This is a genomic window from Paenibacillus planticolens (assembly GCF_013141725.1).
Lineage (GTDB): Bacteria > Bacillota > Bacilli > Paenibacillales > NBRC-103111 > Paenibacillus_E > Paenibacillus_E planticolens.
Genome location: NZ_WHNZ01000042.1, coordinates 173,015 through 288,357, shown reverse-complemented (window position 1 = coordinate 288,357; position 115,343 = coordinate 173,015). Strand labels below are relative to the sequence as shown.

113 protein-coding genes and 1 pseudogene (1 of these 114 cut by a window edge) are annotated in these 115,343 nt (G+C 44.8%); 32 read left to right on the top strand and 82 right to left on the bottom strand.

Translation table 11 applies throughout. From position 1 onward, the window contains the following. Positions 1–498: 498 nt before the first annotated feature. A complete protein-coding gene (locus GC097_RS20515; protein ID WP_171685163.1) occupies positions 499–1,266 on the top strand; it encodes a nucleotidyltransferase domain-containing protein in 768 nt (255 codons plus the stop codon). A 213-nt stretch (positions 1,267–1,479) separates the two neighbouring features. Beyond that, positions 1,480–1,983, top strand: coding sequence for a DUF4367 domain-containing protein (locus tag GC097_RS20510; protein WP_171685162.1), 504 nt, complete (start codon positions 1,480–1,482; stop codon positions 1,981–1,983). A gap of 224 nt (positions 1,984–2,207) precedes the next feature. Here GC097_RS20510 and GC097_RS20505 read toward each other — a convergent pair whose 3' ends face one another. Then, on the bottom strand, positions 2,208–2,726 hold the full coding sequence (locus GC097_RS20505) for a DUF3231 family protein (protein WP_171685161.1): 519 nt from the start codon (positions 2,724–2,726) through the stop codon (positions 2,208–2,210). 1,084 nt (positions 2,727–3,810) lie between these two features. Here GC097_RS20505 and GC097_RS20500 point away from each other — a divergent pair. Then, the gene (locus GC097_RS20500; protein ID WP_171685160.1) at positions 3,811–4,533 is read left to right on the top strand and encodes a glycosyltransferase family 2 protein; all 723 of its coding nucleotides are present in this window, start codon (positions 3,811–3,813) and stop codon (positions 4,531–4,533) included. A gap of 206 nt (positions 4,534–4,739) precedes the next feature. Next, positions 4,740–5,063 (top strand): DUF2642 domain-containing protein, encoded by a 324-nt coding sequence (locus GC097_RS20495; protein WP_171685159.1) that lies wholly within the window; start codon positions 4,740–4,742, stop codon positions 5,061–5,063. Between the two features lie 311 nt (positions 5,064–5,374). Here the strand turns inward: GC097_RS20495 and GC097_RS20490 are convergent, their stop codons facing one another. Next, positions 5,375–5,572: a hypothetical protein gene (locus GC097_RS20490; protein ID WP_216625828.1), complete on the bottom strand. Its 198-nt coding sequence runs from the start codon at positions 5,570–5,572 to the stop codon at positions 5,375–5,377. Positions 5,573–6,080: 508 nt separating this feature from the next. Beyond that, positions 6,081–6,467, bottom strand: coding sequence for an aspartate 1-decarboxylase (gene panD, locus GC097_RS20485; protein WP_171685158.1), 387 nt, complete (start codon positions 6,465–6,467; stop codon positions 6,081–6,083). 538 nt (positions 6,468–7,005) lie between these two features. Here panD and GC097_RS20480 point away from each other — a divergent pair. The 6 genes from GC097_RS20480 (at position 7,006) to GC097_RS20455 (ending at position 12,427) form a co-directional block, all read left to right on the top strand. After that, entirely contained in the window at positions 7,006–7,776 is a 771-nt protein-coding gene (locus tag GC097_RS20480; protein WP_171685157.1) for a YheC/YheD family protein, read from the top strand. Between the two features lie 301 nt (positions 7,777–8,077). Beyond that, positions 8,078–9,151, top strand: coding sequence for a YheC/YheD family protein (locus GC097_RS20475; protein ID WP_171685156.1), 1,074 nt, complete (start codon positions 8,078–8,080; stop codon positions 9,149–9,151). A gap of 268 nt (positions 9,152–9,419) precedes the next feature. Then, the gene (locus GC097_RS20470; RefSeq protein WP_171685155.1) at positions 9,420–9,746 is read left to right on the top strand and encodes a hypothetical protein; all 327 of its coding nucleotides are present in this window, start codon (positions 9,420–9,422) and stop codon (positions 9,744–9,746) included. Positions 9,747–9,786: 40 nt separating this feature from the next. Further along, positions 9,787–10,803, top strand: a complete 1,017-nt coding sequence (locus tag GC097_RS20465; protein ID WP_171685154.1) for an FAD:protein FMN transferase — start codon at positions 9,787–9,789, stop codon at positions 10,801–10,803. 23 nt (positions 10,804–10,826) lie between these two features. Further along, positions 10,827–11,402, top strand: a complete 576-nt coding sequence (locus GC097_RS20460; RefSeq protein WP_171685153.1) for a ferric reductase — start codon at positions 10,827–10,829, stop codon at positions 11,400–11,402. A gap of 470 nt (positions 11,403–11,872) precedes the next feature. After that, entirely contained in the window at positions 11,873–12,427 is a 555-nt protein-coding gene (locus GC097_RS20455; RefSeq protein WP_171685152.1) for a hypothetical protein, read from the top strand. A 66-nt stretch (positions 12,428–12,493) separates the two neighbouring features. On the opposite strand, the gene GC097_RS20450 is transcribed toward GC097_RS20455, so the two are convergent. The 3 genes from GC097_RS20450 to GC097_RS20440 all read right to left on the bottom strand — a co-directional run bounded on the left by GC097_RS20450 (position 12,494) and on the right by GC097_RS20440 (position 15,280). After that, complete coding sequence (locus GC097_RS20450) at positions 12,494–12,964, bottom strand: ferritin-like domain-containing protein (protein ID WP_312875707.1); 471 nt, start codon at positions 12,962–12,964, stop codon at positions 12,494–12,496. Positions 12,965–13,204: 240 nt separating this feature from the next. After that, positions 13,205–13,951 (bottom strand): YheC/YheD family protein, encoded by a 747-nt coding sequence (locus GC097_RS20445; RefSeq protein WP_171685151.1) that lies wholly within the window; start codon positions 13,949–13,951, stop codon positions 13,205–13,207. Positions 13,952–14,068: 117 nt separating this feature from the next. After that, entirely contained in the window at positions 14,069–15,280 is a 1,212-nt protein-coding gene (locus GC097_RS20440; protein ID WP_171685150.1) for a threonine synthase, read from the bottom strand. Between the two features lie 1,084 nt (positions 15,281–16,364). Between GC097_RS20440 and GC097_RS20435 the strand changes: the two genes are divergently transcribed. The 6 genes and pseudogenes from GC097_RS20435 to GC097_RS20410 all read left to right on the top strand — a co-directional run bounded on the left by GC097_RS20435 (position 16,365) and on the right by GC097_RS20410 (position 20,460). Beyond that, on the top strand, positions 16,365–16,745 hold the full coding sequence (locus GC097_RS20435; protein WP_171685149.1) for a cohesin domain-containing protein: 381 nt from the start codon (positions 16,365–16,367) through the stop codon (positions 16,743–16,745). Positions 16,746–16,772: 27 nt separating this feature from the next. Further along, positions 16,773–17,694: pseudogene (locus GC097_RS20430) on the top strand (transposase); the annotation flags it as partial. Between the two features lie 479 nt (positions 17,695–18,173). Beyond that, on the top strand, positions 18,174–18,560 hold the full coding sequence (locus GC097_RS20425; RefSeq protein ID WP_171685148.1) for a sigma factor-like helix-turn-helix DNA-binding protein: 387 nt from the start codon (positions 18,174–18,176) through the stop codon (positions 18,558–18,560). A gap of 49 nt (positions 18,561–18,609) precedes the next feature. Next, on the top strand, positions 18,610–19,374 hold the full coding sequence (locus tag GC097_RS20420) for a hypothetical protein (RefSeq protein WP_171685147.1): 765 nt from the start codon (positions 18,610–18,612) through the stop codon (positions 19,372–19,374). 91 nt (positions 19,375–19,465) lie between these two features. After that, positions 19,466–19,750: a hypothetical protein gene (locus GC097_RS20415; protein WP_171685146.1), complete on the top strand. Its 285-nt coding sequence runs from the start codon at positions 19,466–19,468 to the stop codon at positions 19,748–19,750. After that, on the top strand, positions 19,726–20,460 hold the full coding sequence (locus tag GC097_RS20410; protein ID WP_171685145.1) for an ATP-binding protein: 735 nt from the start codon (positions 19,726–19,728) through the stop codon (positions 20,458–20,460). Before GC097_RS20415 ends, GC097_RS20410 begins: the two co-directional genes overlap by 25 nt. 461 nt (positions 20,461–20,921) lie before the next feature. Here GC097_RS20410 and GC097_RS20405 read toward each other — a convergent pair whose 3' ends face one another. The 15 genes from GC097_RS20405 to GC097_RS20335 form a co-directional block, all read right to left on the bottom strand. Next, on the bottom strand, positions 20,922–23,237 hold the full coding sequence (locus GC097_RS20405) for a M14 family zinc carboxypeptidase (protein ID WP_171685144.1): 2,316 nt from the start codon (positions 23,235–23,237) through the stop codon (positions 20,922–20,924). Between the two features lie 376 nt (positions 23,238–23,613). Continuing rightward, complete coding sequence (locus GC097_RS20400; protein WP_312875705.1) at positions 23,614–24,513, bottom strand: response regulator; 900 nt, start codon at positions 24,511–24,513, stop codon at positions 23,614–23,616. 3 nt (positions 24,514–24,516) lie between these two features. Then, positions 24,517–25,803: a sensor histidine kinase gene (locus tag GC097_RS20395; RefSeq protein WP_171685211.1), complete on the bottom strand. Its 1,287-nt coding sequence runs from the start codon at positions 25,801–25,803 to the stop codon at positions 24,517–24,519. Positions 25,804–25,975: 172 nt separating this feature from the next. After that, positions 25,976–26,626 (bottom strand): amino acid ABC transporter permease, encoded by a 651-nt coding sequence (locus GC097_RS20390; protein ID WP_171685143.1) that lies wholly within the window; start codon positions 26,624–26,626, stop codon positions 25,976–25,978. Positions 26,627–26,638: 12 nt separating this feature from the next. Next, positions 26,639–27,292, bottom strand: coding sequence for an amino acid ABC transporter permease (locus tag GC097_RS20385; protein ID WP_171685142.1), 654 nt, complete (start codon positions 27,290–27,292; stop codon positions 26,639–26,641). A 15-nt stretch (positions 27,293–27,307) separates the two neighbouring features. Then, positions 27,308–28,171 (bottom strand): transporter substrate-binding domain-containing protein, encoded by an 864-nt coding sequence (locus GC097_RS20380; protein ID WP_171685141.1) that lies wholly within the window; start codon positions 28,169–28,171, stop codon positions 27,308–27,310. Then, the gene (locus tag GC097_RS20375) at positions 28,168–28,923 is read right to left on the bottom strand and encodes an amino acid ABC transporter ATP-binding protein (RefSeq protein WP_171685140.1); all 756 of its coding nucleotides are present in this window, start codon (positions 28,921–28,923) and stop codon (positions 28,168–28,170) included. Before GC097_RS20375 ends, GC097_RS20380 begins: the two co-directional genes overlap by 4 nt. Before the next feature lie 302 nt (positions 28,924–29,225). After that, a complete protein-coding gene (locus GC097_RS20370; protein ID WP_171685139.1) occupies positions 29,226–30,308 on the bottom strand; it encodes a Gfo/Idh/MocA family protein in 1,083 nt (360 codons plus the stop codon). A gap of 193 nt (positions 30,309–30,501) precedes the next feature. Then, positions 30,502–31,548: a Rieske 2Fe-2S domain-containing protein gene (locus GC097_RS20365; RefSeq protein ID WP_171685138.1), complete on the bottom strand. Its 1,047-nt coding sequence runs from the start codon at positions 31,546–31,548 to the stop codon at positions 30,502–30,504. A 228-nt stretch (positions 31,549–31,776) separates the two neighbouring features. Beyond that, positions 31,777–32,532 carry a creatininase family protein gene (locus GC097_RS20360; RefSeq protein WP_171685137.1) on the bottom strand — a complete coding sequence of 252 codons (756 nt, stop codon included), beginning with the start codon at positions 32,530–32,532 and terminating at the stop codon, positions 31,777–31,779. Between the two features lie 118 nt (positions 32,533–32,650). Then, the gene (locus tag GC097_RS20355; RefSeq protein WP_171685136.1) at positions 32,651–33,094 is read right to left on the bottom strand and encodes a cell wall hydrolase; all 444 of its coding nucleotides are present in this window, start codon (positions 33,092–33,094) and stop codon (positions 32,651–32,653) included. Between the two features lie 66 nt (positions 33,095–33,160). Then, on the bottom strand, positions 33,161–34,873 hold the full coding sequence (locus GC097_RS20350; protein WP_171685135.1) for an S-layer homology domain-containing protein: 1,713 nt from the start codon (positions 34,871–34,873) through the stop codon (positions 33,161–33,163). Positions 34,874–35,125: 252 nt separating this feature from the next. Continuing rightward, positions 35,126–35,470 carry a VOC family protein gene (locus tag GC097_RS20345; RefSeq protein ID WP_171685134.1) on the bottom strand — a complete coding sequence of 115 codons (345 nt, stop codon included), beginning with the start codon at positions 35,468–35,470 and terminating at the stop codon, positions 35,126–35,128. A gap of 321 nt (positions 35,471–35,791) precedes the next feature. Further along, positions 35,792–36,439: a response regulator gene (locus GC097_RS20340; RefSeq protein WP_171685133.1), complete on the bottom strand. Its 648-nt coding sequence runs from the start codon at positions 36,437–36,439 to the stop codon at positions 35,792–35,794. Between the two features lie 15 nt (positions 36,440–36,454). After that, entirely contained in the window at positions 36,455–38,065 is a 1,611-nt protein-coding gene (locus GC097_RS20335; protein ID WP_216625827.1) for a GAF domain-containing sensor histidine kinase, read from the bottom strand. A gap of 236 nt (positions 38,066–38,301) precedes the next feature. Here GC097_RS20335 and GC097_RS20330 point away from each other — a divergent pair, with 236 nt between their 5' ends. After that, positions 38,302–39,333, top strand: coding sequence for an FUSC family protein (locus GC097_RS20330; RefSeq protein ID WP_171685132.1), 1,032 nt, complete (start codon positions 38,302–38,304; stop codon positions 39,331–39,333). Positions 39,334–39,357: 24 nt separating this feature from the next. On the opposite strand, the gene GC097_RS20325 is transcribed toward GC097_RS20330, so the two are convergent. The 10 genes from GC097_RS20325 to GC097_RS20280 form a co-directional block, all read right to left on the bottom strand. Then, on the bottom strand, positions 39,358–39,816 hold the full coding sequence (locus GC097_RS20325) for a (2Fe-2S)-binding protein (protein WP_246294362.1): 459 nt from the start codon (positions 39,814–39,816) through the stop codon (positions 39,358–39,360). Between the two features lie 18 nt (positions 39,817–39,834). Beyond that, a complete protein-coding gene (locus GC097_RS20320; RefSeq protein ID WP_171685130.1) occupies positions 39,835–40,668 on the bottom strand; it encodes an FAD binding domain-containing protein in 834 nt (277 codons plus the stop codon). Beyond that, positions 40,655–42,979, bottom strand: coding sequence for a xanthine dehydrogenase family protein molybdopterin-binding subunit (locus tag GC097_RS20315; protein ID WP_171685209.1), 2,325 nt, complete (start codon positions 42,977–42,979; stop codon positions 40,655–40,657). Before GC097_RS20315 ends, GC097_RS20320 begins: the two co-directional genes overlap by 14 nt. A 149-nt stretch (positions 42,980–43,128) precedes the next feature. Beyond that, positions 43,129–43,338: a hypothetical protein gene (locus tag GC097_RS20310; RefSeq protein ID WP_246294360.1), complete on the bottom strand. Its 210-nt coding sequence runs from the start codon at positions 43,336–43,338 to the stop codon at positions 43,129–43,131. Between the two features lie 387 nt (positions 43,339–43,725). Further along, the gene (locus GC097_RS20305) at positions 43,726–44,532 is read right to left on the bottom strand and encodes a response regulator transcription factor (protein WP_171685129.1); all 807 of its coding nucleotides are present in this window, start codon (positions 44,530–44,532) and stop codon (positions 43,726–43,728) included. Beyond that, positions 44,525–46,384, bottom strand: a complete 1,860-nt coding sequence (locus tag GC097_RS20300) for a cache domain-containing sensor histidine kinase (protein WP_171685128.1) — start codon at positions 46,382–46,384, stop codon at positions 44,525–44,527. Before GC097_RS20300 ends, GC097_RS20305 begins: the two co-directional genes overlap by 8 nt. A gap of 77 nt (positions 46,385–46,461) precedes the next feature. Continuing rightward, a complete protein-coding gene (locus GC097_RS20295; protein ID WP_171685127.1) occupies positions 46,462–48,099 on the bottom strand; it encodes an extracellular solute-binding protein in 1,638 nt (545 codons plus the stop codon). 69 nt (positions 48,100–48,168) lie between these two features. Continuing rightward, positions 48,169–49,044 carry a carbohydrate ABC transporter permease gene (locus GC097_RS20290; protein WP_171685126.1) on the bottom strand — a complete coding sequence of 292 codons (876 nt, stop codon included), beginning with the start codon at positions 49,042–49,044 and terminating at the stop codon, positions 48,169–48,171. A gap of 18 nt (positions 49,045–49,062) precedes the next feature. After that, positions 49,063–50,013 carry an ABC transporter permease gene (locus GC097_RS20285; protein ID WP_171685125.1) on the bottom strand — a complete coding sequence of 317 codons (951 nt, stop codon included), beginning with the start codon at positions 50,011–50,013 and terminating at the stop codon, positions 49,063–49,065. Between the two features lie 194 nt (positions 50,014–50,207). Next, on the bottom strand, positions 50,208–51,752 hold the full coding sequence (locus tag GC097_RS20280; protein WP_171685124.1) for an FAD-dependent oxidoreductase: 1,545 nt from the start codon (positions 51,750–51,752) through the stop codon (positions 50,208–50,210). Between the two features lie 156 nt (positions 51,753–51,908). Here GC097_RS20280 and GC097_RS20275 point away from each other — a divergent pair, with 156 nt between their 5' ends. Both GC097_RS20275 and GC097_RS20270 read left to right on the top strand, forming a co-directional pair. After that, positions 51,909–52,376, top strand: coding sequence for an anthrone oxygenase family protein (locus GC097_RS20275; RefSeq protein ID WP_171685123.1), 468 nt, complete (start codon positions 51,909–51,911; stop codon positions 52,374–52,376). Positions 52,377–52,467: 91 nt separating this feature from the next. Further along, complete coding sequence (locus GC097_RS20270) at positions 52,468–54,105, top strand: glycoside hydrolase family 13 protein (RefSeq protein ID WP_171685122.1); 1,638 nt, start codon at positions 52,468–52,470, stop codon at positions 54,103–54,105. 281 nt (positions 54,106–54,386) lie between these two features. Here GC097_RS20270 and GC097_RS20265 read toward each other — a convergent pair whose 3' ends face one another. From GC097_RS20265 to GC097_RS20255, 4 genes are all read right to left on the bottom strand, one after another. Then, complete coding sequence (locus GC097_RS20265) at positions 54,387–54,845, bottom strand: hypothetical protein (protein WP_171685121.1); 459 nt, start codon at positions 54,843–54,845, stop codon at positions 54,387–54,389. 13 nt (positions 54,846–54,858) lie between these two features. Continuing rightward, a complete protein-coding gene (locus GC097_RS20260) occupies positions 54,859–55,164 on the bottom strand; it encodes a hypothetical protein (protein WP_171685120.1) in 306 nt (101 codons plus the stop codon). A gap of 150 nt (positions 55,165–55,314) precedes the next feature. Next, positions 55,315–55,515 (bottom strand): DUF6199 family natural product biosynthesis protein, encoded by a 201-nt coding sequence (locus GC097_RS35320; protein ID WP_376768410.1) that lies wholly within the window; start codon positions 55,513–55,515, stop codon positions 55,315–55,317. 56 nt (positions 55,516–55,571) lie between these two features. Then, entirely contained in the window at positions 55,572–56,102 is a 531-nt protein-coding gene (locus tag GC097_RS20255) for a GNAT family N-acetyltransferase (RefSeq protein ID WP_171685119.1), read from the bottom strand. A gap of 100 nt (positions 56,103–56,202) precedes the next feature. Here GC097_RS20255 and GC097_RS20250 point away from each other — a divergent pair, with 100 nt between their 5' ends. Next, the gene (locus tag GC097_RS20250) at positions 56,203–56,382 is read left to right on the top strand and encodes a small acid-soluble spore protein H (protein WP_171685118.1); all 180 of its coding nucleotides are present in this window, start codon (positions 56,203–56,205) and stop codon (positions 56,380–56,382) included. A gap of 140 nt (positions 56,383–56,522) precedes the next feature. On the opposite strand, the gene GC097_RS20245 is transcribed toward GC097_RS20250, so the two are convergent. From GC097_RS20245 to GC097_RS20230, 4 genes are all read right to left on the bottom strand, one after another. Next, on the bottom strand, positions 56,523–57,773 hold the full coding sequence (locus GC097_RS20245) for a S1C family serine protease (RefSeq protein ID WP_171685117.1): 1,251 nt from the start codon (positions 57,771–57,773) through the stop codon (positions 56,523–56,525). Between the two features lie 227 nt (positions 57,774–58,000). Further along, positions 58,001–58,570: a hypothetical protein gene (locus tag GC097_RS20240; protein ID WP_171685116.1), complete on the bottom strand. Its 570-nt coding sequence runs from the start codon at positions 58,568–58,570 to the stop codon at positions 58,001–58,003. Next, positions 58,570–59,463 (bottom strand): alpha/beta fold hydrolase, encoded by an 894-nt coding sequence (locus tag GC097_RS20235; RefSeq protein ID WP_171685115.1) that lies wholly within the window; start codon positions 59,461–59,463, stop codon positions 58,570–58,572. Before GC097_RS20235 ends, GC097_RS20240 begins: the two co-directional genes overlap by 1 nt. A 135-nt stretch (positions 59,464–59,598) precedes the next feature. Beyond that, complete coding sequence (locus GC097_RS20230) at positions 59,599–61,539, bottom strand: DUF4077 domain-containing protein (RefSeq protein WP_171685114.1); 1,941 nt, start codon at positions 61,537–61,539, stop codon at positions 59,599–59,601. A 114-nt stretch (positions 61,540–61,653) separates the two neighbouring features. On the opposite strand from GC097_RS20230, the gene msrA reads away from it, so the two are divergent. Then, positions 61,654–62,289, top strand: a complete 636-nt coding sequence (msrA, locus tag GC097_RS20225; protein WP_171685113.1) for a peptide-methionine (S)-S-oxide reductase MsrA — start codon at positions 61,654–61,656, stop codon at positions 62,287–62,289. Between the two features lie 101 nt (positions 62,290–62,390). On the opposite strand, the gene GC097_RS20220 is transcribed toward msrA, so the two are convergent. The 4 genes from GC097_RS20220 to GC097_RS20205 form a co-directional block, all read right to left on the bottom strand. After that, positions 62,391–63,257 carry an SDR family oxidoreductase gene (locus GC097_RS20220; protein WP_171685112.1) on the bottom strand — a complete coding sequence of 289 codons (867 nt, stop codon included), beginning with the start codon at positions 63,255–63,257 and terminating at the stop codon, positions 62,391–62,393. Positions 63,258–63,350: 93 nt separating this feature from the next. Next, the gene (locus tag GC097_RS20215) at positions 63,351–63,770 is read right to left on the bottom strand and encodes an Rrf2 family transcriptional regulator (protein WP_171685111.1); all 420 of its coding nucleotides are present in this window, start codon (positions 63,768–63,770) and stop codon (positions 63,351–63,353) included. Positions 63,771–63,848: 78 nt separating this feature from the next. Beyond that, positions 63,849–64,496, bottom strand: coding sequence for an alpha/beta hydrolase (locus GC097_RS20210; protein WP_171685110.1), 648 nt, complete (start codon positions 64,494–64,496; stop codon positions 63,849–63,851). Positions 64,497–64,519: 23 nt separating this feature from the next. Then, a complete protein-coding gene (locus GC097_RS20205; RefSeq protein WP_171685109.1) occupies positions 64,520–64,921 on the bottom strand; it encodes a DoxX family protein in 402 nt (133 codons plus the stop codon). Positions 64,922–65,070: 149 nt separating this feature from the next. Between GC097_RS20205 and GC097_RS20200 the strand changes: the two genes are divergently transcribed. Further along, positions 65,071–65,622 (top strand): helix-turn-helix domain-containing protein, encoded by a 552-nt coding sequence (locus tag GC097_RS20200; RefSeq protein WP_171685108.1) that lies wholly within the window; start codon positions 65,071–65,073, stop codon positions 65,620–65,622. A 387-nt stretch (positions 65,623–66,009) separates the two neighbouring features. On the opposite strand, the gene GC097_RS20195 is transcribed toward GC097_RS20200, so the two are convergent. From GC097_RS20195 to hpaB, 3 genes are all read right to left on the bottom strand, one after another. After that, positions 66,010–66,792 carry a squalene/phytoene synthase family protein gene (locus tag GC097_RS20195; protein ID WP_171685107.1) on the bottom strand — a complete coding sequence of 261 codons (783 nt, stop codon included), beginning with the start codon at positions 66,790–66,792 and terminating at the stop codon, positions 66,010–66,012. A 180-nt stretch (positions 66,793–66,972) separates the two neighbouring features. Next, positions 66,973–67,500, bottom strand: a complete 528-nt coding sequence (locus GC097_RS20190) for a hypothetical protein (protein ID WP_171685106.1) — start codon at positions 67,498–67,500, stop codon at positions 66,973–66,975. Positions 67,501–67,615: 115 nt separating this feature from the next. Then, on the bottom strand, positions 67,616–69,070 hold the full coding sequence (gene hpaB / locus GC097_RS20185) for a 4-hydroxyphenylacetate 3-monooxygenase, oxygenase component (protein WP_171685104.1): 1,455 nt from the start codon (positions 69,068–69,070) through the stop codon (positions 67,616–67,618). Between the two features lie 203 nt (positions 69,071–69,273). On the opposite strand from hpaB, the gene GC097_RS20180 reads away from it, so the two are divergent. Next, positions 69,274–69,834, top strand: coding sequence for a GNAT family N-acetyltransferase (locus tag GC097_RS20180; RefSeq protein ID WP_171685102.1), 561 nt, complete (start codon positions 69,274–69,276; stop codon positions 69,832–69,834). Positions 69,835–69,927: 93 nt separating this feature from the next. Here GC097_RS20180 and GC097_RS20175 read toward each other — a convergent pair whose 3' ends face one another. Continuing rightward, positions 69,928–70,740 carry a polysaccharide deacetylase family protein gene (locus tag GC097_RS20175; protein ID WP_246294358.1) on the bottom strand — a complete coding sequence of 271 codons (813 nt, stop codon included), beginning with the start codon at positions 70,738–70,740 and terminating at the stop codon, positions 69,928–69,930. Between the two features lie 216 nt (positions 70,741–70,956). On the opposite strand from GC097_RS20175, the gene GC097_RS20170 reads away from it, so the two are divergent. Continuing rightward, entirely contained in the window at positions 70,957–72,174 is a 1,218-nt protein-coding gene (locus GC097_RS20170; protein ID WP_216625826.1) for a COG4705 family protein, read from the top strand. 87 nt (positions 72,175–72,261) lie between these two features. Here the strand turns inward: GC097_RS20170 and GC097_RS20165 are convergent, their stop codons facing one another. The 5 genes from GC097_RS20165 to GC097_RS20145 all read right to left on the bottom strand — a co-directional run bounded on the left by GC097_RS20165 (position 72,262) and on the right by GC097_RS20145 (position 74,938). Continuing rightward, positions 72,262–72,711 carry a hypothetical protein gene (locus GC097_RS20165; protein WP_171684931.1) on the bottom strand — a complete coding sequence of 150 codons (450 nt, stop codon included), beginning with the start codon at positions 72,709–72,711 and terminating at the stop codon, positions 72,262–72,264. A 159-nt stretch (positions 72,712–72,870) separates the two neighbouring features. After that, positions 72,871–73,251, bottom strand: coding sequence for a VOC family protein (locus tag GC097_RS20160; protein ID WP_171685100.1), 381 nt, complete (start codon positions 73,249–73,251; stop codon positions 72,871–72,873). Positions 73,252–73,288: 37 nt separating this feature from the next. Next, entirely contained in the window at positions 73,289–73,798 is a 510-nt protein-coding gene (locus GC097_RS20155; RefSeq protein WP_171685098.1) for an SRPBCC domain-containing protein, read from the bottom strand. A gap of 54 nt (positions 73,799–73,852) precedes the next feature. Further along, complete coding sequence (locus GC097_RS20150; RefSeq protein ID WP_376768411.1) at positions 73,853–74,185, bottom strand: ArsR/SmtB family transcription factor; 333 nt, start codon at positions 74,183–74,185, stop codon at positions 73,853–73,855. Positions 74,186–74,350: 165 nt separating this feature from the next. Continuing rightward, complete coding sequence (locus GC097_RS20145) at positions 74,351–74,938, bottom strand: NAD(P)H-dependent oxidoreductase (protein WP_171685096.1); 588 nt, start codon at positions 74,936–74,938, stop codon at positions 74,351–74,353. A 121-nt stretch (positions 74,939–75,059) separates the two neighbouring features. On the opposite strand from GC097_RS20145, the gene GC097_RS20140 reads away from it, so the two are divergent. Further along, on the top strand, positions 75,060–75,488 hold the full coding sequence (locus GC097_RS20140; RefSeq protein ID WP_171685094.1) for a MarR family winged helix-turn-helix transcriptional regulator: 429 nt from the start codon (positions 75,060–75,062) through the stop codon (positions 75,486–75,488). Positions 75,489–75,571: 83 nt separating this feature from the next. On the opposite strand, the gene GC097_RS20135 is transcribed toward GC097_RS20140, so the two are convergent. The 3 genes from GC097_RS20135 to GC097_RS20125 all read right to left on the bottom strand — a co-directional run bounded on the left by GC097_RS20135 (position 75,572) and on the right by GC097_RS20125 (position 78,235). Next, positions 75,572–75,952: a hypothetical protein gene (locus tag GC097_RS20135; RefSeq protein ID WP_216625825.1), complete on the bottom strand. Its 381-nt coding sequence runs from the start codon at positions 75,950–75,952 to the stop codon at positions 75,572–75,574. A gap of 47 nt (positions 75,953–75,999) precedes the next feature. Beyond that, positions 76,000–77,565: an FMN-binding glutamate synthase family protein gene (locus tag GC097_RS20130; RefSeq protein ID WP_171685092.1), complete on the bottom strand. Its 1,566-nt coding sequence runs from the start codon at positions 77,563–77,565 to the stop codon at positions 76,000–76,002. 127 nt (positions 77,566–77,692) lie between these two features. Further along, complete coding sequence (locus GC097_RS20125; protein ID WP_171685091.1) at positions 77,693–78,235, bottom strand: GNAT family N-acetyltransferase; 543 nt, start codon at positions 78,233–78,235, stop codon at positions 77,693–77,695. Between the two features lie 142 nt (positions 78,236–78,377). On the opposite strand from GC097_RS20125, the gene GC097_RS20120 reads away from it, so the two are divergent. Together GC097_RS20120 and GC097_RS20115 are read left to right on the top strand one after the other, a co-directional pair. Continuing rightward, positions 78,378–80,126 (top strand): ABC transporter ATP-binding protein, encoded by a 1,749-nt coding sequence (locus GC097_RS20120; RefSeq protein ID WP_171685090.1) that lies wholly within the window; start codon positions 78,378–78,380, stop codon positions 80,124–80,126. 31 nt (positions 80,127–80,157) lie between these two features. Continuing rightward, a complete protein-coding gene (locus tag GC097_RS20115) occupies positions 80,158–81,954 on the top strand; it encodes an ABC transporter ATP-binding protein (RefSeq protein ID WP_246294373.1) in 1,797 nt (598 codons plus the stop codon). 210 nt (positions 81,955–82,164) lie between these two features. On the opposite strand, the gene GC097_RS20110 is transcribed toward GC097_RS20115, so the two are convergent. Beyond that, on the bottom strand, positions 82,165–83,196 hold the full coding sequence (locus tag GC097_RS20110) for a sulfite oxidase (protein ID WP_171685088.1): 1,032 nt from the start codon (positions 83,194–83,196) through the stop codon (positions 82,165–82,167). A 130-nt stretch (positions 83,197–83,326) separates the two neighbouring features. Between GC097_RS20110 and GC097_RS20105 the strand changes: the two genes are divergently transcribed. After that, complete coding sequence (locus GC097_RS20105) at positions 83,327–84,028, top strand: DUF421 domain-containing protein (protein WP_171685087.1); 702 nt, start codon at positions 83,327–83,329, stop codon at positions 84,026–84,028. 96 nt (positions 84,029–84,124) lie between these two features. Here the strand turns inward: GC097_RS20105 and GC097_RS20100 are convergent, their stop codons facing one another. From GC097_RS20100 to GC097_RS20065, 8 genes are all read right to left on the bottom strand, one after another. Next, entirely contained in the window at positions 84,125–85,276 is a 1,152-nt protein-coding gene (locus GC097_RS20100) for an RND family efflux transporter (RefSeq protein WP_171685086.1), read from the bottom strand. Between the two features lie 56 nt (positions 85,277–85,332). After that, positions 85,333–86,202: a carbohydrate ABC transporter permease gene (locus GC097_RS20095; protein ID WP_376768409.1), complete on the bottom strand. Its 870-nt coding sequence runs from the start codon at positions 86,200–86,202 to the stop codon at positions 85,333–85,335. 17 nt (positions 86,203–86,219) lie between these two features. Continuing rightward, on the bottom strand, positions 86,220–87,101 hold the full coding sequence (locus GC097_RS20090) for a carbohydrate ABC transporter permease (RefSeq protein ID WP_171685084.1): 882 nt from the start codon (positions 87,099–87,101) through the stop codon (positions 86,220–86,222). Then, entirely contained in the window at positions 87,094–88,518 is a 1,425-nt protein-coding gene (locus tag GC097_RS20085) for an ABC transporter substrate-binding protein (RefSeq protein WP_171685083.1), read from the bottom strand. Before GC097_RS20085 ends, GC097_RS20090 begins: the two co-directional genes overlap by 8 nt. A 153-nt stretch (positions 88,519–88,671) precedes the next feature. After that, on the bottom strand, positions 88,672–89,835 hold the full coding sequence (locus GC097_RS20080; RefSeq protein WP_171685082.1) for a WD40 repeat domain-containing protein: 1,164 nt from the start codon (positions 89,833–89,835) through the stop codon (positions 88,672–88,674). Next, positions 89,832–91,289, bottom strand: a complete 1,458-nt coding sequence (locus GC097_RS20075) for a sensor histidine kinase (RefSeq protein ID WP_171685081.1) — start codon at positions 91,287–91,289, stop codon at positions 89,832–89,834. Before GC097_RS20075 ends, GC097_RS20080 begins: the two co-directional genes overlap by 4 nt. Before the next feature lies 1 nt (position 91,290). Continuing rightward, positions 91,291–91,989 carry a response regulator transcription factor gene (locus GC097_RS20070; RefSeq protein ID WP_171685080.1) on the bottom strand — a complete coding sequence of 233 codons (699 nt, stop codon included), beginning with the start codon at positions 91,987–91,989 and terminating at the stop codon, positions 91,291–91,293. 114 nt (positions 91,990–92,103) lie between these two features. Continuing rightward, complete coding sequence (locus GC097_RS20065; protein ID WP_171685079.1) at positions 92,104–92,928, bottom strand: transporter substrate-binding domain-containing protein; 825 nt, start codon at positions 92,926–92,928, stop codon at positions 92,104–92,106. A gap of 140 nt (positions 92,929–93,068) precedes the next feature. Here GC097_RS20065 and GC097_RS20060 point away from each other — a divergent pair, with 140 nt between their 5' ends. From GC097_RS20060 to GC097_RS20050, 3 genes are read left to right on the top strand one after another with little or no spacing between them, the layout of a single operon-like run. After that, positions 93,069–94,505 (top strand): spore germination protein, encoded by a 1,437-nt coding sequence (locus GC097_RS20060; protein WP_246294356.1) that lies wholly within the window; start codon positions 93,069–93,071, stop codon positions 94,503–94,505. Then, complete coding sequence (locus tag GC097_RS20055; RefSeq protein ID WP_281364319.1) at positions 94,502–95,614, top strand: GerAB/ArcD/ProY family transporter; 1,113 nt, start codon at positions 94,502–94,504, stop codon at positions 95,612–95,614. The genes GC097_RS20060 and GC097_RS20055 overlap by 4 nt, the downstream gene beginning before the upstream one ends. Continuing rightward, a complete protein-coding gene (locus tag GC097_RS20050; RefSeq protein WP_171685076.1) occupies positions 95,604–96,722 on the top strand; it encodes a Ger(x)C family spore germination protein in 1,119 nt (372 codons plus the stop codon). Before GC097_RS20055 ends, GC097_RS20050 begins: the two co-directional genes overlap by 11 nt. A gap of 21 nt (positions 96,723–96,743) precedes the next feature. Here the strand turns inward: GC097_RS20050 and GC097_RS20045 are convergent, their stop codons facing one another. The 8 genes from GC097_RS20045 to GC097_RS20010 all read right to left on the bottom strand — a co-directional run bounded on the left by GC097_RS20045 (position 96,744) and on the right by GC097_RS20010 (position 106,379). After that, positions 96,744–98,399, bottom strand: coding sequence for an MGH1-like glycoside hydrolase domain-containing protein (locus GC097_RS20045; protein ID WP_171685075.1), 1,656 nt, complete (start codon positions 98,397–98,399; stop codon positions 96,744–96,746). Between the two features lie 101 nt (positions 98,400–98,500). Continuing rightward, complete coding sequence (locus GC097_RS20040) at positions 98,501–99,847, bottom strand: ABC transporter substrate-binding protein (RefSeq protein ID WP_171685074.1); 1,347 nt, start codon at positions 99,845–99,847, stop codon at positions 98,501–98,503. A 112-nt stretch (positions 99,848–99,959) separates the two neighbouring features. Then, positions 99,960–100,799, bottom strand: a complete 840-nt coding sequence (locus GC097_RS20035; protein WP_171685073.1) for a carbohydrate ABC transporter permease — start codon at positions 100,797–100,799, stop codon at positions 99,960–99,962. A gap of 4 nt (positions 100,800–100,803) precedes the next feature. Further along, the gene (locus GC097_RS20030) at positions 100,804–101,721 is read right to left on the bottom strand and encodes a carbohydrate ABC transporter permease (RefSeq protein ID WP_171685072.1); all 918 of its coding nucleotides are present in this window, start codon (positions 101,719–101,721) and stop codon (positions 100,804–100,806) included. 86 nt (positions 101,722–101,807) lie between these two features. Next, positions 101,808–103,421, bottom strand: a complete 1,614-nt coding sequence (locus GC097_RS20025) for a response regulator transcription factor (RefSeq protein ID WP_171685071.1) — start codon at positions 103,419–103,421, stop codon at positions 101,808–101,810. After that, the gene (locus GC097_RS20020) at positions 103,414–105,216 is read right to left on the bottom strand and encodes a sensor histidine kinase (RefSeq protein WP_171685070.1); all 1,803 of its coding nucleotides are present in this window, start codon (positions 105,214–105,216) and stop codon (positions 103,414–103,416) included. Before GC097_RS20020 ends, GC097_RS20025 begins: the two co-directional genes overlap by 8 nt. Positions 105,217–105,371: 155 nt before the next feature. Further along, positions 105,372–105,512, bottom strand: coding sequence for a hypothetical protein (locus GC097_RS20015; protein WP_171685069.1), 141 nt, complete (start codon positions 105,510–105,512; stop codon positions 105,372–105,374). Positions 105,513–105,611: 99 nt separating this feature from the next. After that, a complete protein-coding gene (locus tag GC097_RS20010) occupies positions 105,612–106,379 on the bottom strand; it encodes a glucose 1-dehydrogenase (RefSeq protein ID WP_171685068.1) in 768 nt (255 codons plus the stop codon). A gap of 164 nt (positions 106,380–106,543) precedes the next feature. Between GC097_RS20010 and GC097_RS20005 the strand changes: the two genes are divergently transcribed. Next, on the top strand, positions 106,544–107,398 hold the full coding sequence (locus GC097_RS20005; RefSeq protein ID WP_171685067.1) for an alpha/beta hydrolase: 855 nt from the start codon (positions 106,544–106,546) through the stop codon (positions 107,396–107,398). 314 nt (positions 107,399–107,712) lie between these two features. On the opposite strand, the gene GC097_RS20000 is transcribed toward GC097_RS20005, so the two are convergent. The 10 genes from GC097_RS20000 to icmF form a co-directional block, all read right to left on the bottom strand. Continuing rightward, complete coding sequence (locus GC097_RS20000; protein ID WP_171685066.1) at positions 107,713–107,973, bottom strand: hypothetical protein; 261 nt, start codon at positions 107,971–107,973, stop codon at positions 107,713–107,715. Positions 107,974–108,093: 120 nt separating this feature from the next. Continuing rightward, positions 108,094–108,477 (bottom strand): hypothetical protein, encoded by a 384-nt coding sequence (locus GC097_RS19995; RefSeq protein WP_171685065.1) that lies wholly within the window; start codon positions 108,475–108,477, stop codon positions 108,094–108,096. Positions 108,478–108,491: 14 nt separating this feature from the next. Next, a complete protein-coding gene (locus GC097_RS19990; RefSeq protein WP_171685064.1) occupies positions 108,492–109,556 on the bottom strand; it encodes a rod shape-determining protein in 1,065 nt (354 codons plus the stop codon). Between the two features lie 167 nt (positions 109,557–109,723). Next, complete coding sequence (locus GC097_RS19985) at positions 109,724–110,074, bottom strand: VOC family protein (protein WP_171685063.1); 351 nt, start codon at positions 110,072–110,074, stop codon at positions 109,724–109,726. A gap of 135 nt (positions 110,075–110,209) precedes the next feature. Further along, positions 110,210–111,064 carry a 3-hydroxybutyryl-CoA dehydrogenase gene (locus GC097_RS19980; protein ID WP_171685062.1) on the bottom strand — a complete coding sequence of 285 codons (855 nt, stop codon included), beginning with the start codon at positions 111,062–111,064 and terminating at the stop codon, positions 110,210–110,212. Positions 111,065–111,087: 23 nt separating this feature from the next. Beyond that, positions 111,088–112,266 carry an acetyl-CoA C-acetyltransferase gene (gene mmgA / locus GC097_RS19975; RefSeq protein ID WP_171685061.1) on the bottom strand — a complete coding sequence of 393 codons (1,179 nt, stop codon included), beginning with the start codon at positions 112,264–112,266 and terminating at the stop codon, positions 111,088–111,090. 27 nt (positions 112,267–112,293) lie between these two features. Next, complete coding sequence (locus tag GC097_RS19970) at positions 112,294–112,938, bottom strand: 2-oxo acid dehydrogenase subunit E2 (protein ID WP_171685060.1); 645 nt, start codon at positions 112,936–112,938, stop codon at positions 112,294–112,296. 12 nt (positions 112,939–112,950) lie between these two features. After that, on the bottom strand, positions 112,951–113,931 hold the full coding sequence (locus tag GC097_RS19965; RefSeq protein ID WP_171685203.1) for an alpha-ketoacid dehydrogenase subunit beta: 981 nt from the start codon (positions 113,929–113,931) through the stop codon (positions 112,951–112,953). Between the two features lies 1 nt (position 113,932). Beyond that, positions 113,933–114,943, bottom strand: coding sequence for a thiamine pyrophosphate-dependent dehydrogenase E1 component subunit alpha (locus GC097_RS19960; protein WP_171685059.1), 1,011 nt, complete (start codon positions 114,941–114,943; stop codon positions 113,933–113,935). A 23-nt stretch (positions 114,944–114,966) separates the two neighbouring features. Beyond that, a protein-coding gene (gene icmF, locus GC097_RS19955) for a fused isobutyryl-CoA mutase/GTPase IcmF (protein ID WP_171685058.1) crosses the window boundary here: on the bottom strand, positions 114,967–115,343 show its 3' portion. Its footprint extends 2,860 nt past the window's final position; the window shows 377 of its 3,237 coding nt (coding positions 2,861–3,237); the start codon falls outside the window, past its right edge; it ends in the stop codon at positions 114,967–114,969.

Here is a 115,343-nt window from a genome sequence, read left to right as displayed (position 1 = left end):
CGGCTGCCGTTATCTGTTGAAGTAACGGGAGGATAGTTGAAGACCTTAGTAGAACTTAATATGCACAAAATAAAAAAAATGATAGGGTGCAATGTTACTTGAATAAGCCAATTCAATATTATTTCAAATTACAAAAATTCACTTTTCTTCTATTTGCTTTTATCTTTGCGGCAGGAAGCTTGTATGGTCTGATTTTCAATTTACTTCATGGGGATTACTTTCTTTCTTTAATATCATTTATTATAAGTCTAGTTTTTTCTTTTATTTGTTTTCGGACCAGTAAAAAATATCAAATCGAAATGGAAAAGAGACGTTAAGCTAACGGTGAACGTTACTTCAATAAACTACAAAATGAGGATGCCACCACAAATCGATTGCCATCCTCATTAAGCTATAGGGCAGCAGTTGAATGATTTCGCGAATAACTTAAGTCATGACGAATTTACGAAGTTCGCAAAAAACACGTCGAAAGAAGTTCTTAGTTTAGGAGGAGTCTATATGATATTAGAAAAAGTTATAAATAGAATTGTAATACAAAGTGAATATAAGGATTTTGTTGATAAGTATATAGATAATATACTTACTGAATTTAAAGGTAAGATTCATAGCATTTATATGTGTGGCTCGATTCCAAAAGGAACTGCTAAACCTTTTAAGTCAGATGCAGACTTTACTATTGTATGTGTAAATCCCAAAGATATTGATTACGAAAGATTGTCAAATATTAAAGACAGGCTTTTGGAAGAATATCCAGTAGTAACTAAGATTGATACGATAATTTGCTCGATTGACGATGTATTAAGTAAACCAAATGAGTGGGGTTTTTGGGTAAAGATAATTTGTGTTTGCATATATGGTCATGACGTTGGTGAAAAAGTACCACCGATAATTATTTCTCCAGAGTTCATTTTAGACTTAAATACAGAGACCAAGGAGGAAGTAGATCGTATACATAGTTTACTTGCTAATGCTAGTGATAACACAATGAAAACTAGATATATTAAAGGTTACTCTAAGAGATTAATTCGTGCATTATACTCTTTGGTTTTAGAAGATACAGGTGTATGGCAAGATGACATTATTAAGATGAAGAATGCCATATTAAACTATTGTGAGATTGACTCCGCTTTAGTTGATTATCTGTATGCTTGTTACTTGGATAGTAATGTACTTGTTGAAGAGTTTCTGGGAATTGCAGATGAAGTATATAGCTATTTTGAGAACGCCTTAAATGCAATGGCTGCTTCCAGAACTTCCCTCGGCTAACACCATATTGACGCTCCGGGTCACTCTGAGAAGCGAGTGACCACATCCAGCCCCCTAAGCCCGTCGGGACGTCACTGCATTAGGTGTTCGGCAAGCCTCACAACTATAAGCAGCGACTCTAATTAAAACATAAGACTATTGAGCTAACGGTGAACGATAGTTGAATGACAAGGGAAGCAGTTGAGCAACCTCAGGGCATAAAACGCACCCAAATTGAGAAAAATTATGGGTGAGGTGAGTAAAATGATAAAAATATTGATGTTCATTTTATTTCTTTACATTGGGACATTAGTACCTATTCAATCGACATATGCGTCTAAACCAAATATAAGCATTGATGATGTAAAAGGGAAAATGCCTTTTGAGGTATTAGTTCCACAAGTTAGGGATAAAGAATGGAAGCTAATTGTAAATCCATATGAGAAGCAGAATGAAAATGACCCTAAGGATTTGGGAATACACTATGTCAAAAATGAAAATTTAATGATAACGAGTTCAAGCGCAGAAATTGGTGAAAATTTACATTTCACTGAAGAGAAAATCGTCGACATTAATGGGAATAAAGGATATTTCACAAAATGGGGTGCCCCTTCGAAAGGACAAAAAGGTGGCCTACTTGTGTGGATACAAGGTAATACGCTTTGTAAAATGACATCTTTTACATTAGATGAAGATGAGATGATTAAATACGCAAAAAGTATGAGACCAATCGATTAGTGACAGTTTGGAAAAGCTACTTCGTACTCAAGCTCCACATTGAACATGGTGTAGGGTAGAGGCTCTTCCAAATGCCAGTATATGGAATATATTGTGAAATTGTTATAGGTCTAAAGTGGATATTCACGATTTGAATATTGAGAAATTTGGAACTTAGATTTATGTGCAAAAAAGTAATAAAGGAAAAAGCCCTACATTTCTGTAGGACTTTGAAAACTAGAATTCTAGACTTCAACAAGTTCAGGTCTTTTGGTTTGGAGAGGGGGAGGAATAAGCCAGCCTTTCTCCTTACACATGTGTAAGATTTTAAGACCTAAAGCAGCTTTGGTCGCATGGTATTTACCAAACAGAGTACCAACGTCTTCTCTCGTTGATTTGCCCATGATTTGGCTGCATGCTATTAGGCTAGCGGCAGTAGCTGCTCCGATCATAGCAGCAATTTCTTGATCAGGAAATCTTACACCTACGGGTATATCCTCTAGTTTTGTTTCAGGTCTTTCTGGTAAAGCGGGGGAAGGTACAACGCCGTTATTTATTAAAATTGCATCACACTCGCTAACTTCTAGCTCGGCTTGATTGATAATGTCACCAAGTACCTTCTTAAGTTCTTTATCGCCAGCATGGTACTGATAGGCGCGGTTCGCAGAAATACAGCCCTTTGCAACCATTGAGAATTGCCATAAATCATAAATCTCACCGTAATGTAATGGCTCTTCCTTTTGATTACCACCTAAGATACTCATAGTTTCATCTCCTATTAATTAGAATATAATCGTGTTTGTAAAAGATTCCTTTGAAAGTTAAAATGTATTCAACTGCATTAACGGAGCTTAGTGATGCCACATATAAAGCATAGATGTTTTAATCCTTTAATTTGCTTTATGTTGTCACAGTAGATACATTTCATCGTGTCGTCGTTCACCTCCGGAGGATATTATGCCCAATGGTTAATTGTGTATATTCATAAATGCTAAAAATCTGAAGTGTTAACAAACAAGTTTAAATACTGAAAAACATAAAAAAAAGCCATTTTACCAAACTAGAGTGGTAAAGTATTAAAGGCGCTACGGCACCTAAGAGACGAGCTCATATTGGGGGATTTTGGGATGTCATCATATGAATTTCAGTTGAGACCAAAAGAACTTCTTCGATTACTAAGATCTGTCCTGACTGCATGAATAAGTTAGTTTAAAAAAATGATAAGACCTTGCTCGAAAGTGGTTGGTACAACATGAGCGTTAAATACGGTGTAGTAAATCCACTGCACGTTAAGAAAAGCAAAGAACTCGATGACTGTCGAGTGACAAGAATATAGTCCGATTAAAATCCGCCATTTTGGCGGATTTTTTATTTTATCGGAACATATTCTTGTCATTTCTTAATGTCAAGAATATGTTCCGATTGCCGATCTAGGCCAAGAATATAGTCCGATTGCCGCACAAGACCAAAATATATACTTTTGGGCATTCTGCGGGTACGATAGTTAAACATTGAAGGCTGCCACGTGGTAGCCATTCTCCCCGCTAACGGGCAGTTATGCATTGTTGGATGAGCCATCATAGAGTTTGGCCTCGAGATACATATGTAAACAGTAAATAGTCCTACAATATTTATTTTAATTCTCATATAAGGATCGTAGTATTTAGTACAAAATTTATCCGTTAAGTAATCAAACAATCCTTTGCACAATAAATAAAATCTTGAGTTGAGGATAAAGATTTAGACTAGATTAATGTTTTCATATTCACTTTTTACTATAACAAATGTCCATACAATTTATGAATTAGTTTCATAGAATAATATATATTTGGAAAGGGGGGGGAAATCATGAGTTTTGCAGGGCTTCATGCTTCTACTGCTACGAAGGGTGTCTCTATTATTGCGTGTACAAATAACTCCAAATTTATAAATAATATATTTAGAAATTATAATAATCAGATTGGGGTCAATAAAGAATTGATTATTATCGTCAATCGAGATGATGTTAGCCTAATTCCTTACCGAAATAAGGCTAAGCATCTCGAAAATGTATCCATTTACCGTATGCCTGAAAAAATTTCACTAGGAAACTGTTTGAATTTTGCCATTGCCAGAGCTAAATATGAATATATATCAAAGTTCGATGATGATGATTATTATGCACCGAATTATTTAAGGAGAAGTATGAGTGTTTTAATACGCAAAGAGGTAGATGTTGTTTGGAAAAGCTCCGTTTATGTTTACCTACATTCAAAGAAAAGCTTGCTTCTTCGTAATTCTAACCGAGGAGATAGACTAGTCGGATTTGTAGCCGGCGGAACGATTATGTTTAAGAAAAAGGTATTTAATCGTGTGAAATTTGCAAATATATCATTAGGTGAAGATTCACGGTTTTTAAAAAAATGTAGAGCTAGAGGATTTAAAATTTATTCTACAGATAAATTCAATTATGTTTATATTCGAAGAAAAAATCCAAAGAGTCATACTATGAAAGTGCAGGATCGTTATTGGCTTAAAAATAGCAAGCTGGTCAAACACACTCTAAACTATAAGGGCCTTGTAAGGCAATAACTAATAAGGGTTGGTGTCTTTTGTTGTGGCCAGGGAATAGAGGGTTAGTTTCCATAAGAGAGACAGTAATACATTTTCCAATGGTCATTATTAAGCTGATATGAACGAGGCGGTCAACACCTCATTCCACACACTGGAACATCACATAGGTATTTGTCATATGTTAAAAATGTGATATTCAAAAATGACAAAGGAGTATGTAACACATGAATAGATATGTGTACTACGGCTATCCGCAAAGCTATGCCTCATTCCCAGATCCGCAATATTATCGGAATGAAGACGTACAGCGCAAGGAAACTCAGCTATTGCCGAAAAATGTTATGTACACAACAACAGTGGAACCCAAGTTCACCGAGCACTTGATCCAGCACAAAGGGTTAATGATTGTCATCACGACAACTGTCGGCAAATTGGTAGGTACTCTGGATGATGTTTTCATTGATCACGTAGCTCTAGTAGTTAATGGAAAAATGCATCACATTCGATTAAGTGAAATTGTTTATTTTGAAAAAGCACATGAGAAATAAGCTAAGAACAAGAGCCGGGCTCCCCCCGGCTCTTTGCCTCATAATCCAAAAATATACTTTAGAGTTCTTGTATGAAAATCGAAGAATGTATGGTTTGATGAATTATGCTATAGGTCATAAATGGAACCTAATAAATATCGTTGGGAACTCTTCAGCTTCGTTTTAGCTCGAAGGGATATAGTGGAGTGGTTATTCCCACATACAGTACATATCAAAATACGAAGTGAAACAGTAACGAGACTCGCAGGGTAACTTGCCGAGTCTCGTTTATCTGGCTTGGCTGCCCCCACACCCAAAATAAAAAGAATATTTTATAAAAGTTCTTGGAATACATAACGAATTCGATATTTTTGAAAAGCATCAACATTGCCGTACTTGGTGTCTCCTGCTCCCGTAGCCCCATAGCCGAAGGGTGCTGTCGCCAATATTAGTTTTGCTCGCTCTCTCCATTCATCAAGAGAGATGGGCAACATTCTGGCTGCATCGTCCCCGCATTGATATATGTTCATTTGAATATCTTCGCTATGAAGGGTCACGTAAGTACCTCCGTATCATCGATGCTCGTTATGTATGTCTTTGGGGGAATATAAATTTTATTCCTTAACCCTGTTTAGAGTTTACAGTTACTTTCTTGAATATTCCTTTTCTTGTTATATCTCTATGAGACGATTAAGATGCTTGGGTCAATTGTGGATATTTGACAAGTATGGTCCTCTGGATCTAGTCATTGATTCTCAAGGAGGAACTAAATTGATCGAGCTTAATGGGAGGCGATCTTAATAGTGAGGGACATTTTAAACAGACAGAAATATTCAAGAGCTTATCATTTTATATTTATTCATAAAATTATACGTTCCTAATTTTCCACATTTTGTATTCGTATGATCAACCTCTAATTGCTATAAGCATGTTTTGTGAATTCGAAACGATATTAATAACAGTAGTACTTGTAAAATTTAGGGCACCTCTACAAGGTGCCTAAATCATTACTAAATGTTGGCGATGTAACCATGAAGATCAAAGTAGTTCTGGAATAGCTAGGGTTTTCGTTTCAACAGATGTGATGTGGTTCTTATCGTCGACAAAAACGACCTTAGGTTCAAGGGCGGCTATTTCAGATGCGTCCATCAGACCCAAGCTTAAGATGACTACGATATCGCCAGGCTGGAAAAGATGCGCAGGGGGGCCGTTCAAACATATTTTCCCGGAGTTTTCGGCCGCTGGGAGCGCATATGTTTTCCAACGTGTTGCATTTCTCAAGCTTGTCACTTGAATCATTTCATAAGGCGAGATGTTCGCTTCTCTCATGAGTCTAGCGTCGATGGTAATGCTTCCGACATAATTTAGATCGGCTTCCGTCACAGTGGCTCGGTGGATCTTCCCTTTACACATCAATCGAAGCATTGATCGGTCTCCTTATACGATGTATTTATCTCATACATACGCATCAGCTAAGGCATTGGACTGTGCGGACACCTATTTAATTATGTATGTTAGTGAAAAAGTAGTTGCATTTTCTTGTCACCAAATAAATACATAACAAGTCAATGTCAATTGAAATTATTATCCTCTAATAGTCAGGCAGATCCAGCTTTGATCAAGTAGGCGAAGTAATCCTGCGAATGTTGCGGCACATTCAGATGAAGAAGTAATTCCTTCTAGTCCTAATATCTTTTTTGTTTCTTTAATTTCTTCTCGAGTTCTATGTGTATAACGTCACGTATAATAAATACAATTAGATTTTGATCAGATGGCTCAGGAAAACGAATACCTATTGAAGTGGCTGATGGAGGGAGGGTATTGAAGAAAAAAGCATATCTGGAACGGCTTCTACCTAATATTCGCCCTTTTAATGTATTACATAGCGTAATGGGTAAATACCGTGATCAAATTGATGAACTTGAATAAAGTAGTGTAATAATCCATTTAGAATGAGGTGAATATGTTGCCGGGAAAATGGGGATTACACACTTTTTATATGAAGGACAACGTGATCCGCGCTTATTTACCCGATACTCGTCAGTTCAATCAGTTAACATTAAAACATCTGTTGGGCAAATATCAATCTGTTTATATTAAGCCGAATATGTCACACGCGGGAAAAGGCATTAAAAAAGCATGGAAGTCTAAGGATGGGTATCGTCTAGTCAAGGTTAAGGGGAAATATAAAACGTTTCGTACTGTTCAGAAACTTTATAAAACTATTCGCAAGAATACCAGATCAGAAGCATACATTATTCAACAAAGCATTGATCTAGCAGAACTCAAAAGTCGCCCTTTTGATATCAGAGTCATGATGATGAGAAACAGTCAAAATCGTTGGAGTTTCATGGGGATGCTCGCGAAGGTCGCAGGTAAATCAAGTGTTATTACAAATGTTAATCGCGGCGGTGGTTACGTTATTTCTGTCGATCAAGCACTTTCAGACTCACTTGAGTTAAAAACTATGGAGAAAAGAAAAATAACTCAAAAGTTAATACGTTTAAGTTATCGAATTTGTAATCGATTTATCCATTATAAGTACTCATCTCAGATAGGGATTGATTTCGCCATTGATAAAAATAAAAGGCTTTGGGTAATAGAAGTTAATTTTGACTACCCTTCTCATTTACTCTTTAGTAAATTGAAGGATCAAACCATTTATAGAAAGATTAAGACTGTATCGAGGTCTTATAACAATGCTCTTCGAGCTGGAAAATTTAAAAGAAAGTAACCAAAAGTGTAATGAATCAATCGCAGAATCAGTCTCATGTCGCGGGTGAAGTCCTGAGTTGCGTGAGGCTTTTTTGCATTTAAATGGCTGTCGTAAGAGATCAAAAGATGTCTTTATCAGCTGAAAGCCGAAAACAGTTGGTTAAGGGTGTTGTATCGAACAATTGATTCAAGAATGTTACCAGCGGCTGCAATGGAAAAAGTAATTTCTACTACCACTAAAGACCAACGAAAACATGGGCTTATATGCATTACTTGAATATCGCGGTGTAAAAATTGGTCTAAAATGAGGAAGTGTCAGTATGAGACAAAGGATTGGCATACTATTAGATTCGGCAACGTTCAAAGGTATTTTGCTGAATAAGACCGGATACGAGAGCCTTAACCTGTATAATAAAGCAGCTGAAGAACTTATGCTTAAACCTTTTTACATGACTCTACACAAGATTAGAAATAAGACGGCTGTTGGGTTTGCATACAATGGAACCCGCTATAAACTTGAAAAAACAAAACTACCAAGTGTAACGCATAACAGAGCCATCACACTTATAAGTTCAAGCAAGTCGAAACTTTCCAAATTAGCTGAAAATACGGTGCTATTTAATCGGTTTAATAGGTATAGTAAACATCGCATCCATCGTATACTCATAAAAAAACCTGAGCTTAGACAATATATGCCTCATACGGTTAAGTATTCAATTGCGAATTTAGAGAGATTTGCCATGAAATATACTTCGATATATATAAAGCCATCAAGTGGCAGTGTCGGTGAAGGAATTATTAAAATGTCTCAAGTTAGAAATGGAATGTGGAAGATCACTCTAATGAAAGGAAAATCCATCATTAAATCCAAAAAGAGCACTCTATCCTTTATAAACAATTTTATTGGGAACAAGAAGTACATTATCCAGGAAACGATACCACTCGCTTTGTACAAAAATAGACCTTATGACTTGCGGGTATCAGTTCAAAGAGGGATAGATGGTAACTGGAAAGTAACAGGAATTGTTGGAAAGGTAGCTGCAAAAGGTCGTCATGTAACGAATGTTGCAAAAGGAGGAAGAGTGAGGCGTTATGAAGAGCTTTTCCAAGAGAGCGGATTTCCAGTCCTTGAGGCGAAAGAAACAATTCGAAAATCCGCATTACAAATAGCACAATTTCTAGGTGAGACGATACCTCATTTGGCGGATATTGGACTTGATATGGGGTTAGATAAGGATGGAAAAGTAAAATTTATAGAAATGAATGCAAGGGATCAACGAATAACATTTAAAAAAGCGAAATTATTTCAAACATTTTACAAAACATATTTAACTCCACTTCAATATGGAAAGTATCTTTTAGAAGCAAGAAATAAGGTATCCACTCGCAATTAACGAAAATAGTAAAAATTGAATTGAGTTAAGTAAACAATGATATTTGCAAAAGTTCAAACCGTACTACATTGGAGAAAGGTTTCGTATTACATTGAAAAGAAATACACACGCATATGTAAAGCCCCTGTCTAATGACGGACAGGGGCTTTTTCTTTTCCTCAGTAAATGTTAAGGAAACTCTCATGACCATTTCAGTAATGAGTGACATAATAAATCTATTCATTAAGAACCATGGTTCCCGAACAGCGCTCATTAGGAGGTAATTAACTTGAAACAATCTAAATGGTTTAAATGGCAGGTTGGTTTGATTGCTTCGGCAACGGCAGCTTTCCTTTTCCATGAAGTAAAAGCAAGTCCATCATTCGATCAAGCGACGAGAGCTGCCAATAGTACCACCGATAAAAAGATCTCAACTGTTGACACTACACAAGATTATATGGATGGTTGGGCTAGTCAAACCATGTCTGGCACGGGCGACCCGTTGGGCACGTCTGACTCTACCAGCCAGAGTTCTAGAAATCACCAAAGCGAGTCGCTCAGTAAGAAGGGAAATAGTTCGGAAACATTCTCTCACTCACGGACAGGAAGATCGTAATCTTTGACCTTCATGCCCTTTTAGAAACGAGGTATAAATGATGGTGGCATTCACGAAAAGTGCTATAAATAATCCGCCTAATCAATTCGAGGTTCGGTTCCGCGCTATGAATACGTGGATCGAGTTTAAATTTCAAGCTGCGCAAAGCGAAGCTGAAGAATTAATTTTTCTTACAAAAAACTGGTTTGAGACAGTTGAGCATCGTTTCAGCCGATTTCTGGCGGATAGCGAGTTATGTTATTTAAATCGACTAAGCGGTCAAACTTGCGTTGTATCAGATCCCATGTTAGAGGTGCTGCAGCTCGCTGAGCTGTATAGTAATAAGACGGATCACACATTCAATCCGTTTGTCCAGCAGGCGTTAAAAGAGGCAGGCTACAGCGAATCGTTTGAAGCAATAAAGAGAAACATGCCAGATTCGAACTCCATCAGAGAAAGATACGAGATTGCAAATTTTCCAATTGCTCTCGATGTCAGGATGAAATCAGTCAGACTACCGTCAGGCATACATTTAGACCTGGGTGGCATTGTCAAAAGCTGGGCAGTCAAACGTATAGCAACTTTTCTTCGTAACAAACACTTCGTAGAACGAGGGCTTTTAAACGCAGGAGGAGATCTTCTTACATGGAGTTCTGATGAAGAGATGATGCGGAAGTGGTCTGTCGGCGTCGAAGATCCTTGGAATTCAGAAAAAGAGTTTGCCGTTATCTCTTGTAACGAGAAGGCCGTTGCCACATCCAGTACATTAGGCAGACGGTGGGTGAATCAACAAGGGGTTCAGCATCATCTCATTGATCCATGCACAATGCGGCCGAGTAAGAGTGACACCGTGCAATGCACGATCATCGGTGAAGATCCAATTGAATGCGAAATTTGGTCCAAGACCATTTGCATCCTAGGCAGAGAGAATGGAACTAAGTTGTTTTTGGCACGTGCTCCAGGCTATGAAGCATTGGTATTCACGGAAGACCATAAAAGTCATTTCTACGGAGAACAAGCATCTATCGGATCTGTATGGATGTCGATCGAAATCGATGAATTTCATTATATCGTATGACGAAATGGGTAGGAGGAGCTAAGATGTTACAAACCATCATCAATTTGCCGATGTGGCAGTTAATTCGTTCAATAGGTATCGTATCTTATTTATTTCTCGCGATTGGGATTTGTCTCGGGATATTCTATAGCATGCCAGTCTTGCCTATTGCTTGGAAAAAGCACATGTACAAGCTGCATAACATTTTTACATTAGCAGGAACGGGAATTGGTTTATTGCACGGTATCATTACAGTGATCGATGCATATATGCCTTATACCTGGAGTGAAGTATTGATTCCCTTTACATCTAAGCAGCATCCGGTTTTGAATGGATTTGGAACACTAGCAGGATACTTCATGCTGCTCGTAATCTTCACTACAGACCTTCGCAATATGCTGAAAAAGCCCGTCTGGTTCGTTCTTCACCTCATGGCCTATCCATCTTTTTTTATGGCCTTCATACACGGTTATTACTTGGGAACGGACACCAACAATCCGGTGGTACATACCATGTATCTTGTTACAATCGCTGCAGTATTAGGGGTTTCTGTGATTCGCGGCTTCGTTCGCGGTAAAGTAAGTAAACCGAAATCACCAATAGTTCGGAGTTTAAAATAAAATAACTCAGTGCGTATGATAATTTATCGACGTACCATTTTTTGTTCTAGAAATGAGAATATGTTTGCGAGCTTGATTACTACCCTAAATGTTATACCCTTATAGATTGTTCATTTTCTGTTAAAATAATTCTATAAATTGAATTGATCATAGAAGAAGATCTTCATTTTTGATGATGGAACAGGTTTAAGACTTTCAATTGCTGAATGGTATGTTACGGCCCATAAATGAACAGTTCGCGTACACTTTAATTTGTCTATTGTAACTGAATTTCTTGTAACATTACAAAAAAACATTGAATCACTGCTGCACGCCATGTTTTTTTAGTCTCCTATAATAATCATATATACGAAATGGGTCGCTGTACAACAGCGAATGGAACTTTCTATGTATAAGAGGCTAGGAAAATACAAAAAAATAAAACACAGAGGTCTAGAAAATTATTCGTATCTAAACGGAGGCAAAATAAAGTGAATACACAGCAAAAGGAAGATGGCAGAAAAAAAAAGGTTTGGATACCTAAAAAGGAGCGATTAGGAATAAGCGTAGCGGTCGTTATAGCTGTCCTACTCGGGTTTTGGCAGCTTAAGGGGTTATTACAGCTTTCATCAGCAGCAATACATAGCAAACAGTTTGAACATACGTTTAAAGATTTTGGTTCATATGCTAGAATCGCCTTATTTTTTGTTCTTGCCTATTACGTGCTTGTCTTTGTGATAAGACAGCGTATTGGGGATAGTGTAGTCTATTTGAAAAAGGGGCTTGCATTATTGTTGCGCTTCGCTCGCAGATGGCATACCCCAATGGCGATAATTGCTATTGCCTTTATCATACTTCATTCAGTTGCTGTCTTTATGCATGGCTTTAAATTCGATTTTAATAACATTAGCGGCTTGCTTGCCTTGCTGGTTCTTCTTCCAGTTCCCGTATCGGGATTATTCCGCTACCAGAGATTGGATCGCAAATGGCATTTGCGATCAGGACTAGCCTTTGCTGTTCTGTTTTTAATACATGCTTTCTTATAAACTAATCTAAAGCCAATGCGCTTGCTTAATAAATCAAATGCCCATTGGCTTATCAAGTCCTTGAAGTTAACGATTTAATGCAAACAAATAATTATATTTACTGGCGTGTTTCTGTTCATCTAAAATAATCCCTAATATAGTATCCCGATAAATACCAGTGGGCAGACCAAACCAGATTTTTCGGTACCTCTCTACAGCATCCCATTCCCCTTGCAGTGCTTTTTCAATTCCTTTTTTAAAATTGTTCATACGAGGATACTGCTCGTTACTGATGCCGTGGATCTCTTGGCCAGTCAAATCTTTGTACATATTGCGAAACATGGCATTGTGGCCGCGTTCATCATTGCGAATGGAAGAAATAATGGCAGCTTGTTCGGCTGAAGGTGCGAGTTTGATCAGCTCATCGTAGAACAATTCATCGTTTCGCTCATCCTGGACGGATTCTTTAATTAAATTCAGCGCTTGATCTTGGCTAATCATCCACACAGGTGTAAATGCGATGCGGTAGTATGGATACCCATATCCCAAATGATACACGAATAAACACTCCTAACAGTGATGTATTTAATTAATTCATCATATGTGCGGGTGTCTAGTCTTGTTCATTCTAAAGCACTACACGCAATATTTCTATGGCTCACCGAACTAGGTGACGTCTGACTAAATGTTTAAGGCCCCAAAATGTGAGCAAACTGAGATTATTTTGGTAATTCAGGATACTGTAGTTGTAAGTGCCTTATCACTTGCAATGCTAGGTATATACAAGACATCAAACTTTTATTTTAGTTTCATACGGGCATAGGAAAGGATTCTTTTGTACATTGTTTTATCCTTTAATCGAAGGAATAAGGATTTAGATGGAGCAAAATTTGCCTCAATAATCCAAACCTTACCATTGGAATCTAAGCCAATATCTAATCCAACGATACGCAACTTGGGGTAGTGGTTATTCAAACATTGTACAGCTCTATTAGATATATGATCAATTTTTTTATTTATTTGGTGAAGAGAAGGGTCTGATATTGTTGAGGCATGAATTGCGGATGAAAGAGGGACTACTTTTCCCTTACTTCTTGCTGTATTGGTGATAATGTAACCTGGACCTGCGATCTTAGCTAATTTTCCAGTTATGTGCCAACTTGAGTTAGTTGACTTTTGAAGTACGACACGGAGATCGAAAGGTCTTCCATTAACTTGTGCAAGCGGAATCTTCTTTTGAACAATATGTGTAGTGCTCTTAGTCCTGGCGTGTACAAAAGAATAAGCAGCTTCTCTGCCGACAATTCTTTTCATGAATCTCCCGTCATGGACCATATAAATACCCTTTCCTAAAGACGTTACCTGTATAACCCCTTTGCCACCCGAACCACCAGACGGTTTAATAATTATTTTTTTAAATTTATCCAATAGTTTACTAAAATTTTTATGTCCCATAATTAGGGTCTTTGGAAGGTGAGGAATTAATCTTCGAGACTTAACAAGAACTTTGTATTTGGGCCATTTTCCATAGCTGTAAGCAGTCATATCAGTTGGACCCCTTTCGCATCATTTAAAGTGGAAGTCTCTAAAGTAACATTCCAGTGTTTACCTTTTAAGTTTAAGAATGTGTGTCTACCTATTACCACAATGTAATTTTAAATATTATTGATTAGTCGAAAGTTTAGCCCAATCTTCAAAAGTTTTAATTATGGGCAAGTCTGTATGAGTAATGCTCATATATTTCATTGAACAGGAAGTATTAAAAAGAACAACCTCGTCTTTGGGACTTATCCATCCTTGTTCAACTAATTTAAGTAACCCAGCAAAAGTGGCGGCTCCTTCAGGTGAAGATGATATTCCTTGATGACCTAAAGATACTTGAGCTTGAGTAATTTCCTCTTTATCAACTGCTATTGCGGTTCCTCCAGATTGATACAGAATTGATACGAGTAATTGTCCATCGGGTGGGTTGGGGACACGCATGCCAGTAGGAGTAGAGGTAATATTGGCCGTTTGAGGTATAAAACGACCAGTTGACTCCAAAGCATGAACAAGTGGATGACAACCCTTTTCCTGCACACTCACCATTCGTGGGAGATCTCCCGTAACAAACCCTAATTGTTGTAATTCCAAAAATGCACTCCACATACCAACGATACCCGAACCACCTCCTGTTGGATAAATTATCACGTCAGGTAACTTCCAGTTTAACTGTTCCGCGATTTCAAAACCCATTGTTTTTTTTCCTTCGACTCTTCCATGTTCTTTAAGCGTTCCGATATTATGCCACCCCTGAAGCGTTTCTCCTTCCTTCACAATCGCACCCGCATCATGAATGAAACCGTCGACTAAGAATGTGTGAGCGCCATATTCAAGACATTCCTTAACTAATAGGGAAGGACAATCTTTTGGTAGAAAAACATAGGATTTCATACCTGCGTAACTTGCATAAGCGGCTAATGCAGAAGCCGCATTTCCATTAGAGTTTACTGCGACCTGGTTTACCCCGTATTCTTTTGCAAGTGATATGGCCGCAGAAAATCCACGTGATTTAAAACTGTTTGTAGGGTTTTGTTCCTCTCGTTTGACCCATATTTTATTTATTGATAACATTGCCTCAGCTTTACGAAGGGGAATAAGAGGTGTCCATCCCTCACCAAGAGAAACAATATTTGCTTTATTTTCTAATGGGAGAAGCTCTGCATACCTCCACATCGTTGAATCCCTATGGGTTAAACTCTCTTTTGTAAACGTCTGTTTAACGATTTCCATATCATATTCAATGTTCAGATTTCCTCCACAAGAACAAATCTTTGTTTTTAAACCGAAGGGCACATTCTTGCCGCAGACTTTACATAGTAATGTAAATCTCATCTGAAATGAAGCCTCCTTTTTTGAGTTACCTAATATGGTATGAAGGCATTTTCTTTCGGAACGGGCATATGTGGACTTATGCGGAAATTTGGCGAAAGCCTATTTCCAGGATTCATATAACCCACGGCAACCAGATAACCGGGACCGGCAAAGGCTAGGAATTTCAAGAAGCTTCCCATTGTTGAGAAAGGAAGGGTTTTCTAAACTTCTTGGAGACTGTTTGAAACTCATTTTGCCTCCATCTTGCATCTGGTAATGTTAGAGGTTTTGATTCTTGAACAATAGGTTCCATGAAAATCATTCTTTCTTTTATGCAATAGCTTATCTGGTCATAGTTGGACATATTCTTCCAGCCGGAACTGCACTTGGTGATATTCCAAGTATGGCTACAGTCGTTATTAAACCCAAAGGGTGGGGGAACGTGATGTTGTATTGTTTTCCTTTTGATAGACATCGAGGAGCCGGTTAGTGTATATGGTCTTTGTGAGTAGCGGACGGATTTGATATTGAAGGACTTGGAAGGGAATCGCCCATGAAATGCGAGTGGTGCGGGTCGGAAACAAATAGAACTTTTTCATTCCCTACACTGGACGAAAATGAAGTGCAAACAGGTGCGATTCAAATTTGCATTGAGTGTGTGGCAAATGCAGAAGAAGCAGAATGATGAACACCGACTGAATACTGAGGAACATTAAAAACCACTTTACCGGATTGGAACGGTAAAAGTGGTAAAGGGTAAAACGAGGGGGCACTTTTAATATATTCAAGGATAAATGTGAGTGAATCAGTTAAGAGTCTATATTGAATTGAAGATCATAAAAAATGCCATTTACCAAACTAGAACGGTAAAGTGGCAAAGGCTAATGAGTTGACAATAACAATGTATTCAATTTCTAATAAATCGTATCTTATTCAAGGGCCTATTTTGGTTAGACGCCTTAATACCGAAATAATCTTCTCCTTTGCTAATTGTAATTAAGTTCCTAAAAAAGAGAGCAGCTTCACAGTAATCCCGAAGTTGGATTAACTGGCGTTACGCAAAGCGTATACCAACAGCTATATGCCCAGGATGTAACACTTCACTATGATATTACAAATTTGCAATTTGAATCGGTATCCATCACTTAAAGACGGCTTGCAAATTATCGATAAAAAGGAAACAGCACCTGGGCAAGTCCGGATTGTGGCTGCAAGTGTGGTCAAAAGCCAAGGCGTGCTTGTGGAAGGAGATTTACTCGCTTGCAAATTTAAGGTCAACTCTGAAGCTAAGGCAGCCAACATAGCCATTTCTGTAGACCGTGTCGTGATTGCGAACAGTCAGGGAAATGGGCTACAGATTAAAGGAGCTTCGCAGGGCATTCAAATTACGATACAACAAGTGTCGAGTGACAAGAATATAGTCCGATTAGTATCCGCCAGAATGGCGGCTTTTTTATTTTTTCGGAGTCGACATCGCAAAATTTAGACATGTGGCGAGGGCACAAGACTTCCGCCAACGAAGAATGACATTAAGGACGCAAAAGTGATTGCACAGTTAGTCAAAGACTGGAGATTCGCTGTACCGAGCCTTCCTCAAGGCGTTTATGCCGAACTGAGGGGAAGCCATGAAAATTCGCGAGCACCTAACAACTGACCTTTGTGTTGTGCAAGCACGTGTCCATAACTGGTTAGATCGGTATTTCCCAGAGTTTCAGACGGTATTTAAGGACTGGGAGTGCAATTCTGCTATCCAAATGCTAAGCCTTCATCTTCTGCCACATGAGCTTGTTTCTGTGCCAGACGAGACGTTGCTGCAGCATTTAAGAGAAGCAGCAAAGCGCGGGCTTGGTCTAGGTCGTATAAAGAATCTGAAGGCAGCAGCCGGCCGTTCTGTCGTCATCAGGCAAGGCTCCGAGCTGGCTAAAATAGTGCTAAAGGTACTGCTGACACAGTACGAGTGGCTTCAGAACAAACTTGAGGAATTGGAAGTAAAGCTGGATGAACTACTAGTGCAGATCCCTCATGTAAAGCAAGTGTTGGCCATAAAAGGGATTAGCCGGGATACCATCGCTGGCTTTCTAGCGGAGGTAGGAAATCATCCAAAGCAGATCACAAAGCTCGCTGGACTGAACTTGAAAACAAATGATTCTGGAACTCATACAGGACAAACCAGGATAACAAAGCGGGGCAGGAAACGGCTTCGAGCTTTGCTCCTTAGAGTGATGATGCCGCTAGTCGCAAAGAATTCTGCCTTTCGAGCTCTGCACGAGCACTACACCAAACGCCCTGTGATGAAAAAGATGCAGTCTCTCATCGCGTTATGTAACAAACTCATACGCATCCTTTTCGGTATATTGCAGAAGAGCCTTGAGTTTAGTGAAGAAAAGATGATCCGTGATATCCCTCGATTCACCGAGATACCACAAGCAGCTTAATGATCGCCTTTTTGTGATGATGACCTAGGCAGAGCAAGTTAACAAGAAGCACGGAAGAGTAGGAACAACGTTAACATACGGACAAAGGGATCCTGCCATCGCAGCATATCTGACCTTCACCTCATGGACAGGTTGAATGAAGGAATGTGGGAGTGTAGACTCTGCGAGATTTGGGAGGGGTGGCCACCATGAGCTCATGTGGAGATCCAAAGGTGCAATCATATATTACCATACCATCCGTTTTTTACAGCAGGTGGTTTAGGTAGAGAGTCTTTTGTCCCTCAGCATATCCATAAATTTCTTCCTCTACAACTTCATACCATTGAAATGTTATCTGCTAAACAATATTGAAGGTCATAAACTGAGAAAACGAGAGTATTTAAGAGCAAAGCGTTTCTCCATAGAGGGAGATTACGCTAATAATTCCCATGGATTTGTCTGTAATAATTGGACAAAGGAGAATGGGGTTATGAAGTGGCATGATTAGCGAATGTGAGTATGTAGAGGAATGGTTAGAAACTGGACGCCGCCAAGGGAGCTACAAAGGAGTAGAACGAGGATACAAAGAAAAGAATTGGGATCCGGCTTGGCTTGACTCCTACGCTTCACCAAACGGCTGGTATACGGACCGGACGCAATTTAGCGGGGAGTTTTCGAAGGAAGACCGCTTCCGCATCGAGGATGCTATGAGCACCCTCTCAGATCGCGAGCGGCAGTGCTTCATGATGTACCATGGTGACGGAATGAGTGAAAATGATATAGTCCGGGAGCTGCATCTTGGAAGGAGCAGTGTGCAGAGGTTCTTGGAACGGGCTAAAGATAAAATTGAAGAAGCAAAAATGAGCAGCCTATTCCTATTGGAGTAGGTTTCTTTTTAATTTATAATAGAAATATATGGCAATCTGGAGGTGTTTTATGAGTAGAGAAAAATTAGTATTGGATGTTATTCTTGAAACAAGTGCAGGTATTTTATCTTTAATGCCAGCTGCTGGAGTATTTGTAGGTCCTGTTAAGGCTGTTGTTTCAGATTATGCAACTCGACAATTATCTAAGCGTGAAGAATTTAGGGTTGGTGAAGTCGCAAAATATTGTATATCAAAAATAAAAGAAAAGTGTGATGCAGGTGAGGCTTTAAGAGATGATGATTTCTTCTTTGCTAATAATGAAAACTACCGTTCTAAAGCTGAAGAGATCTTTGAAGGTGTACTAACCAAATGTAAAAATGAACATGAAGAACTGAAATCATTATATATAGGAAATATTTTTGTAAATGCATCATTTTATAAAAGGAGTTTGGGAGAGGTTAATCACGTTTTAAAACTTGCGGACAACATGACTTATCGTCAAATCTGCTTGGTTGCACTCTTTTTTAATAACAAGCCTAAATTGTATAACCTTAGAAATACTGAGAAGGAATACTATGCTTCCGAAGAAGTCTCTATTCTGCAAGAAATTTATGATCTTACTCGAATGGGGATACTTCAAAAAGAAGTTAAGAAGGAAAGAGGTATTACAGTTGACGAGCTTAACAACATGCAATTAGAAAAAGCAATTGGTTGGGATGAGGTAATACCAAATAAACTGGCACTGTCAGCTTTAGGGATGGATTGTTATCGTTTAATGGGGATAGAGGATGTGACTGAACACGATTTGGAGAAGTTAGTTAATTATTTGAAATAATCCTTACCAGCTTGTTTCTTTTGGGATAAGTAGTATTTTTTAATAGTAAGTTATAATTGCTCTTGGATTGATACAAAGGAGCTGCAATTAAATGAATAGTTATCAAATTTGGGATGTTATCTTTAAAGGGCTTACTTCACTTGGAGTTGTAGCGGCTCTTATAACGGCTTGCATTGGTGTAAGTAAATATCGCTATGAGAAAAATAGAGATGTTTATGTTAAAAGGTTAAACGAGGTTTATGCCCCTCTTTATGAATTGCTAATAAAACAAGAAACCTTTAGAAAGATGTATTTTCCTGATAGGAGTATTATCGCTGAACCTATTATTACTCTAACACACACTAGGCTCAATTGGGAACGTTTTTCCCCATACTGAGAACACAATGCAAAAGTTATCGTGTACCTACAGAGGAAAAGTTCTTTGGGGATTTGCTAGCTGATTTTAAGTTCGCATTTCCATCTAAACGAAATCCATCCCTTATGAGAAGACAAATTGTTAACCTCATGCTAGAGCAGGGGGAAAGGTCTCAAATGCGCCGAATAATGCTGGTAATTGATGAGGCGCAGCGATTAACAGAATATCATTATAACTGGCTTATGGATATTTATAATGATCTAGATTATGAAAAAATCAGCATGACAGTTATTTCAGTAGGGCAGCCCGAGCTACTGGCAAGAAGAACATTTTTCTTGGAGCAAAAAAAAGCCCAAATAATTGGAAGATTCATGACAAACGAACACGAATTTTATGGAATTCGGTCATTGGAAGAAATCGAGCATTGTTTAATGTGTTACGACGAAGTAACAGAGTATCCTGAAAACAGTGGGTATAGTTATACTCGATATTTTTTCCCTGATGCTTTCGATAAAGGTAAACGATTGAAATGTTACGCTAATGATTTGTTTAATTTATTTAAAGATTTACGAAATGAACATGGACTGTCTAAAAAAATGGAGATTCCAATGGAGTATTTTACTTTTACAGTAGAAAATGCTTTAAAACTAAATGGAACAACTGGAAATGGTATAGATTGGATAACAACGAACAGAAATATCACATCATCCAATGGCATTGGCTGTAAATAAATCATCACATTCAAGTCTAACTGAAAGATACATTAAGAATTTAGATATTTTCAGGATATGAATTAGCCCTTTGCGAATCCGTGAGGGCTTTTGTATTGGAACAAAAAATCCAGAGGCGGGGAATCGGAACAAATTCTTGTCATTTATCGGAACAGATTCTTGTCATCCGACAATGACAGACAAATAGAAATGATATGTTCACAACACGCGGTAGTGCCGTATACACATATGTATAAAATACGGGTTTTGTGAACATGTAATGCTCAATTGAAAAATCGCTCATTGTTTTTTTACTCATCAATTGTTTTATGTGTGTTTTATGTGTACACTCATTTATATCTTGTCTACATAAATCCTTGATCGTAATAATGAAATCTTCTTGGAGACTTCTTCCACCTCCTGCTCACGAAGAAAAAGCAAGAGAGCCAGCCAATCGGCTGCCTCTCTTCATCATTTCAATGTTAGTTTTGAAGGATCTTAGAAGCAACAAAAGCAAGATCATCGATATCGATTTTGCCGTCTTTGTTGACGTCGACCTTCTTCGCATCATCCCAACTAGCGTCGCCTGCTTTAGCGCCATAGTAGAAAGCAACCATCGCAAGGTCGCCGATATCGTATCTTCCGTTTTGGTTCAGGTCGCCATCGCCGTAAATGACTGTGACGATATTCACCGTTTGCGATGCCGAACCGGCACTAACTTCGGTTCCATCCGTACCGATACCGACTTCTGCACTCATTTGGAGATTGCCGACTCCTGCAGCTTTTGCTCTGAACACCAGGTTCACGATGTCTTGATCGCCACTGATCGAACCTTTTAGATTCGCTACGAGCAAATGAACAGTACCGCCATTAACAACTGGTTCTGCAATGATGGTCGATTTGTCATTTGCAGCGCTTGCGGAAACAAACTCAAACAAATTCGAATCGAATTGAGCTTTAATTTGCTCTGCATTTACGTTAGCAGGCAGATTGCTGAGGCTTAAGCCGACAGAAATATCTGCTCCAATCAGAACAGGATCATTGACGTTAATTTTTACTGAAGGAGGCAATGCAGTCGGCAAGCGATCGTTTTTGATGTAGCGATAGATCGGAAGCTCTTTTCCTACTGTAGAAGCGATAAAGCCGTATGTTGCATAACTTTCAGGAGACTCAGGCTCAAGTCCCATTACAGCAAATGATGAAAGCACTTGATCCATGTTGATAACATAGCTGCCGGCAGAGATCGTTTTCGTCGCTTCACTTACATTCGTTTTTATTTCTTTCTCAAGCGGATCTGTACCGGAAATATTTTTTACAGACGTTACGGTAAAAGATTCGACTGAAGTTTGAACTTCTTTGGTCAGCTTTTCAACTTTCAGACCGATCGTCTCAAGCTTCTTCACAGCAACAGCAGTCTCTTCAGTATCCGGCATAATGTAAGCTGTCGGACGTGCTCTTTCCAATGTTGGAACCGCTTTTGTCGCACTTTCCCAAATGATCGGAACTTCGACGACGTCTAATTTTGAATCGCGGATCACTTTAAATAAACGCTCTTCCTGCGGATTCATACTGTCAATGACAACTTTGTTATTCGGATCATACGTTTTACCTTTATTAATCAGGTCTTCGCGGGCTTGTGTTGTCGCCTGCTTGATTCGATCAGCATTGTTAGCGGTTACATCGATAAATGCCGCAGCAGCAGACGCTGTTGCAAACACCCGACGCTCGTAATCGTACCTGCCGATTGTGATTCCTCTAGATTCAATGAGATACGACAATGCTTGTTTCATGCCATTCGCGTTACGGCCGATACGGGAATCCGTGCTGCCTTCGGTCAATACGGCTTTCTTAGTAGCGGTTCCGGAGGAAGCCGTTGTGAAATAGTCCGTGCTTCTGACGCCTTTACTGTTCAAGATCTCGCGAACTTTAGGGAGAACATCGTTATGCGACATGTCGCGAATGTTGCTGTTAATATTCAAATTCTTGCCTGATGTAATTTCAAGATCGTTATAAGACCATGCGAAATCGGTACTGCTGATCGGACTGTCCGGACCGCGGAACGAAGAGCTGCGGGACGAGACTGCGGTGTTGTATTCATGCGTATCCAGGTAGACATCCGGCATGTATTTGCTGCTAGCTTGATTCAGCGCCTGAATTTCAGGTGTCTCCAGTTTAATAAAATCACGGTTGGCGTCAGTTCCATTTGTAGGTAGCGTCACCCCGCGTTGGAATAAGAATGATCCGTCGGGGTTAACACGTGGCACGATAACAATATTAATTTTGTCGAGAATGTCACCGAATTTTCCTTCCGTGATCCACTTCGCAATAAGCAAGCCTGCTTCGGTTGCGGAAGCCTCATTCCCATGGATTTGGTTTTGGATCCAAATCAGAGGTTTTTTCTTTTCCTTTCTCACCTGTTCAGGCGTATCCTTGGTGAATAACAGCAGTGGAAGATCTCTTCCCTGAGCGGACTTACCGTAAATTTCAAGATGCGCGTTCGGATTCGTTTGGGCAATATTTTGTATAAACGCCATCATCTCTTCTTGCGTTGTAAATTGAAGTCTGTCTGGGGAGCTGAATGCCGGCGTGCCGAAAAACTCTTTCGCAGTAACTCCGGCTGGAACCGGACTCGGGTAATAATTTTGGCTTACCCCCGGATTACTTGGTGTGGTAGGATTGGCAGTCGGCCAATAACCTGTTTCCGCTGCAGCGGACGTAACGGACAACCCTGCGGCAAGTGTGAAGGCGAGCACGGATGCATTCAGTACTTTGAACGGCTTGCTTTTTAAAATTTTCATTTCCTTCCTCCTCAAGTGGTAATTAAAATGTAAGCGCATTCCATTTTTTATAGAAAGCGCAAATCATCCTTGGTCAAACAATAACTTGATACTTTGTGTATCGTAAAACTTACAAAACTGCTTTCCTTATTCGTTCATTAATCATTGTCATTCTATATTGCACTTTACATTTTTAATTATAAGAAACACCTACAAAATCTTAGACAATCCTACAACATGCCTTTACATTATTAAAATATTTTTTTTGCCTGATGAAGTGACAAATTTCGATATAAAAAAAGCCTTGAACAATCAAGGCTTTCAATGATTCAAAAACTAGATACACGTCGTATCATAACCTTCACACGTAAACCTTCTATTGGTATTGTTGTATCACTTAATTTTCGTTCATTTTATCCAGAGTCTGCAAATAAAGCACCTGAAGGAACTTTTTAATATTGACTTTCCCCTTATCCTGCATGCGGTCCTCATCGATCTCCTTCATTTTGAGACGAATATCTTGAAAATCGAAGTACAAAGGTGCATAGTGCTCGAACTTCGGATTGCCGTAATCGCTCAGCCCGATACTGGCCACTTGGGCCAGAGCTGCCATGATAGCCCGCCGGATCCGCTGCTCTACCGCCTTTACCTCTCGCTCCACTTCCAGACTTTCTGACTTATGTACCCTGGCCGCCGCCTCATACAGTTCTCTCAACGGAGGAAGCGCCTCTACTTTACTATGATGGATCAAGTGTTCGATAATATCGACAATATCTCTGCTGCCCGCATCACCTAGTATTCCCAAATCCATAAGAATCGGCTGCACCGTCTCGCGGACGGTAGGCTTTTTGCGGGGAGGGCCGGCTTCCCGGTTGAAAACATCCAGCTTCGCGAGCGAATCTTTGATTTCCCTCAAGTATTGATTGATTTTCCACTGCTCGCACACTTTTTTTAATACCGCTGCCACTTCCACTCTGTTAATCGGTTTTTGAATATAAAACTCGACACCAGCTTGGTAGGCTTTACCAATCATGTCTTTATTCTCGATCTGGGAAATCATCACGTACTTGCCTTGATAGCCTTCTCGCTTCAACCCGACAATCGTCTCAATCCCGTCTTGATCCGGCATGAGCAAATCAATCAGCACCACATCGGGTCGTGTTTGCAGCACCATCTGGGTACCTTCCACGCCGCTCCCCGCTGTCGATACAACCTCACCAAGCTCGCTATTCTCAACAATCGTTTGCAGCATGCGTCTGCTGACGGCATCATCATCGACTATACAATAAGTAAGCACTATTTAGGAGGCTCCTTTCTTCAGGGCAACGGTCGGCAATCGTACGATAAAACTGGTTTCAAACGCCTTGTGATCCGACTCCAGACGAATTTCCCCACCATAGGAGGAAACAATATCCCAAACATGGGAAAGTCCGATCCCCGTTGCCGCGACGCCTTCTTGGTTAAATTTGGTTGTAAATCCCGGTTTGAAAATCATGTCCTTATCGTGCTCGTTAATTCCCGGGCCCGTATCGGTTACGACCAGTACCGTTTCAGACCGGTATTCAAAAACCTTGATTACGATCAGACCTTGCCGATCGATGGATTCCACCGCGTTGGACACCAAATTTCCGAGTACCGTTAAAAGAGGAATGTAGTGCGAGGTCGTATAGTCCGTCAGCATCTCCTCGAGCATCCGGACCTCCTTATTTAGCATCGCACTATACTCGTAATTAGACTTTACGACAAACTGTACAACTTCCGTCAATGTTAATTCCGAAGCAGTTTCGCGATCGGACAGCTTCATCAGACCCGCCAGTATCCGCTGGGAATCCTTCTTGACCTCATGAATCTGCTGCGTGATTTCCAAGAACGGCCTGCTGAATTCCTTACCGCCTGAAGATTGCAACTGGCAGTATAGGTTGTAGCTCTTGGCCGTAATTTGTTCGATGGCATCCATCGACTTTTTAATATAAAAGACCTCTCCATACAAGCCGCTGCCGATACTTAGCATTTGTTCCATTCTCTTTTGCTGCTCGGCATGAACAATCCGCATCTGACTAACAGTGATACTACTGTATAGCCCTATCGTAAAATAGCTGCGAATGACAGCGATTACAGCAATCAGCATCCATTGCCCGGAAGGGATGAAAGGCTGATGGAAGACGAAGCTTCGGGCCAATAATTCGAATTCATTAGATACAAAATCAATGACCGAAATACAAATCCCGAGAACAAGCGGGTGCAGCTTTTCCAGCCTCTGCTGGATCAAGCGTATCCCAACCGCGAATACCATGTAATAAAGCATGGCCGAGCAATGCTTGCGCGAGCTCACCAACCAATCAAATTGATCCATCGTTACCAGATCGCTAAGCATGCGAAAAATCAATACCGTCGCAGCTACAACTATCCCCGTTTTGATAACAGGCAGTTGCCGCATCAAGAGCAGCAGCAGCAAAAATGTGCTGCTCCCGAGCCCGATTCGAAATAACTCCCCGTTAAACGGAGTCACTTTGAACTCACCCGCTATAGCTACAAGTATGGCAATAAAGATGATCCGCATGCTTTCGCTTTTGAAACGGTGCTGCATCCATTCCACCAATGATCCGCTCCTTGACAGCCAGCCATATATGCATAATGATGAATTCACTTATCCTTAATTTTACTTGATATGGAAAACTTAATAAATACTTTTTCTGCATTAAAAGAAACAGCCGACTTCCCTTTTGAAAAAGAAGTCAGCTTAGCCTCCATTATTGCTCTTAGATCATCTTGCTCTCCATCCGTTTTGCCGCAAGCGACAGCGAATAATTCACAATAAAATACAAAACAGCCACCAAAGCCAGAATAGGTATCGTATAGTTATAGTTTTGACCGATTACAATTTTAGCGTGATGCATCAGATCCGGCAAAGAGATGACGATCGCGAGCGAAGTATCCTTCAATAAAGAAATAAACTGGCTGACCATCGGGGGAACCATCCGGCGGAGTCCCTGAGGAAGAATAATATGCCACAGCGTCTGCAAATTAGTCAATCCCGATGAACGCGACGCTTCAATCTGCCCCCGATCAATCGAATTCAAGCCGCTGCGGACGACCTCGGAAATCATCGCTGCTTCAAACACCACCAAACCGACTACCGCCGAGCTTTCCACGCCGAGTTTGATCCCGATGTCCGGCAGTGCAAACCGGGTGAAGAAAAGAATCAGCAATAACGGTAAATTGCGGATCAATTCAACGATGACGCCAATGACCGGGGATAGTCCCGGTATCTTCATATAACGAAGAGTTCCCATAATAACGCCGATAAGAAAGCTGAATATAATGGCAATAACAGCAATTTTCAACGTAATGTAGAGACCTTCCAAGATAAACAACAAGTTATGACTGGAAAACGCGCTTGCAATATCCATGTGCCCACACCTCTATCCGGTTTTCGCTAATTTACGTTCTAATTGCAAAGCCATATAGCTCAAAGGAAGGGTCAGAACCAGGTAAAGCAAGGCGACAAAAATATAGGTATCAAAAGTCGCATAGGTTTTGCTCGCCACCCGATCTGCATAATACATCAGATCCAGTCCGGCAAAAGCCCCTAGAATCGATGAGTTTTTCACTAAGTTAATAAATTGGTTGCTGAGTGGCGGAATCACGATTTTGATGGCCTGCGGCAGGATGACGTGTATCATGGTTTGCGTATAGTTTAAGCCCGACGCTCTTGCAGCTTCAGTCTGGCCCTTCGGCACAGCCATAATGCCGGCCCGTATCGCCTCCGCTACAAAGGCTGCCGTATACACCATAAGTCCGATGGTCCCGCTTACGAAGCCGCTTAGTGTAATACCTATCGAAGGCAGTCCATAGAAGAAAATGAAAACAACCAGCATAAGCGGAATGTTGCGTATAAACTCAACGTACACCGTTCCGAGCCATTGCAAGGGCCTGTTGTTGGTGATTCGGAAAATAGCAATAATCGTTCCGATCAGGAAGCTTCCAACAAGAGCGATCAAACTCGTATAAATGGTATTGAGGAAACCTTGCATATAGGTATCAAAGTAATCCGTAAAAATCTTAAAGCTGGGCATCCAAATCACCCTCTCTTATTTGGATGGCGGTGTCCCGATCCATTTCCCATAAATTTTGTCGTATTCGCCGTTGGAATGAAGCGTCTTCAACCCTTCATTCACGGCGTTCAGAAGAGCTTTCTCTTCTTTCTTGATTGCGATGCCATAAGGCTCGTCGGTAAACGGCTGACCCACTACTTCGTAATTGGAGTCTTGAGCGGCCATTCCATAAAGGATCGCATTATCCGTTGTTAAAGTATCGCCTTGACCAGCCTTCAAAGCGCTGAATGCATCCTGATAGTTGTCGAATTCAAGAACGTTCACGTCCGGTACTGCTTTCTTTACGTTGTCGACAGAGGTCGAACCTTTTACTGCAAGCACCTTCGTACCTTTTTTTACATCCTCAATACCTTTGATCGGGCTGCCTTTTTTCACGAGCAGGGATTGGCCCGCTTTAAAATAAACCTCGGAGAATTCAACTTGCTGTCTCCGCTCTTCCGTAATCGTCATGGTGGCTACAATCATATCAATTTCCTTGTTGTTCAACATCGGAATCCGCGTCTTGGAGGTAACTTCCATCAGCTCGATTTTGTTTTCGTCTCCCAAAATTTGCTTAGCAAGCGCTTTTGCAATATCTACGTCAAAGCCTTCGACCTTACCACTTGCCGGATCCTTCAAGCCGAACAATTTCGTGTCGTACTTAACCCCGACCACCATTTTGCCACGGCTTTTGATTTCATCCAGAATGGTTGCGGCTGCGGCCGGTTTCTTATCCGGGGGAGCAGCAGTTGCACTGCCGCCGTTTACGGGAGCACTCTTGTCACTGCTGCAAGCCGATAACAAAACTGCGGATAAAGCAACAACCGATAAGCTTAATGTCAATAATTTTTTAACTTTCATACAACAAAACTCCTCTCAGTATTGGAATGATTCAGAACACGGTTAAGAAACTGTCTCGCCCTTGCTTCTTTTGGATTGGTGAAAAATTCTGCAGGCGAGGCCACCTCGAGAATTTGTCCCTTATCCATAAACACCACCCGATCGGCAACCTCCTTGGCAAAGCCCATTTCGTGTGTGACTACAACCATCGTCATCCCTTCATGCGCCAGCGTCTTCATAACATCCAACACCTCGCCGACCATTTCAGGATCGAGTGCCGATGTAGGCTCATCAAACAGCATGATCTTGGGCTTCATAGCAAGTCCTCTCGCGATCGCGACACGCTGCTGCTGACCGCCGGATAACTGCGAAGGATACTGGTTCGCTTTTTCTTCAATCCCGACTTTCTTCAAGTAATACTTGGCGATCGTTTCGGCCTCGGATTTACTCAACCCCAGCACCTTCATCGGTGCGAGCGTAATATTGTCGATCACCTTCTTATGCGGATACAGGTTAAAATGCTGGAAGACCATACCGATGTCCCTGCGAAGCTTATTAATATCCGTCTTTTTATCGTTTACCTTCACATTGCCTACATCCAAGTTCCCGCCTGTAATCGCTTCCAAACGATTGATACACCGAAGCAGCGTGCTTTTCCCAGAACCGGAAGGACCAATGACAACGACTACTTCACCTTGGCTAATTTCAAGATTAATTCCCTTCAGAACATGAAATTCACCGTAATGCTTATCCACCTGCTGGAATGAAATCATGGAGCCTCCCCTCTAAGCCATAAATATCCTTTTTACCATTGCTCCCTTTTCATTTTTCAAGACATTTGTGTTATGTTACATTACACTTGATGAACCTGATTATAAGAAGCACCTACAAAATCTTAGATAATCCTACAACTACCTTTACAGTTTTTTAAAATTTTTTCCAACTAGCGCTTGAATTTGGGCGGATCATACAGCAGGAGTATGCCCCTTATCCCAAAAACGAATAAAAAACCTAGCCAGCGGCTAGGTTTTTGTCTAAACTTGTACGTTGGAGTGCGGGAGGGCCTCTCCGTCCGCTAGATGTATCTTGCCCAAGGTTGAGTAGCAGTTGTAACTACCTCTCCCGACTCGATAGCAGCCTGCATCATGAGAGCTAAGTAGTGATCCTGCAGCGCCTCTTCCAGCCCATAGCATGGGGGTCCGCCCTGCACGTATTCGGCCATCTTCATCAAACTTGTCGCAATGGCCAACTCATCGTCCGACAGACGCCCGGGAACGAACGGATTCTCATACATCCAATCGTCGTTAGCCACAATCCCCCGATGGTAATAACCTTCCAAGTTTCCGTTGTGGCCGGTATCGACTCTTTGAAATGTGCCGTAGACGGGTGTCTGAAAATCCCGCAAGTATCGGAACGTTTTGTCCGTCACTTCTCCGTGGCTTCCGCGAATGACGATACGATTTTTGCGTATCCAGGAATGATACTGATCTCCTGCAAAATCAAACAAGGCGAGCTTATCTCCGAAGCTCAGTGTAACGATATCCTGCACCGAATCGCCGATCACTTCGGTGTCTGGGAGCCCTTCTCGGCCCGGGCCTTTCACGATTCGAGACGTAAACCGCTGCCCCCGGATCACAGCGTTCTCAAAGCCGATCCCTAGCAGCTGCCGGATTAGGCTAATGCCGTGATAGCCGTGTGCGGCCGATACTTGGACATGAGAAATGTCCCCCAGTTTGCCCGATCTGGCGAAAGCGATCCGTGCAGCATGCATCGGTTGGTACAAGTACTGCTCGGCCACCTGCACGCGTCCCTGCAGCTTGCATAGCGACTGATGCAATGAGATCATGTCTGGTATCTCTTTGGCGGGCGGCGTTTCCGTCAATACCGGAATCCCTCTCTCCGCCAATTGCAAAATACACGAAGGAGCGGCCTCCCTTGTTACCGAAACGACTGCGAACGCGAGAGGGCCGCTGGAAGCGAAGGACTCCATGTCTCGGTAAGTTTTTATGCCCCACTCATCCTCGATCTCTTTGGCTCGTTCCTCATTTCGGATAAGCATCGCACGGACGGCAAACCACTTGGGCAAAGCCTTCGCAATCCGTAAATAAAAAAGGGCTCTCCACCCGCTGCCCACAATGCCGAACTCAATTTTAGACATAGCCACTCACCAACACTTTCTCTCAACTTTACTTAGTTTAATAGAATTATAACAATTTCCCCCAGATCTTGAATGGATGAATGAAACTGAAACATGGATTTTTATAACTATTAACTCACCAGCTTTCGAAACATGACTCTCCTCCAAATAAAAAAGCTGCCCGATTCACGGCAGCCAGTTAACAATCTGTTCTTTATGTCGTATAAGTTCTTCCAAGGCCTATTTCAGTCAGAAGTTGCCGATAAGCAATCGATGTGCGATCAGCTGGAATATGGGCTTCGGCCTGCAAATCAAGCGGTAAATCTTCCGGTGTCTGCGCTTCGACCATTTCGCGGTCCTCCTGAAACACTTGTAAATTAAACTTGATGGTATCTTCAATTGGAGCATTTTTATCGAAATTCCGCGAAATCGGACAAAACAAGCGCGAATAACGGGCAGATACCGGCGATGCACAATTCAAGATCATCAGCTTCCCATCGTTCGGAAAATAAACGGTCAGTGAAGCAGCAAACGGAGGAAAAACGCGGAATTCTCTAAGCCAATTAAATCCCTCGGGTGCAGGATTATCCTGACCTTTTCCGTAGTTGCTAACCGTACTCCAATACTCGGCAAGCAATTCATTCCCATCCCGCTTGACTTTGTATTCCCGTACTTCCGTATTATTGCGATCTCCGAATGTTTCTGTATGCACATAAGCAAAGTGCGATACATCCAAAAAGCCTTCCATTTGACGCCCGGCCGAGCCGGCAATGTCAAAGCTCGGTGGCAATACATTTAAAAAGTCTGGATCATCCCAACCTGGAAACTCTGGTATTTGCTCTTCGCTGGATGAAAGGGACGTCCAAATCAAGCCATATTTTTCAACTGCCGGATAGACAATTAATTTTAATTTCGGCGAAATTTTAGCATCGGGATGCGCCGGAACGGACGTGCACTTGCCTTCGCAGTTATATCGAAATCCGTGATAAGGACAAACAATTTCCCCATTCTCAACCCAACCCTTACTAAGCGGAGCACCTCGATGAAAACAAAGATCACGAGCTATGACCACTTTATCGTTGCTACGGTAACACACGAGTTTCGTATCCAATAGTTTTGCACTGATCGGCTTTTCTGTGACTTCGCTTGCTAGAGCAATTGGATACCAATATTGAGCCAACACATGCCAATCCTGCGGAGTGAACGTACAGTCTCGGGGAAGTTGGATTTCTACGTTCGTTTTCTTGTTTTCAGATGTCATCATCAGGATCCCCTCACACTTCATTCATTTAGTTAAGAATCATTGCAGTGTTAATTATTATTACATAATCACTACTAACATCTTACTACCGCGTTATTTTAACGGGCAATATCTATGGCGATATTTTGTTTAAATAACCAAAATCAATAATGCGTGTTAGAATTCTTAACATAAAATTAGCGTTGAGAGTTGACCATGACAGATCTAACCGTTTATGTGCCATTCGATTCAACCTTGAGTTTTCCGGCGATATCCCTCTTCTAGGATTTGTTTCAAGCCTTCCGCTCTTTTATGAATAAAAGTGGTCCAAAATAATTTGCCTTTCTCAGCCAATTCTTCATGCGAATAACATCCTTCTTCAAACTTTCCCCAACATCCATCCCTAGTCAATTTATCCCACCCTAAGTAATCTGCATAAAGACGATTTTCGGAAGGGATATCAGAACCCATTGACTTCGTTTTGACCAGTTCAGGGCAAAGCCACAGAGCTGTACAAACGGACAGCAGTCCACCATGCATTTCGTCTAAGCCTTGTAACCCTGCTGTTTCAACTGCTTTTTCCCATGCAAGATGATTATTATGATTTGAGGTAATTAAGATCATTTGAGGGTACTTGTAGTTCATATGCTTGACGAAAGCCGCTTCCCAGTAGGAGCCGCCATGTCCAGTGCAGACTAAAAACTTCTTAAAACCTTGTCTCATCAGATTAATTATCATTTCTTCCAGCATAGCTGTTAAAATATTGGGGCTTACGGTAACTGTTCCTTTGAAATTGGCATGTTCTTCGGAGGTATTAAACGGAAGTGTCGGCAATATGTAAGCATTTAATTCTTGTCCATAAGCATTGGCGTATAGCTCAGCGATCAGCGTATCCAAATGCATGGGTAAGTACGGTCCAAACTGCTCCGTTGCTCCTACGGATATTATAGCTGTATCAATTCCACTATTTGAAATTTCCGATGTGGTGTTCTTATAACTAAGCATGATAGCACTCCTTAGGTAGGTACAATTATCAATTACGAAACAAATTATATCACTCCTATGCGTTCTTAAAAAAGAAAAAAGCCGCAACTTGAACGGCTTTTTTCGATCGTCTCTATCTTTAAAACGTATTATATACATTTTCACACTCTTTTGCGGTCGGTTCATAAAAACAGTGAAGCTTGTATCTCCCTACATGCGGCTGATTATACCAGGTAGGCGGGCATGGCTGAGGAGCTTGGGCCGTACCCGGTCGAAAATACCAGAGGGAGAATTTGGCCGGCCAATGCCGCTCGCCATTCACTGCCCGTCGCGCCAGACGGCGTTCCTTCTCTCTAGCGTTCTGGTAGTACATACCATGAAGTAGCGCTTCGAATGCATGCGGTTGGTTGATCATTTGGGGAATTGTCCGGATCCCTTTAAAATCGGAGCAATTCGCTCTTATTCGGTTAATGCCGACGTTCCCGACAAGAAGCATACCCAGTTCACCTTCGCCAACAGCTTCGGCTCTAAGCAACCTTGCCAGCATGTTAATATCCTGGTCCCTGGCTTTAACAACACCCATTCCCTCACCTCTTTAAAATGTTCTCTAGACACATCATATTGTAGGTGAAGCGGAAGTGTTACTCCGTTAGTTATCCGTCTCAAGCAAATTCATGATGACTTGTGCTGCTTCCACGCGTAAAGTTTCAGACTGCGGGTCAAATTGACCGCCGCTTCTTCCTTGCAACAATTTGATTGCGGAAGCTTTGTTTACGGCTTCTCTCGCCCACACCGAAACGTTCGCTGCATCCACATAATTGTTCTGAGCGTTACTTGCGTTAGTAGATTTCCCGTTCTTATACTCGTAGGCTCTCACAAGCAAAATCGCCATCTGCTCACGAGTCAGATGTATGTTCGGGGCGAATGTGCTGTCGGTTACCCCGGTAATTAATCCGGCCGCATTAGCCGCTGCTACATCCCCCGCATACCAGTCATTGGCCGTTACGTCGGTAAAGGACGAGTTCTTGCCTTGAGACTGCAACCCAAGTGCTCTCACCAGTAGCGAAGTGAACTCTGCTCGTGTCGTTAAGCCGTTCGGGTTAAATTCACTATCGGTTACGCCGCTAACGAGATGCTTTGCGGAAAGAGTCTGCAAAACATCATACGCCCAATGATCGGCGGGTACGTCCGTATACTCTTTGTTATATTGTAATACCGCATATTTGCTCAAATGAGAAAGCTTGACGTTGATGGTATTCGTTTCTTTATCAAACTTGCCGCCAATGTACTCCCACTGATTCGTTGTTTCATTCAAATAGTAGATCCCAAGCAGATTTTTATTCTTAACATCCGATTCGACAGGCAAAGAGAGCTCTAGGCCTTCTGCAAACTTGGTCAGTTTCACCTCGCTGCTGTCCGCCTTTTTCAACGTGATGCTGAGTTCGTACACTTGCCCTGCTATTTTCACTTTGGCGGAGTGATCGATTGCCGGCGTAGTTGCTGCATTGCTGTCTGTAACTGGAACCATTTGCACCTGTATGGAGGCTCCATCTACACTTCCTGCTTGTCCCAGAATGCTGTCTATAATGCTTTTGCCGATTGTAATCGCCACTTGCCCGTTCTTAATCTGGAGCGTGGTTCCGGACACTTGAGACAGTGAAACATCCGCTTTCGTCTGCCCCTTGTCTAACTGAACGATGATTTTTTCTTTGTCTTTGCTTTTATCTTTATCTTTATCTTTATCTTTACCTGTTTCTTTGTCCGTGTTTGCACCATTGTTGTTATTGTTATTGTTGTTGTTGTCGGAATCTCCGCCAGAACTTGGAACAACTACCTGTACGTCCACCTTAGAACCGTCAGCTTGGAATTCTTTCCCCTCACCATCGCCTAAACTGACCAATTTTGCCGTTATTGTTCCGGAAGCGTTTTGTGAAAGCGGCTTGGAGGCGAACTCCAGTTCAACGACATTGGCGCTGCCCGAAACCGGATGATCGGCGCCTTGACTTGCTACTAAAAGACGGACTTGCCCGGGAGCAACATTCTCGGAAGCGATGATCGCCACGCCGTCAATAAGTGACTTCGCTTGAACAAAAGTATACAAATCCGCATGATATTGAAATGTTAAATCCTGGGCGTATGCAGGGCTCTTCACATTAGCAAGCCCAAAGACGACCTTGAAATGTTGACTAGGGTTCACTGATGCAGGTCCGGATAAGGCCGACAACAGTGCGTCATTGGTTTGTTTCGTCATGGTCATTTTCGCATCCCCAACAGATGCCGTGCTTGCCAAAGCGGAACTAGGTACTAAATAGCCGACACATAACATCGTTGACAAACTAATCTTAAATAATTTCTGTCTCATAAATTCCATCCTTTCGATAGTTAGCGGTAACTCTCCTACTACGATAGTACTACCAAATTTATGAAAAATCGACACATTATTTGTTTTTCATGCGATTTTTTCGTGTTTTTATGACATTACAGCATATTTCGAGTGAGATAGACGCACTATTGCAAATAAAAAAACCCAGCCAGCGGCTAGGTCCTTGTCAAAACTCGTAAGTTGGGCTCAACTTGAGAGCCGCGTGATTGAGGGAACTCTGGAGAGGTATGACTACCATTCAATCAATTCAATTCGGTTTCCCTCCGGATCGATAATGACCCCGATTGTCCCCCAGTCAAATGCTTTGATTTCAACATTCGCACCACGATCGCTAAGTTCTTTAACCGCTTCATCAAACTTCTTGACGTTAAATCTCAAAACAATAGGGCTCTCCGCTCTGGTCTTTTCTTTATCCGATGCTACCCCATTGGACTCGATCATTAGATAACTCCCGCCAAAATCTAGAACAGATAACTCAGGACCTTTACGTCTTACAGGCAAACCCATTTTCTCCACGTAGAAATCCAGTGTACTTTCATAATGTTCACAGAATAAAATAATACCTGTTTCTGTCAAATTCAGTGGAATACACCTCCAAAAGAGATCAATTTGCCCGCATCAACCATTTTTTAAGATTTACGTACAAACTATCTTTCATCATTCCGCATTGTCTAGAAGCTATAAATTGTTCGACAGTAATCGGATTTTCCCACATATCCAATCATCCCTTTCGTGCTAAACGTTCTTATTTATAGAACTATCTTAGCACTGAAAAAGCGTCCTAACGTCGGCGCCATGAATGATTTATCGCTACGCAAATGGTCTGACAGCAGCCACGAGGAGGACCTACGACCAAAGTCGTAGATAGCCCCTTCAAACTGCGCATGGCCAATATAATTAAGTACTTAACCCCTTCTTAACGGCATAAATGGCGGCCTGCGTCCGATCAGACAGTCCGAGCTTGCTAAGCAAGTGACTGACATGGGTCTTGACCGTCTTCTCGGTAATATGACACATTGACGCAATTTCCTTATTGCTCCTGCCATCCGCAAGCAGCACAAGCACTTCACGCTCACGAGCGGTTAGGCTCTCTAAGCAAGCTTCATTTGCCTCGACAGGCGCTGGCGCTGCCAAGTGAGCCATCAACTGATCCGTAATTCGCGGATGCAGCTGTGCCTGCCCCAAGTGGGCGCCGCGAATGGCTAGCACAAGTTCCTCCGGCTGCACATCTTTGAGCAGGTAGCCGTTAGCGCCAGCCCGAATGGCCGGCAGCACATGGTCTTGATCGGAGAACGTCGTAAGCACGATGACCTTCACGTCCGGATATAATTGCTTGATCCGCTTCGTCGCTTCTATACCGTTCATGACAGGCATGATGAGATCCATCACAACGACGTCAGGACTCAGTTCCTTTACTTTTTGCAACGCTTCCTCGCCATTCGCGGCTTCTCCGATCAGTTCGATACCGGCTTGAGTGCCTAGAAAATACTGCAATCCTCTCAGGACTACAGCATGATCATCGACAAGTAACACTCGAATAGACATCGATTCTCCCCCATCTTATGCATTCTTCATTATAGACAACGGAAAAGTGATTTGAATTGTCGTCCCTTTTCCTTTATGGCTTTGAACGCCGAATGAACCGCCAAGCGCTTCAGCCCGTTCCCGCATCGTGTGCATGCCAAACTTCACTTGGCGCGTGCGCCGCTCTTTCGTAAAGCCGATCCCCTCGTCTTTCACTTCGAAATGAACGTGATCCGGCGTGGTGCAAAGGCTGATGAATGCGTCTTTCGACCGCGCATGCTTAATCACGTTGTTGAGCGCCTCTTGCCCAATGCGCCATAACGCTTCCTCCACCATACGCGGCAGCTCTCTCACGCCTTCCACCTGCGTTGTAATTGTTAAGCCAATTTGGCGGCCATACTGGGTGAGACCGGTTAACAATCCATGCTCCAATCCGGCAGGTCTTAACTGGAGGATGAGAGAGCGCATCTCGGTGAGCGAATTCTGCGATAACTGCCGAATATCCGTCAGCGCTTCCTTCACCAGCGGCTCCGCATCGCCAATCATGCTCTCGAGACCCCGCGAGGTCAAATTAAGCGAGAAAAGCATTTGACTGACTGAATCGTGAAGGTCTCTTGCCAACCGATTCCGCTCTTCACTGCGTGCCAAATCACGGCGCTGCTCATATACTCGCGCATTCTCGTAGGCTAGAGCAATGTGATCAGTAAACGCTCTAGCGACTTCAGCATCAACCGTATCGAAGTATTGTTTATGCAAGCTGCCAATGAAAAAAACGCCGATCGGTTCATCTCTCAAAATAATAGGAACGGCAACACCGGAGCGGATCTCCGGGTAGAGCCCCTTTTTTCTCGAAATGTCATTGTCAGCAATTGTACGATTGAACCGAATCGTCTCCTGTTTCAGAAAGGCTTGGCCAATTGGTCCTAAGCCGCGCATTGAATAGGAGCTGCAGCATGAGTACAACTTGCCATCCATAAATTCCATACGCGGTGACAAGTTGTTACCCTCCTGAATGAATACCGTTACAAGCGGAATATCGAAGGCTTCGCCATATCGTTGGACCGACTCGCCTGCAATTTTTTCGGTTGCCAACAGGCGACCCAGCGACCGGGTAATCTCCCCAAGCTTGGCAAAATGGACAGCGCGTTTCTGCTGCTGGCGATACAACATGGTCCGCTCAATCGCCGTCCCGATTTGAAAAGCAACCGATTGGAGCAGCGCAAGCTCTTCCTCTTTAAAATGCTTTTTCCCCGGAGAAGCCACGTTCATAATACCGAACATTTCTTGCCCGGCCCACAGCGGGATCGTTGCATGGTGACTGATGCCTTCCGTATCTCCAACCGCGATCAGCATTTCTTCTTCCAAGCGTTCGCAACTTAAAATATTAACGGCATGTTTCAGCCTTCCATCTCGAAAGCGATCGATGCACCAGCAGGATTTCGCCTTAAGCGGAGCCATTTCGTTACGGGCGAGCGCCTCCGGAATCCCTTCTGCTGATAAGCAAGAATGCCCCAGATTGGGGTCTTTACTGACTTGGAAAATCCAACCGGCTTTTAAATTCGTTAATTCCAGGAGCTTGGCTAAGACAAGGGAAAGCACCGATTCCAATTCATTGGCTTGGTTCAGTGTTTCTGCGATCGTTTTCAAAATAACAAGCTCATTCGCGCGGATCTCTGCTGAAATTGGAAACGCCTCCTTAAAACATCTTTCTTAGAGCTGCTTGAATATGAATTGGTTCTTATTATAAAGTTTTATTCTTTGTATATCTAGGTCTCTATTCATATAAGCGAAGTAGACTCAGGAATTTTATAATTTAGTAATAAATGTAAAGTTTGATTCGCATACTACGAGAATAATTTTAAAATGAAGTAGGAGCATAATAAATGACGAATAAAATGATAGATTTTATCAAATACAAAGGCGATGTATGGAAAACTCCATTAGCTGCTGCACTGTCATGGGAGTTTTCGGAATGGGCGGGTTCGAAGCATCCTTACTTGGCTCCACTGACGGTCATTTTATGTATCCAATTAACCGTTGACAAATCTATACAATTCGCTTGGCAGCGCATCGTGGGAACTATAGCCGGCGTTCTTATCACTGCTTCTATTGCTCCATATGTCGGCTTAAACGGCTGGAGTATAGGATTGCTTCTTCTTATCGGCACTCTTCTCTTAACGTGGCTGAAAGTAGAGCACGCCACAATGGTCCAATTTTCTCTCAGTATTTTATTGGTCATGTACTTTCAGAGCAAGATGCCGAGCTATCCCCTTGATCGGATACGCGATACCGTTATTGGCGCGATCGTAGCGCTCCTGATTCATGTCATGATATTCCCTCCCGATTCAGTAAACAAAGCCAAAAAAAAGATGATCCATTTCGCAGACCATCTAGCCAATCATTTTACAAATACCGCGCTATGGGTCACAGAGGGCTGTTCCACGGCTAAAACACAAGATTTGCAATATAAGTTGGAAACCTTATTTCAGGAGCTTCATAAAGCGACGAACGAGTTGGATAAAGCGGAGCAAAGCCTACGTTATAATCCGATAGGTGCCAATAAACGCAATACGTTGAAAGAATTGAACCAGCATATGAATCGACTTCGATCCGGCCATGCCAAACTTGGCGATATGATACGTATATTGGCCAAGTGGTCCGAAAGCGGCAATTTTGCACAAGAGAATCAACGAGTGTGGGCCGACCATTTGAACATATTAGCGGGACTTATCAAGGAATGGAAAGAAGGATCGGCTGACCCGAAAGGCGATGGCTTAGTTTCCAACGGACCACATCTGCAAATGAAAGTGCCTGATGATATGGAGAATAATCAGTACCCAATTGCCTTATATATGAACGCTGAACAAGTTATTCAAGATTTTCAAACTGCGAATTTTACTAATAAAATCCTGTAATGATGCCCCGCTCCCGGCTGCCCATCATGTTTTCGGTGTAAAAACGTCCTTCACTGCATGCTGAATTTCTTCGTAGGACGTACACCTGCAAATGTTGGATTCCAGCCAAACCCGAATGGTCTCTTCATCTGCATGGGGTTGAAGTCTCAGCAAGCCTTCGCAGTTCATAATAAAACCAGGAGTGCAATAACCGCATTGGAACGCCTGATTTTGAACAAATGCAAGTTGTACGGGTGAGTCCGTCAGACCCTCAATTGTTGTGATTTGTTTTCCACTAGCTTCCACGGTGAGCATTAAGCACGATTTCATGGGCTGGCGGTTTACTAATATTGTACAGGCACCGCAGTCTCCGTTACCGCAACCGAGTTTACTCCCAGTGAGACCGAGCTTGTCTCGAAGTGTATATAAGAGTACATCTGCAGCCCTTACTCGTATGGTTCGTTTATCACCATTAATTTCAAATTCAACGGGATAAACAGCCATGTCTCGATATGACATGCGTCACCTTCTTTGCAATAAATTTACCGCGTCTTCCATCGTTTGTTTAAGTACGAATTTCCGATAAGAAGCGGAACCTTCTGCATTATGTAGTAAAGGAGCAGGAAGCTTATCTGCCGCCTGTGCAATTCTTGCTGTCAACGGTAGCGAGGAGTCGTTCAACGACCGATCGATCTCAACGGATCGAAAGGGAAATGCGCAGACGCCGCTGTATGCCGTATGGATCTGGTTATCTATTTTAAGAGCAGCTAGGGTGACGAGAGGATAGCCTACGTTGCCTATTTGCCGTTTTTTATAATGAACGTATGGCAGTGACAAATAGGCGCGGTTTGTTAAGGTTTGTACAAGAAACTCCCCGTTTTCCAATCTCATTTGTTGTAAGAAAACATGATGAATCGAAACTTCTCTTCTTCCATGTATGCCGGCTATAACCATCCGACTGTTTGCCAGCAGAAGCGGGAGTACGGCCTCACGATAATGAATCTTGCCGCATATGTTTCCTCCGAGCGTGATCTTATTCCGGGCTGTTTGGTCGGCGACTCCCTGCGCCGATTCGCTGAGCAGAGGAAACGGGTTCGCCTCAGACAAAGCTGATAACGTGACACAGGCTCCGATAACCAGCTGATCCTTCCGAATATCCATTGCATTGCACTCCGGAATAGACTTCAAATCGATGACTGCTCCCGGTTGAATGGCGTTTGTTCGAGCCCACGTGATGATCTCCGTACCTCCGGCGTAGTATATCGGTTTCTTTCCTTGTTTTTGCAAATACTGAAATAATTCCACAGCCTGCTGGACAGAAGAAGGTTTGTAGTATTCAAAGTCAAAAGGTATCATGGATCGTCCCCCAAATCATCTCGGGTGTCAGTGGCAGATGATTGAGTTCTACACCAGCAGCTATGGTTAAGCTGTTCCCCAATGCGGCCGGCATGCCGATCAAGCCATGTTCGCCAACCCCGCGCAATCCAAAAGGCGCTTCCAAATGAGGCGTCTCGACGAAATCAACGATGTACGTTGGTTGCTCACCATAACGAATCAATTTATAGGTTCTAAATTGCGGATTTAATACAGCACCTTTCTCATTGAATACAAAAGCTTCCCGGCTGGCAAAACTTAAGCCCATACTCATTGCCCCTGTTATTTGGCTGCGGGCCATTCCGGGATTAATTACCTTGCCGGCATCGATGACGGTTGCCGCTTTAATGATTTTGTACGTATATGCTCTAGTATCTAATTCCACCTCTACTGCTTGAGCGCCAACTGTCCATTCCGGACCGGGATTTCCTTTACCAGTTTGAGGGTCTAATAAGGTTAAATTACGCATGGCATAGCTCCCGCGGCCGATAATTTGACCGCCAATCGTATTTCCATTTGGAAATGTGTAGCCGTTAGCGATATTTTCAATGGCTATCTCTTTATCAGGGCGATCTTTCAAGTAAACCTTGCCCGCTCCGACATCCAAGTCTGTTGGCAAGCATTGCAAGACGATTGCAGCTATGTTTTTTAGCTGTGCGATGGCATCGTCAGCCGCTTGTAGGATCGCATTGCCGACTAGAAAGGTGCTGCGGCTTGCTACCGTTTTCCAATAATAGGGATCCTTCTCGGTGTTGACATCCGTAGAGATATGGATCAACCGATCATCCATACGCAGCTTTTCGGCTAACAGTTGAGTCAGAGACGTCCTGGTACCCTGGCCGATTTCTACTGCGCCACAGAGCAGATTAACGCTTCCATCCGGATTAAATGCGATAACGGCTCCCGCTCCGGCATCTGTTGGCGTATCGGAATTTTTCCAGAAACAGCATACCCCCACCGCTTTGACGAGATGGCCATTGGTTTCACGCATTGGACGGTCGTCCCATTGGAGTAATGTTTTCAATTTGGCAATGCACATGGGCAGATCGCCCAAGTTACTTCTATTGAGTAAAGTTTGTGTCGGAGCTGTATCCCCTGGCCCAATTGCGTTATTAAAGCGAAATTCTAAAGGATCCATGCCCACCCGGTTAGCCAGTAAATCCATTGCTCTCTCAATACCGAACGTCAGTTCTGGGTGTCCGAATCCTCGAAAGGAAGTGGAATAAGGGTGGTTCGTATACATACATAATGAGTCGCACTGAACGTTCTCGATACGATAAGGTCCCGTACAATCGACCGCTCCTGCCCGGCTCATAACCGCACCTCGATCCGAATAGGCTCCGCCATCATACAGATATAAAATTTCGGCAGCCATTAATCTCCCTTCATGCGTGCAGCCAAGCTTGATTGTCGCATCCAATCCGATATGGACGGGAGAAGAGATCATGTCCACCTCCCGGGAATTCACCAATTTTACAGGTTTTCCACCAACCGCACGGGATGCCATAAAAGCAAGAAATTCGATCTGAATCGCGGATTTCCCACCGAAACTACCTCCGACCAGAGGTGTGTGAACGATTACTTTATGAAGCGGAATATGAAAGGATTGGCTGAGAGTTCTTCGGATAACAAAAGGCGATTGTGAAGCGGAATGGATGATGACTCTACCGTCCGGTAAAATCTGCGTTGTACAGCAGCGCATTTCCATCGCTGCGTGATCCGATTGGGGTATAGTCACCTTAACTTCAATCGTATGATCGCTATTCTTCCATCCTTCTGCCATATTCCCCTTGCGTATTTTTGTCCGGTTCGCGATATTCGTTCCCGGCTCCGGGTAAGCTTCTTCGTGTTGCTTGTACTCGGCAAGATGCTCATGAATGAGCGGAGCGCTGTTCTTAAGAGCGTCGCTTGGAGAAAGGACGACCGGTAAAAGTTCGTATTCCACTTTAATTCGGAGAGCCGCCATTTCTGCTATATATTCTTGTTCCGCAACAACTAGGGCGATGGGCTCGCCGAAATACCTCACTTTGTCGATGGCCAGTGGCGGACGGTCTGCCAGCGGCGAACCTGTCAAAATCGGCTCATTTTGACCTGTTATTACCGCTTTAACACCAGGAAGTTTCATGGCTTCGGACGAATCAATGGATATTATTTTTGCGTGAGCATGCGGGCTGATGGCAATTTTCACATGTAATAGTTCTGGTCCTGAAACATCATTCATATATTTGGTAAGCCCTGTGACTTTCTCCCATGTTTCCTTTCTTGGAATGCTTTTCCCAATCGAGTGTCCGATCTTCCCCCCCTCCTTATATCCAAATGATCTCGCAACGTCTCTATACTTCTTTAGCCTATGTATATACAGAACATTTTGTCCGTATTATTTATTTTGATGAATAGTAAAAACCCGACTGGATAGCGTCGGGTTGATTTGTATCAATTGAATTAGTGCATCCACCCAGCCATCCCTTTATAGCGATGTGCAAGAGCTTTATGACAATATTCCTGCTCGGCATACTGATAATACAATGCAGGATTGTTCGCATTCGCCATCTTCATCCGTTCAAAATGTTCCGCTTTCACAAAGTGATAACCAGACAATGTCTCAGGATCGTGATACATATGCATATTGCGTGAATCAACGCTTTCCGTCAAAACGATGCACTCCTTTTTCTAAGTTGTACTTCCTGCTAGGCAATAACAATATATGATAATCGCCCGCAAATGTCCTATGACATGAGCCTATTACGATGGCAAACTTTGAGCGCTGCTTTTCCGGTTAATCTGGATCGCCCACTTTAGCACTTTATGATACACATAAATAAGAAACCATGCTCCGGCAAAAACAATGATAAAGCAAAATATTGACCGCATAAAAGATAATTTGAGATAAGCTTCCATCCGTCGTTTCAAGCGTTGCATCTGAAGTCGAATGAATAAGTACGACCGCAAGAATAGCGAATGCTCGTACGATATCCATCTCATAAATCTTTGATCTAACGGTTTTTATCAAATTAACACCTGCCAGCTCAACTTTTTGTGCTACAAAAACTTATTGCGGTACTCGGTCGGCGTCAGGCCGTATTGTTTCTTGAAGCTTTCCCTGAAATGATCCTGATCGGTGTACCCGATCCAGTCGCAGATTTCATAGATTTTGACGGCGGGATCCTTCAACAGCCGGGCTGCTTCCTGCATCCGAAGACGAATAATCGAATGATTAATGGTCATTCCCGTAACTTCTTTAAATAGCATATTCAAATATTTATCGCTCAGACCGACGGATGCGGCCACATCAGACAGCGCCAGTTCCTTGCGCATGTAGGATTCCTTCACAAATTGGATGGCTTGCTCAACCAACTTCTTCTTCTTCAAGCTGCCGGTCCATTCCCCCCGGGGCAGCGCTTCCGACAGATTCGGAAGTTGATCTTTGGCCGTTTGCTCCGCCAGCTTTAATGTCTGACGTTCTTCCCTTTCCTTACGCAGCAGCTCAACTGCTTGCGACATCACTCTTTCAATTTCGCGCGGATCGATCGGCTTCAGCACATAATCCAGCACTTGCAGCTTAATCGCTTGACGCGCATGATCGAACTCATTCAGTCCGGATAAGATGATGCAGCGAATATCGGAATTGCGTATTCTAACCGCCTCAATTAACTCCAGTCCGTTCATCTTCGGCATCCCGATATCGGTTAAAAGCAGGTCCGGTTCCTCGCGTTCAAGCCACGCCAGCACTTCCTCGCCATTCTCTACGGCACCGAGCAGCATTATATCTAGAGCCTGCCAGTTAATCGCGTGCTTCAACGTTTCACGAACAATCTTCACATCCTCGGCAATCAGCAGCTTAAACATGCGCAACATCCTTTCTTTTTCCCGGCTGCTTCCCATAGTAAGGCAATACAATTTCGACTCGGGTCCCCGCACCTTCGCCTACGTCTATATACCTCAAGCCATAATTTTCTCCGCCATGCAGTTGAATTCTTCGGTGAACGTTCAAGGTGCCATAGCCGCTTCCTGCCTCGTTCAATTCGCCCATATCTCTGGCCGACTGCTGCCGAAGCTGACGGTTCATTTGCTCAGCATCGCAGCCCCGGCCGTTATCTTCCACGCTCAGCACGAGCCCTTCCCGCTCCAATCGGGCTGAAATCGCAATCCGGCAGTCTTTTTTGCGATCGGCGAACCCGTGGATGACGGCATTTTCCGCAAGCGGTTGCAAAATCAAGTGAACAACGGTCACATGCAAGAGATCGCTCGGCAAGTCCACTTCGACGTGCAAATCGTCCATCATCATTTGTTGAATATGAAGATACGCTTCAACTTGTTTGATCTCCTCATCTAACGTAATCCAGGTTTCTCCGCGATTCAGTCCGTAGCGAAATACGTTAGCCAAAGAGCGAACGATCTGGCTCGTCTCCTGATCCCCGGACATAATTGCCCGGCAATTAATCAGGTCCAGCGTATTATATAAAAAATGGGGATTAATCTGCGCATGCAGCAGCTCCAGTTGAAGCTGGCGGCGTTCAACCTCTTCGGTAAACGATTTCTCAATGAGACCATGAATCGTTACGAGCATCGCTGCGAACTTCTGATTCAACTCATCCACTTCATAAATGCCTGTGTTCTGATAAGGAAGCGGTTCTTTAAATTCCACCACTTCCGGTCGTTGGATCGCGGTAACCAGCCTGGTGATCGGCACCGTCACCCGGACAACGATTTGCCGGAGCCAGAAACCGGCAATGAGCAGCGCAGCCGCTGCTGTGGCAGCACCGATAAGCGATATTGCCAAAGTATATCTACTGAAATGGCTCTCCGGAACGACGGAAAGCAGCTTCCACCCGTTATCCAAAGTTTCGAACATGACCCGGTGATTCTCCCCGTCGAGCTTCGTTATGATTGTACCCTGGGCATCGGCGAGTGCGCGGACATACGAAAGCTCACTAACGTCTTCGAGAAAATCATAGCGCTCACTATAAATAACCCGGTCCGATTCATCCAGCAGCAGGTGAAAGCCTTCATCAAGCTTCGCGTTGTCGAAGATCCCCCTGATGCTGCCCGTATCTGCGCCAACGATGACCGTACCCACGTTGCGGCCATCTTTGAGGCTCGTTTTTTTGCGTGCCGAATAGATCATGGCCGTATCGGCATCCGACTTCTGGGTCCACCATACGATCTGTCTATCTCCGCGACTCAGACTTTGAAACCATTTTTGATGCTGTAAATCATTATTCTTATAAATCCCCGTTATCGGGGAAAAATGTTCCGTCGCCATGGCATAAAGTCCGCTCCCCGGTTCAAGCGCAACAGAAACGACATACGATTGCTGCACGTTATTGCCGGAGCCGAAATCGTTCAGAAGGGACAATAAAGAAAGATTTTGCAAATTCGCTTCCAGCGTATAGAGATCGCTAACCGCTTCGAAGGGTTTTTCATACGTGCTCATGAGTAAATTTTCAATCGATTGATTGCTCATCAGAAAAGCAGCTACATTGTTCATCGTGTTAATTTGATATTCGATATTGCGGTAAACAAATTTCGTTGATTGCTCGGCCATCTTCAGGGTATGGTCGTTCTGCACCCGGATGAGGATGTAGCTGGCTGCTGTGGCAAACAGGGCGATAAAGGTTACGATCAATACGAAAATCGGTAAACTGAGCCGTGATAATAACCTGGCATGACCGCTGCGTTTGCGGAAGCGACTCACCATGAAGGTCACCCTCTTTCCCTCGTATGATGGCAAAAGCCCCCTCATCAGCTCGTGCCGATCGAGGGGCTCTCCAAAACTTATTTGCCTGATTTCTTCTTGAAGGAGGCTTCCAGCTCGGTAAGAATCTGCGTGCCGCCCTGGGATTTCCATTTGTCTGCGAACTCATCGAATTTCTTGATATCCGCGCCCATAATAATTTGTGTGAAGACGGAATCGCGCAGCGTGTTCAGTTCCACCAGCTTGGCGATTTTCGTCGGAGAGTCCAAATAATTGGAAGCGTCTGTAATCTGGAACGGATTGTTAATGGCTACATCCAACGCCTGCGAATGACGAAGCGGCAGCGATTCCAAATATCGTGGCCAGCCTTTCAAGCCAGGAGCGAACAGGTAGCTTTGAATACCGCGGAAGTTCCCATTTTTATCTTGCTGCGTTTTAGGATCAATCAGATCGGTAACTACCTTCATCTTGTCATTGTCGATCTTGTAGTCTTCCCCTTCAATGCCCCATACGGTCAGCATTTGATTCTCCAGTGACAATGAGTTCTCAATGATCGCCAGCACTTTTTTCGGATCTTTGGTCTTCGCGCTGATCGCGTGCATTTGGCCGAATGGAGCGCCTGCAGGAGCTACCGCTTTGCCATCGGGTCCGACCAGCGAGCTGTTCAAAGACAAATATTTGAACGGTACGTTGGACTGATCCGGCAGCTTACCGTCGGAAGCTAATTTGCCGCTTTTCTTAAGCTCGTTGGTTTCCACTTGCGTGTCATAGTCATTCGGTGTGGACCACCAGCCCATCCATGAGAACAGTTTGCCGCTGTATAGCTTCGCGCGCAGCTGCTCCTCCTTGATCGTAGCAAATTCTTTATCGATAAGTCCTTCTGCATACATTTTTTGCAAATACTGCAGGGCCTCTTTCATTTTCGGATCGATATCATAATTGCTGAACTTGCCGTCTTTTTCCGTGAAATAGCCCGGTGTTACGCCAAATGCGCCAAAAATATGATCGAATGAATTGTTCGCATATTTCTGCTGGCCAATCTGTGCCGTATAGCCGCCGAGCGGGATGACGTCCGGTTTCTCTGCTTTTACTTTTTTCAGCAAATTATAGTACTCATCCAGCGTTTTTGGAATTTGAGCGCCCATTCCTTCCACGTAGTCCTTACGCATCACGACATTCCAGCGATAGCCGGCGCCAGGTCCTCCTTGATAAGGAATTCCGTAAATTTTACCGTTTACTTTCGCCTGCTCGAATACTTCCTTCGGCACTTCCTTGAGGATATTCGGCGTATCTTTCTCATTAATCAGATTCGTGAGATCCACGAAAGCGCCTTGCTGCGCATATTTTTGGAAATCGTCGGCGAAATCGATGCGGACGACATCGGGAATATCACCGCTGGACATTTTGAGATTAAGCTTTGTTTTATATTGCTGAACGTCCACCATCTCCGCCGTGATTTTGATGTTCAGTTTTTTCTCAACAGCTTGTTTGACGGCATCCTTAGTTGGATCGTAGGGCTTGGATATATCCTGGGCTTTCAACCATTTAAGTTCGTATGGTTCTTCAACCTTGGGTGCTGCCGAAACTACTGTACTTGCGGATGGCGCTGATGCAGCAGGTGCCGTGTCACCAGCCTTGCTGCACCCTGCGAGGGTTACGGTTCCTGCCAAGAGGGTGGAAAGCACACTGTATGACCAAACTCTACCATGATTTGACATCAAATATTGACCTCCTTGAATTATATTTTATTTTCACGCCAATGGGAATGACAAGAACGAATAAATCATTTAGCCTTTGACAGAGCCGATTAACATCCCCTGCTCGAAGTGCTTTTGAATAAACGGATAAATGATGAGCATTGGCAGCGCCACGATCACAATCGCAGCCATTTGAATGCCGATTGTCGGCGGAGGCGTAGAGCCAGCCGCTTCAAGCAGCTCCGGCGGAAGACTGGAACTGGCAATAATCGTACGGAGGATGAGCTGTACGGGCACTTTGTGCCAATCCGTCACATAGAGCATGGCATTGAAGAAATCATTCCAGTAGACAACCAAGTATAGCAGTCCGATCGTTGCGATTACCGGTTTGGATAGCGGCAGCACGATCTGCCATAGGATTCTGAACTCGGAGGCGCCGTCCATGGAAGCCGATTCTCGCAGGCTCTCGGGAATGGTTTCGAAAAACGATTTCATAATAATCATGTTGAAAGCGCTGTAAGCCATGACCAGTATAAGCACATAGTTGGTGTTTAACAAACCTAATTGTTTGATGGTGATATAGGTAGGTATCATGCCGCCTTTGAAGAGCATAGTGAAGACGAAGATGAGCATGAAGAATCGTCTGCCAGGCAGTTTTTTCTCTGCAAGTGCGTAGGCCGCTGTTGTTGTTAGAAACAAGGCGAGCAGAACGCCGCCCGCTGTATTGCGGATCGTATTGCCATAGGCCTTGAAGATCAGCGAGCCCTCTTTTAACAAATACGCATAATACTCAAAACTAAACGAGCTGGGAAATAAAATCAATCCGTTCTGCTCACTGAAAATATGATACGGTGTCACAGAAACGGAAATCACGTACCAGAAAGGAATCACAATAATGATCGTCATCATCGTTAGAACCAAATAATTCGTGGTGACGAAGGCTCTCTCGCCTCTCGTTAGCTTCATCGCATCTCTTCTCCTTCGTCAGAAAATACCGGAATCATTGATCCGCTTGGCAATTTGATTGGCTGCCAGCATCATCACTAGTCCAATAACACCCTTGATCACGTCCGCTGCGGCAGCAAGGCTCAAATTAAATTGCTCAATGCCGACACGGTAGATGTACGTATCCAGAATATCTCCAACTTCAAAAACCATCGGATTGTACAAGTTGATGACCTGATCCAGTCCTGCGCTCATGATATATCCGACCCTTAGGATGAAGATAACGATAATAGTTCCGGTAATACCGGGTAGCGTTACATGGATAATTCGCTGAAACCTTGTCGCACCATCCATCGTGGCTGCTTCGTAGACCTCGGGGTTAAGCCCGGCGATGGCTGCCATATAGATAATGGCCGCCCAGCCCATCTCCTTCATCGCATCCGTAACGACCAGAATAGTCCGGAAATAAGCAGGCTCAACAAGCAGATAAGCCGGATTGCCGCCGAAAAACTCGATGATCTTGTTAATGACCCCGGTTTCGGGCGAAAGAAGCAGCGTGATGATCCCACCGTAAACGACCCATGATACAAATCTCGGCAAGTAGACGGCCGTTTGAAGCGTCTTTTTAAACCATACGACACGAATTTCATTCAGTGCAAGCGCTAACAAGATGGGGCAAAGAAAACCGCTGATCATTTTGTACAAGCTGATGAGCAGTGTGTTCTTGAACGCATTCACGAACATATCCGATTCAAACAGCATTTGAAAATATTTAAATCCAACCCAATGACTTCCCGAGAACCCCTGTATCGCGTTATAGTCCATGAAAGCAATGCTGATTCCGTATAACGGCAGGTAATCAAAAATGAAAACCCATACCAATGCGGGCAGCAGCAATACGTAAAGCAATTTGTATGTCCATATCCTCCTTATCTGCCTCGAAAGCGACGTTTGTTTGGCGGTGGTTATCTTGGCAGCTATCGGTTCCATCCATTCTCCTCCTATCCGCTCTCTACCTAAGCTCTCTCTGTAATAAAAGTGTTTACATGTTTTAGCTTACTGGAATTTGGCAGACACGAAAACGGGAGCGAAGGACGAAAATACAGGGGAAAAGTCGTAAACTCCATAGAACAAAAAAACAGCCTTTTGAGAAAAGCTGCTCTTCGGTATAAGCATGAAGCTTATCATTTAGATAATTCTACTGTTACTAATGGCTTTTTGGCGGGTCCTTCCAACACTTCTCCTTTGTAAGAAAATCTCGAACCATGGCAGGGGCAGTCCCAGCTTCGTTCGCCTTGGTTCCACTCTACTTCACATCCCATATGCGTGCACGTCGTATCTACGAGATGTAATTGACCCTGCTCATCCCGATAGGCGCCGGCTCTTTTTCCATTAGCTTTCACCACGGCTCCTTCGTCATGCTCCAGTTCCTCAGGTTTCTTGAAAATCATTTCCAGCTTTCCAGAAACGAAGTGCTGAGCCACATCCGCATTTTGCACAAAGAAAGTTCTTAGACTCGGATCGGCATGAAATCTTGCGGGTTTGAAAAGTTCTTGATAGGGGCTCTTTTTCTCTGTGATCAGCTTTTCGAATAATAACGCCGCTGCTGTTCCTGTTGTCATGCCCCATTTTTTATAGCCGGTGGCAACCAGAATGTTGGGATCGAGGGAAGCGGTCTGTCCAATATACGGAAGTTTGTCCAAAGTAACCAAGTCTTGAGCCGACCATCGGTAATAGATTTCTTTTATGCCAAAATGTTCTTCACCAAAGCTTTGCAAAGCTTCATAATGCTGGAGCGTACATATACCCTGTCCGGTCTTGTGGCTTTCGCCGACGATTAAAACCACTTTTTCCCCATGAAGCATCGTGGATCGAAGTGATCTTTTGGGCTCCTCGGCGCATATAAACATGCCACCTGGAAATTCTTTGGCGGTTTTTACGGCAAGAATATAAGCTCTATTTGCATGCATTTTGGCAAAGTAAAACCCGCCTCCGTCATAGAATGGAAAATGCGAGCACGATACTGCATAACGACAGGTGATGCGATGTCCTTCACTCGTAATCACAGTTGCAGGGTTTCCTTTTTCAATGCTTACGGCTGTCGTTTGTTCATATATTTGACATCCCTGCTCTACCGCATGATGGACTAGATGCAATAAATAGGGGATCGGGTTAAACTGGGCCTGATTTTTCATGACAACGGCGGCTTTCGTTTCAAAAGGTAACGGTGTTTGCTCGATGTAAGCACCAGGTATTCCCAATCTCTCATATGCTGCTGATTCGGCGGCTATTTTCCCAATGAATTCGTCCAAATTAGTGTACACATAAGCATCTTCCTCCGTAAAATCGCACGATATCTGATGTTCGTGTATGGTTTGTTTCATGAACTGCAATGCCTCTGCGTTGGCTTCGTAGTAGAGCTTTGTTTGTTCTTCACCAAAATGAGAGATGAATTCGTCATAGATCAGATCATGCTGCGCTGTAATTTTAGCCGTTGTATGACCTGTTGTACCTGTAAGCATTCGTCCCGCTTCAATTAATGCGACTTTGAGTCCTTGCTTGGATAGAAGGTAAGCGGTTGTGATGCCAGAAATTCCAGCTCCGACGATAGCTACATCTACTTTGATATCATTTGTCAACTTAGGAAAGCTCGGGGTGTTCGAAGTCGCCGTCCATAAGGATTCTGGAAATTGAGGAAGGATTGCCCGGGGGAAATGGTTATTAAGCATCGCGAAGTCCTTTCTTCCATTTTTATCATAATATCTCCGATGCGGTATTTTTTATTCGGTCGACTCTTGCTTGTATTAGCAGTTTATATTGAGTTCATCGATGTATTTTACATTAAACATAATATTTCAAAGAGGATCACTAGGAGGACATTCCATATGTATCAAATCGTTATCGAGTTCGTTAGTTTGTTTCTCACAGGCATTCTGGCTGGCGAGGAGTTCGTGGTTCGCTACGGTGTGCATGCGTCCTTGGCTCATCTGGACGAACAGTCACAAATTCGAGTCCGTCAAGCACTAATACTGAAGTTACGTGTGCTGGTGCCCGCCATCATTTTGCCGACCGTCGTTTCAGCGGTTGCCGTACTTATATTGAATCGCTATGATTCTGGATTCGGTTTCCAGTGCGCGGGAGCGCTTGCTTTGCTCATATTGATTTTAACAACGATCTTCGGCACCCTCCCTATTAATAAGGGCTTGCTGCTCTGGCGTCCAGATGCGCCGCCAAGCAATTGGAAGCAGTTAATCAACCGGTGGGCGCTTCTAGATGTTGTTCGTTCCTCGGCGGCAATTTTGGCTTTTGCGTTCTTCTTAACAGCAGTGGCACTGCAGTTGACTGGAAAGTGATTCTTTGCAAATCATCTGTATTTAAGCAATAATAGAAAACGAATTATTTTGAAAAGATTATTGATCTACTTAGAGAAATGGAGTGCTGGATGTGAAACGTACTTGGTGGAAGGAATCCGTAGTTTATCAAGTCTATTGGCGCAGTTTTTTGGACACGAATGGGGACGGCTATGGCGACCTTCAGGGGCTTATCGAGAAACTCGACTATATTAAAGAACTCGGTGTGGATGTTATTTGGCTGAACCCGGCCTATGAATCGCCCGATAAAGATAATGGTTACGATATTTCCGATTACAACCGAATTATGCCGAAAGCAGGAACGATGGAAATATGGGAAACGCTGCTTCAGGAAATTCATAATCGCGGCATGAAGCTGATTATGGACCTTGTTGTAAACCATACTTCCGATCAACACCCATGGTTTGTTGAATCGCGATCTTCCCGTGATCATGCCAAACGTGATTGGTACATTTGGAAGGATGCAATAGACGGGAAAGAACCGAATAACTGGCGTTCCTACTTTTCTCCGTCTACTTGGGAATGGGACGAACAGACCGGACAATATTATTTCCATTCATTCGCCGTAGAGCAGCCTGATTTGAACTGGGAAAATCCCGAAGTTCGCGAGGCCATATATGCCATGATGCGCTTTTGGCTGGAAAAAGGAATCGACGGCTTCCGTTTGGATGCCATTGCCCTCTTGGCTAAGCCGGATGGCTATCCCGATGCCGACAATCCGCAGGATATCCGGTATTTGACCAACAATCCCGGGTTACATACCTATTTGAAAGAAATGAATGAGCAAGTGCTGCGTCATTTTGATATTTTGACAGTAGGTGAAGCTGCCTTCGTTAGCCCTGAAGAAGGCTTGAAATACGTGGGAGAAGACCGAGACGAGCTGCATACGCTGTTTCACTTCGAAGTGGCGGACGAGATGCCATCTTGGGACATGCTGCGCTTCAAAGACATTCAAACCCGTTGGTACGAAGGGTTAAAAGGCCAGGGCTGGAATTCGCAATTCCTCAACAACCATGATCATACCCGTCAGGTAACGCGATATGGAAACGATAAGCAATATCGCAGGGAATCGGCTAAGCTGCTGGCGACTATGCTGCATACTTTACCGGGCATGCCTTATATTTATCAAGGCGAAGAAATCGGAATGACCGGCGTCCGCTTCCCCTCTATTGAAGATTACGACGACATCGCGATGAAGAATCGCTATCAGGAAGAGGTTCTCAGAGGCAAAGACCCTCAAGCCGTCTTTGAAAGTCTGAAGGCTTTAAGCCGCGATAACTCCCGTACCCCCATGCAGTGGGACGACACGGAAAATGCCGGATTCACGTCAGGAAAGTCCTGGATCAAGTTAAATCCGAACTATAAGGATATCAATGTGAAGCAGGATCTGGAGCACCCGAACTCCATTTATCGATATTACCAGAGGTTAATTGCTCTGCGTAAAGAAAATGATGTCATGGTGTACGGAGAGTATAAAGACCTTTCTGAGGGAGATTCGCATCTTTACATGTACACACGAACGCTAGAGGGCGCGATCTGGTTGATTATTCTGAATCACGCCGACCATGAAACCTCCTTCACTTTACCGGAAGGTTTTAATGGCCGGAAGAAAGAACTGATGCTTGCCAATTATCCGGATGTAACCAGAGAAGACAGCGGCGTCGCGAATTTCAAGCTTCGTCCGCATGAGGCGCTCATTTACAAATTTTAATCACAAAAGGCTGTCCCAAAAGTAGAATTTTCTGCTTTTGAGACAGCCTTTCGTATTTTTTTGCGATAGGGGGAACTACAGGTCTCTATTTGAGCTCAAGGGCCACCTTTTAGGCTCCAGACGGAACTACAGGGTCTTATTCCCCTGAAACTGTATCCATTTTGACCAAGTTGCGTTAAATAAGGGATCATAGTTCTCTCTAAATGGCAGAGGTGACGACAATTTGAAAAATAGAGGATCGTAGTTCCCACTCCCGAATCGTCCTGCGGGTAGACTTGCTTTTAACTGGATGGAATGAGGCGAATATTCTTGTCCAAATTGGTAAGCATCAGGAAATTTCGATTGAAAGTAAAGATACGGTTTACCTGGTAATAAGACATGGTTACAGCTGTGTATGCTTCGCTGAGCGAGAACCGGAGTTCGGGCCTGTCTATAAGCAGCCTGCGCGATTCGATCTCAATTTCGGAGCCGCCAGAGATGAGCGCCAACTTGCCTTTACTCACGGCTTTATCAATCGCATTCAGAAAATATTCCGCCTGCTCATAGCTATACTCATTGCGAAGCCATTCGTGAAGATCAAAAATAATAGAATTGGTCGTCACGTAATTACGTTCAAGGTCATGCAAATCCAGAAAAAGAGAACGTGCTTTCGCATACCGGGGATTCTCAGGGTTCATCAAAGCGGCTAAAGCAGTTTCATCCAGAAAAATAGCCTCCTGAATGTTCAAGTGGTTATCCAAATGTCAGCACTCCTTAATTCTTTAGTTTGCAAATACCATCCAAATACAGAAGCGGGTTCTCTTCCTTTTGAGCCACTGAGATTGGGGCTAATTCGTGGGGGGCGCTTGTCAGGTATTGGACAATGATGCCATTGACGAGCGCTTGCACGGTCGTATGCTGCATATCGGCGATTTCTTTCAGCTCAACATAATATTGCGGATTGAGTTCTATCAGGGATTCATCATCATCTTCTTCACTTCTTGTAGAAATGAATTCGGAAGCGGTAGACTTCACTTTTTCGAATTGATTTTGAATGAAGCGTTTGTAAGTATTCGCCATCGTGATTCACTCCTTATGTATAGTTCTTATACCGATTCGTCGAATTTTGTCGTTTTCAGGGGGTGAAATAGTAAAAAATCCCTCAAGCCGTATCACGGCAATTGAGAGACCTCTACATGTTGCTTATGGTACAGGAATAAATGTTATTTTTTATAAAAACCAAATCGCTATAACACCACCCAAACCTGCTAGTGCCACTATACTCCCGCCAAAACGCGTTGACCATACATACAAGTCCGATGGCTCAGTTGCATCATTAGACTTCCAACTTTCAGTAACGGTCCATAGTAGTGACGGTCTGAATAACATGATTAACCCCAGGAGAACAAGAAGAACGCTTATAAATCCCACACAATCTCCCCCTCAAAAGAACAATTACTCCCACTTAGCCGGAACGATCCCTTATGTTACTCAGCAGTTATCGCAAACAATTCGTGATCTTCCCACGTACCGTTAATTTTCAAATATTTTTTGGCTAAACCCTCATGTCTAAATCCTGCCTTTTCTAAAACCCGGATCGATGGAATGTTCTTGGGCATCACTCCAGCTTGAATCCGATGCAAACCTATTTCGTTAAAAGCATAATTCACACATCGAGAAACAGCCTCTGTTGCATAGCCTTTGCCGTTATGTATTTCATCAATAAAATAACCTAAGTACGCATTCTGAAAAGCACCCCGAGCAATACCCGTTAGTGCTATTCTTCCTAAAAGTTCATTCGTCTCTTTCATAAAAACTCCGAAAATATAGGATTGATCGTTGGCTTCCCCTTGAATGCCAGTAGCAATTTCTCTTTCCTGTCCTTCTAGGGTGAAATGCGATTCATCTCTGATTGGCTCAAACTGTTGATAAAAATTACGATTTCTTAGCTTTAGTTCAAGAAGATCGCTTGCATCCTTCATCTCGAGCTTCCTTAAATAAATGTTACTGCTGCTCAAATCATATCAAACCTTTCTATCGTCATGTTACCGTTCTGAAGAATAAAAAATGAATGCTAAGCCAACATTATTATCGTTAGAAACATATGGAGGTATTGAAATGAATCCACAACGTGCACAACAAATTGCTGCTTCGCCAATAATGGCAAATGTGACCTGCGATGGGGTCCCGATTTACATTCAAAATGTAGACGAGCAAAATGAAACCGCAAGAATCTATCCGCTTAATGATCCGGAGAATGAACAAGATGTCCATCTAAACAATCTAATGGAGCACTAAGAAAGGTGCTTCCGAGAGTGTGCATCTTAGGAATAATTGTAGCATAAGGGACGACATATATCTTCCGATTTGTGCATTCAAACAAGAAAAGATTGCCTATCTCCAGCCAGCATGGCAGGATAATAGGCAATCTTTTTTACTTAACTTTGATAGCTAGTCTCTGCGTTTCTATCACCAACCTCAACAGTAACATCCTTCGTTTCACCATCACGAGAAATTGTTACTTTCAATTTATCTCCCACTGCCGCGGCTTGGACAGCTTTGGTAAGGTCATCCGTGCTTGAAATCGCAGTGCCATTTACATCCAAAATAACGTCGTATTGCCGAATTCCCGCTTGAAAAGCCGGCGTGCCTTGCTTCACTTCAGTAACTACGGCACCTTTTGTACTGTTGATTTTTAAGTCTTGCAGCATATCATTTGAAATATTTTGTAAGGCTACGCCAATGTACGGCGCTGGCTCTTTTGGAATCGTTTCGTTATTTTTCAGTTTATCGACAACCGAATTAATGGTGCTTGACGGAATTGCGAAACCCATGCCTTGCGCTTCAGAGTTGACAGCCGTATTGATACCGATAACTTCGCCATTCATATTTAATAGCGGACCGCCGGAGTTGCCCGGATTGATCGCTGTGTCTGTTTGCAGCAAATGTTTGTAGTTTCGCGTACCCTGCTCATCATCGATGCTGATCTCACGCTCTTTGGCACTTAATACGCCTGTCGTTACCGAGTAATCGAAGTCATATGGGTTGCCGATCGCGACGAGCCAATCCCCAACTTCCGTATTATCGGAGTTACCGATTTTCAGAGCAGGAAAATCTTTATCTCCCTCAATTTTGAGTACGGCCAAGTCTAGATCGTAGCTGCTTCCCAGAAGTTTTGCCGTAAACGGTGTATCGTAGCCTTGCACATAGACGTTGATTTCATCTGCGCCATCTATCACATGCTCATTCGTTAAAATATAACCGCTTGAGTCGAAAACAAAGCCTGATCCAATCCCATTCTCGATGGTATCCCCGCTTTGAGTCCCTTGTTGATATGCGTTTCTTCTATTCTGTCCACTATTCGTCTGTTTTACTTTAGTCTCGATTTTGACAATAGCTGGACTCGCAGCTTTGGCAATGGATGAGATACTGTTCGTCCCTGTTGGATTTAACGAAGCCGTTTGGACATCAGCCCCTCCCGAGTTAGCTGCAGCAGCAACGCTCGATTGAACAGGTTGCGCAGCAAATCCGAACAGATCCATTTTATCCGACGTGAACATTAACCCACCGACGACGAGCGCTCCAGCCATAAAAGCTGCAAACGTTGATCTCCATTTTGTGCTCCGCGGCTTGTTTTCAATGATTATATTATTATTTGTGTTATCCGTGTTTTTCATATCTTCGTTCATGCGATTACCGCCTTTCGTGTATCATTTATTTGATTGCTGCTGATAGATACTAGTATAGGGTGCTAACCTGAAGTGTTGATTAAGTTTGGCTGATAGGCATATGAAAGCTGACTGAATGTATGCTGAAAGTGTCGATTTGCGCAAAAAAGCCTTGATTCTCTACAAATCGTAGAAAATCAAGGCTATATGAACCTGACTTCGGATAAAATCAGTTCTTTTTGTATACTTTAAACGTGAGTTAATCTATTCGTTGTCATCCCCAACCACACAAAACCGGCACCCGTTAGACCAGCACCTATCGTAGAGATTAAAGCCTCGGCTTCAACAACCAAACTTCCGCTTGCAAAAACCAATGTTCCCACGATCAAAAGCAGACCGCCACCGCGTGGAACTCCCCTTCCCCGAAGAAAGGATAGCCCGAAGAGAATCATTCCAAGTACAAAGAGCAATGGACCAAAGGTCTGCAGGTTCCTGGTTACACTCGTCTCGAATACTGCACCCACTTGCTTGCCGGATACGCTGGCAACTTCTACAAAAACAATGGCCGTAACAAGAATGGTACCGATAATGCTCGAGATCATGCCCAACAGACCGAGGAAACCGATCTGACTTCGATATGCCGAGTACAACCAAAAGAATGCAAATACAAGAAGCAGATGAGCCGATAAAACTAACGTCTGCCCCAGCGTGGTCCCTATACCGTTACTTGCCCCGAGGTTTAATAAATGCGCGAGAAAAAGAAGCACTCCGGATATGATACATGATAATCCGCCTAGAAGTTCCGATAATGTTGTCATTATACAGCTCCATATTTTTGATTTGCCGTAGTTTTGAAGAATGTAATCATCAACGCATTAATCGTTTTCGGCCGTTCCATGGCCAGCCCGTGTCCCGTATCTGCAATTAATTTCGTTTGTATAAGCGGAACCAGGTGCTTCGCTCGGGCAATCGCTTTCTGAGGATCATACTGAATATCTTGATCTCCGATCAGCAACAGAATTGGGCATTGAATGGCTCTCAGCTCATCATCCTTCATGTAACTTGGAAATAACTTGTTTGTTGGCAAAGCATTCTGCATGCCTGTTATGAATTGGTCTTTCAAAATCTCATTCACCTGATTTCCCTTGCCGATCATATCATTCATTAAATTGTTCAGCCGTTTGGTTGTCGGGAAGATTCCGGCAAGGAGACACTTGATCAAAAATTTTTTGCTCTGCGGTTGAAAAGACGCTGCCGGACACATGACCACCATTTTATTGATAAGCTGCGGAGCGTAAACGGCCAAAACCAATGAAATAAATCCGCCGTAGGACAGCCCTGCGACATGGGCCCTTTCAATGCCAAGCCCGCTCAGGATTTCACGGAACCAGCTTGCACATTCTTCCTTACTTGTAATCTGCCGAATCGCTTCGCTCTTATTAATGTCACCTATAAAATCCACTGCGAAGGTGCGGTAGTACTTGCTTAGCGGCTTCACATTTTCAATCCACATCGTAGAGCTAAACCCAAATCCATGGAACAGAATCAGCGGTTCGGCATCTGCCGGTCCTGAAATAAGGATATGTGTTTTACCAAAAGAAGTATCTAAGTAAGTCGATTCAACTGGGACATCCCATTCTTGGAGCGTTCTATCATACGCTTGAATATAAACTTCCTTCGCTCCATTTTCATTTCTGAAAATCGTTTTCATTGTACTTAACTCCCCTATGCAAGCCATGTTTTTAACTCAAGTATAGAAAAGCAACATGCGGATTTCTAGGGAAGAAAGTACATAACTTTCGGTTATACTTACCGAATTTCTTGCTGCTGCGCTTGCATTCGGGAGCTATAACAAGTTTTGCACCTTATTTACGGCTTGCGTGCGATTCTCCACATTTAGCTTTGAATAAATGATGGATACGTAGTTTTTAATCGTACTTTCCGAGAAGTGCATCTTCTGCGCAATTTCTTTATATTTCATCCCGTCAGAGAGATATCTGACAATTTCAAGTTCTTTCTCGGTTAGCCCATGCAGCCCATTGGTTCCCTGTAGTTCATGCTTCGGTGCGTCTTGTAGTGTCTGGCGTTGTTCCTTACGGGTGTCGGCCAGCAGCCTGGCCGTTTCCATCGAGATTAAGGAACCGCCGCTGTTAACGATCCGAATGGCTTCGGCCAAATGCTTGGGCTGCACGCTTTTCAACAGATAGCCCTCGGCTCCGAGCGAGATCGCTTCCGCCGCCGTATCGGTGTCCTGAAACGTGGTCAGGATGATCACTTTGATCTCCGGCCAACGCTGTTTGATGATACTTAATGCTTCGACTCCACTCATCGTTGGCATATGTATATCCAGTAAGATGACATCTGGCACTTCCAGCTCACACAGGTCCACCAAGCTGCGTCCGTCCCCGGACACGCCAATAACCCGCAGATCGGGCTCCATATTGAGCAGAATACGGAAGCTTTCTGCAATTAGCTCCTGATCCTCGGCTAGGAGCAGCCGGATATTATTCGTGTTGCCATGTTTCCTCACAGGAATCTCGCAGGTTACCCGGACACCGCCTCCGAATTCGGAAGCGACTTCAACAGTTCCAAGCGCCGAGGCAATCCGTTCTTTCATCGTCTTAATCCCGAAACCTTGCTGAAGCTTTTCTTCCGCAGCCCCTGCACCGTTATCCTTGACTTCGAGGCGGATCTTATCATCTTGGTATCGCAGCTCGATTCGGATCCGATTGGCTCCTGCATGGCGAACCGCGTTCGTAAGCGCCTCCTGTGCGCATCGCAGCAGTGCGAGGTGCTGTACCTGCGGCATTGGATAAACGACTCCTTCTGAGTGGAACTCCACCATAATGCCGGTATTGACAGAAAGCTCGCTCCCCAGTTGACTGATTCGGTCAACCAGCGATTCGTTAAGGCCGATCGTATCCGCATTATGTACATGATCGCGTATATCCTCGAGGCCTCTTCTCGCGAGATGCAATAACGTATCCAATCGTTCAATATGCTTTTCTGACTCTTGTTGGTTCAGACCGATCTCACGTTTAGTCAACTCTAATCCGGCAATCATGGAAGTCAGCGTATGTCCGATCGTGTCATGGAGTTCCCGCGAAATCCGGTTTCTTTCTTCGACGATCGTCAGTTGCTCTACTTGCTTCGAATATTCGGTTAATGCGCGATTCTGTTCATGGATAAGCAGGATTTGGCTCTCATTATCCTCTAAAAGCATCTTCATTTGGGTATTATGATCGATGAAATAATGAAATCGGTTGCCGATTTGGGTAACACCCCACAAAACAACGGTTGTCTGCAGAACAATCACAATGGAACCGTTTACCGTTGCGCCATCCATATGCGGAAAGAAAAGATTCTTCCCGAAAATGAAGCCAAGCGCTGTTAAAATAACGGTTGTCACTCCGGTATATATGATAAGTTGCCCGTTAAGGTAGACAAGCGAGAGAGCTAGATTAATATACATAATTTGATAGATCAACGAATTATCGTTGAATGTCCACAGTTGGAACATGGAAAAGAGAAGCATCCCGGTCATAAAAAAATACTTATAATTCTTTTCTGCCGTTGGTACAAATAATAACGAAAGGAGAATTCCGAAAAAGACGAGAATAACGAGTAAAAATCGCCCGTTAATTGGATCTAGCAAGGAATAGTACGTGGAGATGTTCAGTTCGGCCATAATAAAAATAGGCCCGCATAGCAAAAAAAAGAGCAGTCGATTTTTTTGCGCCTCTAGCTCTAAATTTGTAAAACAGGTTTCTTTCAGCCAGCGAAGCATGTAAAGGGAAAGACCTCCTTATATATGGGAATGTATAAAACAATACCATACTATTTTAGCGTCGAACAGTGGTTCCTCCCTCCTTTTTGATATAATAAAAAAGAGGTGACCACGATGAGAAATAACAGCATCCAAAGTGTAACAATGGGTATGGGTTGCTTCTGGAGCCCTGACGCTTTGTTCGGCCAAATAGCTGGAGTCATAAGAACACGTGTAGGCTTCGCTGGAGGGACGACAGACAATCCGACTTACCGGCAACTTGGTGATCATACCGAGGTGGTCGAAGTGGATTTTGACTCAGTTAATGTGAAGTTGGAGACCATCCTGCAGGTGTTCTGGAGCGCCCATAATCCTGTCAATATCAATGATTACAAAGGCAGGCAGTATAAATCCTTGGTATTGTTTCGCGATCCGGAACAACTTCGTATAATCAGTGAGGTTATGAAGAGCTACGAAGAACAAGGTAATGAAACACCGGACACAGAGGTTGCTCCCTTTAGCGGTTTTTATATAGCCGAGGATAGACATCAGAAGTATTATTTGAAACGGTTCCCGGATGCGATCGACAAACTAAGACCCCTTTTCCCAACGGAGGAAGAGCTGACGAACGCCACTTTAGCTGCACGCTTAAACGGTTTGTCCAAAGGTTATACCAACATGGAGAAAATAATAAAAGAAATCCGAACTTGGCACCTAAACGGTGAGGAACAGGAAGAGATCATTCATTTAATCAAGCGAATAAAATGGTAAGTATATCGTGGATCACCTATATTTCAAAACAAAAAGAGGCTATTCCTCCGGTCAACGTTGACCTTTTGGAATAGCCTCTATGTTTGTTACACAAGCTTAAATTAAGACTGTATTTCTTTTACGATTTGACGGAGAGCCTCATCAATCGGCGTGGCAGGATGCCCTAGCAAGTTCTGCAAATCATTGCTCTCTACTTCCAACGCGCCATCGCGAATCGCACTCTGAATCCCAACCAGAATTGGGATGACCGGATCAGGTACGCCCGCGCTTGTCATAATACCGGCATAAGTGGCGTCATCCACTTGTTGAACGGGAACCTCCCGGCCTAATACGCCGGCAAGGATCGAAGCCAGCTCTTCTTGCGCAAGAAGCTTGCCGGACAGCTCATAAGCCGTATTCTCATGGCCTTCACCAGTCAATACCGCTGCAGCAGCCTGTGCATAATCGCGGCGGGCAGCCCAACCGACCTTGCCGGAGCCCGCAGATGTCAACCATGGCGCTCCTCCAAGGACCGCTTGAATGCTTGCGGTCTCATTCTCCAAGTACCAGTTGTTGCGCAGGAAGGAATAAGGAATTCCACTGTTTATGATAGCTTCCTCTGTGGCACGGTGCACCGGCGCAAGAAAAATCGTATTCTCACTTGCGTTCCCTAAGCTGGTATACGCAATGAAACCGACGTTAGCGCGCTTAGCTGCTGCTACGGCAGCGGCATGCTGACGGATCCGCGTTTCGTTATCGCCGTCCGTGGACACGAGCAAGAGGCGGTCGATCCCCGCGAACGCTTTGTCTAGCGTTTCCGGTTGGTCAAAGTCTCCGTACCGTACGTCTACACCGCGGTCGCGAAGGCTCTCCGCTTTCTCTGGATTACGAACGCTAACTGCCAGATTCGTAGCCGGCACGGTTTCCAATAACGTCTCAATGACAATCGATCCTAATTTCCCTGTTGCGCCTGTTACTAAAATTTTCATTTGTAATTCCTCCATTTGGTTTTATTTATTTCCACCCTAACGTTATAACTGATTCGGTTACAACTCGGGCATAAAAAAAGCTCTAAGAGCTTTTTATTCCACAAACTGATCTGCCAACTGGCTTAAACTCACTTGCGCCAGCCTTTGTTCCATCGCAGCTTGAGCTTCCTCCATCTCCGTACGAAGAGCTGCTTCAATGTTCCGGCCAACCGGGCACTGTGGATTCGGGTCATCGTGAAAATTAAACAGTTGACCGTCCTCTATGACTTCCACGGCGCGGTACACATCCAGAAGAGTGATCTTATCGCGATCCTTCAGCAAGGAAGCGCCCCCCACTCCCGGACGAACGTCTACCAACCCCGCCTTCTTCAGCATCCCCATAATTCTGCGGATGATGACAGGATTCGTATTCACACTGCCTGCAATGTAATCGCCGGTGCAATCTTTGGAGCTAACGGCGATTAGAGAAAGGATGTGGACAGCAATCGAGAATCTGCTACTAATCTGTTTCACTTAGCATCACCACCGTTGTAATCATTGTAGTTACTACGGATCGAAATGTCAACCCCTGCTCTCCTCTTCGCCATTTTTCTAAACGAAATTGGCATCCTGTTTAAGCCAATTTAGAATATCATGCTGATTCTCTTGGGATACTCCGTGGTCTGTTGGATATAATTTGAACGTCATGCTGGGCGTTTGTTCCTTGAAATACGCCGCTGTCTCGTGACCGATTCTAACCGGGAATACAGAATCGAACTCGCCATGCGAAATAAATACAGATACGTCCTTCACGCTGTGCAGCGGATACTCCGTTTTCACAAATTCAGGAACATACCCGTTCATCGCTACGATACCCTTCAACTGATCTCCCATCGTAAGCGCAAGGGTCATGGACAGGATTGCGCCTTGGCTGAAGCCAAGCAAATAACGCTTACCAGGATCGATCGGATATTTCGCGGTGGCATCATGAATGAATGCACTTAGCTGCTCGACCACTTGGTCAAACATTTCCCGGATAGGATTGCCCAGGCTTTTCAAATCATAATACTGATAACCTGCTCCCAGCGGTAAATTGCCGCGAATGCCAATAATAATGAAATCATCCTGAAGCGGAGCGACCAAACCGAACATATTTTGTTCGTTAGAGCCTTTGCCATGAAGCGTAAAGACGACTGGATACTTTTTGTCCGGGGCTATATTAGCCGGTAAATGAACGTCATATTGAAAGATTGAGTGCATGATAAAATCCCCTTAGCTATAGGTTATGCGCTGCGTTTCTTCATGAAGCGGTCAATCGATAAAGGCGACTTATCGGCTACTGCCAGATACAACGAAATCAGTATAAAACCGATTTCCAACTCAAAGCCGGGCATTTGGTCGTTGCCAAGCAATCCGGCGGAAAGTTTCGTCGTAAGCGTAGCGCCGATTAGCATGATTACGAACAATGCCGATACATAACGAGTAAACAATCCCAAGATCAGCATGATGCCGCCTGCAAGTTCAAGTGCAAAAACAAGATAAGCTAAAAATCCAGGAATCCCCATAGAGCTGAACCATGCGTCCACATTGCTAAGTCCCATTTGTAGCTTAGTAATCCCGTGAACGATAAAAATAATTCCCATCATCACACGCATAATAACCGAAACAATGACTGCTTTATTCATTCTTTGTTCTCTCCCTCACGAAATATTAGTTATAAAGAATTAAAATTTATATAACTAATTTAAATGAAATATAGTAGCAAGTCAACAGAAATATTGCTAATATATATTTATGTTTTGTATTACCTATACTTTATGTGAGGTGCAATCGGATGGATATCGGCTCCACGATACGGGCGATTCGGAAACGAAAGAATATCACCATCGCTCAAATTTGCGAAGAATGCGGCTTGTCTCAAGGCTTTATGAGTCAGGTTGAAACCAATAAAACCTCGCCCTCTATCTCGACGCTGGAAAGCATAGCCCAGGCTTTGAAGGTTCCCTTGGCATATTTGCTCCTAAAGAAAGAGGATCGGATGCATATTGTCCGGAAGAATGAACGAAGAATAACGACAAGCGGTGCCGATAAATTAAAGGTTGAGCACATGAGCTCCAGCAAAAATGTAAAAATGATGCTCGTAGAGCTCCCCCCCGGTTCTTCAACAGGGGTCGTTCCTCATGCGCATGAAGGCGAAGAGGTCCACGTCGTCATGAAAGGTAGGATTTATGCGGAGCAGGGTGATGACGCGGCAGAATTCGAAGAAGGCGATTCATTCAGTTGGCACGCATGCACCCCTCATTTGGTGAGAAACATAGGCGAGGACACGGCGATCGTGCTTATTTCTATCTACACAGAGAACGACAGCGGACTGGATCTTCTTTAAAATATGCGAGACAGATCACAACTGGTGAAAAAAGAGAATAATTGAACGCCAAAGGAGCTAAGCGGTTTGTATGCGCTTAGCTCCTTTGATTTTGGTGCTGATATTCTCTTTTTATGAGTTTGCTGCAAACTTGGTTCCGTGATTTTGAGGAATACCCTCTTCCCTCTGGTCCATGGACCGTCACTATTGTGGGAACTACAGGCGCTATTTGAGCTAAATGGGCTGCAGAATGGCTGGGAGGGTAACTATAGGGTCTTATTCGCCATAAAAAGCTCCCATTGTGCCAGAAATCGTAAAATAAGAGATCATATTTCCCATTAACTTGCAGAAGTCTCGACTTTTCGAAAAATAGGGGATCATAGTTCCCTCTAGCGCAATACAGTTCCGTTATCCGGTCACACGTTTCACAATTTTTAGAACCGCATCTCTCGTTAATTTGTTACCACCGACAGCGATGAGGTTAACAGTAGCATGAGCTAACGCTAATGGGATCTTGCAAAATTTCAAAGCCGGACCATCCTTCAGGTCTGCGATATAAGAGTCGGCGATTTGTAAATTGCGACGTGTGTACTGCTGCATCTCCTTGAATCCCCAACCATCAGGAAAGAAATCAACGCCGCGTTCAAGATCCTCCGCTCGATTGCGGAGAATATTTACGGCCTGCAGTCCTCTTCCGAAGGCAACCGCTTTCGTTAGATCGGATTGCGTCCCGTCATGCCACAACCATAGCTCAGATAGCATTTCTCCGACCATACCGGCCACGCTGTACGTATAACGGTCCAAATCCTCTTCCGTATGGATGTTCCACCCGTTCTGAACCCACTCAGCCATTTGCATCGACATCTTTGCGATGTAATGAAATACGATTGGAGCTCCTGAAGGCGGACAAAGCTGCGCCCACTCATCCAGCTGCATGGAAACTGCCGGCAGTATTTCCCCATAAGGCGATAGTAATTTTTGTGTTTCTTCGATAATATTCGGGGATTGGAATGCCTGATGCACCCCGAGTAATAAGTCTACTTTCAACTGATCTGTAAGTCCTTCGTGATCCTCGATTTCATCTATAGCTCGCATGCACAGGTAGGCAGATGATACAGCTTCCTTCAAACCTAAATCCAAACCACTTATCGGTATATAAAAAGTGCGGCTCGTTTTCTTCAACATGGTCATTGCATCATTCAGGACGACGTTATTAATGATAGTTCCCTCCAAGTAGTAGCTTAGTTCATAACTTATTCATAGCTTGTTAACATGATAACATACGTTGATATTGTCAAGCCAAATATTATTCGCAAAAAGAGACCGTCAGCAGCAGGCTGAGGGTCCCCCGGCTCTATCATTGATATGGGGTCAAATTTGATTAAGAGATTCGATTTCTTGTAAAATTGCGTGAGGAAGCGGTTCATTCATAAGCTTTCCAAGAATTTCTTTATTTGCTCCGGTTTCTTTCAAAAATGAAAGCAATAAAGCTGCCTTATCCATACGGTCCATTAAAGCATACGCAACATACCATACTTCAGGGCTGCCTACCTGAATACCGTTCCATCTGGAAAGTGGAATACTGGGCATTCTGCAAAGACCTTTATCAGAATAAATGGAGAAGCAACCTAACACTTCCACTTGAGGATTCACATTTCCAATGAATAGTTTATATTCACTTCCAAATGGATAGTCCCCACTTGTAATTTCTTCTACTTCATAGTTCTGTAAAGCCTTCAGTGCCCTATCTTTAGGCGCCTCCGTCATCACGTCCCAATCCCGAACAGAATTCACTAAACCCAAGCTTAGCAATAAACCACTTCCACCTAAAGAATAAGAAATGCCCATTTGCTCAAACTTTTCACATACAGCAGCTAAACTTTCAATATCTGGCTTCATTGGATGGTCCCCTTGCTGATCAAATCAGAATATAAATATAATAGTAGCATAGTTGGCCACCCCAATCATCCAAGAAAAAGATACACCTTTCCAGATAGATTCAAGGTTAATCGGCTTAGGATAAAAAGTCTTTGACCCGTTGCTTAAGAGTTTCCCTCCCTTGAGAGTACCCCTGATATAATCGGCCGTTCACAGTCGCGGAATTGCCAAAAAAGAATCGCTCGTAGACCGTCTGCCTGCCCCCGAATGCGCTAACGCTCAGTTCCCACGCCAGTCTCGACAACTGCACATTCTCCTTCGCATTCAGGCCTATGCCTTTTAGATAACGATTCAACTGGGCGTTGATTTCGGTGTCAAAATCTTTCTCGTCCGGGATCATGATCAAGCCGCTTGCGCCAAGCAATTGGATGATTTCAATCATCCGGGGGTATATTTTCGGGAAATAAGCATTGGCGGCAAGGAATGGTTTCTTGTTGGGCAGCATACTGCCCCATCGGTCGTGGGAAGCACCTTTCTCAGCTGCAATCTGCAGCGCCTTGAGTGTCTCCAACGCGATAATGACCTCCGTCATCTTCTCGATGACATATCCATGGCCGCCCATTCCCGTCGACTCCACCATCATTTCGATGGTTCCCAGCAAAAACTCCGTTTTGGCAATATTTTTACACATAATTTGTGAGCTGGCATGCGTATGAAAATGACTTTCATCGAACATCCGGATCACCATGCTCTCATCCCCGCATACAAATACCCGATCCCATGGAACAAGCGCGTCATCGAAAATGACCAGCGTATCCATCTCCTCATACCGAGAGCTAAGGGGATAATTATAAACGGAATCGCCGCCTACGAAGCTCTCCCTGCAAACGAACCGGATTCCGGGAAGATTGCTCGGCACTGCGAATGCAAATGCGTAGGGATTCTCCCCCTCGTATTCTGAGGAATACGGCGTAGGCAAAACGAGGATTTCGTCTGAGGTGGCCCCCTGCGTATCTAACAGAAACGCTCCACGGACGACGATACCGTCCTTATTCTTATCCATAATGCGGGCTGCTGCCGGTTCTTCGAAAAATTTTAAAAAGGCAGCCGGAACTCTACCCGCTTTCGGTTGAATAAACACATGCGACAGCGTGATGTCATTCTCACGGCAATATTCGTAATAATGCCTCAAATTTGAAGCATATTGCGGATTTTCCTCCTCCAACAGACCCGCTGCGGCAGAAAACGCCATCAGGGCTGTGTTCATATAATCGGGGGCACGGCCCAAAAAGCCGTTATGGGTGTATGCCCAAGCCTGCATCATCGTTCTTCTAAAGGCCAGATCCTGCTTCGACTTCGGCTGCAGAAAGGAAAGTCCAACCGGTTCACCGCTCAGAGGTGAGGAATAGTTCATTTTAGCTTTCCATTTGTCTTCCTGCTGCATATCATACATAGATGCTTGAGTCGCCATAAGCCCCTTGAAGGCCTTATGCTCCGATATAGCCCCTTTCACTTGCTCGCCTGCTATCCAGACTTCAGGCAAGTTCTTGTTAATCCGATCCATGTATTGGCTTCCATTTTTAACCGGCATTTTCCAATCGCCTCCTCGATTCTACGTTACTTTATTCGGGTCAAGGCGGATTTGCATGAACGGATACCTAAACAGGCCCTTTAAACGAAAAAATTTTAATCCAAAGCGAGTGTCAGCATTTGTAATTTCGTTATTTATAGGCTACATTGAGGACAGCGTTTTTACTTGAGCACAACACTACACGATTGGATTACGGAGGACCTATGAGTATCAGATACGCACAACCGCAGGATGCCCCGGCAGTCATACAACTGTTATTTGATGCCATTCAGGATATCGGCTATCAATTGACAGGGGCTGCCACCCAAGATGAAGTCTTAGATACGCTTCAACAATTTTACCGGCAAGAGGGCAATCGCTTCAGCTACACGAACGTATTGGTGAAAGAAGAGGCCGGACAAGTCGCCGGTATGATCTTGTGTTATCACGGCTCCGAAGCCGCTGCAATAGATAAGCCTATACGAGACAAGCTGCGCCGATTGAAGAATGACCCCCATCTGACGCTAGACAAAGAAGCTGACGAGGACGAGTATTATATCGACGCACTGGCTGTATCTCCTGCTTCGGGCGGTCGCGGCTTCGGCACAGAACTTATTCGAGCAGCCGAGCAGCAAGCGATTCAGCGCGGCTACAGTAAAATTGCCTTAAACGTAGAGCAATACAACGAGCGTGCCTGTTCTTTATATAAGAAGTTAGGGTATAGTGCGGATAAAGAGACAATCATTAACAAAAAAACATTTTATCACATGATCAAACCGTTTTAATATAGGTAAAAAAGCGCCTCTTACATGGTAGTGGGTTTATAACCCATGAACTACCATGCAGGAGGCGCTCTTCTTGTAAATGCAGCTAAAAAATCAATTTTTATCAGCGGAAATTAGCTCTGGAACCGTTACTAGGGCATATCCTTTTTGCTTCAAATAAGCGATGATTTGCGGCAAAGCCTCCACCGTGTTGTTTAGATTCCCCTTCTTCCCCCCTGCAGAATGCTGCAAGACGATAGCGCCAGGGCGAACCTCTTTTCGGACATTGCTTAAAATATCGACAACACTTTTTCCATCCCAGTCCAACGTATCGACGGACCAACCAATCAATTGGTGTCCCGTGCTCGAAGCTATTTCGAGGACCGGTGAAGAAACCGCGCCATAGGGCGCTCGAAATAACGTAGGTTCTTTGCCCGTAATTCGTTTTATTTCGTCGTCCGTGGACGTAATTTCACTCCGGATTTTATCCGCATCCGCTTGGACCAGATTGGGATGATCCCAAGAATGGTTACCGACAGCGTGCCCTTCATCTACGATTCTTTTCACCATCTGCGGATGCTGCTTCGCATGCTCCCCAATGAGGAAGAAAGTCGCTTTCACCTGTTCCTTCTTTAAAATATCCAAAATGCGAGACGTATATTTATCATCGGGGCCGTCATCAAAAGTTAAAGCGACTTGGCGCAGACCGTCCTTCTTCACATTATGGATAACTGTCGCTGCTGCGCTCACATGTTCGTCGACCGAATTACCTGTATTCATCGTCACTGGTTGAGAAGGACTCGAGCTAATTGGCGGCGGTATTGGCGTGTTTGATGAAATTAAATCGGTCTTCGCTAGCTCTGTCTTGCCGCATCCCATGGTGCCCACTAAAGCAAGCAGGATAGCAGCCTTGATGACTGGGTTCATACTAATACAACTTCTTTCTCTCACTTTGATATGTATCTATTATATGCAATAGAATCCCTCTGTTAGGAATTCAACTCATTATAGCATTTGGATTACTACATCGATACTAGATATTTAAATACTAGGCGTTGGCATACATCCTTCTCATTATATTTTCATGTTAGGCATGTAAACTAAGTTCGAGCGTACAATTTCTTTTTGAAAAGGAGCGGGAAAATGGATTCTATGAAAACAAACAATACTAACGCCATGTTAAGTAAAGTTCCCGAGGTAACCATTTATTTCTGGATAATAAAAATCTTATGCACCACAGTCGGTGAGACAGCCGCTGATTTCCTTAACGTCAATCTTGGTTTTGGTCTGACCGGCACTTCCGTTGTAATGGGCGTCTTATTACTTGTTGCGCTCTTCTTTCAATTCAGGGCTAAGAAATATACTCCGAGCATTTATTGGTTGACGGTAGTTTTGATCAGCATCTTCGGTACTTTAGTGACCGACAATCTGACGGATAACATGGGAATATCTCTTGAAGTGAGCACGACCGTCTTCAGTGTCGTCTTGATGTTGACCTTTGTCTTATGGCATGCCAAAGAGAAAACCCTCTCGATCCATTCCATCTTCACAAAGCGAAGAGAAGCTTTTTATTGGTTAACGATTCTTTTCACATTTGCGCTGGGTACGGCAGCTGGAGACCTCATGGCAGAGAGCCTCGGGTTTGGTTACCTTGTTACGGGCATCATCGTATTCGCAGTTATTGCCTGCTTCACAGTCGCGCGGCGCTTTGGGCTTAATGCTGTATTAGCATTCTGGATTATTTATATCATGACGCGGCCTTTGGGCGCTTCGCTCGGGGATTTGCTGTCACAACCGCAGCAGTTCGGCGGGTTAGGTTTGGGCGCAACGATTACAAGCGCAATCTTCCTTTTAGCGATACTGTTCATCATCATTTTCCTTACCGTCACCAAGCGGGATTTAGTCGCCTCATCAACAGAGGCAGCAACTGAGATGAAAGGCTATGCTATTTTCAGGCAAGTTGCTGTGGTTGTAAGTGTACTAGTGCTCGCGGCAGGATCAGGCTACTATTGGCGTCATGCCAGTCTCCAAGATGCCTTACCGCAGGCGCAGGCGGGACAGTCAGTTCCTGCTGTGCAAGCCTCGCCGCTAGGTGATTTATCCAGCTTTAAGAAAATAGCGGAAGATACACTAAGTCTTGTGAATGCAGGCGATATGTCCGGGGCTAAAACACGCGTTGATGATCTGGAGCACAGCTGGGACAACGCCGAGTCAAAGCTCAAACCGATGAACAAGACAAAATGGACGGAAGTCGACAATGCCATTGATAAAGTATTGAGGCAAGTTCGTGCCGTGCATCAAGACGCTGAAGCATGCAAAACATCGTTAGAATCATTAATCGCTGTTACTAGCACGAGCTGATCCGTGAATGCATGATTAACAAGGCTGCTGAACATATCCCTGCGGCAGCCTTGTTTTTTGTTATTTCTGCTTACGCTGCCCACTCTTTTAAAACGAAAAGTTTTTCATTAATGGCATAATAAATTTAATTACACCCATCCCAACCTTCATAAAGCTGCCTATGTTACTGAAAAAGCCGCCACCTCCAGCCGGTTTTGCGGCTGAGGCTGAACCTGAACCTAGACCAAGACCACCACCCAGCAATCCGCCCGTAGTACCTCCTCCAAGAAGCCCTCCAAGTCCTCCGCCTCCAAGCAGCCCAAGCAAACCGCCTAAACCCGATATATGGGCTTTAGATTTATTTCTTTTCTTTGATGGCTTTTTATTTCCTTTGAACCCTTGAAGAATGACTTGATTGGTCTGCACTTCTTTCAGAACGCCATAATAGTATGAACCATCCTTGAGCACTACACATACCGGTGTTCCTAAATTAGCTTTGGCTTGAGCGGCGATCGTGGGTCGTCCGTATTTTCTTTTGGATCGATGCAATGGTTTCATCCTGCTCACACATCCTTATCATAGTTATCCTTATTCTTGTCATCATATGTTGACAAGACAAGATCCGACTATGCTCCACAGCATTTATTTTTAATATGACTGAATCCCGCCCATCAAAAAAAGCGGCCGACAATTGCTGTCAGCCGCCTAAAATCGTATTTATTTCTTTTCTATCACAGCAAAGTAATTATCTTCACCGTCAGCAAAGTTAAATACTCTGCCGGAAGGTATCGTGACAATCTCTCCGACTTTGACATTTTTATTGGACAAGTCGCTGTACAATACATCGAGATTATCCGTGAAAAACATTAAAGAAGGCGTTCCCAGATTTAATCCAGGCGACATTTTAGCTACGAAGTCTTTATTGTGCAGAACGATACTTGTTTCCGCGCCTTGGGTCGCAGCAATTTCAATCCATCTCATGCCTTGGCCGTTATTTTCTTCAGAAATGACGCTAAATCCAACCTTTTCCGTCCAAAACTGTACAGCCTCATCTTGGTTATTGACATACAACATAATTTGACCGATTTTATTAATCATTGATATTCCACTCCTCTATCGTATTTACTTTCCTCTATTATTGGATCGACTCCAGATGCTCGGCCAATCGGTTCCAGGTCTCTGTAATGCCTTGCATCATGCCCATATCCATCACCTGTTGCAATCCTTCCGCCGACGCATATTCCCCGCGGTTAACTACCTTGGTCCCGTTTTCTGTCTCGATAAAGGTCAACGTTACGACTGTTTCCGGCATATTTTCCGCCTCGTTGCCTTCCGCATCGGAGAAATAATCCACAAGAACAATCTTTTCCGGTACGACGATTTCGCGGTAAACAGCCTTGCCCCAAGCTTCCATACCATAGAAATGGCCTTGGTTTTTGTCCTCGCATTTCATGCAATAATGCCAAACCCCGCCTACGCGGAAATCAACATGGCATACCGGAAGCGTCCAACCGTTCGGTCCCCACCAATGCTTCAGATGCTCTGCCTGCGTGAACGCCTGGAACACTAGCTCGCGAGGGGCCTGGAATTCACGCTCCAGGATAAGTACATTGTCCTCTACTTTGGATATCATTTGATTTGTCATTTTAACTTCCTCCTCGATTTCACCCATTTGGTCAAAATCCTCTTGCCACAGCAATCACTTCTGAGTGTCCTTACCCTGCAGCTTCTGCAGATAGTCATCCAGCCTGTCGAACCTCTTCTCCCAGATGGCGCGGTAGTTCGCCAGCCATTCGTCCAACTCCTGAAAAGGATCCGGCCGCAGCCTGTAAATCCGGCGATTCGCGTCCACCTCGGCCTCCACGAGGCCGGCCTCACTTAAAACACGCAAATGCTTGGATGCTTGTGGTTGGCGCAGCTGCAGCCGTTCGGCGATTTCCCCTACCGTGAGGGGACTTTCGCGCAAAAGCTCAACAATCTGCATGCGGTTAGGCTCTGCCAAGGCACTCATGACGTTAATATTCATGGTCATCATCCGTTCACTTGCTGTAATTGTACGCGTCTTTCTTTTCGTCTTTGTAGTTTGTATGTTGCAGCTCTTTGCTAAACCTAATATACCACAAAAGGAATATTGCTGTAAAGGAATATTCAGATCCTATTTATCCGGCTAGATTGATTTGTATCGGCAAGTCCTTAGTTAACGGTCTATTGACTTGAAATAGCGATATATTTTCTCCAGCTTTTGCTGATGTTTTCCCCTTGGACTCTCCATGCTGCCAAATTCAAAAAACTTCACTTTTTTAATCCCCACATAGTTAAACAGCGCTTTTCTCATTAATATTTTGTGAGCGTTATTCAGCCATAACAACGGATAATGGACCGGCCCCTTCATACTTGAAATACATACCACCGACTTCCCCTTCAGAAGTCCCTCCGGCAATATCCCACCTTTCTCCTTATACGCAAATCCCGACGCAAACATCCGGTCTATATACCCCATGAGCATCGCCGGAGGACGCCCCCACCAGATCGGATAAACAAAAACAATTTTGTCGGCCCACATAAGCTGCTCCCTGTATTTAGCAAGCTCAGGATCAGCATGCATATCCCTCCTGCGTTTATGTTCGTTAAACACCAGAATCGGATTATATTGTTCTTCATATAGATCCAATATCTTCACTTCTTCTATTTCAGCATTTTCTTTGCTCCCGCGAACGACCTCTTGCAAAAACGCATAGCTTAGGCTCTGATGATTCGGATGTGTGTAAACGATCAGCATTTTCATTTGTCTCGCCCCTTTTACTTATCATTTGATAAGTAAAGTGTAGCACACTCTATTTTTCATTGTCAAATGATAATTGTTATTTGATAATTATTTTGTTATTGTTTTATGTAGAGGTGATCCGGTGGACAAGGATAAACTATTTCAGAAATTTGTGGTTTTCACGACCGCAGTGCATCAAATAGCGAGCGATATGACAAAAGACGTAAGAACCGAAGCGCTCACCCCCGTTCAGTATAAGATTCTTGAATACATTGCTGTCAGCCAACCTGTTACGCTCAGTGAAATCAGTGATTGTATGCATATGTCCATGCCGAATACAAGCCGTGAATTGAGAAAATTGAATGAAAAACAATTGTGCGAAAAGGTTACCGATGCCGAAGACCGGCGTAAGACGTCAATTCGGCTTTCCAAAGAAGGGGAAGCGTTGATGAGCGAGGCTTTTCAGCGGATCGAAGCCCAGTTCGTCCAGCGGCTCGGAACAGTTTCCAACGAAGAACTGAAAGAGATTGAGCGTGCACTTGATATTCTTCAGAGCAAAGTATTTTATTGAAGAATGTAAGCTGCCTCAACACAAATAAACCAGCCGCTTCGGCTGGTTTATTTGTATTTCATGATCGGAGATGACCTGGCATCTTATGAACCATTCATAGCCGTAAATAGGAAGCAAATCGCTGTGAGAAAAGATACGGGCGTCATAACCAGCTTTTCCATTTTACTTTTGGATATAGCATTCATAAGGGTATTTGCTATTAAATAAAAAGCAAAAAAGTAACATACTTGTTTTGCGACAGTTTTTAAAGCATCGATTGAGATTACGTGCCCTGCTTGTAGTATAAACACGATTGCAACCAACTGAATGATGACTGAAATTGCACAGGCAATTCTCATTTGTTTGGGCATTATCTTATATTTGCCGCCCATTGCAAAATCTCCGTAAGGTAAACCCATCGCTAACAGGATATACAAAATAGCAACTGCCAAAAAAGCAGTACTTCCGATTAATGCCGTTATCATTTCTCCACCCCAATCTAATTCATTACTTGCTGGGTATCGCGGCAGCCTTAATGACCGTAAGGAAACAAATCAACAATTCGCATGCATTGACCGCTTTCATTCGTAAACACCACATGTTCGCGTCTAAATTCACGCGGGCTCTCCAAGCCACAGGCCGCAGCCAGCGAGAATAAACCTTCCCTCATTTGAAGGATGTAGTTCATTACCCGCCATTGCTTTTCCTCTGGCGCCAGAGCCGCCTGATACTTGGAATCCGTCGTTGTAATGCCGGTCGGGCACTTCCCCGTATGGCACTGCATAGCCATGATGCAGCCGTTAGCCATCATAAAGCCGCGGGCAGAGTTGACGCAATCGGCGCCTAGTGCTAGGGCGATTGCCACTTTATCAGGCGTAATGAGTTTGCCGGAAGCGAAAATTTTGAAACGGTCGCGCACGCCGAATTTTCTAGCAGCATCGTCGAGGATTAGCAGCGCGGAATAGAGCGGCAATCCCATGCCATCCGCCATCGCTTTAAAGGTCGCTCCTGAACCGCCCTCGGAACCGTCTACGGTAATGAAATCCGGATACATATCCAACTCTGCCATTGCACGGAACAACGGTTCCAGCCGTTTTGGATCACCGACGACGATTTTGATGCCGACCGGTTTGCCTCCCTCTTCCTGCAGGGTTCTGATGAAACGGAGCGCTTCCTCCGGATTGGTTAGAAATTCAAACCGGTTCGGTGAATTGACCGTTTTCCCGACTGGCACTAGCCGGGCTGCGGCGACTTTCTCGGTTACCTTCGAGCCTTCGAGATGTCCGCCGCGTATTTTTGCACCTTGATGAAACTTTAATTCAAACGCTTTAATATGCGGAATCTTGGCTTTGCGCTTGTAAACCTCAATGGAGAACTCGCCGCTATCATCCCGGAAGCCAAACAGGCCGGGCCCGATCTGCGAAATGATATCGGCCCCCGTGGCAAGATGCACATCCGCGACCCCACCTTCGCCTGTATTGATCCATGAACCGCCGGCCATCCTTGCTCCGCTGCCGGTGGACTGAATATAATTCTCGCCGACTGCTCCGAACGATGTGGCTGAAGCGCCGAACATGCCTTTGAGCCTCCATGGATTTTTGCGATTTTCGCCTACCACGATGACATCGGTATCATCCAGCAGCCAAGGTCTTACTTGTTCTTCCACGAAATGTTCCTTCCGAGTAAAAAGTCCCTCGTCAGTAATGACATATTTTCTTCCGGGCGCAGTCTCATGGTTATCCACCCTAAGTTCGCTTGTCAATTTCGGAAACATGGCATTGGACAAATAGAAGCCTGGCTTCTCATAATCGCGTCTGCCGCCGAATGAGATGAGATCCGTCCGATACTTCGCCGCATACACAAGACCGACAAAATCGGCTCGCGAGAATGGCTTCCCTTCCGTATCATTGTCAAACCAGTATTGGCGGAACTCGGGCCCGAGCTTCTCCAGCAAGTAGCGCAGCCAGCCAAGGAACGGGTGGGAGCGGATGATGGAATGTTTCGGTTTTTTGGATAACGCATACATGTAACCAAAAAAGATCAGTGGCGGCAAAATAACGATGGACATCAATACGATCAACAGGACAAGATGTACCATTAAAAACCTCCGAATCGCTTAAGTGAATGATAAATAGTATTCCATCTTATGCCAATTTTAAGCCAACTTATTACATAACAAAATAGACCCGCAGCAGCGGGCTGTAAGGTCTAAGTTTTATCTTCAACTAGATATCATCAGACGGATTGATAATAGCCAGCACTTGATGATCCTCCCACACGCCGTTGATCTTCACGTTGCGCCTTGAGATCCCTTCCTTGTGGAAGCCGGCATTCTCCAGCACGCGGATCGATCCGGGATTCCGGGGAGAGGCTTCTCCGATAATCCGGTGAAACTTCAGCTCCTCGAAGGCATAGCGTACCACCTGTTTTACTGCCTCCGTCATGTAACCCTTGCCGTTATAAGCCACGTCCAGATTGTACCCGATCATGCAGCTCTGAAGCGATCCCCTCATCACAAAGGATAGCCCAATGTTGCCAATAATTCGGTCGTCCTCCTTATGACATATGACGAAGGCGTATCTCCGATCCTCCGCCATGTCGGTCCTGCTCTTGATGATCGATTGGAGCTGGTGTTCTTTCGTATAGGACTCCTCCGGGCTGCTTGGCGAGAACTTCTCAAAGAATTCCCGATTGCGCTTTAACATGGCTGTCAATTCTTCTGCATCCGCCTCCTCTGGGAACCGGACATACACTCGCTGCTCGGACATCTGCACCATCCTCATCTACTAAGATATGGCAACATTATATCATAGGAAAGAAAGTTTAGAAATTGAATTGATGAGTGACATTTGGCCAAAATGGGAGTATCGTTCTGTTAAGAGGTTGACCACGGAAAGAGGAGTGTGCAGCATGAGTTTTATGAAAAAGTATGTCGGCAAGCACTGGAAGCTATTTCTGATTGCGGTCTTTTTCGTCACGCTGGAAGCGTTTGCGGATTTGCTTCAGCCGACGATCATGTCCCAAATTTTGGACGTAGGCGTTGCGGAGAAACGGCTTGATTACGTGCTCCGCATGGGCGGCTTGATGCTGATCATCACGGCGTTCGGGGCTGTCGCAGCATCGCTTCGCAATATTGTGGCGAGCCATGTTTCGCAGAAATTCGGCACAGAGCTTAGAGCGGATTTATTTGAAAAAATCCAGTCGCTATCGTTTACGAATATCGAGCGATTCGAACGCGCTTCGTTAATTACGAGGTTAACGAATGATGTGACGCAGGTGCAGAATTTTGTGAATGGTCTTATGCGCATTTTTATAAAAGCGCCCCTCCTCTGTATCGGAAGTTTGATCATGGCTGTGCGGCTTAATCCGCAATTGGCTGTCGTTTTGCTCATCGTTGTCCCGATTGTTGCCGTGCTCGTGGCACTGAACTTGAAAGTGGGATTCGCCCGATTCGTCGGCGTGCAGAAAGCGCTGGACGGCGTCAATCGGGTCATGCGGGAATATTTGTCCGGTGTGCGTGTCGTCAAAGCGTTCAATCGCTTCGACCACGAGACGGATAAATTCCAGGAGGCTAATCTGGATTACCAGAACAAATCGATTCAGGTGACGAGGCTGCTGGCTATCTTTAATCCCTCTATCCTGTTGACCGTCAATTTCGGAATCACAGCTGTGCTTTGGCTTGGCGCTTGGCGGGTTAATCACAACCAGATGCAAGTCGGGCATATCGTCGCGTTCGTCAATTACATGACGCAAATTTTGTTTGCGCTGATGACGATATCCATGGTGTTCAATATGTTCGTTCGAGCGAAAGCTTCCGCCAACCGGATTGGTGAAGTTTTCAGCCAGGTGAATGAAATGACATGGAAGGACGCTGCATCACTGCCAATTTATCGACCGGGTGGGAGGATTGAATTCGAGAACGTTTCATTTGCTTATGAAGGGGCTGCCGGAGAACCTAATCTGAAAAATATCAACTTAACGTGTCTTCCCGGTGAAACGATAGGCATAATCGGCTCTACTGGCTCCGGTAAGAGTACCCTTGTGAGTCTCGTCCCCCGTTTCTATGATCCGAGCACCGGTTCGATCAGCGTGGATGGTGCGGACATCCGTCAGGTAGATCCTGCCAAGCTTCGCGATCGCATTGCCATCGTGCCACAGAAAACGATTCTGTTCAGCGGCACAATTGAAGAGAATTTGCGTTGGGGGCATGAGCAAGCAACACACGATGAGATTATCCATGCCGCGAAAATGGCAGAAGCGCATGACTTCGTTGCCGCCTTCCCCGAAGGCTATGACACCAAGCTTGGTCAGCGGGGCGTGAACCTGTCCGGCGGTCAGAAGCAGCGACTGTCGATCGCCAGAGCACTCATTCGCAAACCGGACATTCTCATTCTCGATGATTGCACAAGCGCACTGGACACTGCGACGGAGACGAAAATTAAAGAATCGCTCAAAGAGTACGCATCGGGAGTCACTTGTTTGATCATTGCGCAGCGCATTACCTCCGTGATGGATGCGGACAAAATCGTTGTCATGGACGATGGTGAAATTGTCGGCATCGGCAACCATGAGACGTTAATGAAGAGCTGCCGCGTCTATGTGGAAATATGCCAATCCCAATTCGGAAAGGAGCTGTCTCACCATGACAAAGCCGAATGATGGATCGAAGCAACAAGCTCCTGACGTCCCAATGATTACGGGACCGCTTGCTCGGGGTGGGCGTGTTCAGGCTGTGAAGCCCAAAAATTTCAAAGGCACCCTGCGGCGTCTCTGGTTCTATTTGGGTACAGAACGCAAATGGCTGACCATCGTTTTTATGTTCATTGCAGCGGACTCCGCTTTGACGCTGGCAGGCCCTTATCTCATCGGTGTGGCCATTGATGCGATGGCGGCAGGTCAAGTTAATTACAGCGTCCTCGACGTGACAATGATCGTACTGATTTCTACGTATATCGCCGACGGCGGGCTTACCTTCCTCCAAAGCTGGGTTATGGCCGGTCTTGCGCAGCGCGTTGTGAAGAGACTTCGGCAAACAATGTTCGCGAAGCTGCAAAAGCTGCCGCTTGCTTTTTTTGACGGACGTTCGCATGGCGATATTATGAGCCGGCTGTCGAACGATATTGACAATGTGAGCAATTCGATCTCACAATCTACGGCGCAGCTGATGACAGGCTCGATTGCGATCGTTGGCTCCTTAGTGATGATGCTGGTACTAAGCCCCACCCTGACACTGGCGAGCCTCATCACCGTTCCACTCGTTTTTTTCCTGGCAAAAACAATTACCAAGCGCACAAGCGTGCTCTTCAAAGACCAACAGGCACAGCTCGGTAAGCTGAATGGGCATATTGAAGAAACGATCTCCGGGCTTCTCGTTGTCAAAGCCTTCAATCGCGAGAGGAAAGCCATTGATGAATTCAATAACGTGAACGGGCGATTGTATGAGGTTGGCTTGAAAGCGCAAATTTGGTCCGGTTTTCTGATGCCGCTCCTTAGTGTCATCAATAATATCGGCTTCTCAGCCGTTGCGATTGTCGGCGGCGTTCTCGCTGTCAAAGGCCACATCACAGTTGGAGTCATTGCCAGCTTCTTAAGCTATTCGCGCCAATTCGTGAGACCCCTTAACGATATTGCGAACACCTACAATGTGCTGCAGTCTGGTGTTGCTGGGGCAGAACGCGCCTTTGAGGTGTTGGATGAAGCGGAAGAAGTGGAAGATGCGCCTGATGCCGTCGAGCTGGAAAAGCCAATCGGACACGTCACCTTCCAGGACGTAACCTTCGGTTATCGACCGGATATGCCGATCCTGAGGCAGGTCAGCTTTGAGGCCCCGGCAGGCAGCTCTCTCGCACTCGTCGGACCGACAGGAGCAGGCAAAACGACGATCGTCAATCTCGTGACCCGGTTCTATGATGCGACAAGCGGCACGATATTGATTGACGGCCGGGATATCAAATCCTATACCCGCGACAGCTTGCGCCGCAGCTTCGGCATCGTGCTGCAGGATACGTATTTGTTCTCCGGCACAATTAAGGAGAACATCAAATACGGCAAACCAGATGCGAATGACGCTGAAGTGGTTGCCGCAGCAAAGCTTGCAAATGCAGACGCTTTTATAAGCCGGCTGCCCAAGGGTTACGATACGCCGCTATCCGAGAACGGCGGGAATTTAAGCCAAGGGCAGCGCCAGTTGCTTGCGATTGCGCGCGTCATTTTGGCAGATCCCTCCATCCTGATTCTGGATGAGGCGACGAGCAGCATTGATACGCGGACGGAACTGCATATTCAGGAAGCTCTGCTCTCCATGATGAAGGGGCGCACAAGTTTCATTATTGCACATCGGCTGAACACGATCCGGGATGCGGATACGATTATGGTCATCGACCGCGGCGAGATCGCCGAGCAAGGCAGTCACAGCACGTTGATGAGCCAAGACGGTACGTATTCCCGGATGTTTGCCAATCAATTTAAAAATATCGATTCAAAATAAGGGAAAAGTTCCCTTTAATTTGACTATTGAATCTTGATTGATCCATTTAACTGGAAAAACTCCCTCTATTTGCACCGGCTTCATAAGAATCTACGAAATCCGGTCAAATTAACGGGAGTTTTTCCATCTATATTCCCTGCGAGGTCATTTTTGAGCAGTTTAGCGGTAGTTTTACCAGTTATCTTCCTTCGCCTTTCTTCTGGTTCACCTTCAATCAACGTAGACGCGTATTTTTTGGATAGCATTATAGCCATATCCTTTTTCATTCCAATCCGCGATTTCTGGCTGCACATTTCCTGCAGCATCCGTAGCTCGGACACTGATATCGTAAGTCCCGGAATTCGTAGCAGTCCATTTTAGGCACCAGCGTCTCCAAGAATAGGATTCATGAGGGTCCAACCAAGACGCAGGCTGCCATGTCATGCCGTTATCGAAGCTAACTTCAACAAAAAGTACGGGAGAATCACCTGAGATTGCCGTTCCGAGCAGCAGGTGCTCCCCTTTTGCCAGTACTTGCTGATCGGAAGGTTGTGCAATCGTTGAGTTAAGACGGATCGTCTCGACTGGCTTCGCCGTGTTTACATAGACATAATCGACCGCTTGGAAAGGGCCTTTAAATGGTTGGTCAATGATTGTAATGCGTTGCAGCCATTTAACAGAAGCCATTCCGTACCATCCCGGAACAATGAGTCGCGCGGGATAACCGTGGCGAAAAGGCAAAGGCTTCCCATTCATGTAAAGAGCAATCAACAAATCGGGGTTCAGTGCCTCCTTGATCGGTAAACTTCTCATATAAGTAAATATCCCCTGCATATCCGTTCTAACCCCTTTGTCCATCCCTTCAAAAGTTACTTCCATCGCATTCGGTAGTATACAAGCTGCTTTAAGAATATCCATGAGTCGTACTCCCGTCCAAACAGCGTGACTGCTTGCACCCAATTCCCATTGCTCGCCGCGGGTTTTCGGAACAAACAGGGCCCTCTTTTCACCAGCGCATTCCAGCGTTACAGGGATAGAAACCTGATGCATTTGCAACAAATCATGGTAACGTAAATAAAGGGGTCTATTCACCAGACCATTTATCTGCAGCCCCCATGTTCTCATGTCAATGATCGGATAAGGAAAGTGATTGCGGATATAAAACAGATGCTCCGGCGTGATTCGGCTGGATAACGATAGCATCGGGAACTCCTGCATTTCAGGCATAATCTTTCGCGTAGTCAAATGAGGTGTATACAACAAAGCATATCATCCTTTCGCAAGAAGACTCCTTACTAAACGTATGCGATTCCAGATCGATTCTGCCCCTGTGTATTTTTTTCTAAGAAAAGAAAAAGATAACAAAGCATCACTCGAGGGGAGGTTAGTTGATATGTTGGAAACGAGTCTTCGGACGATAGCTGCTTTCGTGCTTATTATGATTATTACGCGGATACTCGGAAAACACACGATAGCGCGAATGACGTACAATGATTTTGTTGCTTCGATCACGCTTGGATCCATCATCGGCAATTTAGCATTTAATACTCACTTGAAAACTTGGCCTATGATTACTTCCTCAGTGATTTTCGGTGGCATTGTTTATCTCATCTCAGTCATTTCCTTGAAAAGCCGCAAAATCAGGAAGTGGTTCGCCGGAAAACCAACGGTCGTGATCGAAAATGGCAAAATTATGGAAGAAAACTTAAGGAAAATTCAGTTTACGCTGGACACTTTAAATCAGGAATTGCGTGAGAAGGACATTTTTGATATCGAAGAAGTCCAATATGCGATCTTAGAGCTTAACGGCAGACTATCCATACTCAAAAAACCAGAATATCGTCCCCTGATACAGAAGGACTTGCAATTGACAAACGAAACGAAGATACAGTTTCCAGTCGAGCTCATTATGGATGGAAAGATCATGACCACTAATTTACAACAAATCGGTTTATCGAAAGAATGGCTCTCGAAGCAGCTTCGACAGCGCGGAGTTACGGTAGACGAAGTGTGTTACGCGATCAGGGGAACGCATGGCAAACTGTTTTTTGATCTATACCATGATAAAATCCGGCATCCAATTGATCAGGAGTAGATGGGAATTCCCCTTTTTTAACCTGGGGTATGGTCTCATGAGCAGCTTCTTCGTTTGTTTACATAATAAACCCTATGTTAATAAATAACCGTTCGATTATTCCACAATTCGAACACGACTCCCGTCCAATAACGGTTCACTGCTCTCCACGATAACGGACTCTTGAGCAAATAATCCTTCGACAGCGGCAGCTTGCTCGTTTGATTCCAAAACGGTAACCTTTCTTCGTACCGCATGGAAGGCATTGCCAAGCGGACCTTTCCGCTCTTCGATTGCGTATACAAATGAGCCCGTTGGATCACTCCGCACAGCCGTCTTCGAGACGAGCATCCCGCCGGACGGCCCTTTTTTCGTTATCGCGACTTCCACTCTCTCGTTTCCAACGAGCGACGCATCTTGGAACGATAGCGTCATCTGAGTCATGTCCGATTGCTTATCATCTTGGCCGCCGCTGGTTCCAGATGTAGAACCGTTCCCCATCCCGGCGCCTACCAAACTAGTTATTTTACCCGAAACTGCCCGATTATTAGGACCAGAAAGCTGAGTCTCAATCGTTTCACCTAAGAGAAGACTCTCGGCCATGGAAGTAGGAATAAGCAAGTCAATTTTATATCCCTGCTGCGTATTTAAGATGCGAACATCCGGTGCTCCTGCGTTAGCAGGCATACCTTCTTTTGCGTTTATCCCTGCAACCTTCCCATCGCAAGGCGCAAACAACGACTGATTCGCTATCCATTTAGCGTTCAAATCTTGGATTCGCTTCTGCTGCTGGCTGATGTCGAGCTTAAGGCTATCCACTGCAGCCTTCGCAGCAAGAATGTTGCCCTTATCTTCGTTATGCTCCGCTTGTACATAGTCATACTCGAGCTTCTCCATGGACAACAATAGTTTGTTTAATGTATTTTTCTCAGTTTGCAGCAAATTAAGGGCTTCATCATTGTTGTACTGCACAAGCACCTGCCCCTTTTTAACGATGTCCCCTTCTTGTACCAGCACTTTTGTAACGTTCCAACCTGGCTGTCCAGAAACCTCTCTTACTTCTATTGCTTTGAGAAATGCACTGCCTTTAAACGTCTGAACCAACTGACCGGCTCCAACGATTTGCACAGCTACTTTCGGAAGCGTCAAACCATAGAGCGTATTGCTCAGCAAGGTAGAGATCCCAAGCAAAGTAATGATGAGCACAGTGACGAGATGAAGCCAGCGTTTATGGATGGCCTGCCCACCGTTTTTTGTATTCATTTCCAAAATCGTTACCTCCAGATCGTGCTTTTACTCTTTTATACGAGTTCGTTTCCTGCCTCCTATCCTTTAATCCCCGAAAGTTGAATGCCTTCTATGAAATGCGACTGCGCATAAAGATACAGTAGCACCATAGGACTCATATAGAGCACGGATGCTGCGAAAACAACACCTTTGGCCTCCTTGCCAATCTCCGCCAAATAGAGCGATAACGGTTGTTGGACCACATCCTGCAGAAAGATGAGCGGCTGCTCGACCATGTTCCAATAATCGACGAATAACAGGACTGCTAGAGCGGCTATCCCCGGTTTGACGAGCGGCAGAACAATCTGACCGAAGATCGTGTAATGATCAGCACCATCCATTTTGGCCGCTTCCGTCAATACGCCTGGCAGATGAAGCATAAACTGACGCAGCATGAAGACTCCGAAGGCTGCAAAGATGCCTGGCAGCACAATAGCCAGTCTTGTGTTCAACAATCCTAATTTATCCAAAATGATATAATTTGGAACTAACGTAACTTGAAATGGCATTAACATCGTCATGAGATAACATAGGAACCATTTGTCTCTCCCCGGAAAGCGAAGTTTGGCAAAAGCATACGCGGCTAAGGAAGCTACAACAATTTGCCCCAAAATAATGGGAACGACCAGTCCCACTGAATTCCAGAACATATGCAGGAACTTAGGGTTCCGTACTAATACTTCGGCATATTGATTGAAACTAAGCCAATCCGGAATCCACTTCAGGTTCACGAAAGCATCCTTTCCCCCTGCTGCCGCATCAGGCATTTTCCAGATCCAATCATAATTGAGTCCGATTTCCCTTTCTGTCATGAGTGAGTTCGTAAAAGTTAACACGATGGGAACCAAGGAGATTCCTGCCGCAATCCCTAAAAGGAGAGTTAATCCAACTTTGGTTAGCTGTTTCACGGTAATGATCCCTCCTCTTATTCCATAAAAGATTGAAACCGCCGCTCGATTGCCAGTAAGATGAACACTAGAATCAGGATGCATCCCACCATGAGCGTTGCCCCTGCGGTCAGCTTTTGAATGTCTAGTGAAAAGAACATATTGTTCATATAGTGCTGGACCATATAAATACGGTCATACGGGTAATCGCCTGCTAGTAGATACGTCTCTCTGAACACTTTAAACGAATTGATAATCGAGATCAGCACAACAAAAATCATTGTAGGAGTCAAATAGACCCGAGTGATGTGAACGAACTGACGAAGCTTGCTCGCCCCATCCATCCTAGCGGATTCATAATACGAGACTGGAATCGCTTGAAGCCCAGCCAGAAATAAAATCATGTCGTACCCGATGTTTTTCCAAATATATAAAACAACTACTACCCCTATCGACCAGTCGGACTGCATCCAATCGATACGTCCCCAGCTATGGCTATGCATCCATGCGTTTAAAGCTCCGTTCCAATCCATGAAGATTTGCCAAATCATTGTGATAGAAGCAACTGGCACGACCAGCGGTAAAATAAATGACGTCTGCAGCCAGCTGCGAGTCCATCGTTGCCGATTCAATAGGAGAGCCAGCATCAGAGAAAGCAGGATTAGGAGCGGTACGCTAATGCCGGTAAAAAGCAGTGTATTCATTGAAGCTTTATGAAACGACCTGCTGTTGAGCAAAGCGGCGTAGTTACCGAAGCCGACAAACGCTCCGCCTACCGTTGCATCCGTAAATGAGTAGACAATCCCCATCCCGAACGGGATGATGTAGAACAGAATGAAACCGGCTGCGCTCGGAGCCAAGAAGATCCAAGGTGCAATGCTGTCTTTTCCAAGCCAGGCCGGCCGTTGGAAATTATTCATTCAAATACGTCATCACCTTGTTTTGGATTAGTTTTGCCACATCATTCGCCGATTTCTGACCGTTGAAGTAAGCTTGGCTCTCCTTCTTAACGATCTCTTCGATTTTGGTTGGCTGGAAGGCAACCGGATGAACGGCTTCGGACAAATATCCATCCAGCAGTTGAATCTGGGCGGGATCGACCGGGATCGACTGACCGTGAAGTGGACCTTCTTCATAAGTTTTAACTGTTCCGCTAGCTAGGAGCTGCTGCACTTGTTTCTCGTACACATTCTTATTCACGGGGAAACCGGCTCGTTCTGGAGAGAGTTGGATTTCTTCCGACATCAAGTATTGAAGGAAGTTCCAAGCTTCTTGTTTTACAGCTGATTTGTCATTGATCCCAATAACTTTGTAGGGATAAAAATATCCTCCGGCTGTCGTCCCATCCGCTCGGGGTTTGGCATATAACCTTGCATCCATACCGGTTTCCTTCATCGAAACAAGATAATCCCACGCTGAATTCACATTCTGCGACTTGAAATAAGAGCTGCCGCGACCGCTGGCAAATACGCCGTCATCATACATCTGTTTGATCTGGCCCATCATATCGGTGAAAGCGGCTGAGTCGAAGTTGGCCGACCGTGAAGTCTCATTAACCAAATGCGGATAATTTTCCTTTACCATTTCACCCAGCAGCATTTGCATCATTTCTTTTCCCTCTGAAGGTATAACTCCGGGCGCGCTGCTAGTTGACTTGTAGGGTCCTTTTTGACTGAGCAGCTTGAGGGTATCGGCATATTTTTCCCAAGTCCAATTCTTATCGTCGATGGTTACACCGGTTTGTTTGATTGCTTTTTCGTCACCGATCATAACATTGAGAAAAAAGGAGAGCGGTAATCCGAAAAGGCCGCCATTCGTTTGAGAGCTCTCCAAAATATTGTTAAAATAGCTTCCCTTCAAGAACGAGGGGTCTTTCTTCAACATTCCGCTTAAGTCAGTCAGCAGATGCTGGCCCACATATTTCTCACTTGGCAGCATATCCAAGGCAAGCATATCAGGCCCCTTTCCTGATAACATAGCTGTGTTCGTTGCCGTTACGTATTTTTTCAATTCTGCTTCCAAATGTGCGTCATCCGCTACCACATCTTGCAGATCAATGGTAATGTTCGGATGAGCTGCCTCATAGTTTATCTTGGCTTTCTTGAGATCCTCATCCGGCCAAAACGTGGAGAACACGATCGTTATTTTTCCTCCTTTCGTTGTACTCGCCTGATTCGGGCCGGTTTGTAAATTACCAGTCGTTTCCCCCGCTTTCCCCGTATCCGTAACAAGCTTACCATCCGTATTGCCATTGCTTGAGCTCGAGCTGCAAGCCGACATCCCTAGCAGGATAACGACGCTCAGACTTAGTCCAAGCCAATATTTCGATTTGTTCAATGTAATCCCCATCCTTGTCCTAAGATTTTATATGAATAACGGTCCGTAAGATTAATCTAAACCACGGATGTGGCTGCCGCTTATCCAACTTGTCAACGAAATGTCAACGAAATGCAATAAAAAAAGAATCGAAAGGAAGTCCTTATCGATTCTTTATTTGAACTCAATCACTAAGTTTTGCATACCGCTTGACACAACTTCTGCCGTTTGCGTTGAAGCTTGACTCGCTGCTGGAGCAGGAGCCGCTCGCAGTTGATCTCGCTCATACGACTTCCATCCACTTAAGAGCAGTCTGCCATTATCAGGGCTCCAAGCCATCAATGAGGGAACAACCCCTTTGAAGAGTTGAGTCTTGTTCATCACATTGTTTCCATATAATGTCGCCGCATATACGGTGTCTTTATCTTGTGAGAAGGCAATCGATTTGCGATCTTGCGATAGACGGAACATGCTGACCCCCTCTACGAAGTCGGAAAGCGCAGCATTGCGCCTGTCATAGGCATATAGGGTCCCTTCTTGCCCGATAAACGCGATTTGATCATTGTGAATCCACTCGACTTGGGTGTCGCCTGCAACGAGATGCTCGTACTGATTTACCATTTGGCTGCCGCTCCAAGCGCCGACATCCACATAGAAACGTTTATCGGCTTTTCTGACGAGGGCTACACCTTGGGCATCGTCAGCGATATGGATCGAAATTATCGTATCTTTCGGATCCCAGGCGCTATACGTATAACTTTTCAAACTATGCTCCTTCATGTCATATACGCCGATAAAAGCCCCCTTATCTTCTGGCTTATACGCAGTATAGACAAGAAATCGCCCGTTGTTCGACCAACCAAACTTTAACGAGCGAATCTGACTCATCCCAAGCGTAGAAATAACCGCTCCTTTCTGGTCGGTTAGTGTGCTTAAGTTTAAAGTGTATTCTCCGTTAATCTGTCTTACGGAAGCTATCGTCTGTCCGTCAGGCGAGAAGGCTAAGGAATCAGAAACGGCTTCGGAGCTGTGCAATTTCAGGTGGGATTCATAAGGCGCATCGATCCGATCCAGACTAGCCAGGTTAGCGGTCTCATCGAAAAGGCCCAGAAGCGAGCTTTCGTCGATCCAACCTAAAGGTGTCCCGTGTTCGGTGTTTTTGCTAAGTATGCGGTAGATCGTCTTTACTTCAAATAACTCCTGTTTCCCTTTGGTACCCGATGTTTCCGCTGTATCTGGGATAATAATGGTTTCCGACCTAGTTGTCTTCAAGCAGCCTGCCGATAGGATCGTTACAAGGAAGAGAACGGTCATGAATCCCATCCAACGTTTGCTCATTCTTGGACACTCTCCATTCTTTGGTATGGCAACTCGATGTAGACAAGGGTTTGCTCTGATTGACTTGTTATCCGGATACTGCCCAGATGCTCGTCGACAATTCCTTTGCAGATACTCAAGCCCAAGCCAGCGCTATCCGCTTCATGCATCACGGAATCCACCCGATAGAACGGTTCAAAAATTCGGCTAAGATGCTCCGCACTAATCGTAGGACCTTCATTCGTGAACGTCACGCGCAATACATCCGAAACCAGTTCGGCATTCGCTTTAATGTCAGTATGGGAATAGCCGTATTTGATCGCGTTGTCGAGGAGATTAATGAACAGCTGTTTCAGCTTATCAGCCTGTCCAAGTACGAGCAATCCTTCTACGGTTTGGCTTTGAATCGATTTCTTATACCGTTTGGCTTTAATCGTCATCGTTTCACAGACATCCTGTAAAAGATAGCCTACATCCACAAGGGCTACTCGATCCGCCATTTGAGTTGCTTTGGACTGTTCAAGCAGCTTCAGCACCATGTCATGCAGCCGTTTGCTCTCGCCTACGATGTGGGTTATTCCCTTTTCGAATAAGGCTTGATCATGGCTTCCGTTCTCTTGAATAAGAGTCGCATACCCCATAATTGTTGTAAGCGGCGTTTTCAGCTCATGGGTCACATTATCGAAAAATCGCTTGCGCGCCTGGTTCAACTCTTCTAATTGATCCCGATCTTGTTCAATCGTGGTGATTTGATTCTGAATACGCTCGATCATGTTGTTGAAATTCGCAGCCAGCTTGCCAATCTCGTCCTTGCGTCTAAACGAAAGGCGAGTGTCCAGCTTGCCCTTCATGACTTCTGAAGAGGCATTGGATAATTTCACTAAGGGAACAGTAATATGACGGGATAACAAGTAAGTGAACAGAAAAGCTGCAGCAAATACAGCCATTGCAATTACAAAGATCGTACGCCTAATCTCCGTGCTCTGCTCGTAGAGCAAAGTAAAATCCTTAGCAAACCGGACAATCCCTACTTTGGTTCCTTCCACGATAACGGGAAATGCAAATAGAACGGAAGCTGTGCCATTCTCATACGTAATGCGATAGGCGGTCTTGCCGAGCAAGGCTTGCGTCAAATCTTCGCCATCCGTTGTAAACAGGGCCGGATCTGAGGCGAACAGCATCTCCCCGGTTATCGAATACATACTGATACTCGTGGCTGTATCGTGCTGCAAATCTTTGGCCATCTCCTCGGCGATTTGTCCGAAATACAGCTCATCGTTGGCAAAATGGTGGATCATAAACGATTGGCGCACATAGGCACTGCTGTTATTTTTCAAGCTTATTAAGCTATCGGTCATGATTTTATGGTTGCCGGATTCAATATTCCTTGCCACCATCTGATTTAAAATCAAGAAGAAGAGAAGAAAAATGAGAAAAAATCCGATGAGCAGCTTGCCCCTTATGGTATGTAACATGTTACACGTCCATCTGCTTCTCAAATTTATAGCCAATGCTAAACACTGTGGTAATCAAGTCACTTAACCCCAATTTTTTGCGCAAACGTTGAATGTGCGTATCTACGGTTCGAGTATCCCCTGCGAAATCGTAGCCCCATACTTGATCGAGCAGCTCAGTCCGGGTAAAAATCTTTCCTTTGTATTGGTAAAGAATAAGAAGAAGATCATATTCTTTCGGAGTTAAATCAATGATTTCATCTCTTCTGCGAACCAATCGCTCACTTGTATAGATAGCAATTTCCCTAATATGAATTATGCTCTCTTGAGACTCCGCGGTTGTACGATTCGCTTGTGCAAACCGCCGTAGAATCGTCCTGATTCTCGCCACAACTTCCCGAAGATCAAAAGGCTTTGTGATATAATCGTCTGCGCCGAATTCCAAGCCAAGAATTTTGTCCGTAATATCCGATTTAGCTGTAATCATGACAATGGGAATGTTGTAGATTGCCGTTGCTTTTTTGCAAATATCCAGACCGTTCTCGTCCGGCAGCATCCAATCCAGCAATAGCAAGTTAGGGTGAAAGGACTCTAGCATTCTCCAACCTTCCGCACCTGTGGATGCTTTTTGAATGTGATACCCTTCTCTTTGCAATCCATATTCAAGAAGATCGGCAATCGCTGCTTCATCTTCGATGATTAATATTTTTGTCTTCTCCATCCGCCCTCCACGTTCATTTCGTCATAGACATCGGTGAAATTATACCTTTCCAACGTAGCCTAAGTGTCGCCAACTTGTAAACTTTTTGTGTCCGAGTAGGCAACAAAAAGGCCGCTATTTAGCGACCTTTACCGTTTCATGCTGCATTTCGTACTCCATGTCTTTTTTTATCTTATCAGGCATTTTGTCCGGCTTGCTGCCAAACCACTTCGTATACATCGCTTCATAGGTTCCGTCTTTGCTGACAGCTTCGAGACCTTTATTCACTTTGCCGATGTACTTATTGCGCTTTTTAGCGACGACGGCGTATCTCTCTTTGTTAAACGCTTCTCCAACCATTTTCACTTGTCCTTGCGCTTTATCTTTCAGAAAATCATGCGCGTTGCGCTCATCGAATATAGCGGCATCCACGGTATTATTTTTGAGCTCAGTGTAGACATCGGCTATGTTGGAATAGCTCCTAATTTTAGCTCCTTGAATTTCACCGGCGTAATTAAAGGCTGTTGAACCGTTCTTGGTTGCCACCACTTTTTGGGTTAAATCATCTTTTCCTTTGATGACTCCGTTGTCGGTGGAGGTGAGAACCACTAACCCTGTTTGAAAATAAGGACTGGAATAGTCGAAGTTATTCTTGCGGGCGTTGCTGACCGTCATGCCCGCGATCGCTAGATCAACCCCGCCGGATTTAACGCTTTTAATCAATTCCCCATGTTCCATGGGAACGAGTTCATACGGAATGTCCGCCTTTTTCGCAACCGCTTGCCACAATTCGACCTCGAAGCCTTTCTTCTCTCCGTTTTCCATATACGTGAACGGACGGAAGTTTTGCTCAATCCCGACTTTAACCGTTTCCTTTTTCCCGCATCCTGGGACAGCCAGCATAACCAACAGGACGGCCAATATAGCGGTGCTCCATTTGCTCCGATTTCTAACCCTCATGGCTTGTATACCCTCCTTCTCGTAACAACGGTATTGTTTGTTAAGCGATGGAAGGTTATGCAGTTGGAGAAGGGATTTTCTCCCTTTAGCCAATGAATATATTGGGGATATATGGAGAAAATACACACCGAGGTGGAGTTATGAAAATTTTTCAAAAACATGTAGACATAAACGAATTGCCATCGCTGGAGCAAACCATCGCGGAGTTTAAGGATTGTATGGATTTTACGCACCAAACCTTTCCTAAAAGCCATGTCGATGTTGTGTATCTTCCCACTTTAGCTGGAAATACGGAACTTTTCCGCGCAATTATCCATCCTTTTACTCATACAACCGAGGAAGAAGTAGCAGACATATTGCAATATGCGCCCTACCAACCCGTTCATGATAGAAAAACATGCATCAAGGGGATCTTAGACGGCCATGCAGCTATCTTCTTCAATCAAAATGCCTATATAGTTGATGTTTCTGAATCTATTGGCCGTACCATTGAACAATCGGAGACAGAATCCGTTATCATTGGACCACATGATGGTTTTGTCGAAGATATTGCTCAAAATCTTGGCTTACTTCGAAAAAAAATTAAAAGCGCCCAATTAAAAACAATGAAGTTTCAAGTGGGCGAAGTAACGAAGTCCGATGTCATTATCGTGTATCTGGAGGGTATTGCCAATCAAGAACTCGTTCACATGCTCGCAGATCGCATTCAAAACATTGAAATTGACATGGTTCTTGAAGGAAATATGTTGGTTCAGCTGATCGAAGAAAATCCAAACTCTATTTTCCCACAATTCATGACCACAGAACGGCCCGACGCCATCGTATCCAAAATCGTTGGGGGCCGCATAGTAGGATTTGTCGATGGCAGCCCTTCCGCGTTTAGTTGCCCGACGTCTTTCTTTGATTTCTTTTCTTCACCCGACGATTACTATAGCAGATGGCTCTTAGGGACAGCGATCAGACTTCTTCGCATTGCTGGATTTGCTCTCACCCTTGGTTTAACTTCTTTTTACGTTTCGGCTACGACCTTTCATTATGAAATGATTCCTCATACGATGCTCTATAACTTAACCGAATCGAGAAGCAAAGTACCGTTTCCTCCGTTACTCGAAGCTTTGATTATGGAAACGACAATCGAATTACTTCGGGAGGCCGGCGCCAGGCTTCCAACGAAAATCGGGCAAACCATCGGTATCGTCGGCGGTATCGTGATTGGACAAGCAGCTGTTCAAGCCGGATTTACAAGTAATATCCTCGTCATTACCGTAGCTACTTCTGCCATCGCCTCATTTGTTGTGCCAAGCTATATTATGAGTGCATCCATTCGACTCATCCGTTTTGGATTTATCATCTTAGCGGGATTATTAGGAAATTTAGGACTCGTCATCGGCATCGGGTTTATGGTTATCCATCTTGCCGGAATTACAAATATGGGTACTTCCTATTTAACTCCTGTTGCTCCTTTAAATATGAATGATATCTTAGATACTTTTATTAGAGGACCGTTCTGGTCGTTGACAAAACGTCCCAGCATTTCAAAATCTAAAAATACGATCCGAAATAAAATGCGAAAATGACGGTGGTTTCTGTGAAGGAAAAATTAAATGCTTTCCATATTGCACTACTCATCTTCATGATTGAGATAGATATCACGATTTTCGATCTTCCCCGTATCGTTGCCGAAAACTTGGGGACAAATGGCTGGGTAGGCCTTCTCGTTTTATCTTGTGCAGCCACTTTCAACATTTTTCTTTACTGGATCGTTTATAAGTCGGGAAATGGAAGGTCCGCTTTTCAAATTTTGGAGAGCTCTCTTCCAAAGATATTACTTTACCCGTTCTATGTATTAATTGCCCTTGTCTGGATCGGGCTCGCGTCCTTCATCGGGAAGAACTTCATTTTTATTTTTCAATTGCTTTATTTTCAATCCATGAACCCAATGATCATTTTTTTTGTGTTTTGCATCATGGTTTATTTCTTGCTTAGTAAGAACTTATACAACATTAGCAAGGCAAATACCCTATTCTTCTTTTTGACCATTTGGATTGTCGGATTGATCTTTTTTTATTTTGACGATTGGAAAATGATTCGGTTTACAAACTCATTTTTTCAGGGGACAACCAAACCGCCTTCCTTTCACAATTGGGTGGAAGTGTACAAGGTTTTCGTTGGTTACGAGTTATGCTTGTTTTTCATTCCTTTTACGAATAAAGAAAGCAAGTTGTTTAAAGGCGTATTTGCCGGCCATTGGCTCGCAACCTTCATTCAACTCATCATCATTTGGATTTCATCCGGCTTCTATAGTTTTGAGCAATTGCAAGCACTCCTTTATCCGCTCATGAATATGTTCAGTTATATTGAACTCCCTTTTATTAACCGGATAGAAAGTGTGATCTTCCCTTTTTTTCTATATGTGAATCTGATCTCAACGGTTATGTTTTGTATCGCAGCGCTCATGACCGTAAAGCAACTATTCCCACATGCCCGGCCGAAATCGATCGAAATGGTTATCTCCATCATCGTGTTTCTTACCGGATTTATTCCACAGATCTTAAGAAAATCTCAAGAGCTGCTCAGCCTTGCTTTTCATATTGAAATAGGCATTGCGTTTTCGATGCCCGTCCTATTAATCCTTGTATTGAAATTTCAGAAATGGAAGGGAAGGAATGCGAAAAATGAAATATAAAAAGGGGATCCTCCTTGTTTTTGTATTTCTTCTCGGCTGCTCGGATCAAAAAATTATTGAGAAAACGGGATTCGTAAGATCAATTGCTTATGACGTTGCAAACAATAAGGAAGGTGACGATTTAATAAAACTAACGATTAGCATTCCAAAATCAAATGAAAAGGAAGCCCTTATTTACTCCACCAATGCCAAAACCAGTAGAGAGGCAAGAATGATTTTCGACCGCCAAAACAATCGGAAGATTGTGAATGGCCAAGTCCGTCAAGTGTTATTTGGTGATAAATTCGCAAAGAAAGGCATCTGGAAACACATCGATGCCCTTGTTCGAGATCCCTCTGTCGGGAATCGCCTTCATGTCCTTGTTGTCGAAGAGAGCGCCAACAAATTGTTGTCAAGAACCTATCCCCAAGGTCAAACTGTAGGCGAGTATATTGACGATCTCATCCGTACGGAAGCGAATACCAACGATATTCCCTTCACAAACCTTTATTCCTTCGCTAGGGATTATTATGACGACGGCACTGATCCTGTATGTGCCATCATCAATGAAACGAAGGATAGCTTGATTATCGATGGAATTGCCTTATTCAGAAACGATCAGTATGTGGCCAAAATAAAACCGGAAGATAAAATGTTCTTTGCCCTGCTTCACGATAATTTAGGCTCAGGCAATATTTATATGGATTTGAGCGAGATTGACCAAAACCCAAATGAGCAAGCAGCACTTCTATATATTTCGAGTAAAAGGAAAATACATATTGTATCCTCTCCGGATACTCTGCTTCACGGCGGAAAATTAATGGTATCTATCGACATCAACATTATAGGTTCCTTGTTAGAATATTCAGGAGAGCTAAATATGAAAAATAATGCCGATCAGAAAGAACTCGAATCTAAGATGAGCGCTTTAGTTGAAAAGAAGAGTTTAGAATTAGTTGATATTATGAAAAAGAACAAAGTCGATCCCTTAGGCATCGGGCAATACGCCAGAAACATCATCCCTTATTCCGAATGGTTAAAACTTCCTCAGCGAAGCATCCTTTCTGATGCTGACTATACCATTCACGCGAAAGTGAAAATTAAAGATTTCGGAAGATTGCAGCAATAAAATGTGTCCATGAACACAAAACTACCGATAGGATGGTGCGATAACCCCCCTATGGGTGTCCGCTTCTCTCAGCTCTATGCCGTCAAACAGATCGAGTTGCTCGTTGCCTTTGACAGCTACTTGCCACTCTTGCCCTTCATAGACGACGGTCCCTTCTACAGTGCGTGCACTCATTCCAATGAACGATTTCAATTTGCCTTGACGGTCCGTTACTGCTCTTAATCCACTCGGAAACCGAAGACTTGCTATCCCATCCCGATAAACGACGGATTCTTCGATTGTATTCATAAGCTCAAAGGAAACCCCGTCTACTATGCGGCTATAAGCCGTAGCATCGGCAATTTCCTCTCCGTGATCGACGGCATAAGGCAGCAAACCTGTAAACCATAGTTCATTTTCCGGTCTAGGCATAATCCCGCACAAACGTTCGACATAATCGAGCATGCACAAAATGGCCGGCGAGTAAGTCTGCGTAAATCCCTCATCCCCTGTCCAAGGGCTTAGCGTTTGAGCGAAGCGTGTCATTTTATGAAATGCCGCCATAATCGGATAAAGCACATAGGTTAATTCTACAAACCGGCCATGATGTTCAAAAGCATGCGGAGCACGGATCAAGCTCAGAAAGTTAGACGGACCCGCCCAGCTGTTATAACTGGATGAAGGATCGAATCTCGGATCATCCATCGCCATCGAGGTGAACGGATATTTCGCAAAGAACTTGCGCGTATTGAGCAAATACTTGTTCAGCGCTTGGTCAAAGAAAGCTTGATCGCCAACTTCGCAAGCTAACACTCTCAGGAGAATATCCGACTGAACGCGAACCAGCTCATCATTCTTATCCCGGTCATAGAAAAATTGATCCGCCTCGTCGAAGCAGTATTGGAATAAGCTGTTCAAGCTGATTTCCGCTTTATCAAGCCATGGCTGGCCGCTCTCCCCTAACTCCTCCGCTATTTTTGCTAAATACAGCCTCTGGCAGTACACATTTGCCGTCAGATCCGGCGCAATGAAAGGCAGAATCGGGGAGTCCGGATTGTAAGATCTCGCATCATTCCTATGCGGCGTATCCGGCACATGCCAGAAACGCGGCGACAAATCATGCCCGGTATCAAACGTGCAGAACGCCTCAACCGCATTCGAACCACGGGTATTGCGATAGGTTTGCAGCCACACATCATAGCGCGCCATCGCCGCATACATTTTACGTAAAAATGCCTGATCCCGCCCATTCAGTTGATAATGATTCCAGACACTTCGCGCAAGCGGTGTCACCAATTGAATTTGCCTGTACGATGGGCCCGCTGCGGTCAATTTATAGGGCATTAACCCATCCTCGCGCTGAAAATCGGCAAATAATTCATACGTCGTTTGTGACACCGACGGAATAAAACGTGAAAGCAGCTCCGCATTAATTGTTCCCGTGCTTTCCAGCCAACAGCCTAAATAGATGCCGCCTTCATGCAAAATGGGTTTGTCGCTACCGGTGGGTACCACACAATCCAGCAGTCTACGGAGCGCATCGTAGTAAACCCGCTCAATTTTATCGGATGAAGCTGCGAATTTCACGCCATGATCCATCCATTCTGCGAGAACCGGGCCATCGGATGCTTTTTTTAGTTCGCCGATCTGATCCTCTATTCGAATAGCTCTCAGTTTCTCTAGCAGCTCATGACTCATAGAAATGCCTCTTTTCTTAGATTGGATTCTCCGCGATGACATCCGGCAGAAAAGAAAAAGACTGCCAGTGGCAGTCTCTTCTCCCGGCAAAGCGGATTTCCTTATTTGTTATTGTTGAAAATTTTCACTGCGCCGGTGTAGAAATCCGCCACACCTTTCTTCACGTCTTTCTTGCCAAAACCGATTTCCTGTACGGTTGTTTCAATCAATTTCGTATACTCCGTAAAGCCCGGAGGGTTATAACTGATCGCAAACGGCTCTTTATTCGTCGCTTCCGAAACACGGCTTGTGTAATCATAGATCACTTGATCAACCGGATTCGCATCCTTTTTCAGTAGATCGCGCATTTTGGATGTTACCGGAACGCCACGGTCATTGCCCAAAATTTTTGCTGCATCCGGATCATTGATCCAGTAGTTCATGAGCATGGCTACTTCCTTAGGATGCTTCGTTTTCGCATAGCCGGATAGCCCTTGGCTGGATTCAAATACGACACCGGTTCCTTTCGGACCGCGAGGCAGTTGCACCAGCTCCAGCTTATCTTGGATCAGGTTCTGATGAGCGCCAAGCTGATTGGAAGCCAGCAAGCTCATCGCTACTTTACCGGTAACAACGAGGGATTTGCTCGTATCTGACGGTGGGTTGGATACTTGCAGGGCCGGTGTGACAACGCCGCCGGCTTTGGACATCGTATCCCATAACCCGAACCATTCCTCGGCATCCTTCTGCTCAAATCCAAGCTTTGCGTTATCCATGTCGTAGAGCATTTTGCCACGTTGCTTCAAGAAAATATCCATGCCATCGACGGTGAAATTGTAGGTGCCAAAATAATCTTTGCCGAGCTTATCGGAAATTTCTTTGGAGATTCTTCCGTAATCCTCCCAAGACCAGCCGTCCTTCGGAACGGGAATACCGGCTTTTTTGAACAGCTCCGTATTCACCACGATCCCACGTGCATTAGCGCCGGCAGAGACATGAAGCAGCTTGCCTTTGAATGTGCCGTATTGGATCATCGATTTATCCATATCGCTTAGGTTAAGCTCTTTGCCCACATAGGGGTCCATTTCCATGAGAACGTTTTTATTGGCATAATCCACAACGTTACCGCCAAGGAAGAACGCATCAGGCGCAGTACCGGAGGCCAGCTGCGTGTTGAGCTTATCGAAATAACCGGAGCTTGGCGCAAACTCACCGACGATTTTGATATTCGGATTTTTCTCTTCGAATTTGCGAAGCGCTTCATTCGTGCGATCTGCACGCTTCTGGTCGCCCCACCACATCAATCTTAGTTCAACCGGTTCTGCCTTAGGTGCCGGGGTAGCTGAACTTACCGCTGGTGCGCTAGGTGCGCTGGTGCTTCCGCTGCTGCCTGTCCCCGTACCTGTGGAACAAGCTGTTGTAACCGCCATCAACATTGCCATCGTTGTCATGACCAAACGTTTTTTCATAGGTATTTTCCCCCTGCTTATAGTGTGATGATCGCCAACAACATGATCGTAAAGCATTTTCAAACCACTTAGAATGTCATTTCTTCGGGTGTTGACTCCTCATTTTTTCGGGTTATTTCAAACCTGTGGTCGCGATGCCATCCAGAAAATATTTCTGGAAAGACAAGAATATCGTCATGATCGGTACAAGAGAAAGCACGGACATCGCCAGCAGAGCTCCCCAATCCGACTCCCCGGAAGGATCGAATAAGGATCGGATACCGAGTTGCACCGTAAACAATTTGATGTTGTTCAAATAAATCATTTGCGAGAAAAAGTCGTCCCATGTCCATATGAACGTGAAGATAGCGGTTGTAATTAACGCAGGTACAAGTAGCGGCATCACAATGCGAAAATAGATCTGAGCCTGTCCACAGCCGTCGATGGTTGCACTTTCATCCAATTCTTTCGGAATTCCCCGAATGAACTGCACCATAAGCAGAATGAAGAATGAATCATGCGCCAACCATTTAGGTACGACGAGCGGTAAATACGTGTTAATCCACTCAAATTTGTTATAAATAATGTACTGCGGAACCAATGTGACATGGTAGGGCAGCATGATGGTCACTAGCATAAGGCTGAACCACAGCTTTTTGAATTTAAAATCCAGCCGGGCAAAAGCATACGCAGCGAAAGAGCACGTAATGATGTTACCTAGAACGGAAAGCACCGAAATTTGCGCGGAATTCAGGAAAAATCGTCCGAACGTGGTGCCCTGGAGCCCTTTCCATCCGTTTACATAATTCTCGAACGTGATCTTTGACGGCCAAAGACTCGTATCGGAGAAAATCAGTTGATTCGGTTTAAAAGATGAGCTGAGCAGCCATAAGACGGGATACAGCATCAACAAGCCAAAGGCGATAATCAACAAATGCTTCAGCAGTTTCGTAAAATTCCTCTCTACAGTCATTGGATCATCCCCTTTCATCCTTGCCGTCGCCATAAAATACCCAATACTTCGAAGTCAGGAACACAATCGCCGTCAACACGCCAATCACAACAAGCATGATCCAGGCAAGTGCTGAAGCATAGCCCATATCGAAGAAAGAAAACCCTTTCAGGTACAAGTATAACGTATAAAACAAAGTCGAATTGACCGGTCCTCCGCGCCCGTCCCCGATCACATAGCCGGGAGTAAACACTTGGAACGAGTTAATGATGCTCATCACCAAGTTGAAGAAAATGACAGGTGACAAGAGCGGTAGTGTAATTTGAAAAAACTGTCTGACCTTTCCTGCCCCATCCACCTGCGAAGCTTCATACAGATCGGCAGGCACCTGCTTCAATCCAGCCAGAAAGATAACCATCGCAGACCCAAACTGCCAAACAGACAATGTAATAATCGTGTACAAAATAGTATCCGGATGCGCCACCCAAGCGGGCCCTTTAATGCCAAACCAACTCAAGAATTGGTTGAACAATCCGTCGCCGTCGAATATTTTGCGCCAAACGATCGCAATCGCAACGCTTCCCCCTAACAAGGACGGGATGTAATAAACGGTCCGGTAGACGCCGAGCGCCCGGATTCCCTTATTCAGCGCCAATGCCACCAGTAAGGCGAAGATCAGCCGCAAGGGCACAGACAACAAGGCATATTGGAACGTTAATCCCATGGAGTGCAAGAAGGATTCATCTTCCGTAAAAATTTGCACATAGTTGTCCAGTCCTAGCCAGCGTGGGGAATTCAACAAATTAAATTTCGTGAATGACAAATACAACGATCCCAACATTGGTCCAAGCGTTAGACAGAAAAAACCGACTAACCAAGGCAGTAAAAATAAATAGGCGGTGCGATTTTGCCGCGAAAGGGCGGTTTTACGTAGAGATGACATGAGCGCCCTCCTCCTTCATGATCGTTTCGAGTGATTTTGCATCACCATTAGGATCATCATAAGGATTAACGGCGCTCCTTTGAATGCTATTTTTTTGGCACTTGAGTATTAATTTTTTCAGGTACTTTGAGACGAAGCCGGTAATCGGATGGCGATATCCCATACATGCGTTTGAATTTTGAACTAAAATAACTCGCATTGGAGAAGCCTGTCAATTCCGCGATATCCCACAGACTGAGCATCGTTTCATCCAGCAGCTGCACGGCTTTCGCCATCCTTACATCCGTGATGTATTGAATGAAGGTCTTGCCTGCTTTTGCTTTAAACATTTCGGAAAAATAAGAAGAATTATAATTAAAACGTTCGGCTAACATCGTTAAATTCAGATCATACATATAATTATCTTGAATGAATTGCTCGGCAGCCTGAATCATCGAATGATCGGCGTCGAACCGATCCTTTTCCGGGCCGAGAATGATTTTACCCGCCAGTTTATTCAGAAAATGCTGCGCTTTGGCTGCCGTATCGAATCCCCATACTTGCTCGGGACGAATCCACAACTGCTCTTCGCTTTCCAAAGTAATGCCGGCCGTAAAAGCCATCGCATCCAGCATTAGGTAAAGCTGAAAAATAAGTTTCACAAACCGGGCTGGAGAAGCTGCGAATGCCGCATGCAGCTCTTTGGAAACCGCTTGCTCAAAGGAAGACAGATCGCCGCGTGATACATATCGCTGCAGCACTTTGGCGGTCTCTTCCGAGAGATCGGCTTCCATTACCGATTGCTGCTGAATCGCTTTTGAAGCTGGATTGCCTGTTAAATTCCAAGCTAAAAGTGCGGACAAATAGCCATCCTTCCACTGTCTGAGGCCAATGACCGGCTGACCCTTGACAATCGCCGGCTCGAATCCCAAATGATGGGTTACGGCATTGTGAAGGTTCTGCGCAAACGCTTCCAGCTCCAACTCACTGGCGGCCGTAACGAAATGCATTAACCCCAAATAATTCGCATCGCGAAATACATGGAACAAACCATTCGTCGCCTCTGCGGCTTCTCTGCAAAACATCTCGAAAGGAAGCCTCATTTTGTCAGGCGAACGCTCACCTTGACTCTCGCCATGCAAACGCTCCATAGACCCTGCGGTGATGAAGCGCACCTGGCGATTTTCCCAAGTATCCAACTGAAACCATTTGGCTCTTTCGCGCATCATGGACTCTCGATCCACTTCTTCTTTTACCAGACGAACGATGAAATGCTCTTTGATTTCCATGTAATATTGTGAGAGTCGCCACTGCATCATCGCGTGTTGATCGCGTTCCGTTCGCAGCTCATTCAATTCTTGCACAATTTTACTCAGAGCTTCCGTCATTTCGTCTTGTGTAACCGGCTTCAACAAATAGTCCTTTGCCTGATTGCGGATCGCCGCTTTGGCATAATGAAAATCTTCATACCCAGTAATAACTATCAAACGCAAAGTCGGATAGAGCTCATAACACGCTTCCAAAAAGGAAATTCCATTCATGACAGGCATGTTCATATCCGTAATGACAATATCCACCGGGTGCTGTGCCAGCCAATCCATGGCTTCAGCCCCATTCCCCGCCTCACCGGCAAGTGACAATCCTAAACGCTCCCAATCAACCTTAAGCTTTAAACCAAGCCTTATTTCCGGTTCGTCATCGACAATAAGCACGTTATACATCCATTGTTCCCCCTTGTATTGGCAATACCAGTGAGATGCTTGCCCCTTCCAATTCTCCCGAAGCAATTTCAAATTCGAACAAATTCCCGTAATAAAGCTGGCACCTCGCTAGAACATTGCGCAAACCAATCTGCTCTGACCTCGTTTTCAAAATATGCTCGAAATGAGAAGTCAGCGATTCGGCGCGCAGCTCCTGCGATAATTCCTTCGTAATCCCGGATCCGTTATCGGCAACGGTGAGAATTAACCGCATCGCTTCTCTTCGTACACGGATGATCACTTTCGCCTCAGCTTGTTCCTTGAAACTGTATTTCACAGCATTTTCAATTAAGGGCTGCAAAATAAATTTAGGAATCATGAAGTGCTGCAGATTCTCTTCTTCCTCCAACGAGAGTTGAAGTCTATCCGCGAAACGAATTTGCAGGATGGACGTATAATAGCGGACATATTTCAGCTCTTCTCCCAGCGGAATTAAATCATTGCTTATTTTTAAAGAGAAACGCATCATTTTACCGAGAGCTTCTATGACTCTAACCGTATCCTGCGTACGCTGCTGCATCGCCAAACTGCTAAGCAGTTCTAAAGTATTAAATAAAAAATGCGGATTGATCTGCATCAATAATGCTTTATATTCCGCCTGCTGCCTCAGCAGCTTTAATTCAAATTCCGTTTTGATATGATACCTGAGCTGACTCACCATGTTCCGGAATGTCGTTGTGACATAACTGACCTCATTGTGCACCTTTTCTACGGCAGGTATCCGGTTCTCCGCCCCAGCGAAATCGCCCATTTGTACATAGCGCATCCCGGAGGCCAGCCGTGAGAGCGGTTTCGAAATACCGTGCGAAAGCCAAATTGCAGCAGCTATAGCGCCTATCAACAGTAAGGAACCAAAGATCAGCATGCTTGTACGCAGCTTGTACAGCTTGCCATACAGATCCAGCTCAGGCACAATGCCAACCAACAACCAGTTGTTATATTTCAGCTTTTTATACACCAAAATATCTTTAGCGCCATTCTCATTTTCCAAATAAATGACACCGTTCTGCAGATGACTATTGCGGATCGTTTCCATTTGCTCGGCAGCCTCGGGGTGAGAAGCATATTCACGCTGTCCCAGCACCGATTCTCCATTTCCGTCCAACAGGAAAATCGTACCTTTTTCTCCTAGATGAATGCGATTTAAAGGCTCCAGGAAAAATTCGGATCTGACATTAATTTTCAGCATATTTTTAGACTGGGATGGTTCGAAAGTACCGATGGGCAGCAATAAACTGAGAACGTCAAAAGGCTTCAATCGCCTGACTTCTAAAGCATCTTGATGCGCAGACACCCACTGAATGCTTTTTGTTTTAAATTGTTCGTACCATTGTTCATTCTTGAAAGAGGAATCGTTCACGATCTGATTATCCGTAGAGATCCACATTCCCTCTTGCCGATACACGGTGACCGACGACACAATCGAGTAATTGTTCGTGGTTTGCGTCAAAAATTGGCTCAAATTAATGTTCGCCAGCATTTTCTCGCCTTCCGGCGAAGCGGGATCTGACAAGGTGCTATCCCAGTTTTTCGTCATTGAGTTGTTAAAAACAATCGAGGAGACATCGTAAATTTGCATCAGCGCCATATTGACAAATGATCCGTACTCGTCCATTTTTTCGTATGCCGAAGATTCGATATAGGAGCGAATGATAGAGCGAGACTCCGTAAAAAAAAGATAGGACATCGTTCCGAATGAGACGAACAACAACACGACGAAAAATAAGATCAATCGGTTCTTGAGCGAGTAGAACATGCAAAGCCCCCTCTGACTGGATATCATATCTAGTTTAATTACATTCATATAACGCTCTGAGGCAGTGCTTTGTCAACTAATAAAATTATTTATAGATGCCTCCGCAATAAAAAAATGCCGCAAAGATTGCGGCATTCGTACTTATGATGCGTTGGTCATTCGTCGCTCGCTTCTAACTGTCCGTTTAGCTGGTTTGCATAAGCACGTATCAAATCATAGTCAAGCTCAAAATCCGATTCCGTCCTTTGCACAGCATCATCTTGCATTTCCAATTCGTTGCCTTCGCCGTTGTGCATGCTGCCAACCCCTTACCGTTGTTACGATTAGGATTACCTTTCTCAGCATACTTATCCATACAACAGACGATACAACACGAATGGTTGGGTACATGTCGTTTAATCTTCTGCGTAAATCATTTTAACCGTCATCCCGCCATCGATCGTCAGATTTTGGCCTGTAATGAAACCCGCCTTTTCGCTGGCTAAATAAAGACAAGCCGCAGCAATGTCGGCAGGTTTCCCTACTCGTCCGACCGGATGTTGGTTTTTATCTGCTTCGGAGTGCACCAAGCTCTCTCCTTGTTGCGAATAATGCCAATCTCTAACCTCAATCCAGCCTGGAGAAATCGCATTAACACGAATTCCATATCCGCCTAAGCTAATAGCCATCGCATGCGTTAGTGCGGAGATACCGCCTTTGGAAGCAGAATAAGCCTCTGTATTGGGCTCCGACATGTATGCGCGTGTAGACGAGATATTGATAATGGCTCCGCCTCTACCCTGCTCCTTCATTAAGCGTGCTGCTGCTTGCGAACAGAGAAAGGCTCCGCCTAGATTAACGGCGATGACCCTTTGGAACTGTTCGCTCGTGAGATCCAGGACATCCGTGTTATGAGCAATTCCTGCATTATTCACAATGACATCTAATCCGCCTAATTCGGTATCCGTCCTGCGTATCCATTGCCGGACTTCCTCTTCCATGGATACATCGATCTTCGTGAACAGCGCATCCTCTGTGTAAGGACGCAAAAGCTTGATCGTCTCCAAACCGGCTTCTTCGTGAATATCCGCGATTGAAATGCCGTATCCTTCTTGAGCAAAAGCAATCGCAATGGCGCGTCCAATGCCTTGACCTCCGCCGGTTATCGCTGCCACTTTTCGCATATCAAACACCTCATTTTCCATTTTCATCATTTTACCATACACACTTCATAGAAACATGTAAGACGTATCTGGTGGAGAGATATGTTTGAGAAGGAAGTTGGACTAGCGGTATGGAATTACTCTCTGTAAAATATCAAATCATTCATTTGGAGTGCTGCTCATTTATGACAACCTATTCAACCGACTTTCAAACATTTACTGCCCGGGACGGTGCAAAGCTGCCTTACCGATACTTCGAGGGTCCCTCCGATACCGTGCTCATTTTTTTACATGGCATAACGGAACCAAGCCTCTACCTTCGTGAATTTGGAAAGTATATATCCGAACAGAACCTGGCTACTGTTTATTTGCCGGATTTGCGCGGTTACGGAGACTCTCCTATTCGCCGAGGCGACATCGATTATGTCGGGCAGCTGGACGATGATTTGGAGGACTTATTCCGTTTCATCCAAACACGTCACCCGAATGCAGCTATTCTGTTCGGCGGACATTCCGCTGGAGGCGCTACTGCTCTGCGGCAAGCGATTCGCCCGATTCATGCGGATGTTCACGCATATTTGCTCATTTCCCCCGCACTTAGTCCTAATTCTCCGCTTAATCGCAAAGACGGCAACAACAATGAATCCAAAGTCAGCATTCCCAAATATGCGTTATTGATGGGACTTAACGCACTTGGCATCCAGCGGTTTAACGATACCGTCGTATACCGGCGACTCACGCCTCCGGAGAAACTCCACGGAACTGAATCGTGCAACCTAAGCTATCGCCTCGCCAAATCGCGCATGGTGGACAATCAATTCGAGAACTACTTACAGCGCTTAAACCCGTCTACGTTCGTATTTGTTGGCGAAGAAGATGAAGTATTCGATGCCCACGCCTATGAGCCGCTGTACAGCAAACATAGCTCTGCCCAGGTGCGCGTCCTCGCCGGTCACAATCATGATAAAATCGTAAAGACAAACGAAGCTTTTGTTATCGTAGCCGAATGGATGAGATCCGTGCGGAGGGAAAAGCTGTAAACCGCAAGTTCATCCTGCTTGAAGGGGGAATCTTTGTTTTACAGCGCCTGCTCTCTCCGCCTACATTAACATTGGAAATCGACGTCTCAGCTGACACAGCGGGGGGATCAGGGGTAGCGTTCATTTCGGTTCACTTAAATCCTGCAATTTCCTGCTGAGACGGCCTTTTTTTACCACTCAGCCGTCAAATGCGCGCCAATTATCAGACTGAAATAACTATAAAAAAATGACTTGAAAGTTCCCCCAGGAACTCAAGTCATTTACACATCGGAACGTTAGTGCAGTAACATTGGCAGCTAATCGTTCCCAACTCTTTAGTTATACGTTATCTTCAATCCTAGTTCCGCTGCACGGCTTAGTGCTGCTTCAGAGAACTTAGGTTTCTTATACTTTTGTTCAAATTCTTCCTTATCAAGCGGCATCCATTTGAAATCTTTGTTGAGATAAATCCATGTTTTGGTTCCCCAGTCGACGTGGACGGTCCGATTTGTTACTTTTTTAACAACCCCAATTTCAACGATAAATCCGGTTTTACCGAATAGTTTAGCACAGTATTTGTTAAGCATTTCGCTCACAATGACACCCCATTTCTCTTTACCTTCGATCTATTCTCTTATAAAACAAAGGTTATTGCAACCATGTCAGGTCTCCCCTTACACAAAAAAGACACCTATCATGGTGTCTATCTTGCATAATCACTTAACTAACGTTCGAAGAACCTGCAGGATTTCGCCTGCAACCTGCATCGAGCCATCCTCATCTTGATACTCATCACCGAAAGATGAACGAAACAACTGATCGATCTTTTTGCTAAATGCATGTATCTCCAGATCCTGCAGGTGTTTCGTCAAATAAATCGTAAGCGTTCGCGTCTCGCCTTCGTATTCGTCATCCGGACAGCCCAGCGCCAGCAGCTTGACAGGGTCCCATGCATCGATATGATGCTTGACGATCTCCATAATCGGCGTTGGATCATAAGGGAGTGCATTCAAATACGCAGTTTCTTTGATGATTTCCTTTTTGATACTCCAAAGCATATAGTTCATTTTCGTTTGCTCGGATACAGCTCTAAACTTCAATGGAAAAGCCTCCTTTATTGGACGCTTTCTTGATTCTCTGTCGTCAATTTGGTAGACTCTGTCATCCATTTGGCAGATCGCTCAATTATCGCCCCATTGAAGTTTAGCATTTTCCCTGTCCCTTGAGCAATACATGCCATCGGCTGTTCAGCTAAAAAAACAGGAACGCCTAATTCTTGTTGAAGACGCTTGTCCAGCCCATCGAGCAAAGAGCCGCCGCCACATAACAGAATTCCCTGTTCCATGACATCGCCGGCCAGCTCCGGAGGACATTTCTCCATCGCCAGTCGAATGCATTCCACAATTGAAATCATAAAATCATCTAATATTTCATAGATTTCTGCTGAAGAAATGGAAAGGCTTCGCGGCAATCCTTCCATTAAATCACGTCCCCGAATGTTCATCGTGATTTCCTTTACAGGCTTCACGACGGTTGCTACAGTCTTCTTAATTTCCTCTGCCGTTCTCTCGCCAATAACCATATTGTACGTACGTTTCACATAGTCAATAATGTCTTGATCGATCGACATGCCGCCACGCCGAATGGCTTCGCAGACAACAATGCCCCCAAGCGAAATAATGGCGACTTGACTCGTTCCGCCACCGATATCAAGAACCATGCTGCCTATCGGCTCTTCCACAGGAAGACCGGCGCCCATCGCTGCCGCTAAAGGTTCTTCCACCGTAGTTGACCGCCTTGCTCCTTTATGTACGATCATTTCCTCAACAGCCCGCTTCTGTACATTCGTAATTCCGCATGGAACCGAAATCAATACATGAAAGCTGCGGAAAAAATTGTAGCCTTTTCTTATTTTGCCAATAAAATATTTAAGCATCGCTAAGGTCATATCAAAATTAGCAATAACTCCATCCTTTAACGGATAGATGACCTCCACATTTGCAGGCGTTCTTCCAATCATATCATAGGCTTCTTGACCGATAGCTTTGATTTCCCCTGTATCCGTTTGAATGGCGACAACAGATGGCTCTTGCAGCACAATACCTTTTTTTTGCTGATAGATCAGCGTATTACAGGTGCCCAAGTCCACACCGAACAGTTCTTCCAATCTCTTTAACATGACTCGCTCCTTCTCGCTGTTTATTCGACGATGCCCCTAGTAGCGTGTTTATTTAAAATGATTATGACTAACTGCATCTGTATACTTGTTCGCATGGCAAGACCATTCTACGGGGGTAAACTCAAAAAAAACGCTCAATAGATTAATCCCAGCTCGCTTGTTTTCCCTTATTTATGCTCAATTAATCCTATGCCATTCCCTACGGGATCCACTAAATAAGCAAGGTGAAAATGATCAAATTCCATCTTGTTTCTTACAAGTTGAGCACCGGATTCCACGGATTTGCGTATCGCTTCATCTATGTTCTCAACCTCAATTTGAATTCTAATTCCGTGCGGATAGTCGCTTGGTCCCTTGGAAATACCGCCATTGATGCCTGGCTTATCCGCGTCCCCTGTCGTAACCGGAGAATAGCCCCAATTGGACGCCCCGATTTCCCAGCCGAAAACAGAAGCATAAAAACTCGCCGCACGTTCAGGATCTTGACTATTCATCTCAAATAAGACAACTCGTCCCACTTCATTCATCCCCCTAAATTGGAATTTATATCCACATAATACCAAACATTCGTTCCCATGTAAACAACCTAAACAAATAAAAGGGAACCGAGGTCCATTATTGACTAGTTCCCCCTCTAGTACATAGTAGTTCCTTTAACTCGAGTAAGTATAAAATCCCTGCCCCGATTTACGTCCTAATCGACCGGCTTTCACATACTTGCGCAGCAGCGGACACGGCCGATACTTCGAGTCTTTAAATCCCTCATAAAGAATCTCCATAATCGATAGACACGTATCCAACCCGATAAAATCCGCTAATTCCAGCGGTCCCATCGGATGGTTCATGCCGAGCTTCATCACTTTATCAACCGATTCCACAGAGGCCACGCCTTCATACACGGTAAAAACGGCTTCATTAATCATCGGCATCAGGATACGATTGGACACGAATCCCGGAAAATCATTGACTTCGACCGGTATTTTCCCCAAACGCTCACTCAGTCCGCACACAACCTCAAACACTTCCTGGGACGTCTCCAGCCCACGAATCACTTCAACCAACGGCATAACCGGCACCGGATTCATAAAATGCATCCCTATAACTCGCGCCGGCCGGCCCGTCACGGCGGCAATTTCCGATATAGGCAGCGAAGACGTATTCGTCGCTATAATCGTATGAGGCGGGCAGATCCCGTCCAGCCTGTGGAACAGCAATACTTTGAGCGCCATATTTTCCGAAATGGCTTCAATGACGAGATCCGCCTGTTCCGCCAACTCTATGAATTCAGTTGGTTGTATGCGCCTCAAAATCTCCTTCATGCCATCTTGCGTTAGCTTGCCTTTCTCAACACTCCGGCTTAGCTGTTTATCGATCGATAGCATGCCCCTCTTCAGAAATTCCGGGGAAGTATCATGCAGCAGCACCTGCAAGCCTGATGCTGCTGCTACCTGCGCAATCCCGCTCCCCATTTGCCCTGCGCCAACGACCATGATGGTCTGTATGTTCATAGACTCGCTCCCCTCGCCCTTATTCACCCATCCACCCGAATGAGAATGGCATCGCCTTGCGCAGCCCCGCTGCAAATAGCGGCTATGCCATAGCCGCCACCAATCCTGCGCAGCTCATGGATTAACGCAAGCAGAATCCGGCCACCGCTTGCGCCAATGGGATGTCCTAATGCAATGGCACCCCCTCGGACGTTAACGAGTTCCGAATTCCAACCGAGCAATTTTTCACTGGTCAACAAGACAGCGGCGAACGCTTCATTTACTTCAAATCGGCTGATTTGATCCAGCTTCATACCGGTTTGACGCAAAAGCTTTTGAATCGCCAAAGCAGGCGTAACCGCAATATACGGCGCTCTTTCCCCTACGCTCGCATGCCCTACAATCGTAGCAAGCGGGCGTATGTTTTGGGCCAGCGCTTTCTCCATGGACATGACAACCATAGCCGCCGCACCATCGTTGACGCTTGGCGCATTGCCTGCTGTAATCGTTCCGCCCTTCACTAACGCCGGCAATGCGGCAAGCTTTTCCAAGCTCGTATCGGCTCGCGGACCTTCGTCTTGATCCACCCACACGCTGCCTGATTTGGTCTGCACCTCAATCGGTACAATTTCCTCCGCCAAATAACCTTTATGCCTCGCCTCAAGCGCCAAAGAATGACTGCGCAGCGCCCATTCATCCTGCCCATGGCGGCTTATGCCGAACTCTTCGGCAACGCTATTGCCGTGAACGAACATTTGTACATGTTCGAACGGACACATCAAACCGTCATGAATCATCAAGTCAAAAGCTGTCTGATTCCCCATGCGCGCTCCCCAACGGGTGCTTGGCAGTAAAAAGGGGGCGCTGCTCATACTCTCCATCCCCCCAGCAACAATCGCTTCTGCACCGCCGGAGCGGATGATTTGATCGGCTAGCGTCACACTGAGAAGCGCCGATGCGCACACTTTATTGATCGTTTCCGCAGATACGCTCCAGTCAAGACCCGCGAACCGTGCGGCCTGACGCGCGGGATTTTGTCCTGCTCCTCCTTGCAGCACCATGCCCATGATGACTTCTTCAACCATCGACGGCTCTAACGAAGAACGCCGAATCGCCCCCCGGATGGCACTCCCGCCTAGAACGACAGCAGGGACATCCTTCAATCCGCCTCCGAATTTACCAAACGGTGTACGGGCTCCTCCGACAATAACGCTTTCTCTCATAGGTCACTCCTCCATAGGGCAGAAGCTTCAGTAGATCGCCGTATCTTGGTTATATTTTTCCAGATCATGTTTCACCCGCTGCAGAAATCGCCCGCAAATCCTGCCATCCAGGATACGATGATCGAATGAAAGGCAGATGTTCGCCATCGATCTGATCGCAATCATCTCTTGAACCACGACGGGCTTCTTCACGATCTTCTCAAAAGTGAGCACAGCAGCTTGCGGGGGCTGAATGAGGGGATAAGAAAGCATAGACCCATAAGCGCCCGTATTATTGAAAGTAAAATGGCCTCCTTGTATGTCTGACAACTGTATTTCGCCGTTCCTAGCGCGATTGACGAGTTCATACAGCTCAATCGCCAAACCTGCGATGGACTTGCGATCCACATGGCGAATTACGGGTGCGATGACTGAATCCCCCGAACCGATCGCGATGGAGACATGCATATGTTTATTGACGGCAATGCCTTCCGGGGTCCACGATGCATTTAGCAGAGGAAACTCTTTTAATGCGTTCACGATCCCTTTCAGCACGAAGGAGGAGAGCGCAAGCGGCACGCCTTCCGACAATAAGAAAGCGTCTTTCAGCCTATGACGCAACGCGACTAGGTTGCTGACGTCCACCTCCGTCATCAGCCACGCATGGGGAATTCCCGTGTCCTTTTGCGCCATATGAATCCTCCTCTATATTTCCGCTAGCTGGCGCATCGCTTCTTTTACCGTGTCTACATTTGGCAAATAATACTTCTCTAACGTCGGTGCCATGCCGACAGGGGGAATATCCGGAGGGCAGCATCGCATAATGGGGGCATCCAACTCATACAGCAGCTGTTCCGCCAACATAGCCGAAATTTCCGCTCCGATGCCTCCTGTCTTATTATCCTCGTGGACGATTAAGATTTTCCCGGTTTTTGCCGCCGCCTCAAAAATCGCGGGTTGATCGAGCGGGTGCAACGTTCGCAAATCAAGCAGGTGCGTACTGACCCCTTCCAATTCCAGTTCAGCCGCTGCTTTCAGGGCATGGTGAACGGATAACCCGTAAGCGATGACTGTTATGTCCGTTCCTTCCCGCCGTGTAACCGCCTTGCCGATCGGTACGATATAATCTTCTGCAGGAACTTCATCCGAAACAGAAAGATAACATTTCTTATGCTCGAAAAAGAGCACGGGATCATCGTCCCTAACCGCTGCTTTCAATAATCCCTTCGCGTCATAAGCCGTTGACGGCGCGACGATTTTGAGCCCCGGCGTGCCAAAGAACACTGATTCCGGGCACTGCGAATGATACAAACCGCCGCCGCCCGTTGCGCCGTAAGGGGCGCGAATAACGATTGGGCAATGCCAGTCGTTGTTGGAGCGATAGCGGATTTTTGCGGCTTCGCTAATAATCTGATTGGTCGCCGGGAAAATGAAATCGGCAAATTGAATCTCCGCGATCGGCCTCATACCGACCATCGCAGCTCCAATTGCGACCCCTACGATGGCCGATTCGGAAAGCGGCGTATCGAGCACCCGTAGCTCGCCGAACTTGTCGCGCATACCCTTCGTCGCGTTCAGCACGCCGCCTTTTCCGATATCCTCGCCAAGTACAAAAACGCAGTCATCCCGCTCCATTTCCTCGGCCATCGCCGATCGAATTGCTTCCAAATAGGTGAGGATCGGCATCTCACACATCACCCCCATCTTTCCCGTACACATGCCGCAGCACGTCCTCCGGTGCCGGATATGGCGATTTTTCAGCATATTTTGTAGCTTCATTCACTTCTTTCGCAATATTCTCTTGCAATGCGCGATCCAGATCGTCGCTGAGTACATCACATTCCATTAAATAACGCCGAAAGCGCCCGACACCGTCCTGTTCCTTATGGTAATCTACCTCTTCCTTCGTCCTGTAAAGCATATCGTCATCAGCCGTGGAATGAGGCGGGATTCGATACATCATGGCTTCAATCAACGAAGGTCCGTATCCGCGGACGGCCCGCTCTCTTGCTTCTTTGACTGCCCGATACACCTCCAGCGCATCATTGCCGTCTACACGTTGACCCGGAAAGCCGTACCCTGCAGCGCGATCAACGACACGTCCGGCTACCTGCCGATGAGCAGGAATGGAAATCGCATAGAGATTATTTTCACACAGAAAAATGACGGGCAGCTTGAACACCCCGGCGAAATTAAATGCCTCATGTACATCGCCTTGATTGCTTGAACCTTCGCCAAAGGTCACGAATGCGACGTGCTCCTCCTTTCTCATCAGCGCGGTGAGCGCGATTCCTACCGCATGGAGCACCTGCGTAGCAACAGGACTTGAGCCGGATACGATATGGAGCTTTTTATATCCGAAGTGACCGGGCATTTGCCTGCCTCCGTTAATATCCTCCGCTTTAAACAGCGCTGCCAGCAGCAGCTCCTGAACCGTCATGCCAATCGTTAGAACAAAGGCGTAATCCCTGTAATAAGGAAGGAAATAGTCCTGCTGTTTATCCAAGGCAAACGCTGCCGCCACTTGAGCCGCTTCTTGGCCGATACTGGAGATATGAAAAGCGGTCTTGCCTGACCTCTGCAGCAAGGTTGCGCGTTCATCGAATTTTCTCGCTTTCAGCATGTAGGTATACATCTTCAGCACGTCATCGTCCGATAAACCCAGCTGGTGATGCCTGAGATTGTGCTGAGAAGACATTGTCATTCCTCCTCGTCCCTTTTTTACATGTTTCTGCGATACTGCCCTCCGACTTGATACAGCGCACGTGTAATTTGTCCCAGACTTGCAACCTTGACAGTTTCCATTAACTCAGCAAAAATATTGCCGCCAGAAAGTGCTGCTTCTTGAAGCTTCGCTAAGGCCGCTGGTGCAGCTGCATGATTCCGTTCCTGGAATTCCCGGAGATGAACGATTTGCTGATCCTTTTCAGATAGCGCAGCCCGCGCAAGCGGAATATTCATGGCTCCCTCAGGCGGGTGGGGATTCAGAAACGTATTGACGCCAATAATCGGCAAGTCGCCTTGATGTTTTTTCATTTCGTACAGCATGGATTCATTCTGAATTTTGCCCCTTTGATATTGCGATTCCATCGCGCCGA

Coding starts and splice junctions, on each gene's coding strand:
- GC097_RS20045 (WP_171685075.1), bottom strand. CDS start 98,399: ATGAGTCATGAGCTGCTAGAGAAACTGAGAGCTATTCGAATAGAGGAT.
- GC097_RS20330 (WP_171685132.1), top strand. CDS start 38,302: ATGACGAATAAAATGATAGATTTTATCAAATACAAAGGCGATGTATGG.
- GC097_RS20055 (WP_281364319.1), top strand. CDS start 94,502: ATGACGGTGGTTTCTGTGAAGGAAAAATTAAATGCTTTCCATATTGCA.
- msrA (WP_171685113.1), top strand. CDS start 61,654: ATGAGAAATAACAGCATCCAAAGTGTAACAATGGGTATGGGTTGCTTC.
- GC097_RS20235 (WP_171685115.1), bottom strand. CDS start 59,463: ATGAAAACGATTTTCAGAAATGAAAATGGAGCGAAGGAAGTTTATATT.
- GC097_RS20015 (WP_171685069.1), bottom strand. CDS start 105,512: ATGCACAACGGCGAAGGCAACGAATTGGAAATGCAAGATGATGCTGTG.
- GC097_RS20230 (WP_171685114.1), bottom strand. CDS start 61,539: ATGCTTCGCTGGCTGAAAGAAACCTGTTTTACAAATTTAGAGCTAGAG.
- GC097_RS20350 (WP_171685135.1), bottom strand. CDS start 34,873: ATGAGACAGAAATTATTTAAGATTAGTTTGTCAACGATGTTATGTGTC.
- GC097_RS20040 (WP_171685074.1), bottom strand. CDS start 99,847: ATGAAAAAACGTTTGGTCATGACAACGATGGCAATGTTGATGGCGGTT.
- GC097_RS20500 (WP_171685160.1), top strand. CDS start 3,811: ATGAGTTTTGCAGGGCTTCATGCTTCTACTGCTACGAAGGGTGTCTCT.
- GC097_RS20290 (WP_171685126.1), bottom strand. CDS start 49,044: ATGAAGCTAACGAGAGGCGAGAGAGCCTTCGTCACCACGAATTATTTG.
- GC097_RS20010 (WP_171685068.1), bottom strand. CDS start 106,379: ATGCGAAAAGTGGCAGCGATAACCGGCGGAGGTCAAGGCATTGGACGC.
- GC097_RS20025 (WP_171685071.1), bottom strand. CDS start 103,421: ATGTATAACGTGCTTATTGTCGATGACGAACCGGAAATAAGGCTTGGT.
- GC097_RS20405 (WP_171685144.1), bottom strand. CDS start 23,237: ATGAAAATTTTAAAAAGCAAGCCGTTCAAAGTACTGAATGCATCCGTG.
- GC097_RS20340 (WP_171685133.1), bottom strand. CDS start 36,439: ATGTCTATTCGAGTGTTACTTGTCGATGATCATGCTGTAGTCCTGAGA.
- GC097_RS20180 (WP_171685102.1), top strand. CDS start 69,274: ATGAGTATCAGATACGCACAACCGCAGGATGCCCCGGCAGTCATACAA.
- GC097_RS20285 (WP_171685125.1), bottom strand. CDS start 50,013: ATGGAACCGATAGCTGCCAAGATAACCACCGCCAAACAAACGTCGCTT.
- GC097_RS20420 (WP_171685147.1), top strand. CDS start 18,610: ATGAGTAGAGAAAAATTAGTATTGGATGTTATTCTTGAAACAAGTGCA.
- GC097_RS20370 (WP_171685139.1), bottom strand. CDS start 30,308: ATGTCTAAAATTGAGTTCGGCATTGTGGGCAGCGGGTGGAGAGCCCTT.
- GC097_RS20475 (WP_171685156.1), top strand. CDS start 8,078: ATGAGACAAAGGATTGGCATACTATTAGATTCGGCAACGTTCAAAGGT.
- GC097_RS20445 (WP_171685151.1), bottom strand. CDS start 13,951: ATGACTGCTTACAGCTATGGAAAATGGCCCAAATACAAAGTTCTTGTT.
- GC097_RS20395 (WP_171685211.1), bottom strand. CDS start 25,803: ATGCAGCACCGTTTCAAAAGCGAAAGCATGCGGATCATCTTTATTGCC.
- GC097_RS20245 (WP_171685117.1), bottom strand. CDS start 57,773: ATGAACGAAGATATGAAAAACACGGATAACACAAATAATAATATAATC.
- GC097_RS20385 (WP_171685142.1), bottom strand. CDS start 27,292: ATGCCCAGCTTTAAGATTTTTACGGATTACTTTGATACCTATATGCAA.
- GC097_RS20390 (WP_171685143.1), bottom strand. CDS start 26,626: ATGGATATTGCAAGCGCGTTTTCCAGTCATAACTTGTTGTTTATCTTG.
- GC097_RS20480 (WP_171685157.1), top strand. CDS start 7,006: ATGTTGCCGGGAAAATGGGGATTACACACTTTTTATATGAAGGACAAC.
- GC097_RS20305 (WP_171685129.1), bottom strand. CDS start 44,532: ATGTTTAAGCTGCTGATTGCCGAGGATGTGAAGATTGTTCGTGAAACG.
- GC097_RS20320 (WP_171685130.1), bottom strand. CDS start 40,668: ATGATACCTTTTGACTTTGAATACTACAAACCTTCTTCTGTCCAGCAG.
- GC097_RS20080 (WP_171685082.1), bottom strand. CDS start 89,835: ATGAGCAAACGTTGGATGGGATTCATGACCGTTCTCTTCCTTGTAACG.
- GC097_RS20090 (WP_171685084.1), bottom strand. CDS start 87,101: ATGAATAATTTCCAACGGCCGGCCTGGCTTGGAAAAGACAGCATTGCA.
- GC097_RS20170 (WP_216625826.1), top strand. CDS start 70,957: ATGGATTCTATGAAAACAAACAATACTAACGCCATGTTAAGTAAAGTT.
- GC097_RS20250 (WP_171685118.1), top strand. CDS start 56,203: ATGAATCCACAACGTGCACAACAAATTGCTGCTTCGCCAATAATGGCA.
- GC097_RS19970 (WP_171685060.1), bottom strand. CDS start 112,938: ATGGCGCAAAAGGACACGGGAATTCCCCATGCGTGGCTGATGACGGAG.
- GC097_RS20060 (WP_246294356.1), top strand. CDS start 93,069: ATGAAAATTTTTCAAAAACATGTAGACATAAACGAATTGCCATCGCTG.
- GC097_RS20280 (WP_171685124.1), bottom strand. CDS start 51,752: ATGCTTAATAACCATTTCCCCCGGGCAATCCTTCCTCAATTTCCAGAA.
- GC097_RS20415 (WP_171685146.1), top strand. CDS start 19,466: ATGAATAGTTATCAAATTTGGGATGTTATCTTTAAAGGGCTTACTTCA.
- GC097_RS20190 (WP_171685106.1), bottom strand. CDS start 67,500: ATGAAGCCAGATATTGAAAGTTTAGCTGCTGTATGTGAAAAGTTTGAG.
- GC097_RS20035 (WP_171685073.1), bottom strand. CDS start 100,799: ATGACTGTAGAGAGGAATTTTACGAAACTGCTGAAGCATTTGTTGATT.
- GC097_RS20075 (WP_171685081.1), bottom strand. CDS start 91,289: ATGTTACATACCATAAGGGGCAAGCTGCTCATCGGATTTTTTCTCATT.
- GC097_RS20175 (WP_246294358.1), bottom strand. CDS start 70,740: ATGAACCCAGTCATCAAGGCTGCTATCCTGCTTGCTTTAGTGGGCACC.
- panD (WP_171685158.1), bottom strand. CDS start 6,467: ATGCTTCGATTGATGTGTAAAGGGAAGATCCACCGAGCCACTGTGACG.
- GC097_RS19960 (WP_171685059.1), bottom strand. CDS start 114,943: ATGTCTTCTCAGCACAATCTCAGGCATCACCAGCTGGGTTTATCGGAC.
- GC097_RS20200 (WP_171685108.1), top strand. CDS start 65,071: ATGGATATCGGCTCCACGATACGGGCGATTCGGAAACGAAAGAATATC.
- GC097_RS20120 (WP_171685090.1), top strand. CDS start 78,378: ATGAGTTTTATGAAAAAGTATGTCGGCAAGCACTGGAAGCTATTTCTG.
- GC097_RS20435 (WP_171685149.1), top strand. CDS start 16,365: ATGATATTACAAATTTGCAATTTGAATCGGTATCCATCACTTAAAGAC.
- hpaB (WP_171685104.1), bottom strand. CDS start 69,070: ATGCCGGTTAAAAATGGAAGCCAATACATGGATCGGATTAACAAGAAC.
- GC097_RS20360 (WP_171685137.1), bottom strand. CDS start 32,532: ATGCTTAGTTATAAGAACACCACATCGGAAATTTCAAATAGTGGAATT.
- GC097_RS20300 (WP_171685128.1), bottom strand. CDS start 46,384: ATGGTGAGTCGCTTCCGCAAACGCAGCGGTCATGCCAGGTTATTATCA.
- GC097_RS20380 (WP_171685141.1), bottom strand. CDS start 28,171: ATGAAAGTTAAAAAATTATTGACATTAAGCTTATCGGTTGTTGCTTTA.
- GC097_RS20020 (WP_171685070.1), bottom strand. CDS start 105,216: ATGTTCTACTCGCTCAAGAACCGATTGATCTTATTTTTCGTCGTGTTG.
- GC097_RS20135 (WP_216625825.1), bottom strand. CDS start 75,952: ATGATAACGGCATTAATCGGAAGTACTGCTTTTTTGGCAGTTGCTATT.
- GC097_RS20465 (WP_171685154.1), top strand. CDS start 9,787: ATGGTGGCATTCACGAAAAGTGCTATAAATAATCCGCCTAATCAATTC.
- GC097_RS20105 (WP_171685087.1), top strand. CDS start 83,327: ATGTTGGAAACGAGTCTTCGGACGATAGCTGCTTTCGTGCTTATTATG.
- GC097_RS20065 (WP_171685079.1), bottom strand. CDS start 92,928: ATGAGGGTTAGAAATCGGAGCAAATGGAGCACCGCTATATTGGCCGTC.
- GC097_RS20115 (WP_246294373.1), top strand. CDS start 80,158: ATGATTACGGGACCGCTTGCTCGGGGTGGGCGTGTTCAGGCTGTGAAG.
- GC097_RS20005 (WP_171685067.1), top strand. CDS start 106,544: ATGACAACCTATTCAACCGACTTTCAAACATTTACTGCCCGGGACGGT.
- GC097_RS20375 (WP_171685140.1), bottom strand. CDS start 28,923: ATGATTTCATTCCAGCAGGTGGATAAGCATTACGGTGAATTTCATGTT.
- GC097_RS20505 (WP_171685161.1), bottom strand. CDS start 2,726: ATGAGTATCTTAGGTGGTAATCAAAAGGAAGAGCCATTACATTACGGT.
- GC097_RS20425 (WP_171685148.1), top strand. CDS start 18,174: ATGATTAGCGAATGTGAGTATGTAGAGGAATGGTTAGAAACTGGACGC.
- GC097_RS20325 (WP_246294362.1), bottom strand. CDS start 39,816: ATGGCTGTTTATCCCGTTGAATTTGAAATTAATGGTGATAAACGAACC.
- GC097_RS20515 (WP_171685163.1), top strand. CDS start 499: ATGATATTAGAAAAAGTTATAAATAGAATTGTAATACAAAGTGAATAT.
- GC097_RS20295 (WP_171685127.1), bottom strand. CDS start 48,099: ATGTCAAATCATGGTAGAGTTTGGTCATACAGTGTGCTTTCCACCCTC.
- GC097_RS19980 (WP_171685062.1), bottom strand. CDS start 111,064: ATGAACATACAGACCATCATGGTCGTTGGCGCAGGGCAAATGGGGAGC.
- GC097_RS20070 (WP_171685080.1), bottom strand. CDS start 91,989: ATGGAGAAGACAAAAATATTAATCATCGAAGATGAAGCAGCGATTGCC.
- GC097_RS20160 (WP_171685100.1), bottom strand. CDS start 73,251: ATGATTAATAAAATCGGTCAAATTATGTTGTATGTCAATAACCAAGAT.
- GC097_RS20275 (WP_171685123.1), top strand. CDS start 51,909: ATGTATCAAATCGTTATCGAGTTCGTTAGTTTGTTTCTCACAGGCATT.
- GC097_RS20355 (WP_171685136.1), bottom strand. CDS start 33,094: ATGGGTGTTGTTAAAGCCAGGGACCAGGATATTAACATGCTGGCAAGG.
- GC097_RS20030 (WP_171685072.1), bottom strand. CDS start 101,721: ATGTCATCTCTACGTAAAACCGCCCTTTCGCGGCAAAATCGCACCGCC.
- GC097_RS20205 (WP_171685109.1), bottom strand. CDS start 64,921: ATGAATAAAGCAGTCATTGTTTCGGTTATTATGCGTGTGATGATGGGA.
- GC097_RS20050 (WP_171685076.1), top strand. CDS start 95,604: ATGAAATATAAAAAGGGGATCCTCCTTGTTTTTGTATTTCTTCTCGGC.
- GC097_RS20165 (WP_171684931.1), bottom strand. CDS start 72,711: ATGAAACCATTGCATCGATCCAAAAGAAAATACGGACGACCCACGATC.
- GC097_RS20130 (WP_171685092.1), bottom strand. CDS start 77,565: ATGGTACATCTTGTCCTGTTGATCGTATTGATGTCCATCGTTATTTTG.
- GC097_RS20145 (WP_171685096.1), bottom strand. CDS start 74,938: ATGAAAATGCTGATCGTTTACACACATCCGAATCATCAGAGCCTAAGC.
- GC097_RS20365 (WP_171685138.1), bottom strand. CDS start 31,548: ATGACATCTGAAAACAAGAAAACGAACGTAGAAATCCAACTTCCCCGA.
- GC097_RS20210 (WP_171685110.1), bottom strand. CDS start 64,496: ATGCACTCAATCTTTCAATATGACGTTCATTTACCGGCTAATATAGCC.
- GC097_RS20220 (WP_171685112.1), bottom strand. CDS start 63,257: ATGAAAATTTTAGTAACAGGCGCAACAGGGAAATTAGGATCGATTGTC.
- GC097_RS20490 (WP_216625828.1), bottom strand. CDS start 5,572: ATGAACATATATCAATGCGGGGACGATGCAGCCAGAATGTTGCCCATC.
- GC097_RS19965 (WP_171685203.1), bottom strand. CDS start 113,931: ATGCCGATCCTCACCTATTTGGAAGCAATTCGATCGGCGATGGCCGAG.
- GC097_RS20125 (WP_171685091.1), bottom strand. CDS start 78,235: ATGTCCGAGCAGCGAGTGTATGTCCGGTTCCCAGAGGAGGCGGATGCA.
- GC097_RS20155 (WP_171685098.1), bottom strand. CDS start 73,798: ATGACAAATCAAATGATATCCAAAGTAGAGGACAATGTACTTATCCTG.
- GC097_RS20460 (WP_171685153.1), top strand. CDS start 10,827: ATGTTACAAACCATCATCAATTTGCCGATGTGGCAGTTAATTCGTTCA.
- mmgA (WP_171685061.1), bottom strand. CDS start 112,266: ATGAGAGAAAGCGTTATTGTCGGAGGAGCCCGTACACCGTTTGGTAAA.
- GC097_RS20240 (WP_171685116.1), bottom strand. CDS start 58,570: ATGACAACATTATCGGAACTTCTAGGCGGATTATCATGTATCATATCC.
- GC097_RS20195 (WP_171685107.1), bottom strand. CDS start 66,792: ATGACCATGTTGAAGAAAACGAGCCGCACTTTTTATATACCGATAAGT.
- GC097_RS20150 (WP_376768411.1), bottom strand. CDS start 74,185: ATGACCATGAATATTAACGTCATGAGTGCCTTGGCAGAGCCTAACCGC.
- GC097_RS20495 (WP_171685159.1), top strand. CDS start 4,740: ATGAATAGATATGTGTACTACGGCTATCCGCAAAGCTATGCCTCATTC.
- GC097_RS20260 (WP_171685120.1), bottom strand. CDS start 55,164: ATGGCGAATACTTACAAACGCTTCATTCAAAATCAATTCGAAAAAGTG.
- GC097_RS19990 (WP_171685064.1), bottom strand. CDS start 109,556: ATGTTAAAGAGATTGGAAGAACTGTTCGGTGTGGACTTGGGCACCTGT.
- GC097_RS20440 (WP_171685150.1), bottom strand. CDS start 15,280: ATGAGATTTACATTACTATGTAAAGTCTGCGGCAAGAATGTGCCCTTC.